This is a genomic window from Streptomyces sp. NPDC127114, assembly GCF_042677525.1.
GTDB lineage: Bacteria > Actinomycetota > Actinomycetes > Streptomycetales > Streptomycetaceae > Streptomyces.
This window is the reverse complement of sequence record NZ_JBHXTJ010000026.1, coordinates 1-104,126: the sequence shown is the minus strand read 5'-3', so window position 1 is coordinate 104,126 and position 104,126 is coordinate 1. Positions and strand designations below refer to the sequence as shown.

Sequence of the window (104,126 nt, the reverse complement as noted above, 5' to 3'; positions counted from 1 at the left end):
AGACAGCAGCCATATCGCTGCGCGATATGCAAGTGGGGCGGTCGCTGCGCTCCCGCTGGCCCTCGCGATGCGAGGGCGGTCCCCTCCGCTGCGCTCCAGGGACCGGTGGAGCCGGCCGCTGCGCGCCCGGCTGGCCGCGCGCCGCGCGGCCGTGGCTGGCGAGGTGTCAGGTGCGGCTAGTGAGGTATCCAGTAAGAAAGTTGAGAAGTGCTTCGCACTTCTGGGCGGGTTCGCTGCGCTCCCCCGCCTGACGGTCCTTCCGGCTGCGCCTCCAGTCCCTTGGGGACCGCTGACGCGGGCCGGGCTGGCTACAAGCGGTGGGGGTCGCTCGTTGGTGTGAGGTCCAGTGTACCGCGTGCATCAAGTTGATGCAGCATGTACCGTTGGCGGAAACATGGGGCACCCCCTAACCGCCCGGGGACCTTCCCGGGATTCCGAGAGGAACGGCCGCAGATGACTGTTCACCACGAATCTACCGGACCCGATCCCGTTCGAGTGCCGGTTCTGTGCGTCGGGTGACGCAGTGCCAGACAGCGGGCGTGAACGCCCGGTTGAAGCTGTTCGCGCTCCTGGAGGCGCAGGGGTGCCCGCAAGCGAGGCTGACGGCCTGATGGCCGCGCTGGAGGCCCGCGGTGCGAGGTCGTGGAGCTGGACGGCATGGCGCCGGCCTCTCGGGGCCCGCTGTTCGCGGACGGATGGGACGAAGGTGTGACGGCCGTAAGGGAGGCCCTGGTGGCATCGCGGATCGGGACTGGTCATGCCCGCGGCGGTCGGTCTGCCGGAGCGGCTGAACTGGCCGTACATATCGCGTACATGAGGCAGCGTGAGCAGGTTGACCTGGTGTGGCTGGAGAGGTTCGTCCGGGAGACCGTGCTGCCGCGTACGCACCCGAACACCACGCAGTGGCGGCGGGTGCTGGAGGCGCTGGGCGAGGCCGGAGGTCTGTGCGCGGCGCGGGAGGCGGAGATGTCCAGTGGGGGCGTCATCTTCTGCACGCGCGCAAGACCGGGCACTACGACCCGGACGACAAGCCGTCCTTCATGGACGGAAAAGCCCGGCGGCTGGCATCTCGCGGACGTGTCGATCTGGGACAACTCCGCCTACGCACATCTACACAAGGCCATCTGAGGCACCACCAGAAAATGGGCATCGGGAGAGCAAAGTAAATGTCTGCGATTCCACTCAAGGAACATCAAGTAGACCAAAAGTCAAGCTTCCGAAACTGGGTCGGATTCCCTGCAAGATCACCTGTGCCTCCGGAGGGGGCCCGTGCCACGGGGGTGTCGGCGACCGGATCCGGGAAGACGATCATGGCCGCCGCGAGCGCGCTGGAGTGCTTCCCGGACGGGCGGATCCTCGTCATGGTGCCCACCCTGGACCTGATCGTGCAGAGCGCCCAGTCCTGGCGCCGGGTCGGACACCGCGCGCCGATGGTCGCCGTCTGCAGGGTGGACAAGGACGAGGTCCTGGAGCAGCTCGGGGTGCGCACCACCACCAACGCCATCCAGCTCGCGCTGTGGGCAGGGTCCGGGCCGGTGGTCGTGTTCGCCACCTACGCGTCCCTCGTGGACCGCGAGGATCCCACCGACATCACCGGCCGCCGGAAGGTCCGGGGGCCTCTGGAGGCGGCGCTGGCGGGCGGGGAGCGGCTGTACGGGCAGCGGATGGCCCCGTTCGACCTGGCGGTCCTGGACGAGGCGCACATGACGGCCGGGGACATGGGCCGGCCATGGGCTGCGGTCCACGACCAGTCCCGGATTCCGGTTGATTTCCGGCTCTACCTGACCGCTACCCCGCGGATCCTGGCCGCGCCCCGGCCACAACGGGGGCGGGACGGGAAGGAGTTGGTGATCGCCTCGATGGAGGACGACAGCGTCACCTACGGCAACAGGATCTTCGACCTCGGACTGGCGGAAGCCATCGAGCGGGCGATCCTTGCCGGGTTCGAGATCGATGTGCTGGAGATCCGGGACCCCGACCCGATCCTGGGTCTGTCCGAGGATGCTCTGCGCGGCCGGCGGCTCGCGCTGCTCCAGGCCGCGCTGCTGGAGCACGCGGCACAGATGAACCTGCACACCGTCATGACCTTCCATCAGCGGGTCGAGGAAGCCGAGGCGTTCGCCGAGCAGATGCCGCGTACGGCGGCCGAGCTCTACGCCACCGAGGCGTCCGAGGCTGCTCTCGCTCACGCGGAGGAACTGCCCGCCTCCTCCATCGACGCCGCGCTGTACGAGCTCGAGGACGGCCGTCACGTGCCCCCGGACCGGGTCTGGGCCGACTGGCTGTGCGGCGACCACCCCATCGCCCACCGGCGCGAGCTCATCCGCCAGTTCGCAAACGGCATCAACGCCGACAACCGGCGAGTCCATCGCGCGTTCCTCGCCTCCGTACGCGCCCTCGGCGTCGGCGTCGACATCACCGGACTGCGCGGTGTGGAAGCGGTGTGCATCGTCGGCTCGCGCAGCTCCCAGGTCGACATCGTCCAGAACATCGGGCGGGCGCTGCGCCCGAATCCGGACGGCAGCACGAAGGTCGCGCGGATCATCATCCCCATCTTCCTGCAGCCCGGTGAGGACCCCAAGGACATGGTCGCCTCCGCCAGCTACCAACCCCTCGTCGACATCCTCCAGGCCCTGCGCTCGCACTCGGAGCGCCTCGTCGAGCAGCTCGCCTCGCGTGCCCTGACCCGCGGCGCCGAGCGCCGACGCCTCCACGTCCACCCTGCCCCCGCAGGAGGAGCCGGCGGCGGGGGCGGCGAGGAGACCAGTGAGGCGCAGCGGGAGATCGAGCGCGTCACCCAGGTCGTGGTCAACTTCGCCCGCCCCCGCGACGCCGCCGACATCGCCGCTCTGACCCGCTGCCGCGTCATCCGGCCCGAGTCCCTGGTCTGGCTCGAGGGCTACCAAGCCCTCGTCCGCTGGCGGAAGGAGAACGAGATCACCGGCCTGCACGCCGTCCCCTACGACACCGAGGCGACAGTGGGCGCGACGCCGGACTTCCCCCTGGGCAGATGGGTCCACCAACAGCGAAAAGCCCTGCGTGCCGGTGAGCTCGACCCCCACCGCAAGGAGCTCCTCGACCTGCCGGAAGCCGGGATGGTGTGGGAGCCGACTGAGGAAGCCTGGGAGACCAAGCTCGCCGCGCTCCGCTCCTACCACCGCGCCACCGGACACCTCGCACCCAGGCAGGACGCCGTGTGGGGCGAGGGCGAGACGATGGTGCCCGTCGGACAGCACATGGCCAACCTCCGGCGGAAGGGCGCGAAGAACGGCCTGGGCAAGGACCCGGAACGGGCCACCGTACGCGCGGCGCAGCTGACGGAGATCGACCCGGACTGGGACTGCCCGTGGCCGCTGGACTGGCAACGCCACCACCGCGTCCTCGCAGACCTCGCCGACGCCGACGGGCACCTCCCCGAAATCCATCCGGGCGTACTGATGGACGGCGACGACCTGGGGAAGTGGCTGAAGCAGCAGAAACAGCCGGGCACCTGGGCACGGCTCCTGCCCGAGCAACGAGAGCGCCTCACCCAGCTGGGCGTGACGCCCGCTGCGCCGCCGTCTCCCGCCCCGGCGGCCGCCCACACGGAGAAGGGCCCGAGCAAGGCGCAGCAGGCGTTCCAGCGGGGCCTGGCAGCCCTGGCGCAGTGGGTGGAGCGGGAAGGCGCCCACCGACCGGTCCCGCGCGGTGCGGTCGTCGAGATCGAGGTCGACGGCGAGACGGAGCCGGTGTCTGTGAAGCTCGGGGTATGGGTCTCCAACACGAAATCCAGGAGAGACCGGCTGGGCGCCGACCAGCTCGCCGCCCTCGCGGAATTGGGCGTGGACTGGGTGTGAGAACCACGGGCCGCTGGCCGACCCCATCGGGCTCACTCGGCAACTCACCGAATGCCGTGTATCGAGCGCGAAGCACATTACGGTTCTTCGATGAACCAGGATGAGATCCGTGACGAGCTGGTGCGCTCTGCACAGCGATGGGCTCGGACAGCCCTTGACGCCTACATCGAGGAGCCGTTGGACCAGGACTTCGCGGTCCATCACATGGCTGTAGCTGTCGAGCATCTGGCCAAGGCGTGTCTGGCTTCCATCGCACTCACGTTGCTGGCCGACATCAAGCCTTCTGTGGAAGATCTGCTGGTACTGGGTGGCCGGGAAGGACAAGGTGCAGAAGGGGCATGCGGGTCTCCGGACCGTCGGCGGTGCGGAGGCCGTGACGAGGCTCGCGCAGGTACAGAACGTCAAGCCGCCAGCGCATCTCGCGACGTTGCGAGATGCCCGCAACGGCATCACTCACATGGGATGGGGGCGTGCCTCCAGCGAGTGCAGGGAGCTGCTGGCAGCCGGTGTGACGTATATCGACTCCCTGCTGCCCTCTTTGGCGAAGGAGTCAAGCTGGTTCTGGGAGAAACACTACGAGGCGTGCAAGAACCTCGTAGAGAAGGCGACGTCCGAGCTGAAGCTGCGCTACGAGGCGAGGATCCGGCGGGCACAGGAGATGTTCACGCAGCTGACGGACCGCATGTCAGACAGCGAGAAGGCAGCCGTGGTCGCCAGCCTGTCGGCTGCGCCGCTGCCCAGCCGGTGGCTCCTGTACGTACCCACGCAGTGTCCGGCGTGCAAGAGTCCCGCCCTCCTCAGCGGGCGCGACAAAGGCGGGGATTACGGGGATATCTGGTTCCTCCCTCGTTTCTTCGGGTGCCGGGTCTGCAAGCTCACGCTCACCGGCCCGGAACTGGAGCTCGCGGGCATGAAGGCCCATTCACTGCGCACTGAAGAAGAGGTGGATGACGACTGGGAACCTGACGTCGACCTCATGTGATCCAGCAGCGCACGTCCAACACCGCTGATCACGTCTGGCTATCCGGTGCCGCCTCCCTCGGTGCCGAAGCAGGCGGCACTCATCGGGAGTGATGAGTTACGGACGTCTATCAGGTGTGCGATTCAGGAGCGTCCGAAAGAAGTCGGTGAGCACGGGCCGAGCGCCATCACGGTCGCGCAGTTCGTCGTGGCCGAAGCGGAACACCTCGTATCCGCGGAACTTCAGGTCGCGGTCGCCGGCCATGGTGGCGGAGTACTTTGCGCTGTCGGGTACGGCTCCGCCGTCGCGCGTGTAGTGCTGCATGCCGTCGACTTCCAGCACCACGCGGCGGTTCCCGGGCAGGAGCATGAGGAAGTCCATGCGGAGGTTCTGCATGGCGCGCTCCCCGCGTTCGCGGATGGTCTTGGGGTCCCAGTGCACCCATATCTCTGGCAGGAGCGCGGGTACGTCGTGCAGTTGGCCCTTGTAAAGGTTGTGGTAGAGCCAGAACAGGTTCTTCTGGCCTGCGGATTCACGTGGCAGGGAAGCCTGCATACGGTCGTAGAGGGTGTGGCGGGCCGTCTCCGTGTCCGCGATGCCGCGGGTTTCTTGCCACCAGGACAGCAGGTCGCTCCAGAGGAGCCCGTTCTTGCCGGCTGGGTGGTTGTAGACCAGGATCTTGTCGGCTTGTTCGGCGATCTCGATGTCATTGTCGAGGGCGCTGGTGAAGCGGATGTCAGGTTTTCCTTGTCTTCTGTGGTGCGGGCTGGGCTTACTGCTGGGCGGGAGGAGCGGTCGAGAAGTCCGTCCTCACCGTGCGCGCGCCAGCGGGCGTACCACTTGCCCAAGCACCGGCGGGAGATGTCGGCTTCGGCGGCGACGTGTGCGATTGGGCGTCCCGCCTCGATGCGTAGGCATGGGCGCAGTCGTCCTTCGGGGGTGAGTGGGGCGTTGCGGTGCCCTGTCACGTGCCTGGGGTTGGGCGGTTCTGCGGGCTGGACGACTGGCAGCACCACGATTGTGGTGAGCTGGTCCTCATGTTTCCTCGCGCAGGCTCGGGAACAGGGCGCGGGCGCGGTCGGGGTCCGGTGCGACGAACGTGCCGTCCGCCGACACGAGGGTTGCCGAGCGGTCGTGGTCGGTGGTGATCGAGCCGACCACGAAGATTTTGCGGTCGTCGGTTCCGGTGATGCGCGCCGAGAGGTGCAGGGGTGTCTGCAAGGGGACGGGGCGGTGGTAGCGCAGTTGGAGGCCGGTGGTCATCCCTGGCATTCCGGCGGCGGTGCAGGCCCACCCCATGAGTTCGTCGAGGAGCATGGCGCTCATGCCGCCGTGGCCGTAGCCCGGTGGCCCTTCGTGGGCGATGCCGAGGGTGCAGGTTCCCGCTACGCCGTCGCCGGCAGGCGTGACGTGCAGGGGTGGCGCGAGCGGGCTGCCAGGGCCGGTGACGGGGCTGTACATCCGTGTTCCGCCGGGGAATTCGTCCACCGCGGGGATGTCTGCCGGTGCTCGGCGGGGGCCGGTGAACGTTCCGGTGAGGGTGCGGATGTCTTCCGCCAGGCGGTTCAGGGTTTCCGGGGAGGCTGTGGTGCGGACGGTGGCGTCGACGAGCAGTCGCAGTTCGTGGCCGAGGGCGCCGATCGCCTCCCGTCGGCGTTGAAGGTCCTCGGCTGCCGGATCGTGCGGGGTGGTGTTCGGGGCGGTGAGGGGCGAGGTCATCAGGTGTCTCTGTGTGCGGGGTCGCGGAGTGCGAGGGGGCGGTCAGTGTGTGGCCGGGGGCGGGGTGGTGTGGCGGACGAAGACGGGCTTGAGGTGCTTCTCGGGCAGGGCGGCGGGCAGGTCCTCCCAGTCGAGGACGTGGGAGACGACGCGTTCGGGGGCGACGGTGCCGGAGGCGGCGAGGTCGAGGGCGTCGGGGATGTGGGCGCGGACGTTGTCGCGGGCGATGCGCAGGGTGACGCCGGTGAGGTACATGTCGAGCAGGGGCAGTTCGCCGGGGCGGAAGTGGTTGCCGGCGGACTCGCAGATACCTTCGGGTGCGAGGGAGTTGACTGCGAGGGCGAGCTGGTCGACGCGGCCGGTGGCCTCGATGGCGAGGTCGAAGCCGTGCCGGACCGGTTCGAGGGTCTCGGCGGTGCGGGCGCCGAAGCTCTCGGCGAGCTTGCGGTGTTCGGGGTCGGGGTCCACGTAGAGGACGTCGGAGGCGCCCAGCGCGCGGGCGATGTCGCAGACGTACAGGCCGATGCTGCCCCGGGCGACGATCAGGACCCTGGCGCCGGGGCGGGACTTGAGGTGCGGGGCGACAAGGCGCCAGGACAGGGACCAGTTGTCGCTCGCCGAGGCCATGGCGACCGGGTCGAGGCCGGACGGGAGCGGCACCAGCATGGCGTCCGCGTACGGGACGCGGACCAGGTCGGAGAAGAGCCCACCCCAGCTGCCGCCGATGGGCGCGCCGTACATTGCCATGTGCGGGACCGAGGCGCAGTGCGCGGTCAATCCCGTACGGCAGTGATCGCAGGTGCCGCAGTTGATCGACCACGGCACGACGACCAGGTCACCGGGGGCCACGGTGGTGACGGCGTCGCCGGTCTCCACGACCCGGGCCACGCACTCGTGGCCGAGAGCGAACGGAGGGTCGATGAAGCCGTGCCCGGCCAAGATCGCGGAGTCAACGTCGCAGGAGGTCGCGGCGACCGGGGCGACGATCGCCTCGCCGTCCGACCGGAGCTTCGGGTCGGATGTTTCGCGCCATTCGACGGTCCGGCGGGCGATGTAGGTCAGTTCACGCATCGGCCCGCTGCCCCTTCGCCAGCGCGACCAGGTCGGCGTAGCGGACGACGGAGCCGCCCGCGCCCCAGGTGCCGTCGGGCTGGTCGTGGATGAGAACCCACACCCGCAGGGCGTCGTCCGGGGTGAGGCCGGCGGCGGCCAGAACGGTCTTCGTGGCGTCCTCGACCAGACCGGCCTTGCGCCGCTCGGACAGGGCCCCCTGCGGGACGGTGACCTCCACCAGGAAGCGCGGCGCGTCATCCTCCGCCGTGATCTGCGCGCCACCGGGGAGCTCCACCAGATAGCTCCACGCCTGGGCGCGGAAGAAGGCCGTGTCGGGCGCCCCTTCCCAGTGCAGCAGGACGGTGGCGAGATCACGCTGAACGGTGGTGCGGCCCTCCTCGCTGAGGGCGCCGGCCGGGGCGGTCAACCGGATCATTGGCATGGCAGCTCCTATGACAATCGTTATAGACGCGAGTCACGGTAGACTATGACGGACGTTATAGCCAGAGGGGAAGTGCCCACGTGCCCAAGAGCAGCACGCCGTCGCGGGAGCGGATCGTGGCCGGAGCCGCGGACATGATCAGCCGCCGAGGGCTGAGCGCCACGAGCATCCGGGAGATGGCCAAACACGCCAAGGCGCCGCTCGGCTCGACCTACCACTACTTCCCCGAGGGCAAGCAACAGCTGGCCACCGAGGCCGTCCGCTACACCGGCGAGTGGGTCGCACGCAGTCTGCGCAAGGAACTGGAAGCGGGCCCGGCCGCGGGACTGCGGGCCTTTCTCGCCCTGTGGCGGAAGATCGTCGTCGAGAGCGACTTCCACGCCGGCTGCCCCGTCCTGGCCGTGGCCATCGAGGAGCCACCGGCCGACGAGATCCCGCCCGCCCTGACGGCCGCGGCGGAGGTCTTCGAGCAGTGGGAACTCCTGCTGGCCGACTCGCTGCGGGCACACGGCGCCGAGCCCGAGCGGGCCGCGCAGCTCGCGACGCTCATCGTCGCGGCCGTCGAGGGCACGGTCGCCATGTGCCGCGCCCAGCGCAGCACGCGGCCGCTCGACCGCACCGCCGAACAGCTGCAGGCCCTCATCGCGACGACCGTCAAGGACTGAGCGAGGGGGCGCGCAGGACACGGTTCGGCTCTCGATGGCCGTTGATCGACAGGCCGGTTACGCTGCGTTTCATCCTGTAACGCCCAGAAAGGACCGTGCTGCCATGCCCGTGGATCCGGCCATCGTGGCCCTGATGGAGGAGTTCGGCCTGGGCGGTCCGGAGCCCGCCACGCCCCCCACACTCGCGGAGGCCCGCGAAGGTCTGCGCAAGCTGACGCTCGCGGCCGCGCCCAACCCGCCACTCATGGTCGACTCCGTCACCGATGACACCGTGGCCGGGGTCCCGGTCCGCGTCTACCGGCCCCGACAGGCCGGGACCGCCGCGACGGTGGTGTTCTTCCACGGCGGCGGCTTCGTCGCAGGGGACCTGGATACCCACGACAGCATCTGCCGCCGACTGTGCCGCGACGTCGAGGCGGTCGTCGTCAGTGTCGACTACCGACTCGCCCCCGAGCACCCCTTCCCCGCCGCCTACGAGGACGCCCTGGCCGTATCTCGCCACGTCGCCCGGCATCCCGAGTCCTTCGGCGGCGGTCCGCTGGCCCTCGCGGGGGACAGCGCCGGCGGCAACCTCGCCGCCTCGGTCGCCCTGACGTTCCGCGACGAAGGCATCCCCGTCGCCGCCCAGCTCCTCGTCTACCCCTGCGCCGACCTGACCAGGGGGCCCGAATACCCCTCCCTGGCCGAGAACGCCCACGGCTACATGCTGACCGCGTCCGACCTGGACATCTGCCTCAAGGCGTACATCAACGACGACCCCACCCTGGCCAGGCAGTTCCCTCCATCCCCGCTGCGGGCCGATGATCACCGCGGTCTGGCACCTGCTGTCGTCGGCCAGGGCGACAACGACGCCCTGCGCGACCTGACCCTGGCCTACGTCGACGTCCTGCGTGCGGCCGGGGTGACGGTACGCCTGCACCGCTACCCCGGGCTGATCCACGCCTTCCTCCACTTCGACGCCCTCATCCCATCCGTGGACGCGGCAGCCGGTGAGATGTACGCCGACTTCAAGAAGCTCATCACCGCCGCCGCGTAAGGGGCGGGAGCTCACACCCCTGCCCCCGGCCACTCTCCGATGGGGATGGCCGGGGGCATGGGCGCGAGCTGGGTCAGGCGCCGAGGTGGGCGCGGATGGCCTTGGCCTTCTCATCGGTGAACACGCCGGTGTCGAGGAGGGGGAGGACGGACAGCACGCCGCCGCGCGAGCCCCAGCTACCCTCGTCGATGACACGGAAGTTGACCCACCACGCGGGCGCCGGCTCGGCGAGCCCGCAAGCCTCGGCCATCGCGGCCAGGAGACGTTCGATGACCTCGGTCCTGACCTCCTGACGCCAGTCTCCGTCCATCACCGCCACGTCGATGACCATGACGTCGGCCTCCGGCCCGGCATCCGCAAGGAGCCGCCCTCCGATCGCCATCATGTCGCTCTCGCGCTCGACGAAGTGCACCTGGAACCCGACCCGCGCGGGCGGAGCGAACTGCCCCACCTCGGGCACGAGCACCGCGTCCGTCAGGCTCTCGGCCAGCTTCCGGCGCTGCTCCAGGCTCAGACGGCCCTTGGGGGCGTTCACGGTAATAACGGTCACAACAAACCTCCTATGACGACTGTTATAGACGGAGATTACACCGCTCTATAACGACTGTCATATCGACGCGCTCGGCCCGCCGGTCAGATCTTCCGGCCGGTCGGCCGCGTCGCTGTCGCTGTCGCTGTCGCTGTCGCTGTCGCTGTCGCTGTCGCTGTCGCTGTCGAGGAAGAGTGGCGGACCGGCCGTCTTCCTCCGAACTGTCCGGGGCTCTACCAGGCCATCGCGCCGTGCCGGTCACGGAAGGTCCCGGTCGGCCCGTCCGCTCCGATGGTGGCGAGTTCGACGATCGCGTCGGTCCCTTCGGTCACTGTCTGCGGGCCGCTGTGACCGTTGAAGTCGGTCGCCGTGTAGCCGGGGTCGGCCGCGTTCACCTTCACGTCCGGCCAGGACTTCGCGTACTGCGTGGTCAGCATGGTCACGGCGGCCTTGGACGCTGTGTAGAGCGGAGCGATCGCCCGGCCCTCGACGCGCTCGGGGTCGTGGGTGGCCGCGAAGGAGCCCATGCCGCTCGACACGTTGACGATGACCGGGTTCGCGGACTTCCGCAGGAGGGGCAGGAACGCGTGCGTGACACGGACGATCCCCACGACGTTGACCTCGAACACCGCGCCGGCGTCGGCGGCCGTGATCTGGTCGGCGGCGTTGTGGGTGCCGAAGACTCCCGCGTTGTTGATCAGGACGTCGATGCTCCCCTCACGGGCCCTGACGTCGGCGACGGCCGCGGTCACGGACGCGTCGTCGGTCACGTCGATCTGCACGAACCGGGCACCGAGCGCGTCGGCGGCCTCCTGGCCGCGCTGGGGATCGCGCGCGCCGACGATGACGGTGTGGCCTGCGTCGATCAGTCGGCGGGCGGTCTCGTATCCGAGGGACTTGTTGGCACCTGTGATGAATGTGGTCGTCATGCGTTCACTCTCGGCCGACGCCGAGAGGAGAGCCAGTGCCCTCTGCGACGGTAGGACTGCCGGTACCAGGCACAGCGGCCGTCCGGCGGACACAATGGCCGAGTGGACGAGACCCTTGGCACGGCACTGCGCCGCTGGCGCGACCGGCTTTCCCCCAGAGACATCGGGCGGACCGCGCGGCCCGGACGGCGTGCGGCGGGGCTGAGGCGCGAGGAGCTGGCCGAGCTCGCCGGACTCTCGGTCGACTATGTGGTGCGGCTCGAACAGGGGCGCGCCACGAACCCTTCGGCGCAGGTCGTCGCGAGTCTGGCCAGAGCACTGCAGCTGGGGCCCGAGGAGCGCGACTACGCGTACCGGCTGGCCGGCCTCCTGCCCCCGCACGACGGGACGATCTCCACGCATGTCCCGGCGGGAGTCCAGCGGATGCTGGCTCGCCTCGGGGAGTTCCCCGTGGGCGTGTTCAGCGCCGACTGGACCCTGCTGTCCTGGACTCCGGCATGGGCGGCGCTGCTGGGCGACCCCAGCGGGCGGACGCACGCCAAGCGGAACCTGGTGCGGGCGGTCTTCGCCTCGGGGCCCACCGGGCTCGCCGCCTGGCCCGTGCAGCAGGAAGGCGACACCCTGACCTCCGCCCTCGTCGCCGATCTGCGCGCCGCTCTCGTCACCTATCCCCACGACCGTGGCCTGGTCGAGCTCGTGGAGGAACTGCGCTCCACCAGCGCGGAGTTCGCCCGCCTCTGGGACGAGGGCGCGGTCGGTCTGCATGTCTCGGCCCGCAAAACCGTCCTGCACCCGCAGGTCGGCGAGGTGACGTGCGACTGCGATGTGCTCACCGTCCCGGGCTGCGACATCCGCCTCGTCGTCTACACCGTGGCCGCGGGCTCCCTCGATGCCGAAAGGCTGGAGTTCCTCCGGGTCACGAACGGAGCCGGCGCCGACGGGTCCCCCCATCCGGGGCCCGGACTGTTCTCGGCGCCGTGACCACCCGACCGGCCAGACCCGTCAGGCGGCTCCAGCACCACGTACCACGGCCGGACGCAGCGAACACCGGTGGAACCAACCTCATGAGATGGCACAGCTAGAGCCCGAACTCCAGGTGCTCGATGTCCGTGAAACGGACCTCCTCCAGGCTTCCGGCGCGGCGGCCGTTGTCCTGAAAGTACACCTCCTTGAGCGCTTCGGCGGCGATCTCCTGGAGCCGCTGGTCGCTGGCGCCGGCCTCGTGGGCCTCGAAGAGGCGGGCGGCGTACTGCGGGGGCAGGGCGACGGTCAGGTGCCGGATGCGGTCCTGGTCCGTCGACCCGATCGGCGCGGTGTAGCCCATGCGGGCCCGGGTGTCGATGACGATGCCGCCGGTCGTGGCCGCCTTCTGCCGGGCCTTGGCCCTGATCTGCGGCTGCCACCGGGCCTTCACCTCACGCTCCAGGCGCGCAGCGAGGTCGGCGCGGGGCTTCTTGATCTGGTCCTTCACGTACCGCTCGACGGTGCGCTGGGAGATGTGCAGCATCTGGGCGACCGCCTTGGTGCCCTTGAGCTGCTTGACCAGGTACCGCATCTGCGCGGGCGCGCTCTTGGGCGCCGGGCGGGTGAACGCCTTGTGCACCGCGGCATCCAGGCCATCCCCGAACAGGCTCATCGTGCCCTTCTCCTACTCTCCGGTGTCGACGTCGGTGACGGTGCCGTCCTTGATGTACCGGGCGAGGTTGAGCTCCGGGGCGTTGAACCGGTCGCGGACCTCTTCGCCCCACAGGACGGTCTGGGTGCCTTCGTGCTTGACCAGGCCGGGGTTGATGCCGAGCTTGAAGCCGCCGGGCAGCGGTTTGCCCTCGCGATATGGCAGGAAGTCCAGCGGGCTGGTGCCGTCGGCCGCGTAGACGACGCAGTCGGACAGGATCGCGACCGGGTACTGCCCGGTGAACGCCGCATGCTTGACGATCTTGCGGTGCAGGTTGATCCGGGTGCGGGAGATGACCGCCGCGCGGATGTCGGGCCGCCAGGTCGGGCGGGACAGGGCGCGCCACGGCTCGCCGGGCCGCCAGCCCTCCCCGCGCGGACGCTCGCGCAGCTTGCCCAGGCCGCCCTTGACTGTGGCCTTGACCGCCGAGACGACGATGGCCAGCTCCGGGTCGCGGCTCTTGTAGCCGTTCATCGCGGTGAGGAAGTCGGCCGGCGACAGGTCGGCGTCGACGCCGAGGTCGGCCATCGTGGCGAGGTAGGCATCGCGCAGCCGCTGGTACCAGGCGTCCAGGTAGCGGCCGTTGTCGTACCGGACGTATGCCTCGATCGGCACGACGTCGTAGCCGAGCTCCACGGCGTAGGCGACGGTGGGCGTGGCGTACCAGGCCGGTCCTTCGGGACGGTCGCCCTTCGGGGTAAACGGGCTGGGCAGCAGACTCGTGTCCAGATCCGCCCACGTGTCCTTGGCGACCTTCACCCGGGACAGGTCGACGTGGGACAGGTCCACCAGCCACGAGCCAGGCAGCTTCGGGTCGAAGACCGGGTTCTTGACATGGGTGGGTGCTCCGAGGCCGACGATCAGGCCGTTGGCGCCCGCTCCGAACGCGAGGTTCACGTCGATGCCGACCAGGTGCCGCAGGGTGCACTCGGCATCCGTCATCGGCCGCGCCCAGTCGTACGCCTCCTCGAACAGCTTCTCCGCCGGGCCGCGGACGTGGAAGCGCGGCAGGTCCGCCAGGAGCGGGTGCCCGTCGGGCGCCTCGCACGGGGCGCAGTCCACCGGGTCTTTGCCCAGGCTGCCGGGGTTGTGCTCGGAGTGCCGCCTGCCTGTCGCGTCTGGTTCAGAGGCGCGGGTCGGCGGGTGGAGGGCGGTCATCAGCTCCAGGCCGGTGACGGCTGTGGAGCCGCGCGGTGTCATCACCCGGGACGCGTACACGCCCAACAGCCGGGCGAGTTCCGCGGGCGGGAGCTGCCCGGCGTCGCGCCAGTGCCGGGTGTCCAGCGCGTTCCACGACGGGATGCACAGCTGCACGCAGGCCCGCTCCGAACCGGTCGCGGGGCGGTAGATCCGCGCCCACGGCCCGAAGCCCCTCTTCGTCAGCTTCCACTCCGCGCGGACCAGCTGCTTGATGACCTTGTGGCCTTCCGGAAGGCGACCGGCGAGCCGCTCCTGCTCCGTGAGCGTCGTCGGCAAGCCGTAGCGCACCAGCGCGGCCTCGCTGAGCACGAGCAGCGGGTCGGCGTCCTTGCCCGGGCCGGAGAGCTTCGGCTGACCGAGCTTCGCCTCATGCAGCGTCCAGTCCACCAGGGACGGCAGCGACTTGGCAGGCACGTCCAGGACCAGGCCGCCCGTGCAGTACGCCAGGACCTGCCCGTCAGCGTCGACGTCCAAGACCGCCAGCGGACCGTTCTCGAACCGCGGATCGGTGCCGCCCGCCGAGGTTTTGGCCGGGGTCGCCTTCCGCGTGCCCGGACGGTGCGACGTCGACGTCGGCCTGGCGGTGCGCGCCGGACGGAATGCGGTCGCCGGAGCGGCGGTGGGGGCAGCGGTCTGGGTGTTCTCGTGTGCCGTCGTCATGGCCGCAGCCCCACGGGCCGGGCCTGTGGGCAGAGCCCGAGCTTCCGGCATAGGGGCCACGGGGCCGGCGAACGATGCCGGCCCCGCCGTGTCCTCCTCCGCCGCACCGGTGTTGACCGGGGCGGGGTAGAGCTTCGCGAGCCCGTCGAGAAGCCGCGCATACGCGTCACGCTCCGGCGGCCGCGGCTCGGTCTTGCCGGACTCCCAGCCGCTGACCGTCGCCCGGCGCACGTGCAGCGCGGTGGCCACCTCGTCGATCGTCAGGCCGTGCGCGACACGCAACCGCTTGCGCTCCGCCGGCGGCGGAAGGACCGCGCGGGACGCGAGCAGCGCATCGACAGCGTCGAACAACTCGGACATGGAACACCTCCCGACCTGGAGCCTAACCCATGAACCGCACGATTCGCGTACATTTAACGTACGAGCAGCGTACATGTGGCGTGCATTTCAGGTAATGGCGTTCCAGGGGCCCGGCAGACCGATCTCTCGCAGCGAAGGTTGAGTGGCCGTTACGGCCTGCCTGGGGAGGCGATCAGGGACGGGGCTCCCCAGGCCGGTACAAGGTCCGTTTCGAGCGTGGGCGGGCATCCGGGGTCTCGGCCAGGTGCGGCCGGCGTCGCGGTCAGATACAGGTGCGGATCCGGGAGGAGTCATGGATCACCGTCCAGCCCTTGCCCCAGCTGCCTGCGGTGCGTGTGCCTCATCCACGATCGCGAGATCGAAGACCGCAGCCGGGAAGACGGAGCGCTGGACCTCCTCGATCCGCGGGAGCGAGTCGAGGGTCACGAACACGGTCGCCGGCTCGTTCTTCTTGGCACCTTTTGGGCCAGCCAGTGCGCCAGGCACTCCCCCGAACCCGCGGACACCGCCCCTGCCTCGGCCAGCACGGGATGCTTGTGTGCCCCGAGTGAGGACACGGCCATCAACGGCTCGCGGCGGGCGTCCGCACGGGCGGCCTGGGCCCGCTGGCCGATCAGATCCCGGGACGGCACCACACCAGCAGAAACCGGGTATCGAGGGCCTCGGCCATCCGCAGGGCGATCAGCTTCTTCCCGGCGCCGCACGCGAACACCATGCAGCCAAGCGAACCCGGCTTCCTGGGGCCGCGTAGCCCGCTGTGAACCGCCGCCTGCTGACCGGAGCGCAGCATACGGCGGACGGGCGCGATGGCGTCGGCCAGAGGCGGGTGGCGGTCCGGGGCGACAGAGCTGGTGTCGGTGGCCATCAGGTGGTCCTTGGGAGAACCGGCTGAACGCCGCGGGGCAGAAGGGAGGTCACTGGTAGAGGAAGTCCGCTCCCCACACCTGGAGTCCGTCGACCAGGGCGACGGCGGTGTCCGCCGCTTCCCGGAGCTCGGCGGCTGTGCACGCGTCGTAAATGGCGTTGATCGCCTTGGAGTTGTGGTACTCCGCGGCGAGTCGGCGGAAGGTGGCCGAGGGACGGAAAACAGTATCCACCGACGCTTGTTCGTCCACGAGCTCCGCGGGAAGCCCGCAGTACGTCTCCGACGTGATGAAGCATGCCCAGTCGACCAGTTTGCGTGTCGACCACACATCGTGTGCGACGCGGTCGAGAAGCAGCGGACGGCAGTGGGGGTCAGGGCATTCGTCCACCGTCGCGTAGAACAGCTGGTCCACCAGGGCAGTGTCAACCCTGGTCCCAACCGGGTACAACTCGGACGGCGGCACGAACTGCCGCTGCCGACGGCGGACCGTGGCCGCAGCGTGTACATGGTCAGCGCCGATCGCCATTCTTTCCACGGCCTCCTTCAGCAGGCTCATTTCCCGGCATCACAGCTCATCGTCGCGCGCCCTGGGTCACAGCGGCCGCAAAACGGCGAACACGCCGCACAACAGTAGATCTTCTAGTAGGGGGCGGAGCTTCGAAGGCCAGCTCACCTGGGACGGGCCTCCCCGATCCGGTCGGACGCGGTCCGCAGTGATCCAGTCGTGCTCATCGATGAACGAGGTACGCGTCACCTCGGTACGGGCGGACCGCCACCGGTTCCGTCGGTAGGGCATCAGCCCCTGGCCGATCTGGGGTGGACGACACTCATCTGCCTGCCTCCGGCGGGGTCAGTGGCTGACCCAGCACCTGGCGCAGTACAGCATCGTGCTCCTGGAAGACCACTCACCCGCCTGCCCTCAAGGCGTCCCACACGGTCTCCTCTCCTGTCCCAGGAACCGGCCCGAGAGGGACTGATAAGGGCTCGGGACCCGCGTCTTGAACCGTCGATGCGTCCATCGCGACCAGCTCGGGACGGTCAGCGGCTGCATCATCTTGTTCCCCGGCCCTGCGCCGGTTCGGTACGTCGTTGATGCCCGCCTCACGCCGGCGCGTCAGACCTGCGGCGTCGAACTCCCGCAGTTCCTTGCCGCAGGAACGCCGGTACCCGCCGCTGGCGTCCCGCCACTCGTACGGGAAGCGGACGGCGAGCCGGTCGTCGCCGAATGACCACGGATCCTGGCACTCGTAGCCGAGCTCCCTGCGCCACCTCTCGGTGGGGCGGTGACGCGTTCGCGGGCGGCCCGGACGGCGGCGGTCAGGCTGGTGATGTCGTAGGCGCCGTGGTGCCGACGGCCGTTGACGAAGAAGGTGGGTGTGCCGGCCACGCTGCTGAGGTCGGCGGACTCGACGTGCTCGGCGACCCGGGCCGCGCCGACGTGGGCCTGAAGGTCTTTTTCGAAGCGGGGCACATCGAGGCCGATGCCCGTGGCGTAGACGACCAGGTCGTCGGCGTCCAGCGCGCCCTGGTGGCTGATCAGCAGGTCGTGCATCTGCCAGTAGCGGCCCTGCAGGGCGGCGGCTTCGGCTGCTTCGGCGGCGAGTTGAGCGTGGATGTGGACGTCGGCCAGCGGCAGGTGGCGCCATACGTAGCGGACGTCGCCGAAGTCGGCGAGGAGTTCGCGGACGACCGCTTCGGCCTTGCCGCAGTGGGGGCATTCGTAGTCGCCGTACTCGACGACGGTCACCGGGGCGTGGCGCGGGCCTCGGATGTGGTCGCGGTCGGGGTCGACGGGGACGGCGAGGTCGGTGAGGGTCTCTGCCTTGCCGAGCAGGGCGCGGCGCTGTCGTTCGGGCGGCAGCAGGGCGATGCCCGTGGAGACGAGACGGGAGGTCACGAGAGCGAGGAGCAGCGTGCCGAGGATGCCGATCTTGGCCTCGTCGAGGCGGGGGCCGTCGAAGGCGAGGGTCGCGATGAGCAGGGAGACGGTGAAGCTGGCGCCGGACAGGGTGCCGGCGGCGGTGGCGGCGCCCCAGCCGACAGGGAGGCGGATCCGTCCTCGGGAGGCGAGGGTGGTCAGCGCGGACGCCGCGACGATGCCGAGCGGCTTGCCGAGGGCGTAGGCGAGGAGGATGCCGAGGGTGACGGGTGAGGTGACGGCGCGTGCGAGCTGGTCGCCGCTGATCTCGATGCCAGTGTTGGCCAGGGCGAACAGCGGGACGACGACATAGCTGGTCCAGGGGTGGTACAGACGCTGCAGGCGGTCGTTGGGGGAGATCGCCGAGGCGATGCCGACGCGGACGTGCCGCTCCAGCTCGGGGGTGGGCTGTTCGCGGAAGAGCCGGAACAGGCCGCTGGCGTGCTCCAGGTCGGCGCGGTTGGCCGGGTGGGCGTAGGTGAGCAGCCCCATGGCGAGGCCGATCACGACCGGGTCGACGCCGGATTCGAGCAGGGCGATCCAGGCGACGACGCCGAGCAGTGCGTACACGGCGCCGTGCCGTACGCCGAGTTTCCGTACGAGGAGGATGGTGGCGAAGGTGCCGGCGGCGGCGAGCAGTGCGGGGAGGGCGATGTGGTCGCTGTAGGCGAAGGCGATGACGCCAAGGGCGAGGAAGTCGTCGACGACCGTGATCATGAGGATGAACATGCGCAGGCCGGGCGGCATGCGGCGGCCGACGACGGCCAGCAGGCCGAGCGCGAAGGCGGTGTCGGTGGACATCGCGACGCCCCAGCCGCCTGCCGTCTCGTGTCCGGCGTTGACGGCGAGGTAGAGGGCGATGGGCACGAGCATGCCGGTGAGGCCGGCGGCGAGTGGAAGGGCCAGCCGCTTACGCTCGCGCAGCTCGCCCATGTCGAACTCGCGGCGGGCCTCCAATCCGACGACGAGGAAGAACAGTGTCATCAGGCCGCTGTTGACCCACACACGCAGGTCCAGCGAGATCCCGTGTGTGCCGAGATGGAAGGACAGGTGGGTGTGCCAGAACGCCTCGTACGTCGCTGGTGCCGTATTGGCCCAGGCGAGCGCGGCGAGCGCCGCCGTCACCAGGACGGCGGCGCTGCCGGTCTCGGTGCGCAGGAAGTCGCGCAGGGGTGAGTGCGTGCCGTTGTCGCACGCGGTCTGCCCGGTGTAGTCGGCGGCTTCCAGGGACATGGGCGGTCTTTCGTTCGGCGAGGGGCTCGCGGAGGCGGCCCGTCAGGTCAGGTCGGGGGACATGGCGGCGGCCATCTTCAGGTGTATGGCCGCCTCGTCGCTTCTGCCGAGGCGCTGGAGGGTGCGGCCGAGCATGAGCCGGGTGTACGAGTCGTCGGGGCAGTCGTCCACGAGCCGGCGCAGCACGTCGTGGGCCTGGGAGAGCTGGGCCGAGTGGAAGTAGCCGCGGGCGGCGAGCTGTCGGACGTTCAGGTCGTCGCCGTGATGGTCGAGCAGCGGCCGGAGCAGGGTGAGGGCGCCCAGGGGGTCGCGCTGCTGGAGCAGGGACTCCGCCCAGCGCAGCCGCTGGACCTCCTCCGGCAGCTCGCGGGGGCGTACGCCGGCGGCCGCGGTGAGGAAGTCGACGATGACCTCGGGCGGTTGGGCGCCGGCGAGTGCCCGGTCGCCGACCACGAAGGTGGGCGAGGTCGCGATGCCACGGGCCTTGCCGATCAGGAGGAGTTCGCGCACCTCGCGGTCGGCGCGGTCGTCATCCAGGAGCGTGCCGGCGGCGGGGATGCCGACATGCTCGGCGATGCCGCGCAGCAGGGCGCGGTCGCCGATGTTGCTCCCGTCGAGGAAGTGGGCCTTCATCACCTGCTCGACGACCTCGCCCTGCAGGGCGCTGCCGCCGTGTTGGTAGGCCAGGGCGACCAGGCGGTGCGCGTCGTGACTGCCGGTCCGCCAGACCTCTCCCCAGCCGGGGCCGAAGCCCTCTTCGGCGGCGATCCGGGACACGAGCCCCGGGCCGTCCGTCGGAGAGGGAGCGACAGCGCAGGCGGCCGGGGCGCCGTCGGCCACGTCGGCGGAGGTCTCGTCCAGCCGGGTGCCGTGGGCGGGTGCGGTCGGGTCGATCCGGTACGGCCGCCACACCACCTCGGTGGTCAGACCGGCCAGCACCGGCATGGCCAGGGCCTTCTCCAGGCGCCGCTTGCCGATGTACGCCCACGGGCAGACCACGTCCGCCCACACGTCGATGCGCAGGACGGTCGCTGCCTGGCCCGTCGCCGTGCCGCGCGGCGCGTGCTCCTCGCCGGCATGCTCGGCGCTGCGGCGGTGGGTCTCCTGGTCCTGCACAGGGAGTGCCTTTCTCGGGACGGGCCTGTGCTGACCGGCCCGGGGTGCTCGTGGGGTGGTGTGCGTCGTGTCGCGGCGGGCGGGCCCGGTGCTGCGGGCCCGCGAGTCCTTGATGCCGTCGTGCTGGTGTGGCTACTTCTGCTGCTCGGCGGCGATCTCCTTGCGTACCTCGTCCATGTCGACCTTCCGCGACTGGGCGATCAGGTCTTCCAGTGCGTTCTCGGGCAGGGCGCCGGGCTGGGCGAAGATGGCGACCTTGTCGCGGATGATCGCGAGCGTCGGGATCGACTGGATGTCGAAGGCCTGCGCGAGCTCGGGCTGGGCCATGGTGTCGACCTTGCCGAAGACGAGGTCGGGGTGACGCTCGGAGGCGGCCTCGAAGATCGGGCCGAACATGCGGCACGGCGGGCACCAGTCGGCCCAGAAGTCGATCAGGACGAAGTCGTTGTTCGAGACGACCTCGTCGAAGGTGTCCTTGGTGAGTTCCAGGGTGCTCAACGGTTGCTGCCTTTCGCAGTGGAGGGGTTGCCTTCAAGGGGTGGTGGCCGCCCGTCGCGTCAGGCTGAGAGGTACGGGGCCAGCTGCGCTTCAAGGGCGGGCTTGGACAGGGCGCCGACGACGGTCTTGACCGGTCGGCCGCCCTGGAAGACCTTCATCGTGGGGATGGAAGTGATCCCGTACTGGCCAGCGGTCTCGGGGTTGTCGTCGACGTTGAGCTTGAGCACCGTGATCTTGTCCCCGTGCTCCTTGGCGAGCTGGTCGAGGATCGGGGCAACGGCTCGGCACGGCGGGCACCAGGCGGCCCAGAAGTCGACGAGGACGGGCTTGTCGCTGAGGAGGACCTGGTCAACGAAGGTGGCGTCCGTGACGGGACGGGCGGTGGACATGGTGGTGGGCTCTCCTTGTGCGGTCAGACGCCGGCGGTGGTGAGATCGCCGGGCGCGGCAGCCGTGGCGCGCTCCAGCAGGTGCTTCGGCAGGGCGGCCAGGTAGTGCTCGGCGTCAAGAGCTGCGACCGTGCCGGACGCGGCGGCGGTGACGGCCTGGCGGTAGGTGGGGTCGATGACGTCGCCCGCGGCGAACACGCCGGCGAGGTTGGTGCGGGAGCTGCGTCCGTCCACCGCGATCGTGCCGTCGTCGGTCAGGTCGAGCTGCCCGTGCACGAGGTGGACACGCGGGTCGGTGCCGATCGCGACGAACAGGCCCTGCAGGTCCAGGTCGCGCTTCTCCCCGGTGGCGGTGTCGGCCAGCGTGACGCCCGTGACGCCGTCCTCGCCGTGGATGGCGACGACCTCGGCGTTCCACACGAACTCGATCTTGTCGTTGGCGAACGCCCGCTCCTGCATGATCTTCGAGGCGCGCAGGCTGTCGCGGCGGTGGATGACGTAGACCTTCTCGGCGAAGCGGCTGAGGAAGCCCGCCTCCTCCATCGCCGAGTCGCCGCCGCCGACGACGGCGATCGTGCGCCCGCGGAAGAAGAAGCCGTCGCACGTCGCGCACCAGGAGACTCCCCGTCCGGACAACCGGTCCTCGTCCGCAAGGCCGAGCTTGCGGTAGGCGGAGCCGGTCGCGAAGATCACGGCGAGCGCCTCGTACTGCTCGCCCGAGGCGAGGGTGACCTTCTTGACCTCGCCGGTCAGGTCGACGGCGGTGACGTCCTCGAAGAGGATGTCGGTGCCGAACTTCTCGGCCTGCCGCTGCATCTTCTCCATCAGGTCCGGGCCCATGACGCCCTCGGGGAAGCCAGGGAAGTTCTCCACCTCGGTGGTGTTCATCAGCTCGCCGCCCGCTTCCACGGAGGAGGCGATCAGCAGCGGCCGGAGATTGGCGCGGGCGGCGTAGAGGGCGGCCGTGTAGCCGGCCGGGCCGGAGCCGATGACGATGATCTGCCGCACGGGAAGATCCCTTCTGTTGCTGGAAGAGCCGCCGGAACGGGCCTTCTGGCGTGCTCCAACACCCGGCCCAAGCCAGGCATTCCAGTTGCACGCATCTTGTATCCTAGTGACTGTCTGTGATGGAGATGTTCGGACGGTGCCTGATCCGGCGGTGGGTCACCGGCGGGCCGGGTGTGTGGAGGATAGGGTCGTGTCGACTACCGAGAGCGCGTCCGAGCGGGCCTACGCCGCTATCCGCGAGGGCATCCTCGACGGAACCCACCGGCCCGGCACCATGCTCGGCGAGGCCGGGCTCGCCGCCGGGCTCGGTGTCAGCCGCACCCCGGTACGGGCCGCTCTCGCCCGCCTCCAGGACGAGGGGTGGATCACCGTCTACCCCAAGCGCGGCGCCCTCGTGCGCGGACTGAGCGAGAAGGCCGTCAGGGACCTCGCCGACGCCCGGCTCATCCTGGAGAGCACGGCCGTCCAACGCGCCACCAAGGAGCGCAGGGCCGCTCTGGCCGACCGGCTCGAAGAGGACATCGACCGGCAGAAGCAGGCGCTCGCCGCCCGCGACCTCAACCGCTTCGTCGAGCTCACCATCGCCTTCCACCGCTCCTTCGTCGAAGTCGGCGACAACCTGGTCATGCTCGAACTCAACGACAGGATCGCGGACCGCCAGCGGTTCCTGCTCTTCAGCTACGGCGACACCCTCCTGGCCCGCTGCGCGGACATCATCGCCGAACACGAGGCGCTCATCGCCCGGCTGCGCGCCGACGACGTCCAGGGCTTCGCGGACGTACTGAGCTCCCACGTCGGCGACACCTACGGCTCCGGCCTGAATCACCTGCATCTCTGACAATGGCCTGCTCGACGGCGCCGTTCAGCGGGTGCCGCGGACCGCGGCCACCACGGCCAGGAGCGCGAGGGAGAGGAGGCCGCCGGTGAGGGCGAGCGTGGAGTAGCCGGCAGCCGCGACCACGATCCCGGAGGACATGCCGCCCGCCGCGCCCGCGATGGCGATGGAGACGTCGACCGTTCCCTGGGTCCTGGCCCGGGTGGCCAGCGGTACGGAGTCGGTGATCATGGTGGTGCCGGAGACGAGGCCGAAGTTCCAGCCCACGCCCAGCAGGATCAGTGCGATGGCCAGCAGGACGACGGAGTCGCCGGGGGCGAGCGCGGCGAGGAGGCCGGCGGCCAGGAGCGTGGCGCCGGACGCCGCGGCGATCGCCATCGGGCCGTACCGGTCGACGAGCCGGCCCGTAAGGGGTGAGGGCAGGTACATGGCGCCGATGTGGAGGGCGATGACGAGGCCGGAGGCGGCGGTGCCGTGGCCGTGGTCGTGCATGTGGACCGGCGTCATCGTCATGATCGCGACCATGACGAACTGGGTGAGGACCATGACGAGTGCGCCGAGCGCCACGCCGCGGCGGCTCGTACGGGCGTCGACCGGTGTGGCGTGGGCCTTCGCGGGGCCGCCCGGCGCGGCGTCGGTCGGCCGGGCCTCGGCGAGGGTGCGGGCCAGAAGCAGCGGATCGGGCCGCAGCCACAGGGCGAGGACGAGGGCGGCGAGCGCGTAGGCGAGCCCGGACACGAGGAAGAGGCCGGCCAGGCTCGGGATGCCGAGGTGCTCGGCGAGGGCGCCGGTGGGGGCCGCGAGGTTGGGGCCGGCGATACCGCCGAGGGTGGTGGCGACCAGGACGGTGGAGATGGCGCGGGCCCGGCGGTCCGGTGCGGCGAGGTCGGCTCCGGCGTACCGGGCCTGGAGGTTGGTCGCGGTGCCCGCCCCGTACACGAACAGCGCGAGGAACAACAGGACGGGCTGGTCGAGGGCCGCGGCGGTGATCACGCCAGCCGATCCGACGGCACCCGCGAGGTAGCCGAGCGCCAGGCCGGGCCGTCGGCCTCGTGCCTGGGAGAGACGGCCGACGGCAACGGCGGTGAGCGCGGAGCCAGCGGTGAGTAGGGCGCTGGGCAGTCCGGCGAGGCTGGTGGTGCCGAGCATGTCCTGGGCGAGGAGGGCCCCGACGGTGACGCCTGCGGCGAGCCCGGCGCCGCTGAGGATCTGCGAGGCGACCAGGATGCGCAGGATGCGTCGCTGGGGCGGCGGCTCGGTGGCGACGGGTATATCGGGCCGGAGGGCGGAGGGGTTTGTCATCTGCTTCCTTCATGAGCGGGGCATGCGGTGACCGGGCGGCGCCAGGGCAGGGCCGGCACAGCCGTGGCCGGGGAAGACCTACCGGCTTGCCGCGCGCAGACCGTCAGCCACGTCGGCGGCGGCCGCCAGGACGGCTCGTGCCGCACGTTCTCCCGCGGCGAGGGCTCCTTCGATGTGTCCGGCGTGGTCGGTGGCCGTCTCGGTGGACGCCCAGTGCAGGCGGCCGTCCAGCACCGGCCGCTGGTAGAGGCGGTGGCCGAAGAGGGAGTAGTCGGCCAGGTGCTGCACCGTGGACGGGGACGTCCACCGCTCGCCGCTCCAGTCCTGCACGTGGACGGCGGTGGGCGTGGCGGCGGCCGGGCCGAAGAGCCGTGTCAGCTGGGTGGTCACCGCCTGCTCGAAGCCGGGCCGTACGGTGCGGGCGTGCGCGAAGCCGAAGAGCGCGGCGGGCTTGCCGCCGGGCCCGGACATGTCGTGGATCTCCTGGAGCGGGCCGGTCCTGCTGAACGCCGCGCCGGCCAGCCCCTCCTCGCGCCAGAAGGCGGTGGGGTAGTGGGCGACGACCTTGGCGACGGCGCCCATCCAGACGGGGGTGGACTGGGCGAGGCGTACGAGGTCGGCGGGGAGCGCGTCGCCGAAGTCGATCCGTTCCAACGCCAGGGCCGGGGGGAGGGCGAGGACGACGTGCTCGGCGTGGAGCGTGCCGGCCGGGGTGAGCACGGTGAGGCCGCCGGTCTGGCGGTCCGGGTGGAGGGCGGTGACGGGGGTGTTCAGGCGCAGGGTGCCGGTGGGCAGCTCGGCGGCGAGCGCGGCCGTGATGCTCTGCGCCCCGGCGGCGAAGCGGCGGGAGGGGGCGTCGATCAGGTTGCCCGCGAGGCGTCGTACGCCGGTGGTCTCCTGGAGCAGGGTGTCCCCCGCGAGGTGCTGGTCGAAGGTCTCGACGTCGCTGCGCGCGGCCAGGGACCGTACGCGCTCCTCGCCGTCCCAGAACCAGGTGGCTCCCAGGTCGAGGCCCCGCTCGGGATGCGCGGTGGCGGCGGAGTGGAGGCGTCCGCCGATACGGTCGCGGGCCTCCAGAACGACGGTGTCACGGCCGGCGGCGTGCAGTGCGGTGGCCGCGGCCAGTCCGGAGGCGCCGGCGCCGATCACGAGGACGTCGTGGGTGTCCAGGTGGGACATGTGTGGCTCCAATCTGAGCAGGCTGAACCCCCGCTGTCGTCGGTGGTTACGGCATCGGGCTTCTACGGTGCCGAGCCGCAGTGTCAGGGCAAGGCAGGGGCCCGCCCGCCGCGCGCCTGAGGCGCGGCGCCGGGCGGAAGGGGGGGCTGGTTACTCGCCGCTGACCGAGGCGGTGTCCAGGACGATGCGGAAGCGGGGCGCTCCGGAGCGCAGCCGGGTGACGGCTTCGCCGGCCTTCTCCAGCGGCATCCGCTCGACCATCGGCCGCATGCCCGTGGTGACGGCGAAGGCCATGGCCTCCTCCGTCTCGCGCGGGCTGCCGGTCAGGTGACCGGTGAGAATGTGGCCGTTCATGACGAGCCGGGCCGCTGGGACGGTGACGGAGCCGGCGTCGACGCCGACGAGGGTGAGCTGTCCGTGCACGGCGAGGCCGGTGAGGAGTTCGTCGACGGGGGCCGTGGAGGAGGCGGTGTAGACGATGAGGTCGGCGCCGCCGAGCGCCTTGAGCGCGCCCCCGGGCGCCTGGGCGTCGCTGTCGATGTAGTGGTGGGCGCCGAGCTCGCGGGCGAGCTTCTCGCGGTCAGTGCCGCGGGCGATGGCCACGGTCTCGTACCCGAGCTTGGCCGCGAACTGGACGGCGAGATGTCCGAGTCCGCCGATCCCGAAGACGGCGATCCGGCCACCCGTGCGGATGCCCGCCTTGCGCACGGCGTTGAAGGTGGTCACGCCCGCGCAGCCGAACGGGGCGGCGTCGAAGAAGTCGAGCCCGTCGGGGATACGGGCGAGGGCGTCGGCGGGCACCGTGATGCTCTGCGCCCAGCCGCCAGGGTAGGACAGGCCGGGAATCTTGCGTTCGGCGCAGTGGACGACGTCTCCGGCCCGGCAGAAGCTGCAGTGTCCGCAGCTGCCGCCGAACCAGCCGACGGCCACGCGGTCACCGACCGTCCAGCCCTCGACCCCGTCGCCGATCTCGGCGATGACACCGGCGACCTCGTGGCCAGGGGTGACGGGGAAGGCGGTGCCCTTGCCGGTGGCCGCGGCCGTGCCGATGTCGGCGTTGCACACACCGCTCGCCGCCACCAACACCCGGACCCACCCGGCGGGTGGCGAGGCCGGTTCGGCCACGGACGGCTTCAGGGGGCCGCGGGGCTCGGTCACGACCATGGTCACGACACTGTCCGACATGGTGTCTTTCCGTTCCGAACGACGATGCTCATAGCTGCTGGTTATGCTGAATCAGCAGGAGTCCCACCGTAGGCAGAGGAAATCCAGCCCGGTAGGGGACCTCAGTGAATGGAGCGATAAGCCATGGCTATGACGACGGACCGCCTGAACCTCGAAGGGCTCCGGTACGCGCAGGCGGTCGCCGAGACCAAGTCCTTCAGCGCCGCCGCCCGCGCCTACGGCGTCACGCAGCCCGCGCTGTCGAACGGGATCGCCAAGCTGGAGGAGCGCCTGGGCGACAAGCTGTTCGAGCGGTCGCCGCGCGGTGTGACGCAGACCGCGTTCGGCGTCCGGATCCTGCCGCTGATCGAGCGCGCCCTGGTCGCGCTCGACGCCGTCGGTGCGGAGGCCCGGCGGCTGACCGAGCCCGGTGAGCAGAAGATCCGCATGGGCGTCTCGCCGCTGATCGGCTCCCACCTGGTGGCCCGGGCGTTCAGCATGGTCCAGGACCTGCCCGTGCCCCGCGATCTGGTGCTGCGCGAGGCGAACATGCAGGACCTGCGCGAATGCCTGCTCGCCGGACAGCTCGACATCATCCTCATCCCGGCCGTGGCCGCGATGCCGCGCTTCGAGCACCGGGTCATCGACGTCGAGCCGATCGTCGTCGTCAGCCCCGACACGGCGGAGATGACCCCCGTCGAGCTCGCGGAGGCCGGCAAGGAGCAGTTCATCCTCGTCCCCGACACCTGCGGCCTGACCACCTTCACCACCCAGCTCTTCCAGGCGCACGAGATGCCCCTGAACACCTATCCGGGCGAGGCCGCCAGCTACCAGGTCCTGGAGGACTGGACGAAGCTCGGCCTGGGCTCGGCGATGGTCCCCCGCTCCAAGCTCACCTCGCCCGACGTCTGCCACCGGCCGCTGCTGGACGGCGGCCGCGAGGTGCAGATCTCCTTCGAGGCGGTCTGGAGCGCCGACTCCCCGCTCGGCCCGGACCTGCTCCGCCTCGCCGACAGCCTCGCGGCCGCCCGCCACTAGGGCCATACGCATCGCTTATAGCCTGATTCAGAGAGATCCTCTACCGGACCCGTCCAGGAATGCCTAACTTGGCAGGCACGTTGCGGAACCCACCGCACCGCACCCTCCCTGCCGATCAAGCGAGGCATAACCATGGCGTATCTTGAGATCACGCTGCAGGTGGACCCGGTCAACCGCGTCGCGGCCGCAGGCGTGTACGAGAAGTACAAGCAGCCGTTCCTCGACACCGTCCCCGGTGCCAGGAGCAAGGAGCTCCTCGTCCGCGACGAGGACGTCCAGGTCCTCCACGGCTTCGAGACCGTCGCCGACGCGAAGGCGTACCTGGCGAGCGATCTGTTCACCCGCGATGTCGTCGGCGGCCTGTCCCCGCTGCTGAAGGCCGCTCCCGACGTGCGCCTCTACGACACCGCCTGAGCCCCGGCCGTGCACGAGCTCACCGCGCTGCTGCGCGATTACGACCGGGCCCGCGCCTACACCGACGAGCTGTGGAAGGACCTCACGCCGGACGAGGTGGTCTGGCGTCCGCACGAGGACTCCAGCGCCATCGGCTGGCACCTGGGCCACCAGGCCCACGTCGCCCACTTCATGATCCGTAACCTCACCGCGGCCGAGCCCAGCCCCGACCCGGAACTCGACGGGCTCATGGACTCGGCGAACCCGGAGAAGTTCCGCGGCGCCCTGCCGACCGTCGAACGCCTCGCCACGTTCCGGGACACGGTCGCCGAACGGCTCCACGCCCGCATCGGCGACATCGCCGCCGGCAAGGTCGGCGCCCCCACCCAGCTGACCATCGTCGCCCACCACCTGCTGGTCGCGCTCATCAACCACGAGTACCAGCACGACCAGTGGATCAGCGAGGTCCGGGCCGACAACCTCGGCCACGCGCTGCCGCCCGACCCCGAATCGGACCGACTCAGCCGCGTCGACGGCTACCTCGTCTGCAACCCCTACGCCTGACCCCTTCACACCGCACCACCTGAAACAGGAGCACCGCATGTCCAGCAACGCCCTCGACTTCACCGGCCAGAAGGTCATCGTCATCGGCGGCACCAGCGGCATGGGATACGCCATCGCCCGCCACGTCCTCGACGCCGGCGGCACCGCCGTCGTCACCGGCCGCAGCCAGGCGAACGCCGCCGAGGCCGAGGCCGCCCTGTCCACCCACGGCAAGGCGTTCGGCCTGGCGGCCGACCTCGCCGACCCGGCCGCCGTCGACCGCCTGCGCGCCACCCTCACCGAGGAGCACGCCGACGCCACCCTCCTGGTCAACGCCGCCGGCGTCTTCGCCCCGAAGACCTTCCTGGAGCACACGGCCGAGGACTACGACCGCTACCAGGCCATCAACCGCGCCTTCTTCTTCCTCACCCAGACCGTCGCCGCCAACATCATCGCCAGCGGCGCGAAGGGTTCCATCGTCAACATCGGCTCCATGTGGGCCCACCAGGCCATCGCCGCCACCCCGTCCTCGGCGTACTCGATGGCCAAGGCCGGACTGCACTCGCTCACCCAGCACCTCGCGATGGAGCTCGCCTCGGCCGGCATCCGCGTCAACGCCGTCGCCCCGGCCGTCGTCCGCACCCCGATCTACGAGGAGTTCATCCCGAAGTCCGACGTCGACTCCGCGCTCGACGGCTTCAACGACTTCCACCCGATCGGCCGGACCGGCACCCCCGACGACGTCGCCGCCACCGTCGCCTTCCTGCTCTCGGACCAGACCGACTGGGTCACCGGCGCCGTCTGGGACGTCGACGGCGGCGTCATGGCCGGCCGCAACTGACCATCCCCCGCCCCGTCTTGTCATCCGTCCCCGGGCGAGGACGCCCGGGGACCGGGTCCCTGCCCCACAGGAGTGCACGTGTCCTACCACGACCACGACGACCACCAGTACGCCAAGAACCTCCGCGCCGGCGCGCCGGGCGCGTTCAAGGCCCTGATGGCCTTCGACCACGAGGCTCTGTCGGCGGCCGGGAAGGTCATCCCGCGCAAGTACACCGAACTCATGGCCGTGGCCGTGGCACTCACCACGCAGTGCGCCTACTGCATCGAGGCACACACCAAGGCCGCGCACGCCGAAGGCGCGACCCAGGAAGAACTCGCCGAGACCACCATGATCGCGGCCGCCCTGCGCGCCGGCGGCAGCTTCGCGCACGGCTTCATGGCCATGAAGTTCTTCGAACAGGCCGAGCAGACGGCCCCGGTCCCCTAAGCCGCTCCTGCCCCTGGTGCCTCCGCAGGAGGCCCGGCGGTCGCGCTGCCGGCCCCACGTCCGCTGGACGACCTCCCCAGCGCGCCCCCTCCGCCCTCGCACCCGGGCGACAAGGGCGCCATGGGACCGGCCCTGACACCGCCGCCCCTCGTGAGGTTCCCCTCCACCAGGGCGCGGGAGCACCCAGCCCGCGGCACCTCGGCCACACCGGCCGCCGACGGGCACCACCCCGCGACACCGGGCGGGGCCACCACGCCCCGCCCGGCCTGCCCCCACCCCGAAAAGCAGGCACGACCATGAGCACACCGTCCGCCCACGTCGGCATCACCGGCCTCGCGGTCATGGGCCGCAACCTGGCCCGCAACTTCGCCCGCCACGGCTACACCGTCGCCGTCCACAACCGCACCCCGGCCCGCACCCGCGCACTCGTCGAGGAGTTCGGCCACGAGGGCACCTTCGTCCCGGCCGAAACGCCCGAGGAGTTCGTGGCCGCCCTCGAACGCCCCCGCCGCCTGATGATCATGGTGCAGGCGGGCGCCGCGACCGACGCCGTCATCGACGAGTTCGCCCCGCTGCTCGATCCGGGCGACATCGTCATCGACGGCGGCAACGCCCACTTCCTCGACACCCGCCGACGCGAGGCCGCACTGCGCGAGGCGGGCATCCACTTCGTCGGCACCGGCGTCTCCGGCGGCGAGGAGGGCGCCCTGAACGGACCGTCGATCATGCCCGGCGGCTCGGCCGAGGCGTACGACGCCCTGGGCCCCATGTTCGAGACCATCAGCGCCCACGTCGACGGCGAGCCGATGAGCACCCACATCGGCACCGACGGCGCCGGACACTTCGTCAAGATGGTCCACAACGGCATCGAGTACGCCGACATGCAGCTCATCGCCGAGGCGTACGACCTGCTGCGCCAGGTCGCCGGCTACACCCCTGCCGAGATCGGCGACATCTTCCGCACCTGGAACGCCGGGCGTCTCAACTCCTACCTGATGGAGATCACCGCCGAAGTCCTGGCCCACACGGACGCGGCCACCGGCAAGGCGTTCGTCGACATCGTCGCCGACGCCGCCGGCCAGAAGGGCACCGGCCGCTGGACCGTACAGACCGCCCTCGACCTCGGCACCCCCGTCACCGCCATCGCCCAGGCCACCTTCGCCCGCGCCGCCTCCGCCCAGCACGACCTGCGCACCGCCTACCAGGGGCTGCCCGGCGGTACCCGCCCCACGCTCAGCCGCACCGAGGCCGCACGCTTCGCCGCCCAGGTGGAACAGGCCCTGTACGCCTCGAAGGTCATCGCCTACGACCAGGGCTGGACGATGATCCGCGACGCCGCCGCCGAGTACGGCTGGACCATCGACCTCGGTGCCGTCGCCGGGATCTGGCGCGCCGGGTGCATCATCCGCGCCGCCTTCCTCGACCGCGTCCGCGCCGCCCACGCCGCCGACCCGAAGCTCGTCAGCCTGCTGGCCGAGGAGACCTTCGCGAGCGAGATCGCCAGCGCCCAGGTGCCCTGGCGCGAGGTCATCGCCTCCGCCGTCCGCCGCGGCATCCCCACCCCGGCCTTCGCCGCCGCCCTCGCCCACTACGACACCCTGCGCGCCGACCGGCTGCCCGCCGCCCTCCTCCAGGGCCAGCGCGACTACTTCGGCGCCCACACCTACCAGCGCACCGACCGCCCCGGCACCTTCCACACCCACTGGTCCCACTCCGACCGCCCCGAGACGACCACCTGACCCGGCGCGCCCGCGCCACCTTCAACCCCTTTTCACCTCAGCGAAGGAACCAGCACCCATGTCTCTGATCAACGACATCGACGTCCAGGCCCTGAAGGAGACGACGACCGCCGTCGAGGCCGACCCCAGGCTCGGCGAGGCCACCTTCTCCGTCAACGGCGCCTGGCAGGGCGGCTGCCGCCTCACCGCGCAGACCGGCGCCCTGACCACGGGCGGCGAGCGGGACGAGACCCGCGTCGCGAAGTACACGATCAGCAGCGACGAACCCGTCGCACTGCTGGGCACCGACACCGCCGTCTCGCCCGCCGAATACCTGCTCCAGGCGCTCGCCGGCTGCTACACCGTCACCCTCGCCGCCCTCGCCGCGGCACAGGGCATCGAGCTCAAGGGCTTCCGCCTCGCACTCGAAGCCGACATCGACCTCCGCGGCTTCCTCGGCATCGACCCCACCGTCCGCCCGGGCCTTCAGCAGATCCGCGTCCACCTCGACGTCGACGCCCCGGACACCCCGCGCGAACAGATCGAGGAACTCGTCGCCCTCGTCGAGAAGCGCTCCCCCATCCGCGACACCCTGGTCAACCCGGTCGACGTCGCAACGACGCTCGCCTGACCGGCGGGGCGGACCGCGAACCGTGCCCGTGGCCCTGCCCGTACGTCGTCCGCCAGGTCGCGTACAGGTAGGGCCACCACCCAGCGACGAACTCGGAGACGTACCGGACGAATCCCCCGGTCGATGATGTTGTGCTCGCGAGGAAGCAGTGGAGCCGACCGCAGAGCCCGCTGCTGGGAGCGGCGTTCGGTGATGTACTCCCACACCCACCGGTAGGACACCGGGAGCCTGTCGGTACGGAGGTTCAGCTCCTCATACAGCTCGAAGACCGAGCGGCGTTCCTCGGGTGCCTTGGCCTGGTCTTCTTCCAGCAGCGCATCGAGGAACTGACGGGTCTGGTCCAGGTCCTCCTCGTCGGCCGGGAGAAAATGGGGCAGGGGCAGCACGGTCGTGATCGCTTCCTTGACCGTCTGGCGGGAAACGGCGTGCCGGGCGGCCAGGGAGCTCGGCAGCCTGTCGCCGGCGCGGTGGTCACGGCGGATCGCTTCGAAGAGTTCTGTTCCTGACTCGGCCATCGTCTGCTCCCTCTGTGTTTGCGGGTGCGGGGGGGCGCTTGCCCGCCTCATGCTGCCCGGCTCGGCGTGGGTGTGCTGCCCGCGCCGCGGAGAGCGGCGGCCGGCCAGCCGGAACGCGAGGCGGTCGAGGCAGAGTGCCGCTTCGTGGCCGGTGCCTGGTGCTCGTGCAGACCGCAGGCGTGGGCTGCTTCGGTCACGGCCGTCTGGTCCCAGGGGCTCAGCCGCAGCGGGCGGGCGCTGGGCTGGCGCCCTTCCAGTTGCCCGAAACAGCGGGCTGCCTCGATCAAGTCCACCGCCCAGGTGGGGGCCGGGTGCTCTGGGCCGCGGTTCGGTGGGGCCGGCGGGGCCGTGTGGGCGGCGGGCAACTGCAGTTGTGTGGCCGGGCGGCCGGTGAAGACGCGCACTGCCAGGGCCGCGGCATGGACGGGATGGGCGATACGCGTGTGGAGCCGGTGCGCCAGGAGCGCGGTCGGCTCGTCGGGCTCGGGCGGGAAGCTGCCTGCGGCGGGCAGCGGGAGCACCGCGCGGCCCAGGTGGCGGGCCGCTGCCTCGATCACGCCGCGGCCGGGCATGCGGCGGGTGGGCAGCAGGAAGCACGGCTCGTCCTCGCGGGGCGGGAACTGCTCGCCTGCCTCCCACCACGCGAAGGGGCCTGTGGGCGGTGGCGGAGCGGGCGTGGTGAAGGCGCGGTGGGCCGCGGCCAGGGTGTGCGCCTCTTCGTGCCGGAGGGTGGCCAGCGCGGTGGCGAGAGCGGGCGGGAGTGGGCCGTGGAACAGCAGGGTCAGGCGGATTCGGGTGAGTTCCCGCAGGGCAAAGAGATACTCGAAGTGCCTCGAGCTGATGCGATGGGCGCGGGTGACGATGAGGTGACCGGTGCGCAGCGCGAGCGTCCAGGCGGCGAGGGCGCGCCAGGCGGTCTCGGTGTTCCCGGTCCAGTACGTGCCGTCCTCGCTGCCGGCCAGGGGTAAGTGTTTGCCCATACTGCGCAGCAGGTCGTGGGCCAGAGAGGCGGGTGCGCTCGCCACCGGGGTGGGGTGGACGGTGATCCGGCCGGCCTGGGGGGTGTGGGCGGCCAGCGCGGCGGCCATGAAGGCGTGGTCGTCGTGGGGATCGTGCACCACGGTGAGCGGGGGCAGGCCGGGGCGGGTGTGGCCGGGTGACCACGTGGGCTTCCACGGGCTTGTGGTGGTGTTGTCGGACGAGTCGGTGGTGGTCTCGGGCACGGCGGCCGTACGGGGAGGCGGCGTCATCGCGGCCTGGGTGGCTGTGGCGGGGCGGGTACCGGCAAGGGGCTGTCGGTGTATTCGGCGTGGTCTGCGTCGGCGTGGTGGACACGTCGGTGTGGTCCCGGGTCGGCCGCGGCGGGGCGGTGGCCCAGGGCTTGGGGGCCGGCGGTGTCCAGGAGAGGGTGGGCGGCCAGGCCGAGGGCGAACAGCGCATCGGGGTGGGGCGCGGGCGGTTTTCCGGCTGGGGCGAGCAGGCGCCGGTTGGCCAGGCGCGGGATCTGGTCGGCGGGCAGGCCGGGGGTGAGGCCGCGGGCGGTGCGGTGCAGCAGGCGGGTGAGGGCGGCGGCCTCGCCGGGAGCGAGCGAGGCGGCGGTGTGGCCGGTGTTGTACAGGTTCTGCCGCTGTGTGCCGGTGAGCAGGCCGGGGACGCAGGTCAGGTGGATGGTGGTGTCGGTGTGGATGAGCCGTTGCGGGCTGCCTCGCTGCTCGAGGTGTGCGGCCAGGGCGGTGGCGGCCCGCTTGAGGCGGCGTGGGGGCCATTGAAGGGCGCAGGCCAGGTCGTCGGGGTGGATGCGACCGACTTCGAGCAGGGCCGCGTGCAGCACGGTGGCGTGGGTGGCCGCCCCCGGGACAAAACCGCGGGAGGTGTGCTCGGGGACGCGCAGGAGGGACTCGGGTGAGGTGTTCAGCGCGCGGGCGAGGGCGAGCAGGGCCGCGGCGGGCAGGGTGTGCGGGGTGAGGTGGGTGCCCCAGTCGGCGGTGGGAATGCCGGTCAGCGCGGTCAGGTCCTCGTCGGTGAGCCGGCACTGGGTGGCTCGGTGCGCAGGAACATCAGGTCGAACGCGGCCGCGGACGTGTCGCCGGGCGGCGGTGGCTGGTCGCTCACGGGTGCAGCTCCCCAAGGCGCGGTGGGACGTCGGGGGCGGGTGGCGCGGGAGTGTGCAGGTGCCAGCAGCGGGCAGCGGTGTGCCAGTCGTCCTCGGAGTGGGGGTGCACCAGGGCGGGTACCGGAAGGCCGGCGTCGGCGATGAGGGCCTCGAAGCGTGGTGTGGTGCCGAAGCAGTTCGCGAACAGGCCGTGGTTGTCGGCGGTGCGCGGGGTGCGGCGGCGGAATTCGACCGCGGCGCGCAGCAGGGGGCGGGCGCGGGGCGGGACGGCGTACAGGTGCCGGGGCCCGGGCTCCTGGCCGATGTTGATCCGCGAGTCGCGGTCGATGGCCACGGTGGTGCCGTCCTTGTCGACGCCGGTGATCTGGGTCATCGACAGCAGCGACGTGTCGGTTCCGGTGAACAGCAGGGCCGCGATCGCGGCGGCGCGCAGCGGGTTGGGCAGGCGCACGGTGATCGTGTGCACGGTGCGCGGGGTGAGGGGCACGGTGGTGATGCCGGGCCCCGCGCAGCTGGTGAGGTCGTCGGGCACGTTGAGCAGCAGCGAGCGGGACAGGAAGCCGGCCTGGGCGCCGCGCACGCGGGCCACGGTGTGCTGGGCGCTGGGGCTTGAGACGGTCAGGCGGGCCAGGAACAGCCGCACGGCCTCGGTCTCCTGCAGGGTGAAGGGGGTGGGCTCGGCCGGGTGGTCGGCGTCTTCGGTGACCTCGGGTGGGGTTGGCCGGAGTGGGGTGCGGGTCAGCCAGGTGCGGGCGGCGGCGTAGCCGGCGCGGTACTGGCCGTCGGTGTGGGCGAAGTCGGTGGCGTTCTGGCGGCGCCAGCAGTCCGCGCGGAACGCGGCCACACCGCTGCGCGGCAGCACTGGGAGCGGGTGTGCGTGATCGCGCGGGGGCGGGCCGATGCGCCGCCTGGTGGCGGCCGGACCGATCGCCTCGAGAACGGCGGCCGTGCCGCGTACGGTCGCCACGTCCACCAACTCGGCGGCTGTGAGGTGTTCGAGCAGGCGCTGGACGTCGGTCTGCTCCGGGGTGTGGGCGAGGAGGGTCAGGCGGATTCCGGTGTCCGCGCGCCACGCGGCCAGGCGGCGCAGCCGCTCCACCGTGAGGCGGTGGGCGCGCAGCACGATGACCTCGTCAAGGCCGCAGGCCAGGGTCCAGCAGGTCACCGCCCGCCAGGCCGGGTCGGTGGACATCCGCTCGGCCTCGGGCCGGGAGAACCCGTCGCGGCCCATGGCGCGCAGTACGTCCAGCGCGAGGTAGGCCGGGCTGGTGGTGTGCGGGGTGGGGTCGACGGTGATCCGCCCTTGGGCGGGATCGGCCCACTGGTAGGCGGCCCGGTGTACTGCGTGGTCGTCGTCGCTGTCGAGGAGCAGCCGCACCGGCGGCGCCGCCGGTGCGGCGGGCTGTTGTGGGGTGCGACGGGGTGTGGTCATGGGCGTCGGCCCGGGCTGTCGATGCGGTCGACGACGGTCTGCAGCAGGCGCGCGTCGGGTGCGGCGGCTGAGGTGGTGGCCAGGGCCCGCTGGGTGTGGTGGGTGAGCAGGCCCCAGCGGCGCAGGCTGCCGCTGGCGAAGCGGGCGTCCAGCGCCTGCAGCTGGCCGGGTGCGACGGTTTGCCACAGCGGGTGCAGGGCGGGCACTGCCAGGGGGATCTGGTCGCGGGTGAGCGCACAGAGGTGAAGCCAGGCGGCGGTGCGCGTGGCGAGCATCCGCTGGGCGCGCAGGTGCCGTTCGCCGTGCTGCCCGGCGATCAGGACCAGCCCGCCGGGGGTGCCGTCGTGCAGGAAGCGCAGGTATTCCAAGCAGGACCCCGACATCCGGTCGGCGTCGTCGACGACGATGATCCGCGGTGTGGCGGCCAGGGCGCGGCGGATCAGCGTGTCGGCGGCTCCGGGGTCGGCAGGCGGTGCGCCGGTCAGCTCGAGTGCGCCGTGGAGGCCGGCGCGCAGGTCCGCCGGCGCCGGCTGGGCCCGAAGGTCAAGCAGTGCTGCCGCGCCGAGACGGCGTGCCGCGGTGCGGACGGCGAAGGTCTTGCCGACCCCGGCATCACCCAGTACGCACAGGAAGCGCCGCTGGGCACAGGCGTCGGCGAGTGCCTCGCCCACGGCGAGCATGCCCGGGGTGAGCAGGGTGCGTACCCCGGGGACGGCGAGGAAGTGCAGGCCGGACGGGGCAAGGTCGTCCGCAACGGCGAAAGGTTCGGGTGCTGCCGCCTCGGCCCAGGCAGCCCGCGAGCAGGGCGTGGTGGTCAGCACCGTGCCAGGGCCCAGTCCACGATGGCGTCGTCGACCTTCTCCGCGCCGAAGTGCTGAAGTCCCTTCAGGACATGCTTGGTGATCCTTACCCATTCGCGGAAGGAACCGTCGGCATACTGGGTGTCGATCCGTTTCAGCAGCGCCTCGTCAACGTCCCGCCACACCGGGTGGGAGTCGGGAACGGTCGTGAGGACCTCCTCGGGGGACATCGCGAGGATCTCCAGACGAATGTAGATCCGCGAGGCCAGCGCCGGGTCGCTCTGCAGCGTGTCGTACGCCTCCCGGCCGCCGACGAAGAGGATGGCGGGCTTGGGGTCGCAGGTGTCCCACAGCTTGCGCAGGAACTCGAAGTTCTCCCGCCGGTACTGCTGGGCCTCGTCACACACGATCACATACGGGCGCCGCGGGAGGGTCTCGCGCAGCAGCTTGTCGAACGCGGTCGGGGTGCCGGGCATCTTGCAGGAGAGGTTCATCTGGTGGAACAACTCCTCGCGCAGGTCCTTCGGCCCCGGGCGGGAGCGGGCGAAGTCCAGCGGCAGGATCAGATCCGGGTTCATCTCCTGGATCGTGGCCCGGGTGGAAAAGCTCTTGCCGAGCCCGGCATCCCCGTAGATCACCGACATCGCCCGCGATTCGACGGTGTCGACGACGGTGTCCTTGATCTGCAGCAGAGTATCGGTAGCGACCAGTTGCGAGTCCGGAATATCGAGGAAGAACTGCGGACGCAGATCGGGCCGGCGGCGGGGCGCCGTGGCGGACCGGCCCGCGGCCGGCTCGGCGCGGCGCTGGGGCACGTGCTTGCGCCTGGGGGCGGTAGTCATGATGCATCCTTTGAAGACGGATCGGCGGAGGCAGTGGCCTGGCCGGGGCGTACCCAGCCGGCCGGGACGGGAGTCAAGGGCTGGTACGGCTCTACGCGCCGGCGCGGCGCGGCAGGCGCTGACCGGCTGGTGCCCGCGAGTTCGGCGAGCGCCTCTTCCTTGGTCATGCGGGTCGAAGAGACGGGCAGTTGGGGTTCGGTAGCCGGCAGATAACGGCCGCGTTTGCGCTCACCGGAGCGCTGCAGGGCCCGGCGCAGTTCAGCGCTGTGCTCCCGGCGGTCGGCAAGGACCTTGGCGCGCAGTTCCTCGGTGGCCTCGTCGCTGAGGAACGCCCGGCCCAGGTAACGGTCGCCACGGAAGGTGTACAGGTCGATCTCATGGGCGTGGTGCGGCATCCACCGCACCCGCACCTCGACCCCGATCCGGCCGACACCGTTCTCGGGCATGTAGCAGCGGCCCGCGAACTCCACCCCGTGGCTGGTGATCTTCCGGGGCCGGTGGTCGCTCTCCAGCATGAACGCGCGCAGCTCGGCCGGGGTGGGCTCGGGGCGGATCTCAGCAGGGTCGGCCAGCCACGCCTCCAGCGGCGTCAGCCCAGTGCGCTTCACCACGTGCTTCGTGTTGTGCTCGGTGACCCACTCCGCCAGGCGCTGAACGAATGCCTCGAAGGTCAACGGCGGGTCCGTCTCGCCGACGCGGCGGCGGTGATCGAGCAGGGGAGCCTTGGTGTAGCGGGGCAGGTCGGCGAAGAAACGGGTCATGCTGGTGCGGTTCAGCCGCTCGATACCGCCCTTGTGGCGGGCGCTGCGCACCCGGTGCACCGGGACACCGAGCAGGCCGAAAGCCCGCCGGACGGTCTTGGACAGGAAGTCGGCGCCGCCGTCGACCCGTACCAGGTGAGGCAGTCCCCCGGCCGGCCCATAAGGATCCTCCCGCAGGACGGACGCCCGTACGGCCGCCAGGACCGAGCCACGGTGCGCGGAGCCGGCGGTGACCGCCCAGCCCATCACATAGCCCGTGCCGCGGTCCTCGAACCACGTCACCCACACCTTCGACAGCTTCTTGTCGGGCATCACCACGACGAGCGGGGCCTGCTTGTGGTCCCCCTCCCACACCTGGTTCCGGGCCACCGCCGGCCGCTGGAAGGCAGGATCGAAGCCGCGGGCGGCCGGAATACCCTCCCGCAGGCCCGCCATGAAACCGGGATCGAGGTCACGAGCGATCGCGTCGTGCAGCGTGGTCAGACCGACCGGCTTCTCCCCCGCCTCCTCGGCCACGCGCACCAGGTACTCGTGAGCGCGCTTCACATTGCCCTGGTGGTCGGCGAGGACTTCGATGATCTCGTCGGTGATCCGGAACCGCCTGCGCTCCGGCTTCTCCGTGCTGCCGGTCTCCTCAGCCTGCGCCAGCCAGTCCCACACCGTCCTGATGTGCACGTTCAACGCTTCGGAGACCAGCCGCACATGCGCCGTCCTCAGCTCCCCCGCCTTGCGTAGCCGCACCAGCTGAGCCACCGCGGCAGGCCGCAGCTCGTCCCGATGCCGCCCCAAGCTCTCATCCACGGCCCCCAAGGCGTCGCCGCCCGCCGTCACCGGAGCCGACAACCACGCGGAGAGCGAACCGGTAACCAAGGAGTGATCACAGTGCCAGCCTCCGGACAGTCAACATCCGCCCAACTCAGGGCAGTTCGCGTAGCACCCGTGACAGGCGTTACGGACATGACAGTAGAGCCGACACCCCCGACAAGTGCCCGCGTCGATCACCTGGGCGAGTGACACCGATCCGATTCGCCCCGGCCCAACCCCTTCATGCGCTACAGAGCCCACTTCAAAGGAGGTTCGACGAACACTGCACTGGCCGATTCGGGATCACACCACCACTGATTCGGGAAAACACCACCAAGATCAACCATCTGAAACGTCACTGACCAGGACAAAGACGAGTCAGCATCAGTGGTGGGGAAACCCGAACATTTCGGTGGCCTCTTCCCCGAACCTCACACTCGGTGCCTCCCCGGTCGCCACCGCCCTGATGGTGGCGACCTCGTGGGCGCCGGACGGATGCTTGCTCGACCCAGGCGCCAACGCCTTTGGGTAGATCGCGCGGCGTCTGGCGTCCTCCAGCGCAACCTCTTCAACCGCATGATCGGGCAGCTCTACCACTGCCTCCAGCACGGCCACCGCTTCGATGAGGAGGTGGCATTCCCAACCAACCTTGAGGGAGCATTGCGAGCCGCCTAGGCACCAGCCTGATCTCCGGCATGAAGGTGGCGAGGCTGTTCGACGAGGGGGTTCTCAGCACATGCTTACGGCCTTGAAGTGCCGGACCTGCGACGCCGTCCTGTCGTTTCCGCTGCGGCTCGCCGAGTGGCAGCCCTTGACTCGCGTCGAAGGTCGGGAACATTACACCTACGGCCCTTCGACGATGGCCCGTGGAACCTACGCCATCGACCCCGATCCCTACCTCCTCGGCAACGATGGCTCCGGCACAGCCAGAGAAGATTTGCCTACCGCAACCAATACTGTTGTGATCAATCCGCTCGACGGTCAGCTCCTACGACCGCACTGGGAGTCCAGCCGAATCTCCGGCTGTTGTCGGCGAGATGGGCTCGGCGGCCCGAACTTGCTCTGTGCTCGCTGCGGCACCGAGGTCGGTGTCGAGATCTCCGACTGCTGGACCGAATACGACGTTCGCCTGCTTCGAACAATGGTGTCCGAAGAGCCAGCGGAGGACGGCACCGGTACGCCGAACTTGACGAGTTAGGCGCCTGAGGTGTCTCACAGCACGCACACCCACCAGGGAAAACACCCTGTGAGCCTCACAACCACACAGGGCTGAGGGACACGGGCCGGCCCACTCACCACCGGCGGGCGCGGCAGCGCGAGGCGGCGGGGCGGGAGAGTTGGGGGTCCGGTGGTACTGCCCCCAAAGCTTGGGCACCGGGCCTTGCCCGCGCACCCATGCCAGGGCGGGCCGGAACACACCCTACCCACGAGTCAACCCTGCCCGCCGACGTCAGTCGAACGGGTGAGGGGTGATCTGGGCGGAGCGTGGAGGCCGAGCTGGACGCGGCCAGGGCGACCGCGTCGGCCGACCATACGGGGCTATCCCGCGGGTGGGATCCGGTAGACGGAGACGTGCGAACGCGAATCGGCGGTGAATTCGGCACCGGCCAGTCCGCATGCCTAGTGCTGACGTCCGGCGAAGACTGAGCAGCCGAAGCGTGCGCCGCCCTACCGCAGGTGCCGCTCGGGGGCCACGATGAGAGCGAGCCGGACCAGGACCGCTCGGAGGGGGAAGAGTGCGAAACCCGGACGCTGCCCGATACGAATGTGGCGACTGCGGCGCAAGGACAAAGGTCAACATCCGAACAGGCCGCCTCTACTCTCATCAGGTGCCAGGCACGCTTGCTGCCTGCTCAGCATCAGGGGACGTTGTGGCATGTCCCGAGGGTGGTGAACCCCTTGTGCTGCCACCGCTGAGGACCTCGCAGCCGCCCTCAGCTCCTGCCTCCCCGAGGCATGGTGCCGACGGATCGGGAAGCAGCGTTCGCACGGTGCCCGGTGGACTGCCCGGACTCGGCAAGCGACGCTGACCTCATCGCTCAGCACACAGTTGAGGGGGGCGGCCCCGTATCGGGACCGCCCCCTCAGTCCTTGCTCCCGGCCGCCGGCTCTTAGGAGCTGTCCGGCCGATCATGGTTGCCGATCTTCTGCAAGACGCTGTTGGCAGGTCATACTCGACCAGTGAAGCGTGGTGGATTCTCCGAGTTGGCTCTCCGGTGTGCTGTCTGGGGTGGGGCCCTGCTCGCTTCGCCGTTGCTGCTCGTGGCTGGAGGTCCGGCCTACGGGCGGTTCATGCGCTACCTGTGCAGGGACAACGGGCCGGGCCTCTTCGATAAGAAGCGAGGCTGGGTGCATCCGGGGTATTGGGTAGTGATGAACCCCTTGGTTCTCGCGCTGACGTGGCCGACCCGGCGCGGTGGTCTGCTTCCGGCTAAGACCGCAACCAGATAGCTAGCACAGGCGCAGTAACAGTGCCCAGGCAGACGTAGCCGCGCTTGTCGTAGCGGGTGGCGACCGCTCGGGCGGTCTTCAGCTTATTGATGGCCCGTTCGACGGTGTTGCGCTTCTTGTACCTGTCCTCATCGAATCCTGGCGCCCGTCCGCCTTGTGATCCCTTGCGTAGGCGGGCGGCCTGACCGTCGGTCTTCTCCGGGATCTGTGCCGGATGCCGCGCCGCCGCAGGTACTCCTCATGTGAGCCTGCCCTCTTTACGGCACCGCATGGGTCGTGTCGGCAGCGGCCGTGCACAGTAGGGTCGTGAACACGCCACTGCACACAACAGCCGGAGCCTCTGACGCGTCGCCCGGTGCCGGCGGTCGGATCGACATCGACGCCGATGCCGTGAGCGCCCCGCTGAGGGAGCAGCACCCGGATCTCGCGGAGCTGACGCTGCGCCGGGTGGAGGGGGGCTGGGGCCATCGGATGTGGCGGCTCGGTGAGGAGTACGTGATCCGGATGCCGCGGGACCAGTACACGCCCGTGAGCCTGCTGAAGGAGCTCCGGTGGCTGCCGGAGTTGGCGCCGCGGCTGCCTCTGCCCGTGCCGGTGCCGCGACGGGGCGGTGTGCCGGGGGCCGGTTACCCGTATCGGTGGGCGGTGCTCTCCTGGGTGTCCGGTGAGCCGGCGGACCATGCGCCGATCGCCGTCGAGCACGGGCCGCGCTCGGCCGAGGTGCTCGCCGATTTCCTCCTCGCGCTGCACCGGCCGGCCCCGGCCGATGCGCCGGAGGCCGCTCCGCGCGGTGGCCCGCTCGCCCCAATCACCCCCGACTTCGAGCGGCGGGTGGCCGAGTTCGAGGAGCGGCTGCACGAGCTGGCTCCGGGCATCCGTGCCGACGAGCTGCGGGTGGTGTGGGAGGACGCGGTGGCCGCTCCGGTCTGGGCCGGGCCGCCGGTCTGGTTGCACGCGGATCTGCACCCGGCGAACGTCGTGGTGGTCGACGGGGTTCTCGGTGGGGTCGTTGACTTCGACGCCCTCGGCATCGGCGAGCCGGCGGGTGACCTTGCGGCGGCCTGGCTGCTGCTGCCGACCGGCGCCGACCGGCCGTGCCTCGAGCGCTGGCTTGCTGCCCAGCCGGCCGATGAACGGGACGCGGCCGAGGCGACCATCCGCCGCGCCCGGGGCTGGGCCGTACTGCGCAGCCTGATCCTGCTGGGCATCGGGCGGGCGGGACTGTACGGACTGCCGGGTGGCAAACCGGCCTGGGGGCCGGCCGGACGGGCGGCGCTGCAACGGGTGCTGGCCCATTTTCGGCAACACGGCAGCACGGGATCCGCCCGGTGACGCTCGGAACCGTGGCCGTCACCGGTACGGGCGTCCGCTCGAGCGTGATCCGAAAGAGGGCCTAACCTCGCTGTTTCAGTTGCGGCTGCTGGACGGCCGAGCGAGGTCGTTTGAGGCCGTGTCGGCCGGTGGACATGGTGAGGAGCCGACGCGGTGAAGCAAGTCGCCGAAGAACTGCAAGCCCTCGCCGATGCAGCCAACGCCGACTCCCATGCCCGCGGACGTCTGAGGTTCGGCCGGCTAGCCATCGAATACGGGATCCACCAGTACCAGGCGCAACAACGCTGGGCTCACTGGGCACTACAGCAGCTCGACCACGCAGAAGCCTCGGGCACGCACCAGGCACCGGACGGACCGCAGGCACGGTGAACATGCTGCTGGTTCAGGTTCGGTCGAGTTGAGCCGAGGGCGAGTGTCCGCCCTGGCCTGTCAGCCGGCTCAAAGATCAACGCCCGGGTCGCCGCCAACTCCGCCAACACCTGGCTCTCGGGAGAGCGGTGGTTCAGGAAGGCCTGAGCGAGGAGTTCGTACATGCGCGGGACGGCCACGCGGGAGCCTGTGTTGGTTGGTTCTCCAGGGCGTCCGCATGCGCCCCGGGCGCGCCTGGGGACAAGGGACGCGGCCGGTGTGACCGGCGCCGGCCGAAGGACCGGTCACGGCGGTCATGCCCCGGTGACCGATCGGTCACCGACCCGTCTCGATCGGTCACATGCCTGGTCAGGGCGGTGTGGTGAGCGTGGTGGTGAGTACGCGCGGGGCGTGGTGAGTGGCTGCGGCACGCTCACCACGACCTTGTCGGTCAGCGGGTGCACCACGCGGGCGGTGCCGGGTCTCGGTCAGGGTGCCAGCGTCGAAGAGCGCGGGCGCCGACCACTTCCACCTCCACGTCGCCGTCGCGCTGCCCTGATGCTCGGCCTTGGTGTAGCGGTGGCCGCACGTCGGGGACATCTGCGCGCCGTACCGGGCCTGATACGGGGTGCCCGGTCCCGCGCAGGTGACAGTGGCGCCGTCGCCCATCACCCACCGGACGGACGTCACCTTCGCGGTGGCGGTCACGGTGACGCCGCCGGCAGTCGCGAACGCCGTGATGGGCCCGAACGTGTTCGGGGACGGGGTGGTCCACATCCACATGGGCATGCCGACCAGGTGGGTGCCGGCCGCGCGCGACGAGGCGACCGCCGGGCCGTCCAGCCGCATCGAGTCGACCGCCCGGCGCGCCAGGACCTCCGGATCGATCCGCGGCGCCGGGGCGGCGCCGCCGGACGGCACGAACTTGATGCCGACGCGGCCGGCGTCCGTGGTGGTGTCCTCGGCGCACACCTGCACGTCCATGTCGGCGCCCTCGCACAGCCCTACGCCCGGCCCCTCGGCGTGCGCGATCGGGGCGAGGACGGCGGCCAGGAGCACGCCCGCGGCTACCGCCGCTCCTCGTACGTCTGCGAGCGAGTGGCCGGCCAGCCCCCGCCGTGCCGCGTAGTCCGCGATGTTCTGCAGCCGCTCCCCCACCAGCCAGTGGTCCGGGTTCTGGCAGCTGCTCTCGTCGCAGGTGTGCCGGACCACAGCGCCGTTCCGAAGAAGGGCCGCACCGTAGCTGATGGCGAAGCCCAGCACGTGGGCCGACACGACGCGGGAGGTGCCTGCCGTGCGGCTGCCGGCACGGAACGTCCCATGCCCGGAGTCGCTGACGGCGCCCAACCACCAGTGGCACGACGTCGGCCCCGGTCCGCGATACACCTTCGCCTCATACCGGGCGACCGTGACCGGGTCGGCGGAAAGCTGTGCCCACGGAACCGCGGGGATCGGACGCCCGGTCACGCGGCGACTCCTTCGTATTGTGACCTACTGGGCGGGAGACTCACATGAGCGGGTATCTCTACGAGCACGATGGAGAATGCGGGGATGATGGGGGTTGGCCCAGGTGATGAGGTGGCGACGCCCGACTCTGCCGTTGTGGCTGCGGCGTCCTCCGGTGCCCGGATCGCGCCGCTCGCAGAGACAGCGTGCGATTGCTGAACTGCGGGCACAGGGGCGCTACGGCCCGGAACTGCGGGACGTGCTGCCTGGGTTCGTCGGCCTCGGTCTCGCTGTGGCCGTGCCGGTTTTCGCCCTAGTTTGGCTGTACCGCGTGCTCGGCATCGAAGGCTTGGTGCTGGGGGTCGCCCTGCTGGCGGCGGCCACCACCGTGGGGCTCCGCTGGCACCGCGCTGTGGTCCGTCGGCGCGGTGGCATATACACCCCGGCCGAAATCGCGGTGCTCGACGACCAGGTTCTGGCGGCGGCAGCCGAACGGATACTGCGGCGCGACAGCTGGCACGTCATCTCAATGCCGGACCAAGGACGGCCCCGTCTGTACGCGCGCGACCGTGCTGGCCGCCAGCTCGACGTGGCATTCCGCCCGGACAACATGGCGCCGGACGACGAGGATGCCCCTGCCGGCCCCGCCCCCTTGCGGGAAGCGGGCCGCCCCGGCATCGACAACCTGATCCGAGTAGTCATCAGTCGGGGCTCCTACAGCCGCACCGATGTGGTGTGGGCCTCCCGTCAGGGCGGCGTCCACCTGGTCGACGGCCGCCAGCTGCAGTAGTGGGCCACCGGGGTCACCCTGGACGATCTCGGCCTTCCTGGCCAGAGCGAGCGGTAACAGTCCGCTCCACGGTGACGCATCCTCATGAGGCAGAGTTCGGGCGGAAGTTGTTGCACGGGAGCGCACCCCCGCTGTGATGCAGGTCACTAGATCGGTGGGCCGCTCGCACAACCACCGGCGATCATCCCGAGCAGCGCGTGATTCACAGGCGATGCGTTGACTCTCCGTATCCGAAGGGCAACCGAGACGCGCCTCCACCTTCGATTCCAAGGCGAACCAAGTCAGGTGATGCCTCAGGCGTCCCTTATCAGCGTCCAACACCCTATAAATCTAAGGTACCGTGGACGCAGAAAGCCACCGCCGAACCTCAGCGGCTGGACACCTTCGAGGTCTGGCGGTGGCTTTCAACGTTTCGTCATCGCCTCAAGGAAGGAAGCGACATGTCAGAGAGTACAGCCCCGGGGACTCCTGAGTCGGGACGGCTAGGGCGGCGGGTGAGGGTGCTGGCCTGGCGGGCGATGCTCGGCGCGGCCTATACCGCGGGTGCAGGGGTAGTCACGCTCGCCGTGCGCTGGGTCGTCACCTTGTTCTGAACTGACTGACGCCGTCAGGCGGAGGGCCCCGGACGGTCGGCCGCCCGGGGCCTCTTGTCTGGTCTCCTACAGCACACCGTGCAGGGCGTTCTCCTTGAACCCGTCGTCGTCCTCGCGGTACGTCCGCATCACCCGGGAGCCGGGGACCCATCCGCCCTGCTTCTCGGCCTGGCGCTCGTCGTTGCCCGCGCGGGCGGACTCGGTGACGAGCCCGCGGCGGGGGCTGTGGCCGGTGAGCCGCTTCTCCAGGCCGGCGCGCTCGCCGAGGCGGGTCAGGACATCGCCGATGCCCTCGGCGCTGAGCCCCTCGTCGAGGACCGTCTCGCCGCCGGAGTGCACGTGCCGGAACAGCGGGTCATCGGGGCCAGGTCGGGAAACCTCGCGCCAGCGGCGCAGGGCCCGTACCGCGCAGAGGTGCGCGCGGGATCCGTAGGGGATCTGGACGACGCGGGGGAAGGTCTTGCTGACGCGGAGGTCGGAGACGAGTCCGCGGCCGTGCTCGTCCTCGGTCACATGCCGGTCGAATTGGGCGGCGAGCTCGTGCTCGCGCGCGGCGCACGCGAAGTGCGTGGTCATGATGGCCAGGTCACGGATGCCGGCGACGGTGTCCGGGATGGTGGGGACGATGCGCTCCATGTCGGAGACGAGCAGGGCGGGGGCCGGTCCGCGGCCGCGCTGTTCTCCGGCCTTCTCCATGGCCTTGACCTTGGCCTTGAGCAGCGCGCGAGCCTCGGCGCCCACGTGCCGGTCGAGGGTGAGGCGGCACTGCTGCCGCGCGGTGACGACGATGCCGGCCAGGTGCCGGTCGATGCTGGAGGGCGCCTTGAACGTGCCGCTCTTCCAGCCGGGCTGCGTCCAGGCCCATTCGACGAAGAGCACCAGGGTGCCGGCGGTGACGGCGGCCGGCGGCAGGCCGGTCTCCGCGCAGTAGCGCAGCCAGGTCGTCCAGTCGCCGCCGTACGCCTTGGTCGTGTTCGCCGGGCGGTTCGCGCCGACGTGCCGGGCGGCGGCCTGGTCGATCTCGGCAAGCCGGGCCTCGACATCGGGGGCGAACCGCTGCCCGGGAGCCGGGACGGCGATCTGACGGTCCGTGGTGCTCGTGGTGACCGACAGATGTGCGTTCGTCACTATCTCTCCCGAATGACTGTCATGCCCGTTGCCTGATCCCGGATATGTGTGTGGCCTGGGTTCCGGTCGCCTCTCCCGATCACTCAGGAGGCAGATCTCTGTCCCACGTCTCTTGGGGGCAAGCATCTTGAGCTCAAGACATATTCGTCGTCGCGTTGGGACATGCCGGAGTTGCGGTCCCGCCCGGGGCCGCTGCCCGCCTTCACGCGCGGGCATACGAAAGGGCCCGCCATGAGATGGCGGGCCCCACGCTGGGGAACGGCGCGCGGCCTGGACAACCTCGCCGTTCCCGAGATCGGAGCACCGTGAACGGGTACACCCAACACCCGCTTCCTGCCCACGAGCCTCCGCCCGGAACCAACGGGGAGGCCGTTCGGAGCACGGAGAGGCCCTCGGCAGACCTCAGGGGATTGCGCGTCGTCGTGGTGCTTTTGACAGCCGCCGTGATCGCGCTGGTGTGCGGAATCGTCGTGGCCACCCTGACCGCCTCGCTTCTGGTGGCGGCAGGGAGCGCGGGGGCCGCCTTCCTCGGCACCGCCGGACTCGGGATGACAATCGCGCAGTACCTGGCCTCGCAGCCTTGATCTGAACAAGAGGGCTCCACCGCTCTGATGAGGTGGCGGGGGCCCGGGAAACCAGACGGTCTCGGCAACCACGGTCGCCGAGACCATCGCGGTGTCCGCTGCTAAAGGATGAGATGCGGTGCCGCGGCCTGAACGGCCGCCAGCACGAGCCCGGAGTCAATGCTCTTCGCTACCTGGCGGAGCCTCCGCCGGATCGCACCCTGGCGCGAGGAGTGTTCCTGCGCCATGTTCAGCATCATGTGCTCGATCGTCTCCACGTAGTTGTCGCCCGTGCGGAGTTCCTTGATCTCCCTCGATCTGGACCAGGCGGCGAGCCATTCGTCGTGCGCCTTGGTGCCGGCCCGCACGCCACACCCCTCGATGAAGGCGGCCATCTGTTGCTGGCTCACCGGAAGCGTCCGGCGGTTGAGGATGCGGGAGATGCTGCTGAGTGGCAAGAGGTGACTGCCGCCGGCCCGCCGCGTCATCTCCCGGTAGGACGGGGACCCGGCATTCTTGTGGAGGGCAACCAGCCCGACGGCCAGCTCGTACGGGGCGAAGATCAGAAGAGGGTTGACGCGGGCACCACCGCCCCTTTCATCCCTGCGTGCGCGCTGCCGCATCGAAAGGGCCAGAGTGATCTTGGCGGGGCCGCTCGCGCATGCACTCAGGAAGGACACGACGGTGTGCTCCGCCGGGACGACCCTGCCGGATGCCGCGCGCTTGAGGGTGGCGGCGGAGACCCCTGTCCGCTCCGCCAGGTGGTCGTAAGTCAGCCCGCTTGCCCGGCGTTCCGCCCGCAGGAAGTCCGCGAGTTCGCCGCGGGAGGGCACGCTGTGGTCGACGGGATTCTCGGTGCGTCCCATGATGGGCCCCTACTGGGTGATCCGCAGGACGGCGGAGGCGAGTCCGGCAGCCAGGCGCCGGCCACCGCTCGCGACCAGGACCGCGGCGGTGCCGATCCCCGCGCAGTAGGCCAGCAGCGGGACGATCTCGTTCGTCGGCATGCCGGCCAGCGCCAGGACTGTGCCCAGGACGGGGAAGGCGATGATGCCGAGGACGAAGGGCAGGGACAGCCGGCTCTGCTCGGCCCCGGGCTGGGGCGGCGTGACCTGGCTGGCCAGGGTGGTGGAACGGACGGACTTAGGCACGGAGGTGCCCCTTCTACGAGTCGGCGGGCGAGGGCACACCTCGCTCGCCACATCTGACGGTGGCTGCAACCGACCAGCGAATTAAGAGAGTTGGCGCTCTCATCGCGGGTGCGCGGACATCATCTCAGACCACTTGCCATACGCCGAATGAGCAAGTACTCGGTAGGCACCTTTAGTTCAAAACCGTTCCCCATACTGGAGTTTTGGTATGAGACCGCAGAGGGCTCGAAATCCAATTCCGTGAGCACACGCGGCACGCCCCCCCACCTGCGGTTTTTCGGGACTCCGGGTTGCTGAGCGGATCAACGAGCGAGGCGCAGGTCACCCGGCGTCGATGACTCAAGTAAAGCGTCGGCGGCTTTCGCTCAGAACCGTTCAGGCCATGACCCTGAGAGGTTGGGGTGCGGGCTATATCCGTGTACACAGGTGAACTAAGACCCCTGACTACGAGTGGCTGCAACCGACTGAGCAGGGATTTCCTCCGGACCCATGTTGGCGCGTGGGCCCGACCGAGGCCGTCGTCTCCATGGAGACGACGGCCTCCGTGTTCCTGGGGCGGACGGCGGCCGGATCCGCGAGGTCCGGGAGACGGATACCCGGCAGCTCGTCGAGGAGGTCCGCCTGGGCGGGCGGTCAGGGACAGGGACATGCGGTCCCGTACCGAGCGCGCGGCGTGCGGTCACGCGGTCATCCTATGGCTGGGCGGAGTAGCGGCCCGTCGCCGCTGGTGACTGCAGACACCCATCAAGATCACGAAGAGCGATCGCCGCATGACGCTCTGTCAGTGCAGCGCTCTAAATTGGTACGTTGCGCCAGATGGGCGCGATCGACCAAGGGGAGGGGGGCTTCGGCCTTGCCGTTCATCAGGGAGTACACGAAGCAGGACGGGACAGTGGTCCGGAAGCACTGGAGGGCGCCGGCCGGGACGAGTAAGCAGGTTGGGATCGCGGGCGTCATCGTGACGGCCGTGTTCATCTTCGGGAGCTCGGGCACACCAGCCAGCGGCACAGGGGCGGGTACGGACCGGTTACCGGCGCCGCGGTCGTCGTCGGCGGTGACGTATCCGATCAAGTGGCCCAGCTGGGGCAAGCAGACGCCCCGGCCGGCTCCGACGGTGTCGTACCCGATCCGCTGGCCCGGATGGAAGGAGACCGCTCCGCGTCCGGTGCCCACCGTGTCGTACCCGATCAGGTGGGATCGCAGCGGGAGCGCCCGGTGAGCCGGCGCCCGCCCGCGCGGCGCCGCCCGGCCCGGCGGCGGTCACGGAAGACGTCCGGCGGCGAGCAGCTCGTCCTGGTGGTCGGCGGCCTGGTCGTCGCCTGGGCGCTCTTCATGGGCCTGCTCAGCTTCTTGGCTGCCCATCCGTGGGTGCTTGTCGTCCTGGTGCTGCTGGTCGGCGGGGCGGTGGCGGCCTGGGTGGTCACCCGGCAGAGGGCCGCGCAGTGGGAGCGGGTCAGGTCCCAGGGACTGCGGTACGCGCTGACGCAGCTGGACGCGCTGCATCACCGGCAGTTCGAGCACGCGGTGCGGGACCTGATGCGGCGCGACGGGTGCGCGGACGCGGTGCAGGTCGGTGGTGCCGGGGACAACGGCGCGGACGTGAAGGCGACCGACCCGTACGGGCGGCGCTGGGTGATCCAGTGCAAGCACCGGCGGGCCGGACTGGCCGGGTCCCCGGTCGGCACCCCGGACCTGTACGTCCTCAACGGCACCGGCCGGCCGGTGCACAAGGGCGACGTGGTCGTGCTCGTCACCAACGGGCGGTTCTCGAAGCCGGCCGTGGAGTTCGCCCGTTCTCAGCGGCTGCACCTGGTCGACCGCGCCGTGCTGGGTGAGTGGGCGAGCGGCTCGCGGCCGCTGTGGGAACTGCTGCGGGCGGTACCTCCGCCTCGTCGACCCACGCCCCTGTCCTGACGTCGACCTTGACTGGCATGAAGCCCCGGAGCGATCGCTCCGGGGCTTCATGGTGTCCGGCAGGGTCTCCTGGAGCGCACCGCACAATCGCGCAGGACGTCGCGTTCCTGGTGGCTCAGTTCCTCCTCGGCGAGGAGAGGGGGGCGAGAGCTCGTCGGCAAAAACCACTCCAAGCCCAACGCTATATATGTAGAGTTAGGGATATGAGCGCCCCTTTCCGAATCACGTCGACCACGCTCGACGTGCTTGAGGCCTTCCTCGCGTCGAGCGAGGAACTGCATGGCTTCGCGGTGGCGAAGGCCGCTGGCAAGCCCACAGGAAGCGTCTACCCGATCCTCGCGCGTCTTGAGCAGGCCGGCTGGTTGGGCAGCAGGTGGGAGGACGAAAATCCCCAGGAAGGCCGCCCAAGGCGCCGTTTCTACGAGCTGACCCCCAACGGCGCGGCGGAGGCCGAGCGCATCGTCATCGAACGGCGGGGCAGCTTGCCCAAAGCGACATCCGTGACCCAGCGGCCGCAGCCCTGGCCAAGCCTCGGGTTCCTGGTGCGCTGGGGGATGGCCCGATGAACGAGTTTCTCTCCAACCCCGCGATCAGCCTGCTGATCGGCCTGCTCCTGGCCGAAGGCACCGAGATTGCCCCGTGGATGGCCCGCCGAATCCTGGGCACTGCCGCTCGTCGAATCGGAAACCCGGAAGCAACCTCCCGGTACGAGGAGGAATGGCTGGCTCTGCTCGACGAGCGCCCTGGCAAGCTCCTTAAGCTCCTCTTCGCGATCAACATCCTGGTCTTCGCCATGCCACAGCTGCGCCGCGGCTACCGGAGGAAGAGGCGAGCCCTGAAAACCGAAGGGGAACAGGTCAAGTCCCCGAGGCTGCGCGACGCGCTGCTGCAGCTGGATGCACTGCATCACCGGCAGTTCGAGGACGCGGTGCGAGACCTGTTGCGACGCGACGGGTGCACGGACGCGGTCCAGGTCGGTGGCGCCGGAGACCTCGGCGCTGACGTCATGGCAACCGATCCCTACGGACGGCGCTGGGTGATCCAGTGCAAGCACCGGCGGGCAGGACTGTCCGGGTCCCCCGTGGGCAGCCCAGACGTGCAGGTCCTCAACGGCACCGGCCGTCCCGTGCACAAGGGCGACGTGGTCGTCCTCGTCACCAACAGCAGGTTCATGAAACCGGCAGTTGAGTTCGCTCGCTCCCAGCAGCTGCACCTCGTCGACCGCGCCGTACTGGGCGAGTGGGCGAGCGGCTCGCGGCCGCTGTGGGAACTGCTGCGAGAGGTGCCTCCTCCTCGCCGGCCCACGTCGTTGTCCTGACGTCGATCTTGACGGCATGAAGCCCCGGAGTGCTGGCTCCGGGGCTTCGTGGTGTCCAGCAGGGGTACGGTGCTGCCAATGTGACGTGGCGCGGTAGCGCCTGACGCGGTTTGGGTCGGCGACCAGCGCGATCTGCAGACTGCCACCGACATGAAGCGCGTGAAACCCAGCTCGTTTCGGACTACAGGAGCGGGACGTTTCTCCGGTGAACCAGATCGCCCGCCTGGACGAGTCTTGCGGTGATCACCGGACAGGAGGCCAGCCGGGCCGCTATTCATGCGTTCGTGATCAAGAAGTTTGCCCGCGGCATTGCCGCGCTCACCCTCGCCCTGACCCCGCTCGCCGTTCCGGCTTCCGCGCACGCTGCGGTTGCCCCTGGCGCCGCCCGGACCCTGCCCCTGACGTACGCGATCGACCAGATCCCTGTCACTGACGAGTCCCGCGCCGGCTACACCCGCGACAAGTTCAAGCACTGGAACGCCGGTCTCGACCCGGCCGACGGATGCCACACCCGCAACGAGGTGCTTTTGGCCGAGGCGACAGAGGCGCCCACGGTCGGGGACCGCTGCAAGATCGGCGAGGGCGAGTGGCAGTCGTACTACGACGAGCAGGAAGTCACCGACCCCGGCAAGCTCGACATCGACCACATGGTCCCGCTCGCCGAGGCCTGGGACTCGGGCGCCAGCGCCTGGACGTCCGCGCGTAGGGAGGCCTACGCCAACGACCAGGAAGCCTCGGCGTCCCTGGTCGCGGTGACGGCCCGGTCGAACAGGGCGAAGGCTGATCGAGACCCGGCCGAGTGGATGCCCCCGGCGCCGAACGCCACCTGCCGCTACCTCGGCGAGTGGGTCGCCACCAAGCTGCGCTGGGGCCTGTCGGCGGACCAGGCCGAGATCGACGCCATCAACGTCTACGCCGGCGGCCCGTGTGACGAGCAGGTGGTCCATTACACGGTGGCCCCGTAAGGGGAAAGCTTCAAGGGCGTGGCGTCGGAGCCACTTTGGGTCTTCCACGCCACGCCCTTGACCACCGCCCTCTGCCGCACAACTCCGCCGGCACCCCGCTGCCGTACGACGCCCTGAGCCCGCAGCGCAGAACCCGTACCTGCACGGGCCTGTCGCTGTGGGCGGGGAGCTCAGCAGGCGTAGGTGACGCCATCCCCGGCCGCGTTCCAGTTGCAGGTGCTGATGCTGCCAGTGGAGGTGTTGTCGTCGCGGCTGCCCGGCTTCTTCAGCCGAAGGTCGGGGTTCTTCACGGTGCTGGTGTTCAGCAGGGTGTGGAGGCCGTAACCGCGGTAGATGTGGTGGTTACCGCTGCTGTCACGGTAGTTGCGGCCGCTGCCGGTGTGGACGTAGGCCTTGGCTCCGGCCGGCAGGTAGTAGGTGGGCAGGGCGCGGCCGTAGGTGTTGGTGGTGATGTCAGGGATGTAGCCGCCGGTGTTGACGGTGCGGCTGGTGACGTTCTTGATGACGAAGTACTCGCCGTTCAGGTTCAGCGGGGTGCCGTTGCGGGTGTCGGCTCCCCAGGCGTTCGGCCGAACATGCGTGATCATCAGGGCGCCGGTGGTGGAGGCTGCCTGGCTCGGCGTGGCCAGGAGGCCCACGCTGAGTGCGGCGGAGGCGAGTGCGGCGATACGTACGGTACGGCTCATCATGGACCTATCTGGCGAAGGGGGGGCGGCATCTGAGAGTTGCGATCATCGCAGCCGAGGAGCGGCGGATGTGTGGAAACTGTGAAGTTCGGCCAGGAGCTGGCTGAGGCTACGTACGAACGAGACCGGTCCTAGAAATCTGGAGGGCCCGGTCGGCCCGGGCGCCGGATGTCCAAGTACACCCGCGACCGCACGCCTTCTTCGCCCGGCACACGCCACACCGGCGTGACGCCGGAGGTGGCCCACCACTGCTGGAGACCATTCATCACCACGCGAGCGGTCTCCTCGTCAGCGGCGGTGACGTCCATGACGACCAAGCCCGGCTCAGCGATGTGCTTCTCGTCGATCTGCATGCTCCCAACGACGCCAGCCCCGAGCAGGCTGGTTCGCCGGACCGGGGCGAAGCATCCGTACGAGTGAAGCGGCGCTGGCGAGACGAAGCTGCGCTGGGGCCTCACCGCGGTCAGGCCGAGATCGGCGACCCCGCGGAGTACCCCAGCGGCCATCAACGCCCCGGGCTTGAATCCGTCAGAGAGATCAGAACGCCAGCACGAAGGCAGTACCCGCCTTAAGCTCCCAGCGGCCAAGGACACCGGACTTCGGTTCGCCCGGATTCGGAAACTTGGGTTCGAATCCTGTTCGCGACAACGCTCCTTGGCCAAGTGGTATGCGCGGGCGACGCAGGGCGCCCGAGTCGTACAGCGCCGCCCTGCCCGCGCCGGAACCATGTGCTGTGCGCCCCGTGCCAGTACGCCGCAAGCAGTGAGACGCGTCGGTCAGTCGTCGTCAGGTGAGGCTGGCGGAGGCATTGTTGCCCCAGCGAGTGGACCTAGTCGCCCTGGTCCCGGCGATGGCGATGCCGTCCTCGCCCTTATTCCGGCCGGTGGAGCGAGCCCGATGCGCAGCGACTGCCCGGTCCAGGCGACCGGCACGCCGGCCCGCGTGGAGATGCGCTTGACGGCGCGGGTGACGGAGTCGGGCACCATGCCGCCGGTGACGCGCCCCCACCGGTCGATTCCGACGAAAGCCGGCGTCGACGGCTCGGCCCACCGTGCGCCGTGCTCGGCAACCAGACGGGCACGGTAGGCGACGTAAGCGCGGACCGGGCAGATTTCCGGGTCGTGGGCGTAGACGATCTTCGCGTTGCGCACCGAGTGCTTGGTCTTGCCGGTGAGCACGGCGACGACGAGGCCGTACGGGTGCTCCGTGACGTCGCCGGCGAGGAGCCCAGCCGGGTCCTGGGAGCGACTGGCGTAGTGGAAGCCGGTGAGGACGAGGGCCTTGTCGCGGTCGCCGGTGAGGGTATTGGGGCAGGCGCGGGCGACGGCGTACAGCCCGTCGATGTCGGCGCCGATTGCTTGGCCACGGCCGCGCCGTTCGCCGGCCTGAAGCAGCTGCAGGGTTAGGTCTTCGAGCGCCTTGCGGGCCGCTGCCTGATCATCGCCGGAGACCGCGGCGCCGCGCTGGCGCAGGCCGACGACGACGGCAGCAAGGTGAGTGGAGGCGGAGCTGGGGGCGTAGCCCTTCCCGTTGTGCTGGCCCTCGCGCAGCATCCAGGCAATGAACGCGACCAGGGTGCCGCGCGACCCCTCGTCCTCCGGCAGGCCGGAGGACACGCAGAACCGGGCCCACACCCGCCAAGACTTGGCGTAGGTGGCGGTGGTGTTCTCCGATGTGATCGCGGCGGCGACCGCGTCGGCGAAGTCCTCGGCCTCGGCCAGGTGCCGCGGGGCATCGACGCCGTGCCGCGCGGCCCACCGCTCGAACAGGATCTCCCGCTCGTCCGTCGGCACGGCGGATCGTGCCGCGCCCGGTGCCGCGGTTTCCCGGCCGCGCTCCAGGTTCATTCGCCCTCGTTCCGCTCGCCGTCGGCGAGGGGGATTTCAGCCAGTAGGGCTTTGATCCTGCGGTTCTGCTCTTGGATCTGGGTCTCCAGGGCGGCGATCCTGGCCTCGAGTTCGCTTGCCTGGCGCTGCGCCTCAAGGGCGGCGGCCTTTGCGGCATCGGCCTGCTGGCGGAGGGCCCGTAGTCCCGTGACGACGAGGGCGGACGACACGGAGCTGTCGCGGGCCAGGACCAGCTCCGTGGAGGGCCCCGGCGGCACGGCGTCTTCCGACTTCAGTTCGGCGCTGCGCCCCGGCTGAGGGACGGCCGGCGACACGGTCCCGTCGGTCGTGTCCATTGACGCGTCGGGACTTGCGCCCGCACCGTCCGGTCGGGCGGCCGCTGCCGCCTCGGCGGCCTGGCGTGCCAGGAGGGCCTCGATCTGAAGCATCCGTCGCTCATCTTCGCGCGACTTTGCCAAGAGCTCGGTGTTGGAAGAGGTGCCTGCAGCACCGCGCAGGGCGGCTGCGGCCGCCTCGTCGGCCCTGCGAGCCCGCACGGCTGCGTCGGCCCTTTGCCATAGCTCGACCCAGATGCGCCGTTCAGCCGGACGTACCTCCGCCCACATTTCCCGATGGAGCGTATCGACGATCACCATTAGGTTCTCAAGGCTCGGCAGCCGCTTACCGCTGAAGACGTGGTACACCGACGACTTGGCCATCCCGGCACGCGCGGCGATCCGGGTCAGCGGCTGTCGGGCCCGTGCACGCAGGTCTCGCAAGTGGCCGACCAGCTCGACGAGTTCCTCAGGCCCGTCGACAGGGAGCTCGCTCATGGGCCGTCCGACCATCCGTCTTGCCACCGCCTCTCATCTGGGCATTCGCATTGTCTCGAAATTGTCTCTACGATTCGAGACAATAGGCGCGGTGTCATACCGACACGGCGTCATCCTCCACCTATGCGCGGGAGTTCACATGCTCATCGCCGCCGGCTCCGCCCAGACCCCCTACGTCCTCATCGCACTCCTGGTGGGCCTGGTCGCGGGCGGTCTGGTGTTCCACATCTCCACCCGGCCGCCGCTCGACATGGCAACCGGTCCGGCGTTCCTCTCCGGCGGCGCGGCCGCAGCTGCGGCCGTCCCACTCGCCTTCGCGGTGCTGGAGCGGCTGGGCCTGCTGACCTGACCCGAGCACGACGCGCCCGCGGGGTGCCGGCCCGAGAGGACCGGCACCCCGCTCGCCGTTTCGGGCAGCCCTCCCCTCGCTTTCGCCGACAGGTCGTCATGTCCCCTTCTATCACGTCGGATAAAGAAAGCTTATCCGACGCGATGCCGCCCGTCCGGAAGCCTCCCGGCACTTGGTCGGCGAGAGTCGGCCGGAAAACGCTGCACAGGAAGGGCCCGCACTGTTGTGGTGGTGCGCAGCTTCGGCCGCACCACCACAACGGCGAGGACAGCCCGGTCGCAGCTCAGCGTGAGACGGCGTATCTCCCACTCCCCCGCCATCCGGTCCGGGCTCCGAACCGTATCCGGCGCACCGAGATCGGTAGGGGCGAGGCACACCCAACGCACGACACACAACGTCCATCAGCCGAACGATTCGCAGTCCCGCTTCGCACGGAGCACGGCGACAGGTTGTCCCGTCCAGCGTTGGACAGCGCGGCGTAGGCCGCCGGGGTCGGCGTAGCCGGCACGCCTGGCGACGGTTTCGAGGGTCATGTCGGTGGAGGTGAGCAGGCGCAGGGTGTACTCGCGCCGTACGGCCTGGAGTTCTTGCGACCAGGTGGTCTGGTGTTCCTCGAGGCGGCGCTGGAGTGTGCGGGTGCTGAGGGACAGTCGCTGAGCTAGGGCGCGCAGGGTGGGGATCTCTGTGTCCGGTGTAGCTCGGAGGGTGGCGCGGAAGACGTCGAGCCAGTCGCGCAGGGGAATGGCGTCGATAAGGGACTGCTCGGCGTGTCTTCGGAGTAGGGCGGACAGGCCAGGGACATGTGGTTGGGGAGTGGTGAGGTCGGCGGTTCTGAAGGTGATGGAGTTGACCGGGCTGGCGAAATCGATGACGCGGGTGCCATACAGCTCTACGAGGGTGTGGTGGGACTGCGGGGCTCGGGCCGCGAGGGCAACCTTGGTGGGTGTTATAGAACGGCGAGTAGCTTCGCTGATCCGCTGCCGAAGCAGGCCCAAGGCGTAGGCGCGTATGGCGGATGCAACATCGTCGGTGAGGTCGGCTGCATTGACGTGGCTGAGGGTGATTTGCTGATCGCTCTCCTCGATATGGAAGGCCTCCGTGCCGATGTCCGCCACTGTGGCGAGGAAGCGGCTGGCATCCCGGAGTCCTTCGAGTGGCGTTGGCGCCTGGGTGACGAGGTAGTCCCAGAGACCGAGGGAACCCAAGGTGCTCTGGCGGGCCATGTGGAGTGAGACCTCGCGCCACGGAGCTTGCAGGGTCATGAGCTCCCAGAGGCGGACATTGGTAGACGACGGAATGCGGTACCGGTCATCCGTCAAATACTCGGGCGCCATGCCGAGCAGGTCTGCGTACTTGGCCTGACTGACTCCGAGCTGCCTGGCAGCGGTGGCGTTGACACGGGTAAAGGCCGCGGGGGTCGTTCCAGGGTGCCCCGGCAAGGCCGTGGTAGCAGGGGGCGCCGGCTCGCATGTGTGAGTTGGTTGGCCGTGGCGCGTGAGGCTCTCCTCGTGGCGCGCCGGGCCCTTAGCTGGCTGCGGAATTCGGTCTAGCGTCATGTTTCGTCCATGGGGGATTGATCGCGGGCCCTGCGGCCGTAACTCGCTGTAGGTGCTGCGGTGCTGAGGCTTGGTGCGTTGCCGGTCCTTGGTGCCCGCGCCGGGGGCGGCACCTAAGCGGCAGCAAACGACCTCTCGCCTGTTGATCGCGTCCATGTCTAGACTTGATGTTAACCGAGTTCACAGCATCCGACGAGAGGGCTGCCCTCTGTCGGCGAGATGTCCGAACTATTCAAAGGACCCGATTTGAGCTACATGAGAAGAATTGCCACGTTGAGCGGGGTCGCTGCGCTGGCGGCGATGACTGCCCTGACCCTGTCCAACCCCGCCTCGGGAGCGCCGGGCGCGCTCGTTTCGGAGGACGTCCCGGGGTTCGCCGTCGAGGACTTCGGCTACCCGAACGCGGACGTCATCCTGCGGGAGAAGGGGATTGTGCTGAAGCGAGGCGACGGCCACATCACCCTCGCCGATTGCGGAAGCGAGACGGGCCTGCTGCAGATCATGCGGCGCCCCGAGGACGCGTATCCGGTCTGCTTCAAGGTGACCGGCGACTCGGGCTTCCTGACGATGGAGATCCCCTCCGTCTACGGAGTCAAGGGCAACGACTACGACACCACGGTCGACATGACCGTGGGCACGGAGGAGAAGTCGTTCGCCGTCAACCCGAACCAGTGGACGGCCGTGGGGGAGACGACCGACCCGGAGGGGCGCGAATACATGCTCGTCGAGATCCGGACGCAGAAGTAGAGCTCGCCGTCCGCTAAGCACCCGGGGCCGACGGCCCGCCCGAGGACCCGCGACAGGTCGCTGACCGCACACGATCCGTGCCGTCGTCGCCCCCGCGTGCCCGGACGCGACATCCGACCATTCGAACGAACGAAGGTTCTTGCGTGGAGACAACCTTCTGGAGTCGTCGGCGCTTCGTCACAGTCGTGACAGCCACTGCGGCCGCCGCGTCCACTCCAGCCTTTCTCGGTTCACCGGTTCGTGCGGACACCGCCTCCGACGACACCGGAGGCCTGCTCAACCTCCCGGATACGCCGCGGGCGAGGGCCGTACGTGCCTACATGCTCGGCGGCAAGGCCACCAGGGCAGCCGCCGCACTTGCTCTGAGCGGCACCGACAACGACATCACCGCCTTCCTCGCCGAGCAACTGCCAAGGACCACGGCGGAGGACAACCGCGTCGCCGTGTTCTCCTACCTCGCCCGGGGCGGAAAGGCGATCCGCAGGGATGCCTCTTCCGCGCTGGACGGAGGCGACGGTGCAGTCGCCGCCTTCGTGCGGGACGGCTACCGCCCCGCCATCACCGAAGACCTCCGTGTCGCGACTCTCGCGCTGGTGAACACCGGTGGAAAGGCCGTCAAGCGTGACGGCTCGGCCGCCATCGACGCCGGCACACAGGCCGCGCTCGAGGCATTCCTGACGACCGGGCAATACACCGCCCGCCTCGAAGACCTGCGCATCGAGGCCACAGCGAGCCTCATCAACGCCGGGCCTGAGGTCACCAAGTATGCGAACCGCGCCCTCAGCGGGACCGCGGACGACATCCAGTGGTACCTCGACACCGGGCAGCACATCGCCCGTGCCCGGGACCAGGAGGCCGCTTCCATCGAGCAGCTCGTCGCCGTCGTGATCCGTGAGACCCAGCGTGCCCAGGCCAAGACCGATCTCGCGATCGAGGCGTCGGAACGGGCTCTCACGGCTGCTGACGAGGCGAAGGCCGCAGCGGAGACAGCAGCGGCCGAGGCCGCGCTTGCCCAGGGGGACGTGAACAAGTCCGCCACCGCGGCAACGAAGGCAGCAAAGGCCGCTCAGGCAGCGGCCTCGGCCTCCCGTACCGCAATCCGCTCCTCCAACGCGGCCGTCGATGCCTCCCGCCGTGCCTCATCGGCGGCCACGGCCGCCTCCCAAGCCGCGGCCACCGCCGGAGCGGCCGCCTCCCGTGCCTACAAAGCGGCCATCGCCGCCTCCCAGGACGCTGCCAAGAGCGGCGAGGCCAAAAACGCCGCCGTGGCCGCTCGCAACGCGGCCACCCAGGCCCGTCACTCCGCCGCAGCCGCCGACCAGGCGGCCATCGCCTCTCAGCAGGCAGCCAGCGCGGGTGCCTCGGCCGCTTCCGCCGCACGCAACGCGGCCGCGGCGGCGAACGCCTCTGCGCAGGCCGCCGCAGCCGCCGGCGCGGCTCAGGGCCAGGCGGCGGAAGCGAAGCAGCAGGCGCAGATCGCCGACACTGCCGCTCAGCAGGCAACCGCCGCAGCCGTCACGGCCCAAAACCTCGCCACCACCGCCGCCACCTCCGCGCGCGCGTCGCGGGACGCCGCGAACTCGGCCGCCGATCACGCGGAGAAGGCAGCGGCTGCCGCCGAGCATGCGGTCGAGTACGCCGGCCAGGCCATCGACTTCGCCAACAAGTCCACGGCCTTCGCCGCCGAGGCGGTGAAGGCCGCCGACGCGGCCACCAAGGCAGTCATGGACGCCGAAGAGGTGGCACTCAAGGCCCGCGAGGCCGAGCTGGCAAGCCTGGAAGCCGACAAAAAGCAGGCCATCGAGGAAGCACGCGCGCTGGCCAGGGCCGATGCCGCGGACCGGGCGGCCGCTGCCAGCAAGCGCACCCAGCAGCAACAGACTGAAGCCGCCACCAGGGACCTGATCAGCCGCGCGGAACAGGCCCTTGGCGATGGCGACATGAACCTCGCCGCCACCCTCGGGCGCAGGGCCGCTATTGCCCTGCTCGACTCCAAGGGCACCTGGACTCGCGAGGCCGCCGGCTTCGCACTCGCGGGCAGCGACTGGGACGTGTACTCCTGGATCGACCTCGACCGCTCCCTCGCCGAAGCACAGGACAACCGTGAGACGGCCCTGTACATCGCCCAGGTCTCCGATCCCACGGTCGCCGCGGCCGCCGCCGCGGCTCTGGCCAACGGCAGCGCTCAGGCCGTAGGGGACTTCAACACCTCCGGCGTTCTCCGGGCCCGGGCCACCGAGAACCGGATCAACATCTTTCGAATTCTGAACGCCAATCCGGGCACGGCTGTCATCCGCGCAGGCAACGACGCCCTCAACTCCAACACGCCCCAGTCGCTCCAGACGTTCTTCGACACGGAGCTCGAGACAGCGGTGAGGGAAGATGACGCCGTCACCGTCACCTCTCTCCTCACTGCTGCAGGCCCCTACACGCGGTCGTACTCCGAGGTGGCGCTTGTAGGGCCCGGCTGGATGAGGCGCGACTTGGTCGGGCGTCTCCAGTACAGGACTGCCCAGCTCGACCACGACTCCCTCAGCCACCAGTCGGCCATCAAGGGCGTCCTCGCCGCCGCCCATAAGCTCGCGTTGGAGGCACAGAAGGACGCAGCCCTCGCCTCCAAGGTGGCGGCGGACGCGCGCAAGGCCGGACAGGAGGCGCAGGAATGGGCTGACAAAGCCGTGGCCGCAGCCAATGAGGCCTCCACCTACGCCGCCCAGGCACAGGCCAACGCCGACGCCGCGGACAAGTCCGCCGCCGACGCACAGGCATCCGCCGCGAAGGCCAAGACCGCGTCTACCACCGCGCAGGGAGCCTCCAGAGCCGCGAACTACTCCGCCAACCGTGCCATCGATGCCGCGCGCAATGCGGTGGCGTCCTCCGCGCAGGCCCGTGGTTCGGCAGCCAGCGCACACAACGCAGCCGTGACAGCAGGTCAGAACGCGAATGCCGCCGCCACCGCCGCCAGCCAGGCCCGCCAGACCGCGCTGAACATGCGCGCCCAGGAAATAGCCGAGCAGGCTGCCCGGGCCGCCGAGCAGGCGAAGAAGGACCGCGACACCAAGACCAATCCCTCGGACACGCCCGAGAACGACCAGGTCAACCCCAACGGATCCCAGACCGAGCAGGAGCAGTGGTGGGAGGACGCGAAATGGTGGGCTAACGCCTCAGGGAAGGTCGCCACGGCCACCGGCCTGCTCGCGGCCGGCTTCGGAGTCGCTTCCCTCTTCCTGCCGGCGGCACCTGTCACTCTCACCATCGGCGCTGTCCTCGGCGGCGTCTCTCTCCTGGCGGGCGGCATCAGCGTCGTCGCCACCGGTATCGAGTACGGCTTCACCAGCGGCGCGTTCCTCAACTCTGCCGGGGACTTCGCGCTAAACCTCATCACGCGCGGAGGCGGCGGAGTCGTCGTCCCGGCGGTGAAATCCGTCGCCAAGAAGGTCGGAGAGGTCGTCGACGACGTCCTGTCCGAACCAGTCCGCCAGTTCGTCTGCCGATAAACCCGCACGTCAGCTACACGGTCCGGCACCGCCAGGGCACCGCGGCGACTCCATCGCGCCGCCGCGGGAACCGGCGACCGGCCGGCACACCTTCAGCATCCTTCGGAGAAACACATGTCGCAGTTCAAAAGACGCCTCCAGGCGTCCGCCGCCATCGCCTTCGGCGCGGTGGGCCTGAGCCTGCTCGCCTCCCCGTCCCAGGCCCTGCCGGGCCCCGACGCGACGGCAGCCCACAACTTCACCGCCCGCATCCTCGTCGGCGACTCCGAGCGCGCCTGCACCGGGACGCTTGTCTCCCAGCGATGGGTCCTGACCGCCGCGACCTGCTTCGCCGCCGACGGCAAGCCCGCGGCCGGTAAGCCCGCCATCGCCACCACCGTCACCGTTGGGCGTACCGACCTGACGCAGACCACGACCGGCGCCGTGCGCACGGCGGTCGAGCTCGTCCCCCACGCCGATCGCGATCTGGTGCTGGTGAAGCTGAGCACCGGCGTCGCCGGCGTAAAGCCGGTCGCCCTGGCCACCACGCCCGTCACGGCCGGCCAGGCCGTCACCGCCGCCGGCTTCGGCCGCACGAAGACCACCTGGGTCCCCGACAAGCTGCACACGGGCGCGTTCACCGCCACCGGTGACAGCTCCGCGAACATCGTTCTGACCCCCGCCGGCGACGCCGTGATCTGCCAGGGAGACGCCGGCGGTCCGATCCTGCGTGCTAACGGCCAGACCCAGGAACTGGTCGGCGTGGCCAGCAGGTCCTGGCAGGGCGGCTGCCTCGGCACCCCCGCCACCGAGACCCGCACCGGCGCCGTCGCCACCCGAATCGACGACGTCCGCGCCTGGATCACCAGCAACGTCACCCCCGTCCCGGGTGACATGAGCGGCGACAACAAGCCCGACCTCGTCGCGGTCGACGACACCGGGAAGCTCTTCCTCTACCCCGGCACCGGCACCGGCGCGCTGGGGACAAGGATCCAGATAGGCTCCGGAGGATGGAGCGGCGCCTCGGTGACTCACCGCGGCGACTGGACCGGTGACGGCATGGAGGACATCGTCGCCGTCGTCGCCGGCGAGCTGCGCGTCTACCCCAACCGCGGCGACGGCACCCTGGCAGCGCCGATCAAGATCGGCACGCTGCCCACTACCGCCCGCATCGTCGGCATCGGCGACACCACCCTCGACGGACAGCCCGACCTCCTCGCCACCTACGACGACAAGCTGTACCGCTACGCTGGCACCTCCGCCCCGACCCCGTCCGTGGGCGCACCCCTGCTCATCGGCACCGGCGGCTGGAACGTCATGACGCTGACCGCCCCCGGTGACGCCAACAAGGACGGTCGCGTCGACCTCCTCGCCCGCGACACCCGCGACGGCATCCTCTACAGCTACCTCGGCCAGCCCAACGGCACCTTCAGCGACCGCACCGAGTTCGGCCGCGGCTACACCGTCACCAACCGGCCCCTCATCGCCGGCGCCGCCGACGCCGACCGAAACGGAGTCGCCGACATGTGGGCCACCGCCGGCGACGGCACCCTGAAGTTCTACAAGGGCGGATCCGACATCCACGGCCCGATCGACGGCCCGAGCATCGAGGTCGGCACCGGCGGCTGGGGCGCCATCAAGTCCATCAGCTAGCCACGCTGCAAAAAGACCGCACTACCACAGCCTTCGCGTCGAACGCCTCCGTTTCCCCTCTCGACCGGAAACGGAGGCGTTCCCAGGCACGGATCGCGGTCCCCACGCTCGCCCCCCCCCTAGCGCCCCAACCCGCCGGTACACGTCCCCACAAACCCAGCCCAGCCTCACAGACTCGGGCAACGGTGCGACGCAGCGCCAGCGAGGGGGCACGGGCGAGCAAGGCTCCCGACACCTTTCGCCTTACCCCATGCCGCCGACAGGGCCCCGACGCTGCCCATCCCCACGGGCAGGACGCATCACCACTGGCTCACGTCGCACCAGGTCACTGCCCACCCGAACGATGGCCTGCTGTCGTCATGGTCGCTGCGCTGCGTCGCGCTCGTCCCGGCTTCGGTCAGGCCGGTTGCAGACGACGTTCTCTGCCCCAGCAACCAGACACACCGGTGCGACCACCGTCACCGAAGAACCGTTCACGAAAGGACGGTAATGAGATCACTCGTGCGTCTCAGACGTACTCGGCAGACCGCTTCGTCGCTTCTGCTCGTTGCAGCGATAGGTCTCTCCACCACTGCGATGAGCCCCGCAGAACCGGCCCCGGACGTTCCCCGTCGAGTTGCAGGACTCGATCCGTCCCGTCCTCCTGCCGCTCCAACACTCATGAAGACCAGCCCTCTGACAACGGCACCTGGGCAGCACTGCGAACCTGCCAGCCCGCAGGAACGGGCGGTAGGTGCCACAGAAAAGTGCGTCATTACACGTCCCGCGTCCAGGCCGAAGAAGCGCTCGGCGACCTCCACGTCCGGTTCGACAAGCCGCGCAAGCCTTCTCACTGCCGACAGCATGGGCAGCTGCGGGGTGGCGAACCCCGGATCCTGGACGTACGAGCGTTTCCAGTACTGCGTGACAGGGATAGAGGTCCTCTACACGCTGAGAAATGAACAAGGAACGACGATCGGGACAGGAACGCTAGAAGTCTCCAGCAGCGCAGCCCTTCCCGCGAATGGCACGACATGGAATGAAAACGTGTCAGTGACCATGACGAAGTCCACCGGAAGCGTCACCAGTCTCGGCGCCAAGTTCAGGTCAGCCTGTACCGCGGGATGTACGGCAACGAAGACGGCACCGTGGTACAGCGCCAGCCTGGTCGTGGGACAGTCCGTCAGCGGGACCGTCTCCTACTCCTCGAGCCCAGCTCCCGGTGTGCAGCTCGAGTTCGAGACGTCTTACAAGCTCTATGTGACCTCGGCCGGCGCCCAGGCCACGGACCCGAACGCGTCCTGGACGAACCCGCGCAAGATCCGCTGTGACCATGCGGTCGGGGGCTCCTCGTCGGCGGGCTGTGTCGTCCCCTCGGTCATGCCCGTCGTACCGATGAGCGCGCAGAGCTCCGACCCCGGCGGCGCCGTGGCTGCCTATGAGTGGGCGCAGAAGAACCTCAATGACGCCTGGGGCAAGGGCAAGCCGCTGACCCGGTCGACGAGCGGCGTGGCTGGCCGCACAGCCAGTACCTGCGGAGGATTCACGGCGCTGACGGACCTCGTCGACACCGATACCTGTGGTGAGTTCCCCTTCGCCGAGGCGAAGGAGGGCGGAACCGCCGGCGCCCAATGCGTTGAGGTGATCCCCAACCTTGGCAATGGCGAATGGGACACCTACGTGCTGGGAAACAGCAAGGAATTGGACAAATCCAGTCCCTGCGTGCGCGCCCACGTCCCCGCCGCCGCGAAGCAGTTCGCGGACGCGCAACTCGCCAACGGCTTCGCGAACCAGCGGGTGATCGACGCAGACCAGTTCGAGGTCGCGTTTACGACGCCGGACACCGGCCCGCACGGCCGCTGCCTGGACACTACGCCGGCCGGTGCTCTTCCCAACGGCGACGGCTGGATCTTGAACACCACTGAAGCTGTCCCCCACGTCAATAAGACGACCGACCCACTCGGTCTGCCCGGTCAGCGGCCGACCCGGGCACAGGCATGCATCGGGAGGACGACTACCAAGGGCACCGCTGCACAAGGAGACATCACAGGGTGGCAGGACGCGCTGCTGTTCAACCAGGCGAACCCTCCCACTTCCTCGCAGGCCCGGTGCCACCTGATCGCGAACATCATCGGCGGAAGGGGCATCCAGACTAATCTCGTCCCGTGCTGGCAGCAAGGGATGAACACCGGCACGCCCAGCATGCGCACCTACGAGACCATGGCACAGAACCTGATTCAAGGAGGCGTCTCCACCTTCGGAATGGACGACGCGATCTTCTACCAGGTGACGCCCGTCTATAAGGACGCCACCAGCACAATCCCGGTGGGAGTCACCATGAACGCCAATATCGAACGTGCGAATGGGACAACTGAGGAACTGTTCCCCAACGTCTACGTCCCCAACACCAAGGGGGACACCGGGTTGCTCAACCTCGGTAACTGATCACAGCCAGATCGCGCCATCGGGAGCCAGCATGAACTTCACTACCCCGCCGCGGCCACTCAACGTGGCTGCGCTCATTCCTGAACTGGCCCCGCTGGCGCGCACGGCGACCCGGCTTCATCCCCGGCCTGGGTCTCCGACCGTGCACGACAGCTCCGTCGGCGGACCGCTCCTGTGGCCCGCCGACGAGCCGTGGCCACACTGCGCAGGACCGCACGACCGTCGCGTGGCAAGCGGCGTGACGCACTCTCCGGACGACATCCGGCTGCTGCGTCGCCACCGTGCAGCAGCAGCCGAGCGGCGGCTCCGCAACCCCAACGAACCCACGATCACGCCCGAAGAACTGGAGACGGAGCAGCAGCTCAGCGCGGGCCGCCCGTGGTTCGACGGCCCGATCCCCATGCTGTCCGTGGCCCAGTTCTACACCCGCGACGTCCCTCTCCCGACCTGCCCTCCCCAAGCCGACCTTCTGCAAGTCCTGTGGTGCCCCTTCGATCACACGATGGCACACCCCCGAACCACCCTCTTGTGGCGTTCCTCCGCCACCGTCACCGACATCCTCGATACCCCGCCCGAACCGCCCGTGATCCAGGAGCGCTGGTACCTCCCGGAACCGTGCCTGCTCGCACCGGAGAAAATCACCGAGTACCCCAACCCCATGGAGCTGAGCAAGGAACTGCAGGACCAGTTGGGCGACGTGAGCCGGTGGGAGAGGGCCGTATCTCTGGGTGACGGCAGCACCTACACGGGCGCCCCCCAGGAGTTCTACTTCAACAATCTGTGCCACGCCCCTGGATGGAAGACCGGCGGCTGGACCCGCTGGGGTCTCACCGACCCCATACCCCGCCGCTGCCCCGAATGCGGAACCGAGGCAATCCCCCTCGTCACCATCGCGTGCGCAGAATGGGACTCCAGCACTGAGAGCTGGATTCCAGACGAGGAACGAACCAACCCCACTCCCCTTCTCCTCGGCACCCCACCCGCGAACTTCACCCTCATCGACATCGCCGGCGGCTACGACCTGCAACTCCACGCCTGCCCAACGTACCCAGGCCATCCGCACATCGAACTGATTCAGTAAGCTACGGCACTTCACCTCGCTCCCTCGTTACGTGGGCACAACCAGCCTTCCCTCACCGCCATGCGCCACCACATCGGCTGTGCCTTCGACGTCGCAGTCCCAGAATCAGATGGCTCCGGTGAGGTCGACGCTGCTCGAACAGCTCCTCGCGCCGTTCGGCAGGGTGGAAGTGGATACGGACGATCGCCCGCGAACGCTGCGTCATCCGGAGCTCCCTTGCGAGCGGTGTCCGAGGTGGGTGAGTTCGGCGGATCGGGTGCCGGCGGGCTGGAGGTCGGCGTAGGGGTGGAGGCGGGCGCCGGCGGCGCCGTCCGGATCGTCCGCGACGCCTGGGCAGGCGTCGGTGCGCCGGGGTGGCCTGGCCAAGGATGTCGAGAACGGCCTGTGGGCCGTGCGTTGCCTGCGCTGCGGCGAGTTCGTCGAGGTCCCACACCAACTCTCCGACCACGGAGGGCGCGGGCCGCGGGCTTCGACGTTGCCGCGCACGAGCAGGAGTCCTTTGTGCCGTCTTCGAGGGTGACGAAGATGATCCTCTTGCCCGAGGCGACGGGCGGTGTCTGGGTGGAGGCGCGGACGCCGGCGACGAGTACGCCCTGGCCGGGGCGCATCGTGCGGCGGTTAAGACGCGGATCGAAGACGCCCGCCAAGAAGACGGCGACGAAGAAGACCGCCGCAACACCCCGGCGTCGAAAGTCGGCGTAAGGGCTTGACGGACTCTGGCCTCACCGACTCCGGCCTTGGAGCACTTCGGTACAACCGTTGACTCTTGCAGAGAACGACGAAGCCCCACCTCTCAAGGAGGGGGGGCTCGTTCGACGCCCTGCGGAGCCGACCGCAGGGGTACTGTTCTGGTGTCGAGTCAGAACAGGAGTCCAGTATGCACGCTCTGCCTCAAGACCACACCGGTGTGCGGATCGCGCGTCTGCGACGGGAACGCCACCTCACTCAGAAGGCTCTGGCCGAACTCTCCGGCGTCCCGTACAACACGCTGACCAAGATCGAACAGAACAGGCTGGCGGCCACCCCGCACGCGGTGGCCTGCCTCGCCCGAGCCATGCGTGTTGAGGTCTCCACCATCAACGGGCAGCCCTACACCTCCGACCTCCGCGCCGATGCGCTGGACGTCCTGATCGCCCCCATGCGGGAGGCGCTGGACGTCTACGACCTGGGCGCTGACCCCGACATCTCACCCCGTCCGCTCACAGAGTTGCACGAGGCCTCCGAGGCTCTGTGCGCGGCCGTCCGGGCTGGCGAGATCAAGCGGGTCGCCAGCGAAGTCGCGGGCCTGATCGAGGAAGCCACAACGGCCGCACACAGCGCGGGCGGCAGCGAAGGGTGGCTGATCCTCTCCGCGCTCTATCGCACGTCGTACGACGTCTCGTCAAAGCTCGGCTATACCGACCTGGCCCAGCTCTCGCTGGCTCGCCTGGAGTGGGCTGCGCAGCGCGCGAGCAGCGCGGTATTCGGAGGGGCCTACCACTACTTCCGCGCGCTCACCTACCTCCGTGACGGCAAGTTCCGGACCGGGCAGAGACTGATCGACATGGGACTGCGGACGATCGAGCAGGCCGAGCCCTCGCGCGAGCGGGACGTCGTCATCGGTCAGTTGCACCTCGGTGGCTCTGTCATGGCCGGCCGAGCCCACAACGAAGAGCAGGCCATAGGCCACCTGTCCGAGGCAGAAAGGATCGCCTCCAGCACCGGCGAGTCACCGCAGGTCTTGTGGATGGCCTTCGGGGCGACCAACGTCAGCGTTCACCGTGTGTCTGTACTTGCCGAGCTCGATAAGTACGACAAGGCGGTCGACGCAGCTGCCGAACTCACCATCCCGGCTGACTGGCCGAAGTCCCGAACGAGCCACCATTGGGCTGAGCTGGCTCGGGCCCAGATGTGGACGGGCAAACTGGAAGCCTCATTCGCCAGCTTGCTCAAGGCGCGCAAGACCGCCCCGCAGCAGGCGAAGTACCACCCGTTGGTACGGGACACTTACGCCAGCTTGGAGGCGGCCCACCGGCGGCTCCCGGATAGCTTCCTCTCCTACGGCAGCTGGCTGACCTCGCAAGCGTGACCGACCGTCAACCTTTGGCCCCAACTAGCCTGAACTCAGGCTAGTTGGGGCCTTGTTGTGGGGCCAACATGTCGTCACCTGCCCATTCGACATGGAGCCGACCATGACGACGAAGCACCGATTCACCGAGCAGCAGCGCGCCCGTCGAAGCGCGATTGCTGACGCCGCCCAGGGCCTCCCGACGCCACCGCCGGCCTACCCGCCGACGCTGTCGCCCGCGCTGAAGGAGGAGGCGAGGACGTCGTGACCCCTTCGGCCCGCGTCCAGAATAGGCAGCCGCTGGGCACCATTGCGCTTCCCGTCCTCACGCGTCCGAACCGGGGCGGGGAACTGACGGACGCCGAGCGGGCCTGGCCCCGCCGAATGCGTACAGCTGCGGCGGAAGTGCTTCGCGAGTGGGGCCTCCACGACCTGCGCGACGATGTACAGACCGTGGTCTCGGAATTCGTGACGAACGCGGTGCTGCACACCACTGCCAGCAGGGTTGAAGTTCGCTTGAGCCTCTACGTGAGAACTGTCCGTATCGAGGTCGAGGCTGCCACGGCGACCCGCTTGCCCGCACGCCGAGCGCCCGCGCCTGAGCAGGAGCACGGCCGCGGACTGGTCATCGTGAACGAGCTGGCGAGCCGGTGGGGCCACACCGAAGACACGAGCATCGTCTGGTGTGAGATCGACTTTGCGGTGACCGCGCCGGCGCCTCCGGCGCAGCAGACTCTGTCTTTCGAGCGCCAGAGCCTTCCGAAAGACGGTCCTGCCGGGCCGGCCATGGCCCGCGCGTTCGTTCGCCGCGTTGCGACATCCCGCGGCTGGAAGGGCGACATGGAAGAGGCGGCTCACGCCATCGGCGTGGCAGCCGCCATGAACTGGGCGACACAGCTCGGCTTGACCATTGGTCGGGATGGGGCTCTGCTCGTGGAAATCGAGGACGAGCAGCACGAACGCTCCCTCGCCGACCCGACCATCGTGGCGGTCTTCAAGGCCATGATGGGTGCCGAGATCCACTGGACTCCGACCTCCACTGGCCGCGTCGGGCGGGCCGCGCTCCCGGTTCTGCACGTCGCGCGCCTCGGGGGCGCCGCATGAGCCTCGCCTTACCCGAGCTCCGTGAGGCGCCGCCCCTGGACCGGTGGTCCCACGGCCTCGACGCGCTGGCGCATGTGGCCGACGAGCATCTGATGCGCCGGGTGCTCGCGGGGCTCAAGGACATCGACGCCGACAAAACCGTGGATGCAGACCTGATCCTCGTCCAGGAGGCGTTTGAAACCCCTCCGCCACCTGCCGCACCTGAGCGGGAAGCCCGCAAGCGAGCCCGGGCCCTCCACGGTGTCCTGGAACGCCGCATCCGCGAGGCCCGCCACCGTGGCCTGCTCCTCGACAACGCTGCAGTCACCGTCATACAGCGAGCCGAAGCGGTCGCAAAGGCCACGTTCGCGGACCCCTACGCCGCCCTGCGGCGCTACGCCGTCGCAGCCGAGGCACTCCTGGAACTGCTCGGCACCTAGACCGGTTTCCCCGCCGCTGCTCGTCACGTAAGCGTGGCGGGGAGACCACACCAGCAGAGCCCTTCGCTTGCCTGGCCCGGGTTGTCGCAAGGCAAGCGAAGGGCGGCGCATCGCGCGCGTGCCGAGACGACTGCGCAGTGTGCCCCGGCCGCCGATTCCCCCATCGTCGGCGGCCGGCCCACCTCCCCACCGAACCGCCCTCCGCCGGGGAGACCCGGAGACACAGTCCCCCGCGTGGATCCCGAACCACCCGGCGGAGGGCTCTCAACATCTAGGAGCTACCGATGTCCCGCACCGAGACCCTGCTGACACACAAGGGGGTGCCTGTCCCTGCCATCACCGGCTGGTCAGTCGAGCAGGAGACGACGCCGCCCCTGATTCAGCGCGGCTTCGGGATCGGCTTCGCAGACGCCGTGCTGGACGCCCAGGCCAGGGATTCATGGCAGGTGCTCTGGAGACTGTGGACCCTGGGACGCAGCAAGGGCGAGCCTGACTTCAAGGCGGTGCATCCCCTGCGGCAGCGCCGCGCCGCACGGGACATGCTGTGCCAGATGTGCGGCGGCCCCGCGCAGGACGAGAAGCGAGGCACTCTGTTCGTGCTGGGCTCGGACGCTGATTCCGGTCTCGGAGCAATCAGGCAGGGGGAGATCACGAGCGAGCCGCCACTCCACCCTGAGTGCGCAGTCGAGGCCGTCACCCGGTGTCCGCACCTGCGCAAGGGTTACGTAGCCGCCCGCGTCGAATGGCCGGTGCCCTGGGGGGTGCGTGGGACCGTTTACGACCTCACCGAGCTCTGGCCGCAGCCTCGTCGTGAACAAGAGAACGTCGGCTACGGCAGCGATGCGCGGCGCTTCGTGCTGGCCGACAGGATCCTGATCGAGCTGCACGGCTGCCGCACCGTCGACCTCGACGAGGAGGTCCGTCGTGCCCAGTCTTGACTCCCGACGGCCCGTCACCGGGCCGGACGAGCCGGTGCTGGTCATCCTCCGTGAGGAACTGCGATCGGGCGCCTGGCCGGCTGGCCGACTCTGCACGCAGGCCAGCTTGCAGAGCCGGTTCGGCGCCACCCAGCTCGTCACACGGGCGGCGGTCCGCGTCCTTCGCGACGAGGGGCTGGTCAAGGTCGACGGCCCCTTCGGCGTACGGGCTGTTCCGCCTGGATCCTGTGTCACCACTGGAGCCGTGACGCTCACCGACCTGATCACACAGACGGTCAGGCAGCGGCTCGCCAACCGCACGTACCCGCCCGGCCAGCTGCTGCCGACGCAGCGCCAGATCGCGGCCGAATTCGGCACGTCGTTGCAGACGGTCCGCCTGCCACTCACCCAGTTGATCCTGGAGGGCTACCTCCGGCCTCACCGGCCGCACGAATCGCCTGGGACGTACGCCGTCGACCATGAGCAGGAAGCGCGCGAAGCCAGACTCCTCGCCGACCTGCAAGCGGCCATGTACCGCGGCGGCTGGACCCGCGGGGAGTATCCGCACGCCGTCGAGCGCGCGATGCACCAACTTGTCGGCTTCCTCGGCCACCAGGTTCTTGCCGGCCTCCCCTGAAGAGTGCGAGTTGCCCGGCCGGCTTCCGGCCGACCGCGACACCACCGTGCAGAAAGACCTCTGGACCTGCACAGTTTCCGACTCTGCTGCGCCGCCCACACGTACTGGCCGGCCGAGTCCGTCACCCGTTCCTGCTGACCCACGACCAGGGGCTTCCCTGACGTCGGAAAGTGAAGGGCTACACGCATGGACCTCAACTCGGTGCCATTGCCCAACGGCACGTTCACGATCAGCAAGTCCTTCGAGTTCGAGGCTGGGCACCGGCTGCCTGGCCTCCCGCCCGAGCACAAATGCTCGCGGCAGCACGGCCACAGCTATGAGGTCGAGGTCATTCTCACCGCGCCCGCGCTGGAGGACCCTGGCTTCGTCACGGACTTCGGCGCGCTCGGCCCGTTCAAGCGCTTCCTCGACACCGAGCTCGACCACCACAACCTGCACGAGATTCTTGCCATTGAGCCGACGTCCGAGCGGCTGGCTCAGTTCCTGGCCGGCTGGTTCATCCAGAACGTGGAGCCGCATATCCCTGGCCGCCTGGTTGCCATCTGCGTCCGCGAGACCAAGCGGAGCTGGGCCCGGTTCGACGTGGAGGCCGCATGACCACGCCAGGTCCCGTCCCCGGGGAGCTGGCGACCAGCGGCGCGCGGCTGATCATCGCGGAGCGCTTCGGTGCCGAGACGCCCACGTTCCAGGGTGAGGGCCCAAGCTGCGGGCACCCAGCTCTGTTCATCCGCCTGTCCCGGTGCAACCTGACCTGCGCGCGCTGTGACACCAAGTACACGTGGGACTGGTCGCAGTTCGACCCACGCAAGGAGTCGACGAAGCAGTCCGTGGCGGACCTGGTGGCCTGGGCCGCATCCTCGCCGGTCGAGTTGGTCGTCATTACCGGCGGCGAGCCACTGATCCAGCAGCGAAGGCTGGTTTCCCTGGTCCAGGGGTTGCGAGCGGCCGGAAAGCGCATCGAGTTCGAGACGAACGGCACGATCGTGCCCGACCCGGAGCTGCTGACCGACGGCGTCCGGTTCAACGTCTCCCCCAAGCTCCGCAGCTTCGGGGTGGACGAGTCCCAGAGCATCGAGCCTGCTGCACTCAGGGCTTTCGCGAGTTCCGGACAGGCGGCATTCAAGTTTGTCGCCTCCTCGGTCACCGACCTCGACCGGATCGCCGAGCTGGTCGATCTCCACGAGCTGGCGCCGGTCTGGGTGATGCCGGAGGGCACCACCGCCGAGGGAATCGCCGCGGCGACACGGCTGCTCGCGGATGCGGTCGCGGCCCGGCATTGGCACTTCAGCACCCGGCTGCACGTGCTGGCCTTCGCCAACGCCAGAGGCCGATGACACACCCCGCCGCTCCGCCCGTTCCCTTCTCCGTTCCCGGAAGCGAGGAGAGATCCATGACCAGCACCACCACTGCCGCGGCCCGGAGTACGGCCGTGCCCAGACCCGACCGGGCCGCACCTCACGTCCACACGAACCGAGTCGCCGACCTGATCCGCCAGCTCCTGGTCGAGCTGGGCGAGGACCCGGCCCGCGAAGGACTGGCCGACACCCCGAACAGGGTCGCGGCCTGGTGGAAGGACTTCCTCTCCCCCAGCGCAGCCGCGGCCACGTGCTTCGCCGAGTCCCACCTGAGCGACCAACTGGTCGTGGTGGGCGGCATGAGCGTCTGGTCGCTCTGTGAGCACCACATGCTCCCGATGAACCTGCACGTCGCGGCCGGATACGTGCCCGACGGCGAGGTGGTGGGCCTGTCCAAGTTCGGACGGATCGCGCAGCATTTCGCCGGCCGCCTCCAGGTCCAGGAACGCTTCACCCGCCAGGTCGCCGAGCACCTCGGCGACGTGATGGGACGCAAGGACGTAGCCGTCGCCGTACGTGGCGTCCACCTGTGCATGAGCATGCGCGGCGTACGGATGGAAGAGGCCCGCACTACCACCGTGTACAACGGGGGCCGGTTCGGCACGGACCCGGTGCTCTCCCAGCAGTTCCTGACCATCGCCGCCGGACAGTGGGGAGCAGTGTGATGACCAAGAGCATCGACTTCTCCGTGATCGCTCCGCCTGCCTACCTGAAGGCCTTCGTCGCCCAGGCCCCCGCCCGAGTCCACCACGTCGCCGCCCAACGGGTCCTGGCCGATGAGTCCTACCGCGCCTTCTTCGCCCGCGAAGCCGACCGGGGCGCCGAGATCATCGTCGACAACGGCCTCTTCGACCTCGGCTACGCCTTACCCGCAGCCCGCCTCGTGGAGGCTGCGTGCGCCGTGTCCGCACGCGAGATCATCCTGCCGGACGTGATGCGAGACGGGGCGGCGACCCTCAAGGCGAGCCAGGAGGCCGCGCGGGAGATCCAGGACCTGGCCGGCATCGCATTCCGGCTGTGCGCCGTACTGCATGCTGCGGATGACGAGGAGTGGCGGCGAACCTACGACGCCCTGGCGAGCAGCGACTGGGTCGGGGCCATCGCCCTGCCAGCTTCCCGCCGCCCCGACCCCGAGGGCCAGATGTGCCGCAACCGCTGGCTGGCGACCGCCTACCTGGAGGATCGCGGCCTGGTCAACAACCGCGCCGTCTACCGGCTCCTGGGACTGGGCCGGACCGGGCACCTGGAGCTGATCGAGCAGCGCGAGCACGAGTGGATCTCCTCCGTGGACGGTGCCGCGCCGGTCATTCTCGGCGCCATGGGCATCGCCCTGCTGCCCGACGGACCGTACGAGAAGCCCTCCACGCCAAGGATCGAGAACCTTGGGCCGATCGACGAGGACCGCTTCGACCTGATCCGGCGGAACATCGCCGTCGTCCGAGCCGCGGCCGGCAGCACCGTCACGATCGCGGAGGAGGGCCGATGACTTCCCTCCTTGCCGACGCTGCCCCTGGACTGTTGTGGGCCGCTCCGATCGACGTCCACGGGCACACCATGAGCGACGACCGCCTCCTGCGCTACCTGGAGATCAAGGTCCACCACCTCATCCAGGAACAGGACTGGGACAGCATCCGGGTGGTGGGCGGCTATGACCGCGCGGCAGTGGTCTCCCGGCACGAGAAGCAGGGGAAGCTGTTCAACATCGAGCGGCCCACCGCGACCGTCCACGGCAGGGACCTGGTCGTCAAGGCGTTCCCCGGCGCCGACTACGTCCAGCACTACGCCCTCATCATCGCTACCTACCTGGCCATGACCGGCCGTCCGGCCGACGTCGTCACCTACCAGCCGCCCGGCCAGGAACTGTGCAAGACGGCGTGCGACAGACTGGACCTGGACCTGGACGGCGACTTGGTGATCGTCGGCTGGGGGCTTCAGCACCTCGCCCCCTCAAACGGGGTGTGGACCCGTGGACCCGGCTACGCCTGGCAGCGTGCCGAAGTCGCCGGCCGACGCCTGATCTACCTCGGATTCCTCCACAGCATCTGGGGTGACGTCGCCGGACGGGTCGTCGCGCGCCTGGCCAAGCTCGGCGCCGGTGACGTCGTCTACGTCGGCAAGGTCGGCTCACTCACGCCCGGCATTGAGCCGAACACATGGCTGGCCACGGGCAGCACCAGCCTGCTCCGCGGCGAGCTGGTGAGCTGGGACGACTTCTTCGGCGACTTCGCCGCAGCCCAGGGCGGGGTACAGACCGGCCTCCACGCCTCCTCGCCGTCGATCCTGCTGGAGAACCGTGACTGGCTCAACCAGCACTCGCCGTCGTACGCCTTCGTCGATCCGGAGATCGGCCCCATGGGGGCGGCAGCCCGCCAGGCGGGGATCAGATTCGGCTACCTCCACGTCATTTCCAACAACCTGGCAGCGCACTACCCCGCCGACCTGTCGAATGAGCGTCACAACGACGTCCTGCGCCGGCGTGCCGTCCTCGTCGACAGGATCCGCAGCATCATCACCGGGCGCCTGAACGGCGACCCGGCTCGCCCTCTGGGAGGAACCCGATGAACCCGCCGACCGCTCCCGTAACCGGCCGGCTGATCACCTTCATCGGCGGCGACGGAGCGGGTAAGTCAACCCTCGCCGCCCGCCTGCACCAAGCCCTCAACGATGCTGGCCACGACGCGATCCTCGTCAGCAAGCACAGCACCAGCGTCCCGGCGGAGCCCGAACTGTCCGCCTACCTCAACCGCCTCAACGAGCTGGTCTACCGGCGCGATCCCAGCGTCGCGAAGGCCTGCGGCGACCACTACTGGCTCCTGGCGCTCGCCTCCTGGTACACCCTGCAGGACCGGCTCGTGGTCCGGCCCGCGCTCGCCGCCGGTATCCACGTGGTGCTCGACAACGCGCACCACAAGATCCTCGCCCGCTATGCGGTTAACCCCGAGGTGCCCGCCCGGCTCACCGAACAGGTCTTTGCGCACCTGACCGAACCCGACCTGGTGTTCTTCCTGGACATCACCGCCCGTGAAGCCCTCGCCCGCAAGGGCTCGTTCACCTCCTTGGAGAGCGGTCACTCCGGCGGCGGTAGTGAGGACTTCATCCGCTACCAGGACATCGTCCTGAGCCAGATGCGCGAGCAGGCGGCCGACGGCGGCTGGCACTCGCTCGCGGTCGCCGGCATGGACCGCGACCAGGTCTTCAAGGCCGCAGCCGCCAAGCTGGCCGACCGGCTGCGCCTGACCGTCTGACCGACCCCGATCGACAAGGACGCCCCATGGACCAGGCCCTGCCCACCAGCGGAACGTACGTATGCCACGGCATCACTTGGGCGAGTGGAGACCCCCGTCTCCTGCTTGCCCCGCTGCCCGGCGGCCCCCTGCTCTACGCGGGGATCATGGGCCGGCGCCTGGGATATCAGGTGACTGGTATCGGCCGGTGGTGCACCGGCCGATACCAGTTCGCCGACCGCGTCCGTGTCGAAGCCGTTGCCTGCCCCACCCGTGCCTCCGCCACGGCCGGAAGCCAGTGCAGCGAATGCTCCGGCCGGGATGAGTTCCGCTTCGCCCACCAGTTCCACTCCGGCGGCCACGTCCCCGACGCCCTGGCCGCGTACATGACTCAGCCGCACTGGCTGTACCTGGCAACGTTCGCCGACGGAACCACCAAGGTCGGCACCGCGGCCGAACCCCGCAAACGCTCCCGCCTCGACGAACAGGGAGCCATGGTGGCCACCTACCTCGCCACGCGTCCCGACGGCCGCACCGTACGGTTCGTCGAGGACGCCCTCACTCGCTGTCTCGGCCTCACGCAGACGGTGAGGGCCGCGGCCAAACTGAAGGCGATGGCCGCCCTGCGCGACCTCGCGCCAGCCCGCTCCGCCCACCAGCAGCACCTCGACCGCGCCGTCGAGACCCTGGCGAGCATGAACGTACCCACCGCCCTGGAGCCCTGGACTCCACCCAGCGAAGGCGACCTGCTCCGCGCCCCGGACACCGAGCGGGCCGTCTACCCGCACGATGTGCGCGAGGGCGAGCACGGCCTGACCGTGCTCGCCTGCCTCGGCTCGCAGATTCTGGCCGCTCTCGACGGCGACGACCTGACCTACCTGCTCGACCTCGGCAATCTCAAAGGCCACCGCATCACCATCAGCCCGGAATTCACCTCCCCGCCCGCCGTCGTGCAGTCCGCACTCTTCTGACCCTCCCCGACGGCCCCAGACCCGATTCGCGAAGCGAGGTACGCACCATGGCACCCCAGGACGCCGTCCTCGGCTGGGACGAAGAATCCAACGCCGAGGCGTACGACACCTTCACCCGCACCCACCCGATGTACGACACCACCAGCCGCGACCTCGCCCGCCGCGCCGGTCTGGCCGATGCCCGCCTGGTGGTCGACCTGTGCGGCGGCGCCGGCGCGACCGCCCGCGCCATCCTTGACCTCGCTCCGCACGCACAGATCCTCTCCGTAGACAGCGCCGCCGCGATGCAGCGCGTCGGCCGCCGCACCGTGCCCGACCTCCGGGTCTCCTGGATCACCGCACCGGCCGAGCAGCTCACCCACCACGTCGCCTCCGGCAGCGCGGACGCCGTCGTGTGCAACTCGGCGATCTGGAAGACCGACACCTCCACCGTCTTCGCCGCCGTCGCTCGCGTCCTACGCCCCGGCGGCCGGTTCGTCTTCAACATCGGCGGCGGCTTCGCCGGCGTGCGGCACCCCGACGAACACGCAGTCCGTGCCACGCCGTCGCTGAACGCCCTCATCCGCCAGATCGCCGCCCGGGACCACGGATACACCCCGCCGCCCTCCAAGGAGACGGAGCCGAAGCTGCCCCTGGAGACCGTCACCGCCCAGCTGTTCGCTGCGGGGCTGTCCGTCCTCGATACGGAGGTCACCGCCCAGCACGGCACCATGGCCGAGAAGAAGGCGTGGCTGTCCATCCCTCTCTTCGCCATGCCCGCGGACGCCGACTTCACCCACGCTCAGCGGATGCAGATCCTGCACGCGGCCTACGCCCTGACCACCCCCGACACCCCCACGGTGACGAGCTGGCTCGTCGTCGTCGCCCAGCGGCCCAAGGCCCAGCCATGACCGCGGCCGCCTCCGCACCCGGCGGGGACGTGAGCTATTGCGACCACACCAGCGTCGGGGCGCTGATCTCGCCCCTCGAAGGGCTCCTGGTGTTCGAGCGGGCGACACCGCCGGCCGGTCTCGCCCCAGTCGCAGGCCACATCGACCAGCACGGCAGCCCCGAACAGGCCGCTCGCAACGAGGTCGCCGAAGAAGCCGGCCTCACCATCACCCGCCTGCATCCCCTGCTGACCCAGTGGCGGCCCAACCACTGCCGCCGCGACGCTCTGGGACCGGTCGGGCACCACTGGTGGATCTTCGAGGCTCAGGTCTCCGGCACGCTGCGTCCCTCGGCCAGAGAAGTTCGCAGCCCGCGGTGGCTTCACCCCGACCAGCTTCAGCAGCACGCCCTGCGCACTGCCGCGTACGCCGATGGAAGACTGGCCAGGCAGGACTTTGAGCGGGAACCCGGCCTTGAACCGGTGTGGTGCCACTTCCTCCACGGCCTCGGGCTGATCACACTGCCCCTGAACGCCCTCAACCGGATCGACGCCGTGCTGTGAACGGCACAACAGGAGCACCGCTCAGCGCGCGCCGACAGCCCGTTCAGCCGCCAGGCGACGGGCATGAGCCCGGATGCGGTCTCGATCTTCCGCGAACACGCTTTCCCACGTTCCGTCCAGGCGGAACCACGCCGCCGGCTGCCCCTGCTCTCCGCCGAGCGGTACCTCACGGCCGACGACCGCGGCATACGACAGCCCCAGCGTCGGGGCCCAGTCCGCACGGTAGGACCGCACGGCCACGGCCGCCGGCTGAGCCAACAGCTCGGCCCGCAGACCGGTCTCCTCCAACAGCTCGCGTTCAGCGGCCGCACGCGGCGTCTCCCCCAGCTCCACCTTCCCGCCAGGCGGCACCCATCCACGCACCCGGTGCTCGACCAGCAGCACATGCTCGAAGGTGGGATCGGTGACCCAGACCTCGGCCGCGAGTGGCTCCATCCGATGCCGACGGGCCTCGTCCAGCCAAGCACGCGCCCCGTCAAACTCCAACGCCGCAAGCCGGGCATCGACGACGGCCTGCTCCACGATCACCTGATCAACAACATCCCCATGACTCACGAGGCCCACCCTAGGCCGCCGTTGCGACAACACGGTGCCGGACGGGCCTTGCGTCCCCTGGCGGACCAACCCGCGCCACGCTGGCCGCCCCGACGCCAAGGACGAGAGTTGTGGTGCCTGCCTCACGACAAGGAACTTGGCCATGAGCTCCCCAACCGCACCGCATGCTGCATGGGTAGTCCTCGGCGGCATCCACCTGCTTAACCACACCGCACCGCGGCGGCACGACGAGCCCATTGTGCTCATTCAGGTCTCCCCGCAGGAAGTCACTCGACCGAGCACCACCGTGGTCATCCAGTGGAACACCCTCGGGCCCTGCCCAGCTCAGGTGTTCCGCGCCAGCGGCGCCACGAAGGGACCCATCCGAATCGACGGCGCCGACCTCTTCCCAGACGCCATCGCCGGATCCGCGCTGCGCGACCTCGTCGGCAGCGAAGCGGCGCCCGGCCTAGTACCGCTGTGCTATCTCGCGGAGCACGAAGCCGGCGGGTACCACGCGTACGCCCAGATCCGCTTCCATCCCGAGGACGCCTGCTTCGTTCGCACCACCCGCGAACCGGTCGGCCACGGCCCGGTCGAGGACTTGCTCTGGCTCGAAGCCGTCCTGGCCGCGCACCGAGCCGCGAGCAGGGCGCTCAACAACCACCTCCGCTACTTCCGCAAGCACTTCGCCGGCTCCGAGCTGGAGTTCAAGTACACCCTCGATCCGGCCCCCGGCATCTGGGCCGCGGCCATGGAACTTCTCAAGGCGCTGCGCGACGGCAAGCTGGAAGGATGCCGCCCGGAGTACCGGGAAGAGTTCCAGATCCACGAGACCGAGAATCACCTCTTCGACGTCATCGGCCCCGAGCACGAGGTCGGGTATGCCTCCTTCATTCCCACCGTCACCGCCGGCCACGTACTCAAACGCAAGTGGTTCGCCAAGGACGCCTTTGCCCGTCGCGAAGAGCTGACACCCGGCATCAATGTCGCCCCTGACAGCTTCGAGACGTACCTGCGTGAGCGTCTGGGCCTTCAAGTGAGGGCCATGCCACCCTTCACCCGCGTCCGCTACGACATCCAGTGCGAATCGATGCGCACCGGGCACGTCTACGGCATCTTCCTCGACCGCTGCTCCCTGCTCACTGCACCAGAGACTGTTCTCTCACAGTGTGAGCTGGAGTACCTGCGCTCTCGCAGCGTTCTCGACCGAACTGGGGACGAGGTGCTGAGCGAGATGGAACGTATCAACGACTGGCTGCGCAACTATCTGTCCGCCCGAGGCTGGGCTACCGAGCAGACGTTCTACTCCAAGCGCAGCTTCTTGAACGACGTGGTGCGAGGCCAGGTGTAACAGATCGCGGTCGTTGACGGCACCGGCGGCTCACGGCAGCACTCAAGGCGCGACACAACGGCGCACAGCTCGTCCTCACCGACGAACGCGCACCCGAAAGCAACCCCCACCGATAGGACCGTTCCACCCACACATCCCACCCCGGCCCGGCATGCTGAGCCGGACGCACAAGGAGCATCGATGACCGTGCTGGACATAGACCGCCCCTCCGTCGGTTCGCTCGACCTCCTCTCGCTGGAGACCACGTCCCGCTGCCAGTTCACGTGCCCCGGCCAGTGCTACGCCGAGGCCGGCCCCGGCAAGGGCCACGGCAGCATGACCACCAAGGACTGGCACCGGCTCATCGACGAGGCCGCCGCCCTCGGGACACGCACCATGCAGCTCATCGGCGGCGAGCCCACCCTGCACCCCGACTTCACCGAGCTCGTCAGGCACGTGCTCAGCGTGGGCCTGGACGTCCGGGTCCACACCAACTTCTACAGGGTCTGCGCCGAGCACTGGGAGCTCTTCGAGGATCCGCGGGTGAGTGTCGCCACCTCGTACTACAGCGATGTCGCCGCCGAGCACGACGCGATCACCGGCCGGGCCGGGTCCCACGCCGCGACGCGCGCCGCCATCGTCAAGGCCGTGGACCGGGGCGTGAAGCTGCGGGTCGCCATCGTCGACCACGGGAACGGCCAGCGGGCGGAGCAGGCCCGCGCGGAGATGGAGGCCCTGGGCGTCGACTCGGTCACCGTAGACAAGATCCGCGCGGTCGGCCGTGCCGCCGGCGGGCTGCTCCCGTCCACGTCGTTCAAGTGGCCCCTCCGAGTAACGGTCTAAGTTGGCCCCACCACGTGGTGCGACGCTGTGACTGGTAGGAGACAAGGTGAAGACTGTCAGCGATTTCGTTCCCTTGCTCGGGGCTCCCGTTCGGCATGATGAGGGGCCCTTGGTCGAGGAGATCGCTTCGTCCTGGTCGGTCACCTTGCCCGAGGACTTCATCGCTGTCGCCGGCGCGTACGGCGACACGGTCGTCTCGGACTACATCTACTTCTGCGGGGCCAGGACCCTGCGCGGTTATGCCGACGGGATGGGCCGGCTGCTGGAGGCGTCCCGGACGGTTCCCCACGTGGTCCTGCCGACCCCGGGCGGGGCTCTGGTCTGGGGGAACACGATCGAGGGCGACCAGCTGTTCCTCGTTCCCCGTGAGGGTGGGACCTGGACGGTCTCGGCGTTCCGCCGCGGCTGGGCGGACTGGCACGACACCGACCTCGGCTTCAGCGACTGGTTCCACCTCGCGCTGGCCGGCGGGACCGCCACCGAATGGCTGCCGCAGTGGGAGTCGCTTCCTCACAGCGTCGAGCTCAACAGCGGGTGACAGAAGCGCTGGTACTGCTAGGACGGCAATGCCGCCTGAACGGCGGCGTGGCCGGCGCAGTACGGGGTGGGATGTGGCCGGCGCAGGCCTGCTGCGCCGGCCACACGCGGTGCTCGGGGCGGTGTACGGCAGCCCGTGGCGGACCAGTGTGCTGGCCGGGGCGCTGTGCGGCGACAGCGTAGGCGGCCGGGCGGGCGAGTGTCATCAGCAGGTCGCCCGAGCCGGCCCGGAGCCGTTCGATCACTTGCAGGCCGTGGGGAACGGCGAGCGGGTCGGTACCGGGCGCGGTGAGCCGGCGGATGGATGCCCCGGTGGTGTCGGTGGTCAGGCGGGCGAGGGTGTTGGCGTCGGTCATCCAGCCGGACAGCCGGTGCTCGCTCTCGGCGTCGTCGGTTAGCTTCAAGGACGGATCGTCCAGAGGACGGATCGTCCGGCCGGAACCGCCGCTCCTCCCCTGCGTCGAGAGACGGCACCACTACGAGTGTGGCGGCGGGCATACCTGTGGGGGCGGCGATCTTGTCGTGTTCGAGGAGCCAGGCGGCCACTCTGCCTGCCGGTCGGCCTCGGGGGGCGCGGTGGTGCCGTTCACGGGGTCGGGGAGGTCGTCGTGCCGGCGGCGTCAGTTCACCACCGGGGCTCGGCCGGCACCGGCGATCCGGGCGACTTCCGCTTCCGTCGGCAGCACCGGGTCCTCGCCCGGAACGGCGGGGGTGAGGGCGGGGAGCGGGGACCGGGGGCCGGGGGTGGTAGGCACGGCGCGCCAGTCTGCGGCCGGGCGAGTGAGCGGGAGCGGGGCGATGTGCTCGGCGGAGTAGAGCGGGACGGTGGTGACGCCGTGGTGTTTGTCGTCGGTGTCGAGCGCTGACGGGGGCGATCGAGCCGGGGCGGACGACCTGGTCGGAGTCGGTGCGGCGCCGGGCTGGCGGGTTCGCGGATTCTTGGGGTGGGATCGCGGGGAATCGGAGTGGGACGTGGCGCCCGCTTGCGGGGTAGCCGACGGGTTGGGGTGTGACCGAGGTACGCGCTACAGGGGTAACGGGATGGTCGTGAGGCCCGGAGTACTCGGTCCCCGTGTTTCACAGGGACGCGCGTACTGTTCGGCCCTGTACTCGTACGGCTATGGCCAACGGGCGTGTAGCGCTGTGTGACGGGGTGCCGGTACGAGCCGCGTCACCAGCCGCAAATGGCGGTGATGAGCCCTTGGATGGTGATGTTCCTGGGCTGGGCGGCTCGTACACTGACGGAAATGGAGGACCACACAGCCGCGTCCGGGATCCGTGTACATCCGGCGCCCGTCTTGCGGCAGTACGTTGACTCGTATGTTGGCTTCAACCTCCGCGGGCTCCCGGCGGGAGTGCACTGCGGGCCGCCGAGCCGCGCGCTCACTGCGGTGATCAGCCTGTCGGATCCTTTGGAGGTGGCGGCGGGCGTGGACGACGGGTCACCGGTCGCCCGCTTCGGCAGCGTGGCCGGCGGTCTGATGCGCCGGTCCGTCGCGATCCACCACGACGGACGCCAGCAAGGTGTTCAGGTATCGCTGACACCGCTCGGGGCCCGGGCCGTCTACGGTATGCCCGCCGCCGAGCTCGCCCACCGGCTGGTCCCCCTTGACGAGCTTCTCGGAGCGCTTGCCGCCGAGCTGGTCGACCGGCTCCGATCGGCGACGACATGGGCGGCGCGGTTCACCGTGCTGGACGAATTGCTCCTTCGGGCTGTCGGCCGGGGCGCCTGCGGCGACCGTTCGCGCCGGCTGCGCCCCGAGGTGGCCGAGGCGTGGCGCCGCCTCGTCGCCGCGCGGGGTTGCGTCCAGGTCGGTGCGCTCGCCGCGGAGCTCGGCTGGAGCCGCCGGTATTTCACCGAGCGGTTTCGCGGTGAGATGGGCCTGTCGCCGAAGACCTTCGCCCGTGTCTTGCGCTTCGAGCACGCGCACGAACTGGCGGCGGCGCGGGACCCGCTCCCGTGGGGCGATGTGGCAGCCGTCTCCGGCTACGCCGACCAGGCCCATCTCGTGCGGGACTGGCGCGAGTTCACGGGCCGGTCACCGACGGCCTGGCGTCGCGGCGAAGTCCTCCTCGCGGCCCGGTAGCCGCCGGCCGTCTGCCCGTCGCGTCGGCTTGTCTTCCCTTTTCTTCAAGACCGCCCGATCGTCGGCGTGGACGATCGTCGGCATGAGACTTCTCAACCACGAACGTCATGCCATGGACCTGCGGACCACCCCCGTGCACCTCGGACTGGGATCGCGGGCGAAACCCATCGAGGGCTTCACCTGGGACCCGGAGGTGCTCCAGGCCTACAGCGCCGCGGTCGCGGCAGACGGCGCCGAGGGCCGGATGGTGATGATCTTCGACGGCGACGGGCCCGGCGACCATTGGGAGCGCCACCCCGCAGGCGACGAACTGGTCGTGTGCCTCAGCGGGTCCGTGACGGTCACCCGCGACGTGGACGGGGTGCCCGACCGCGTTCTGCTCGGGCCGGGCGAGGCCACCATCAACCCGGCCGGGGTGTGGCACGTGGTCGACATGGAGGGGCCGGCGTCCCTCCTGGCCATCACCGCGACCCTGGGCACCGACCACCGTCCTCGGACCGACACCCGCCCTCGGACCGACCACCGTCCTCGGACCGACCACCGTCCTCGGACCGACCACCGTCCTCGGACCGGCACCCGCCCGGCCGAACGCGTCGGCATACCCAGCCCGGAGGAAGCGCCGTGACGACACGCATCGCCTGCCTCGGCGACAGCCTCACCCGCGCGCAGTTCAGCGTCGACTACCTGGATCTTCTCCAACGACGCCACCCTGCCAGTGACGTGCACCTTGCCCGTTTCGGCGCCAACGGCGACTTCGCCTACAACCTCTTGCAGCGCCTCGATGCCGTCGTCACGAACCCACCCGATGTGATCACGGTGTTGATCGGGACCAACGACGCCCGGGCGAGCCTTGCCGGCTACCCCGTCGAGCAGGCCATGAAGCGCAAGCAGCTCCCTCGTTGCCCGTCGGGAGGCTGGTTCCAACAGTGCCTGGAAGCCGTCGTCGCACGGCTGCGAGCGGAGACCGACGCAACGATCGGCCTGCTGTCGCTACCGGTACTCGGCCAACAACTCCACGGAGCAGCGGCACAGGCATCGCAGGCCTACAGCCGGATGATCGCCGAGGTCGCCGCCACCCACGAGGTGGCCTACCTTCCGCTCCACGAACGCCAGATCGAGGAACTGCGCCAAGCGGACCCGCCGCCGATTGCCTACCGGGAGGTGACGCCCGCAGCGGCCGTCGGCGTCCTCGTCCAGCACGCAGTGCTGCGCCGCAGCCTCGACACCATCTCGCGGCGGCGAGGTCTCCTGCTCACGACCGACCACATCCACCAGAACAGCCGCGGCGCCACCCTCATCGCCGAGGTCATCGACGCCGGTCTGCTGACCCGGAGCGCGTAGCTGGTTCCGGCGCCCGGCCTGTCGGATGCCCTCTACCGCGCGGAGTGGCATTCATCCAGGCGGTCAACGCCGACGCCATCCGGCTTGTCTGGCTGCGGGACCACCGCGAGGGCTCCTGGCGCACGGTCCGTGGCGGCTGCTGTCGTCGACCGCGACCCGTTCGAGAGTCCAGCCGGGGCCGGACGAGCGGGCCAGGGCGGGGCAGGGGCGCGAGGCAGGGGTGGGGCGCGAGGCACGGGTGAGTCAGGGGCGCGGGGCAGAGGCGGCAGGCCTCCGGCGACGCGGCACGGGGCAGGAGCGGGCCAGGGGCGCGGGGCCGGAACGGGGCCGGACGAGCGGATCAGGGGTAGGGGCGGCAGGCCTCCGGCGACGCGGCACGGGGTACGGCCGAGGTGGTACACGGGTACGGACAGCCGGTCCTGGCCCGGCGCGGGAACCGGCCCGAACCATGTGCCGCCCCGACCGTCCGGAGTGATGCGCACACCGCAGAGCGCTCGCCGCAGTGCGGTGTGCGCACCGCGGAGCAGCCGGCGAGGCCTAAGCGGCCTCGAACTGGTCGGCATCCGCGGCCCGGTGGGCGTCGCCGTGGTGGACGTCGTCGTGTCATGCAGCACGAAGGCCTCCAAGGGAAAGACACGCGCCCGCGCCCGGCGCAGGCGGCGGGAGCGGGCGGCAGGCGGCGGGAGCGGGCGGCAGGCGGCAGGCGGCAGGCAGTGTCTCAGGCGGCGGGAGCGGGCGCCGGGCGGTGTCTCAGGCGGCGATGCCGACCGAGGAGACGTAGGCGTAGGCGTTGTAGTCGGAGTCGAGGTCGCTGATGACGTCGTCCCAGATCTCGTCCAGCAGATCGGCGTTCCGGGCGGCGTAGGCGTCGACCAGGTCGTCCCAGACGTAGCGGACGGTGATGGACCGCTGCGAGACGGTGGGGCGTCGGAACCTCTCGTCCATCTGGGACTGGTCCACGGGATAGATCTCCATCCGCCGGCCCTGGCCCTTGTTGTTCAGGTGGCGCTTCAGCCAGCCCGAGCGGATCAGGTTCTCCCGGCGCCTGGACCAGTACGCGGCGTCGATCCGTTCCAGGCTCCTGGGCGTCGGGCGGATTTTCCCCTTGTTCTTCATCCACGACCGGATCGTGCGCGGCGGTACGCCCTGCGCCCTCAGGGCCTCGCGGCCGGCCGGACTGTCGAGGTAGCGCAGGCGGGCGGAAAGCCCGCGCTTCGACGTCACCGGAGAGGAGATGCCGGAGGAGTACACGATCCGGTTGAGTTCGAGAACCAGGGCTTCACCACCCTTCATACCCCGGGTGTCGAACTTGCCGAATTCGCCCCACCGGGCCCACAGTTCCGGAGATCCCGCCATTACCGCCTACCCCCGAGAATGTATGTGTCTTTTTCCTTGACCTGGTTCAGGTCTCGGCCCTCCGGGAAAACAGCCCGCCAGTCCCCCGTCACGTGAAGTTCGTCCGTACCGGAAATCTCCACCACTTGGAGACCGGCTTTGTGTGCCTTGTGCGCCTTCATCCACAGATTCGCGAACGCCTTCGCGCGGATGATATGCATCCAGTCCGGGCGACGGATTTCACGGTTCGAACTGGACTCTCCGATAGTAGACACGAATTTAGAGTACATGGCCTTGACGTAGGCCACGGTCAAATCGTCACCCTCGGCCAGCGCGGTCTTCCGGGTTTCCGCGAGAGCGCGGCGCAGCTTTTCCAACAGCGCCTCGGACGCGCCGGAGACCAAAGACCGGTGGATGACGGGAGCGTCGGCGAGTCCCTGGCGTGTGCAGTCGAGCAGCAGGCGCAGGGTGGGCTCGCTCACCCACAACTCGCCCGGCTCCATACGGTGACCGAGCGGGTTGGGCAGGTCCGCGTGCTCCCAGGCGGGCGGGGTGATCAGGTGCACGCCGGCCTTCTTCGGGTCGTGCACGCCGCTGGTCTCCTCGCGGAGCTGGCCGATCGGCAGCCAGCACTTGAGCGCGGACAGGTAGGCGGCGTTCATGTCGAGCGCGGTCACCTCGATCCGCTCGCCCTTCTTCGCCGCCGAGAAAAGCTGAGGATTACGCCACTTCGGGCGGCCCTCCCAGATTTCGTCCGCACCCTTCTGCGATTTCTTGCGAAGGATGTCGGCGGTGGGCGGAAATTCCGAATGCTCGTACCGGCCACCGACCCGCGACGCCTTGAGGAGTGCCATCACATCCGGAATAGCCGCCTTGACCAGCGCGGCCTGGGCCGCCTCGACGTCGCCCGCGCAGGCAGCCAGGACCTCATACACGCGATCGGTGATCTGCCCGACCAACATCCCAGAGGCGTACCCCGGAGCGGACCGCCCCGACGCGGCCGGCACCGACGGCGGGACCGCGGCCGCGGGCACAGGCACGGGAGACGACTGCGACGTCGGCACCTCGCCAGAGGACAGGGCAGTCTGCGTCTGGACGACGGGCGACGACGATTGCGGCGGCTGCGGTGATTGCGGCTCCGGCTGGACAAGGGCCAGGGCGGTCGTCTGCGTCTGGACGGCGGCAGGCGGCGATTGCGGCGGCGGCTGGACGGCGGACGACGGCGACTGGAGGGCGGGCGGCGGCTGGACGGCGGACGACGGCGACTGGAGGGCGGGCGGCGGCTGGATGGCGGGCGGCGGCTGGATGGCGGGCGGCGGCGCGGGCGCGCCTGCCGCGGCCGCTGCGCCGGCGAGGGAAACGGCGGCCGCACACTCGGCCGAGGTCAGGTGCTGCGGAAAGCCGTCGACGTCGTCCAGAGCCGGCTGCCCGCACAGCACACACGGCCGCCACACCGGACCAGTAAGGGACGGCGGGTCCTGCCACACCTCTTGCGCGACCAGCTCCGCCGACTCGGCCTCGGCCTCAGGCTCGAGCTCGGGCTCGAGCTCGGGCTCGGGCTCGAGCTCGAGCTTGGGCTCGAGCTCGGGCTCGAGCTCGAGCTTGGGCTCGAGCTTGGGCTCGAGATGCACCGCGGGCGCGGGCAGAGGGGTTGGGGGCGGAGGCGATACGGCGAGCGCCTGCGCACCGGCCTGAAGACTGGGAACCGCACCGTGCAGCACGCCCACCGCATGAGTCGGACCGGCCAGCAAGTCAAGCTGATGCAGCCGGTAATGCGCGGCCAGCAGGTCCACGTCCTCCAGTGACCAGTGGGCCTTCCCGGCCTGTTTGCGTGAGACCTGCGCCTGCGACTGGCCCAGGCCCGCCGCCAGGTCGCCCTGTCGCTCGCCGCTTTGCGTCATCAGCGCGGCACCGTAAGCCGGAGGATGTCCTCCATACCCAGCACGCATTCAAAACTAGCATGCTAGATGTTGATTTCGCATAGATGATGCGAGGGTAGGTCGGGTATTTGGAGCGCCCTGGACGCGGCGAGACCGCGGTGCAGCGGTCGTGCGTAGCGGTGAGCGGGTCCGGTGGTGGCAACCGACATCGGCGTGAGCCGCAGCCCTACGGTCAGATCCTGCCTGCGGCGCCGTTCCGTCAAAGCCAGAAGCTCCGCACCTGCGCGGAGGCCGGCTCCGGCCTGCGGCCCGCGGCCAGCAGGCGGCAGGCGGCAGGCGGCAGGCGGCAGGCGGCAGGCGCGGCGTACACCGTGCTGCCTCCAGCACCGCTGCGGCCCGGTCGGAGAACATCGACCGCGTCACCAGCCAGGAGGCACAGCACACCGCGGCCGAGGGCATGCTACGGCCCCACCTGATGTGCAGGCCGGGCGCCGGGCCGTGGGTCCTCGGCCAGAGCCACCGGAGCCACCGCCCCCGCAGCCACCGCCGCCCGCCGCGTTCGCCCTCCCGGCTGAAGGATCCGGGCCGGCTGGCGTCGTAACTGGCGGTCAGGTGGGCCCCGGCAGCGGTCGCGAGCAGAGACTGCCACGGCCCGTGTGTTTTCGGCGGCATGGTTTGGCCTCACCAGAACGGTTTCGAGTGGCCCCGCTTTTGGGCTGTTTGGGTGATCGGCTCAAGCAGTGCCGGGGAGGAACCGTTCGGGCTGGCCCCGCCCCTCTCGTCAGACTGCCAGCCTCGTGGGCACGGCGTCCGCCCGCCCGTAGGTGAGCACCTGGGCGAGGGTCTCGCGGAACCGAGCCACGTCCTCGGCCGGCGCCTCCAGGACGGCCTCGATCTCGCCCTCGTCCAGCTGAAGGCTCTCCAGCGCCTCGGGATCCAGCGAGATGCGGAGGACGTTGCCGTCCAGGACGGCTTCGCGCACGCATCCGTAGGCCGTCCCCTGGCCGGCAGTGACGAGACAGTGCGTGTCCATTCCCAGCGCGACCTCCTGGTCGTCGGGCTCTTCCTCACCCGCCATGAACATCATGATGAAGCCGCTGCCGTCCTCACCCTCCGCGAGGGCGGCCTCGGTGAAGTAGCCGTCAGGATCGATCTCCGTGGTGGCGACGCGAGCGGTGAATCGGTACGTCATGACGAGGTTGTATCAAGGCGGTCAGACAGGGTGTCCGGGAGGGGCGTCGACGGCATCACAGCCAAGGTGGGGCCACTCCAAACCGTTCGCCGGCAGGAGCCGGACGACGCCGTCGCAAAGGGACCGCGTCGCAGCGGGACCGAAAGAGACCGTCCCAGACAGCCCGTGCGCCCTCACCGAGCCGGCGGCTCCCCGGCGGTGATCCGGGGGAGCTCGGCCGGGCCAAGACGTACGCACGTGCTTGGGCAGCACTCGGCGACGCATGGCCGCTGTCACGCTGTCCGCCGTCCCCGCCGGGATTCCGGTGGCCCTGACGTCCGGCTGCACGCCCGAGAGGAGTGCGACACCAAGGCCAATACGACAAGGCGAGGCGAGGCGACAACCAGGGCGATGCATACCCGACCACGGTCGGCAGCAGCTCGCGCAGGCCGGTGAAGCCGGCCGCGCCGAACACGCTGACCTCATACGTGCCGGACGAGGCGCGCAGGCGAGCCGTGACGTCGCGGCGGGCCGAGCAGGGCCGCGGGGCAAGCGCGCTGCGAAGACCGGGACCATGAACTACCCCGGCGGCTTGAAGAATCCTCCGCCTCGACCCAGGCCAGACCATGACAGGCAGACAAGAGAGTGCGCGGCGAAGGAGGGGCGTCTGGAACGATGTGTCCGTGCATGCCGATGAGCAGGTTGGCGAGGGTGTCCCCGCGGAGCTCGCGATGTTCTTGCGGGAGGCGGTCGACGGCCGCCCGGTGAAGATCGCTCCTTCTGTCTGCGAGGGGTGCGGCGGTCGTGTGTTCTTCATGCTGGTCAACGCTTCCGGAGCGGAACGGGAGTGTTCGGGCTGCGGCAGGCGTGCCTTCATCGCGGACAGCGAGGGCTTCTGGAACCAGGAGTCCTGGGAGGACGACGAGCCCGGTCCGGCCGGCTGCCCGTGCGGGAGTGAGGAGTTCGAGGCCGCGGTCGCGTTCTCGCTCGGCACCGAGGGATCCGTCCGCTGGGTGACCGTGGGCCTGCGGTGTATCAAGGATGGGTTCTGCGGTGTCTATACCGACTGGAAGATCGACTACGGACCAACGGATCACCTCCTGACCATGGTCTAGGTCTGCGGAGCAACAGCCCGAACGGGCCGTGGTAGGCCGGGGAGGCCGCGCCCAGGGCGGTGAAAGCCGCGACCCTTTCGGATGCGTGCCGGGAGTCGACCTCCCCGGCATCGTGCCGGCTCGAGCACTCTTCGAGAACCGCTCCCACCGTCCGCGCCGGCGGATTGTGGGCGGATGCCGCCGACACTCCGAGCCGCCTCGCGCCAGCCTTGAGGTGGCCGGTCTGCGCGGCGTACCCGGCTCACCAACGGGCGTGCAGGCGGGCTTGGCGTGCGGCAGTCCGAACAGGGGTTGTCGTACCCGGGTGGCACAGTGTCCGGCCATGGACATGGACGAGTTCTGGGACGTCATCGAAACGGCACGCTCGGCCGCTACGGCGGACAGGCCTTTCGCCCAGGCCCTGGTCGATGAGCTGGCCGGCCTCCCCAAGAGTGAGATCCTCAGCTACCAGGAACGCTTCGACGAGGCACGTGGAGCGGTGTACCGGTGGGACGTGTGGGCCGCCGCCTACCTCATCGGCGGCGGATGTTCGGACGACAGCTTCACGGACTTCCGGGCCGGCCTGATCGCCCAGGGCCGCCACTGGTACGAGCAGGCAGCCGCCTGCCCGGACAGCCTTGCCAGGCATCCCGCAGTCATCCACGCAGCCCACGCACAGCACGGCGAGGCCGTCTTTGACGAGGCGACCAACTACGCGGCCGGCGATGCGTTCGAGCGCCTCACCGGCGACGACCACGCCTTCTACGAAGCCTGGGACACCTACCAGGCATCCCGCAAGCAGCACGGCCAGGACGCCGGTGACATGAACGGCATGGACGACATGGGCGAAGACTTCGACTTCGACGACCCCGCGGAGATGCGACGCCGTCTCCCCCGGCTCTCCGCGCTCTATTTGCGCGACCCCGATCACTGAGCAACAGGCGGAACCCGCCCCGCAAACCACCAGTCCCCCCGGCATGGACTGCGCCGCCGATGGCCGCCTTCATGCACGCCGGTCAACGCCTTTCCGCGCCGGCCCCGCGAAAGGACGGGTTTTGGAGGCGGACTCGCGGTAAGTCATTCGCCGAGGCCCAGCAGAGAAGGCTTCAAGGTGATCCCGCGGCGCTGGGTCGCCGAGCAGACCTTCGGCTGGCTGATGCACCACCGACGCCTCGCCCGCGACTACGAAAGCACCCGCACCGCTCAGAAGCCATGTCCGCGAATACCTACGCCGACGGAGCATCCGGCAACACCGTTCTGGAGACCTACCCAGAGGCTCACACGGCGAACGGCCACCGGCTTCGACGAGGAGCTGGTACAAGAAGCGCAACACCGTTGAACGCGCGATCAACCGTTTGAAACAACACCAGGCAGTCGCCACTCGCTACGACAAACGCGGCTATGTCTTCCTGGGCACCGCTACAGCGGCAGCCCTCGCCATCTGGCTACGAACGTGACTCCGCAGACGCCGCCTCGTCGTCGTTGCAGCCGTGGTCGGCCCACTCAGTGAGGAGCTCGGCCAAGCTTGCCAGCGGCGTTGTCATCGGCCACGGCGCACGTTCTTCGCGGCCCGTCCACGTCAGGTGAACCACAGCCCACGGGAACGGCTGGTTCGCGACGCTGAACAGGACGTCGTCACATCCTTCGCATCGCGCCACCGCGGTGGCCTTCACTCCGTGCAGCAGGTGCCCAGAGGAAAGCTCGCGACGCAGTTCCAGCTCGAAGGCGCCCATGCCACCATCAGGCGCCCACCACGGGGCGGGCAGAAGCAACGGGTCATCCGGCATGTGCTGCATCACAGCATCCTTGCAGAACCCCCTGTGGCGGCCCCCGGCCGTACTGCGTTCCCGTCACGGGGACCGGGGCCTTGTCCCGCGCGCTCCATTCCGGCACGGGCCGGGGTCGAGCCTAGTCCGTCCGTGTGAGCGAGATTTCGTTAAGCACGTGATGGCGGTGGGGCCGACAGCCGGGTCATGCTTGATCACTAGCGCCGAGACGCGAGGTCCGGCATGGCTCTCGGGGGTCTCAGTGGTGGTCAGTGAGCTGGTGCGCGCAGAACTGCGACGGGTCGACTGGGCTTCGTTGGAGTGCGGCTGCAGGGATTCTGCGGAGCATGTGCCTGTTCTGATTGAGGCGATCATCACTGCTGAGACCCCCCGGGACATGATCGGATACACCCTCGACGGTCACGTCGAGGAGAGCCCGATCATCTTCGAGTGCACGCCGCCCGCGGTCGGTGTGATCATGGCCGCGCTGGCGGACGACCTCTCGCCACTGGCCCGAGGCGTGCTGCTGCAGACGTTGCGGTTCGTGGCCGCGGGCTCCCGCGACCACAGGGATGCAGAAGGAGCGGGCCTGGGTGACCGATGCCGGACCCACGCTCGGGAAGGGTTCTGGAGGCTCGTCCAGATCGGGCTCACGGGTACTGCGCAAGACGCCGAAATGGTCGCCGACATCTGTGAGTACTTCGAGCTGGGCGGTGACAAAGCCGCCTTCTACCAGGCCGGGCTTCGCGAACGTGTGCGCGCGAAGACCAAACGCGGGCGGCGCGCCTGATGCTGTGAAGGTCACGATGGTCGGGCGAGGACGAGGGTTCGCAAGACCGAGACTGACCCGACGTCAACTGACGCCTCGCTTCGTGAGGTGTCTCCGGTGAACCTGTTCCTCCTGGAGGCTGGCTCACCGACGGGCCGGTCCCCACGTGAAGACGCGAGCCGATATCCCTTCACCAGCATCAGGAGAAGACCACATGCCACTCCCGTCGACCGGATGGCACAAGAGCAGCTACAGCAGCGACTTCGAGGACGCATGTCTCGAGGCGTCCGTACGTCCAGACAGCGGCGTTCTCATCCGCGATTCCAAGGACCACGACCGCCGGCAACTGGCCCTGTCCGCCGCCGCCTGGCACGCCTTCCTCTCCAGCACAGCCTCAAGAACGGGCGCGCAAGCGAGTTGATGGCCCGATCAGTCATTCGGCTGAGCCTGACGGTTCGCGTCAGGTACACCTGCTCGCCCTGGTCGACCCGGTCGACGACACCTACCGCCGGCTGATGAACCGGCAGCTGACCGTGCAGGAGTCCGGCTGCCCCGGCTTCACCGCCACGACGCCGCCTGAGGCCCCCACGCCGGATGGGCACGTCGCCCGTCACGAAGCGCCCGTTACAGCCCCACTTGGGGTACGACGCCAATTCCGGGCAGTCTCGGGCAGACCTTAGATCGCCCAAGACAATCCCCAGAGCCCTATTCTTCTTCCCAGGGGTACACGCCCATTTCCAGCAACCTCTCTTCCTCCCTGTCATGCAGGAATCGACTCCGCCCTGCACCCATAAGGGATTCGTCACTGATGAGGCATTCACTAAACTCGCCTGACAGAATGCCAGCAAGGAATTCAGACATGCCGCATTCGTAGAGAGACCACGACGCTTTCACCCTTGAATAGACGACTAGCGGCCAGGTTTCCGAGTTCTCGCCGATAGTGAGCCATCCAATAAAGTCGGCGCTATCCGTATCCCCCCAAATCAGGACGTCCCCGAGGGAAGGAGTCGCACCTTCTACGCCGCTCCACCTTTGCAGATCAGGATCTTCCCGAACGGAGTCAAGGAGGCGATAGACCCGCCTGATCATCGGATCAGCAGTTTCGATTGGAACCAAAATCCCAATCGAACCCTCGATGGTGCCGCCGCCAAACTTGGCAACAAACTTCTTGTAGTCCGGCGGAAAGTGCACACCATAGGCTCTCTCAACAGCAGCCCAGTCCACCTCGTCACCGCACTCATCCCCAACCACGGACAGCATTTCCTCGAGCTGCCCCATACCGCTACTCACTTATGCCACCCTTCCGGGATTTCTTTCCCAATGTTATGGAAGGTTCCGTCCTTGACTGAGTACATCGTGTTTTGCACGTAGTCGTCGAACAGCTTTACGCGCGTTCCGTTCGCATTCCACACATCGGCCTGCATGTGGAACCTACCAGGAATCACTCGACTTCCCTCGTATTCCGGGGTTACGCGATACTGGACGACTCTCCCGGCATCGATGGCGTTCTTCACCTTGTTTTCGTAGTGAAGCATATTGGGGTGCTGTCCCGGGTCTCGAGGGTCGATCCTCTTGGCGTTTGCAGACCTTGAACAGGTGGACAGGTTCTCATAGCGCAGCCCATCCCCGCTCAACTGGGCGCCGAGCAAGTGGCAAGCGTTTCGCCAGAACTTCGCCGGCCGATTGCCCAGTTCTCCCGCACGGATGGCGGCCCACGTATACCCGGGTGGAGCAATCTTCTCCACCTTGGGCGAGCTTCCCTTGTTGGCGTTCAGGAAGGCACTGTCCAGGCACGCCTCGATACCCGTCGCACGTCCCTGCCGATCTAGCGGCTCGTAAACTCGCCAGCCACCCAAGGATGTACGGCAGTCACCTCCCCTGCGGTCATCTCCATTGGAACCGTCAGGGTCTGCGCCAGGAGCGCTGTGCGGGTCGGTTACCTGGTCGGGGCTGAATCCGTCCTGGCCATCGAGCAGCATGTTCAGAATGGACGGTCCGCTGATGATCGCCTTGACGCCGTCTTCGGGCTTCCAGCCACCGTTCTTGGGGTCCCAGTCGGGCTTGGGAATCCAGGTGGGAGCGGTCGGGGGGTTGTCGCCATCGTAGACGTTCTGGTCGACAGGCGGCGTCCAAGGCTTTGTGATTATTGGCGTGTCACGGGGGTCACCCCTGGTGGGGTCCTTCACCATAGTTACTGGGTCAACCACCGGTGTGTAGTACGGGGAACCGTGGCCCGTGTCCCACGTCTGGCTACCCCAGGCCGATCTCCTTGGCGCGCTCCCCGCCGTGCGTCTCCCTGATCTGGACGACCTGCGTGGCCGCGGTGTGCTCGGCGCCCGCAGCACCGCAGCGCCGGGCACCCGCCGCTCGCTCGGCAACGGCGGGCGAGCCGACGCGGAGTAGTCGGTCTAGACGCGGACCTCAGAACGCCGGCGACGCCTCCTCGGTCCAGACTCCGGTCGGGTGCTCGTCGACCGGAAGCCACAGACTGGGCTGCGCGCGGCAGCCCGGGCTGGCCTGCTCGTCCGAGGGCCAGCGGTGATCCCGGTCGGGCCAGACGAGCTGGACGACGGGGACCGTGGTCTGGCGGTAGAAGCCGACGGCCGTGCCCAGCAGAGGACGGTGCCAGCTGACGTCCACCGGTTGGACCTGGATCTCGTACCCCTCGATGACACCTGAGAGCAGCGTGCCGGGCTCTGCGGCAGCCCCATCACGCAGCTCGGCGGCCCCGGCATTGACCCAGTGCATCAGCCCTTGAAGCTCCAGACCGAACATGGCGACCTCTGGGATCCGATAGGAATGCCACAGGCCAACGGTGAAGGACCAGTCCGGGATGTCCCCACCGCCGACACCCACGACGTGCCAGCCATGCTCACGGACGTTCGCCATCTCTCGGGACCAGTACTTCTCCCGCTGTCGGCGTACCCGGAGGGTCGCCGAGGCGGCGGGATCGCACAGTACGCAAAGGCACGACGAGGACACGGTCTGGTCGGTCACCCGCGCATCCAAGCAGATCAGGATTGAGACCCCACTGGTCGGGGTGTCACGAGGGCCACCGCGCTAAGGCAACTGCATTGGCCGCCTCCGGCCCCCAGGCGGCCAGGGCGCGGAGCAGGGAGGGCAGTTCCGAGTCGGCGAGGTGAGCCGCGCGGAGCCGCGCGACGGCGCCGGGCAGCAGGTCGGGGGCCCATGCGGCGGGCACGGTGACCGAAACCGGCCAAGGCGTGAACCACCGGTCCGGAACCCACGGCAACGCACGCCGGTCACCGACGCCCATCAGCGCGGCTACCGTCCCGCAGATGCCGGTCGCACTGGGTGCGCGCTCGCTGCGCAGCCATTCCAGCAAACGGTCGGCGTGCGGGGCAGCGGCGGAGCCCGCGTCACGGAGGACGCGTGCGGCGGCGTCGGAGGCCGCAGCGCCTACCCACAGGCCGTCGATGACGGTCACCCACAAATGCCCGGGGGCGTCTCGGCGCGTGGCCAGCCAGACATGGGCAGCCAGCACGGCGCCGGTCGAGACCGGCGCGGGCGGCGGCGGGGTCAAGGCCGCGGTCATGGCGGCGAGCTCGTCCGGCTGGCCGACCAGACGCCGCGCCCACCTCCGTGTCTCGTCACGCCGCTCAACGCTCCACGGCGATCTCGGCCAAGGCCGCTCCGTCGCCGATGCGAGCGCCTGGCCGACAACCCGGCCGAAGCCGGCCGGCCACGGGTAGGGCGCGGCGGACGCTGCCCGGCGGCGGTACACGCGTTCTGCGGCAGCGAGCCGGACCAGGGCAACCGGGTGGCGCAATTCCTCGAGGCCGAGGTCATCGCAGAGATCCAAAGGGACGAGGGCGGCCAGCGCACGCAACCGGGACGAGCGCGCGCTCGGATCAAAGTCCTCGGCGAGACCAGACCGCAGGGCAGCCACCGTGCGAGCCGTCACGGCCGGAGCATCGTCGCCGCGGCCCAGAATCCCGAGCAGCCAAGCCGCCATCGTGCGCACGCCCGGATGGGCACCGGTGACGAGACCCAGGAGCGTCGGCCGCAGCGTGCCAAGGGCAGCGCGGGCAGCCGGACGGAGCGGGGAATGCTCGATCTGGTAAGCGAGGACGGCGAGCAGCTCGACAACCTGGCAACGGTCCGGGGCATCGAGCACGTCCCGCATCCGCGCAACGGCCCGCTCACCCCGTACGCCCCAGTCGGCAGTGGCTAGAGGCGTCCCTGATGACAGGCGGCCGACGCGTCGAAGGAACCCGCGGAATCAGGGGGTTCACGGCGTCCCGAATCCAATCAGATCCGGTGCCGGCCTCGGCCAGGACGAGGTTCTGCCGGGCGGTGGACTGCTGGTCGGTCGAGACCCGCTTCGCTGGCAGCCACCGCCCGAACCGGTGATAGCGCCACACCTGTTGCACCCAGTAGTGTGAGCCGCCCTGGCGCTGAGCTGTACGAACGCCTCTTAAGGCGCTCGCACCACGCCGTTAGCCCCAGAGAACCCGCTGTGCAAGAAGTGCCAGGCTGAGGCCCCGGCCCTGCAGAAGAAGGCCGGCGCCGCCGGGGCCGCTCCGCTCGCGCTCGCGTGAGCCTGCGGTGCTGGACCTGCCCGAAGATCTCGGCCAGCTGCGGATCCTGGAGCGGCTGGCGCTGATCATCCTGCGCGACATCCGCATCAAGATCGCCGAACTCGCGGCGGTCTGAGCGAAAGTCCACCTCGTCAGCGACAGCCCGCACGACCCTGGCTCTCTGCATTACAGCCGGCCAGGCGGGCGACGCACCAGCCTTCGGGGCCATCGTGGCTGGCGTCCATGTTCCGCGCAGCGGGCCGGGAAGACCGAGGACCCGGCCGGACACCGTCCTGGCGGACCGCGCGTGTTCGTCCCGAGCGATTCGAAGCCATCTCCGTCGCCGCGGGATCCGTGCAGTCATTCCCCAGCCCTCTGACCAGGTTCGCCACCGCTTGCGGCGAGGCCGTACTGGTGGTCGGCCACCAGCCTTCGACGCCGAGACCTACAAGCAGCGCAACACGGTCGAGCGATGCATCAACCGGCTCAAGCAGTGGCGCGGCCTGGCCATGCGAACCGACAAACTCGCCATCGTCTACCAGGCCGCCCTTCACCTGGCCGACGCCCTCACCTGTAGCCGCAGATGAGGGCAGCGCCCAGACTCATCCCGCCACCTGGATTTTGTCCGCCTGCTCACCCTTCTGGCCCCGGGCTCTGTCCCTCCTTCAGGGACTTGAAGCCATTGCCCCCTTCAATTGCGCGGAAGTGCACGAAGAGATCGGGGCCTGACTCTGGCGTGATGAAGCCGTAGCCCTTCTCGTCGTTGAACCACTTCACGGTGCCGTTCTCACGCTCGGCCATGACGCCTCCACGTAGTCATAGAGTTACCGAAAGCGATCATGGTTTGTGTCGGGCGTTCCTGATCTCGCCGAGCATGGTGCCCAGCGTGGTCAACAACACCGCGATCACCGGCGGGATGCCGCAGACGCCCACCACGGTCGATCCCGCGACCGTACGAATCGTCGTGGAAACCAACGTGATCGGGGTCATCCGGGTCACCAACGCGATGCTCCCCATGCTGCGCGGCTCGGCATCGCCGCGCATCGTGAACATGTCCAGCAGCGTCGGCTCTTTCACCCTGCAGACCACGCCCGGTGTCGACATGGGCCCGGTTCCCGCTGCGTACTTGACGTCCAAGACCTTCCTCAACGCCGTCACGGTCCAATACGGAGGAGCCCGACCTGGACGGGCTGCCGGAGAGCCTCCTCGGACTTGTACGGGCGTGCCTGCAGAAAGACCCGGCACAACGCCCCACGCCGGAGCAGATCGCCGACCGCACCGCCACAGAAGTCGCCGACGAATGGCTGCCGGGCGCGCTGCTCGGTCACCTGGGGCGGCACGCAGCACAGTTGCTGGACTTCGACCCGCTGCGGCCGCACACGGCCCTCGCGCCGGGTCAGGTTCCCACTCCGCCGACGCCTGCCCGTCCCCTGCCCACACCCCGGCCCGTGCACGCGCCCCCCGAGCATCAGCCCGTGCAACTGCCTGCCGCGTCCCCGTCGGACGCGCTCGCGCACGCGCCCACGGTGGGGCCGGGATACGACGAAACGGCACGCTCGCACGTTCCGGCGCAGACCCCGGAACTGCGGCGCCGCCCGGCCGTCGTGGCGGCGACGGCAGCCGTCGTGGTGCTCGTCACCGTCGGCGGCCTGCTCGCGCTCCGCCCGTGGCAGGGCGGGGCAGGGGAACCACCGCCGCTGAGCGCTCCGAAGGCGTTACAGGGGAGCTGGGAGGCGCGCCTGAGCAAAGGCGACCTGCGCAGAGAGGGGGCGCTCGCACGCCTGCTCATAGATGCGAAGGGCACCGCCCAGTACTCCCTGCTCAACGAGGTGCGGCTGTGCGTCTGGGAAAGCACCATCACCGCCTCCAGAAGCGACGCGATCAAGCTCGGCTCGAGCCGGCTCAAGAGGGTAAGCCCCCAGTCCGAGGCGGAACGTTGCGAAGACACCACCGAGGACTACACATCCTCCCGCCCGGACGGTACCGGGGCGTTCGTCGCCTCATGGAACGGTGCGTTCGAGTGGGAGGACGACCCGGGCTTCTACGACCACCACAACGACGGACAGACCTCCTACGAACCTGCCATGTTCGAGAAGGTGCCGCCCGCCACGGGCGCGCTGCCGGAGAAGTTCCGGGGCTCGTGGGGCGGCCGGGCAGCGGACGGCACCTACCGCTTCGAAGTCACGATGGGTCAGGGCGCGACGAAACGCGACATTCGTCTCGTGTCCATCAGCGCGGTGGGCGAGAGATGCACGTACAAGGCGGAGGTGCTCTCCCAGGATCCGACCCGGCTCCGCACCGCACCCGCGGAGCTCGCCGACAACAAGCAGCCATCGGGCTGGTCCACAAGCACCGCCTCCCTGACATTCTGGGCGAGCGAGGACAAGGGAAGACGGAAGCTATCCTCCGGTCCCCTCCTCGGCGCCGACACCCCCTTCGCCGAAGCCAGGCACTGGGTAGCAGAGCTGACCCCCGCAGGCACCTAGGACCTGTCTGATAATTGATCTTGTGGTGGGTCGTGGTGAGCTGACGGATGCGGCGTGGGGTCGGATAGCGCCGTTGTTGCCGGGTGTTGACGGTCGTGGGCGGCCGTGGCGGGATCACCGACAGGTGATCAACGGGGTGTTGTGGCGGTTGCGGACCGGTGCTCCGTGGCGTGACCTGCCGGAACGCTACGGGCCGTGGCAGACGGCCTATGAACGGTTCGCCCGCTGGGAAGCGGACGGCACCTGGGCCCGTCTGCTCGAACAGGCCCAGGTCCGTGACGACTCCGTCGGAGCCGTGGAGTGGACCGTGTCGGTCGACTCCACGATCAGCCGGGCCCACCAGCATGCCGCCGGCGCCCGCAAAAGGGGGCGGGGTCGGGGGACGAACTGGAAGATCCGGCACATTCGTCGGCTGGCCAGGCGCTCGGACGGTCCCGCGGCGGGCTGACCACGAAGATCCATCTCGCCTGCGACGGCCGGGGCCTGCCCCTGGCCGTCGTCGTCACGGCCGGCAACGTCAACGACTCCACCGTCTTCAACACGGTCATGGCCGAGCTGAGGGTGCCCCGGACCGGCGCCGGACGTCCCCGCCGCAGGCCCGACGCGGTCATCGCGGACAAGGCGTACTCGTCCCGGGCGATCCGCCAGGTCCTGCGCGGGCGGGGCATCCGGACAGTGATCCCGGAGCGGGCGGACCAGAAGGCTAACCGCCTGCGGCGCGGGAAGGCCGGCGGCAGACCGCCGGCCTTCGACCGCAAGCTCTACAAAGCCCGCAACGTGGTCGAACGCTGCTTCAACCGACTCAAGCAGTTCCGCGCGATCGCCAGCCGCTTCGACAAACTCGCCGCCCGATACAAGGCCGGAGTCCACCTCGCCTCACTCATCCTCTGGCTCCGCGAACCCATCCAAGATCCTTTGTCAGACAAGACCTAGAGCGTGTCGCTCACAGGACGTACCCGCACCGGCATATCCGCTCGGTGGCCATGTTTTCACCGTACGCCCGGCGGCGATGCCGCACCCCGGGCCGCCGGGCTGGTCACGGACCGCCTGCGCACCGGCCGGGTCAGCGGTGGTGGTCGAGGAAGAGGCGGGCGCGCTCGTCGAGGGTCCGACGCGACCCGTACGCCGCGGGCTCGGTAAGGGCGCAGGTCGGATCACAGGGAGCGGACTGCCTTGAGGGTGCGGGTGGACTTCACCCCGGCCATGGTGTCGATCGCGCGGCCCCAGGTGCCACATGCCTGCTCGATGCTGCCCTGCTTGGCCTGCTGCTCGGCCTGGGCGACCAGGTCGAGGGCGATTATCCGCGCGTAAGTCGCCCCGGGCTGGCTCGCCGCTGCGGTCGCGTACTGATGGGCGGCGTTGGGGCGGTCGCCGAGGGTCTCGAAGACCTTCGCCGTACGGGAGTGGGCGGTGGCCGCCGGCAGGCCCCACACCAGCGCCCAGAACGGGACCTCTTCCCCGGCCCCGGCCGCCAGCGCGGTCTCGGCGAGCTGAACGTCGGCGAGGGCGCGGCGGGTCTGGCCTGTCTTGGCGAGCGCGTGCGCGTGGGTGACGGCGAACAGCGCCTCGACCTGTTGACCGACGCGGCCCCTGGCGTGCTCCCAGCCGGTCTCGGCGAGGGCCAGGCAGTGCTCTGGCTGGTGCAGCTTCATGCCCTGCTGCGACATCGTGCGCATCACGAAGCCACGCGGGTCGACCGCTCCGGCGTGTTGCTCCTGCCCGGCCACCGCGCCTGTCCCCGCTGCCGGTCCAGACCGTCCACGGCATCGGGCCCGCCCAGGCCGCCGCCCTCCAGCGCTACGGCCTGCACACTGTCGCCGCGCTCGCCGCGATGGACGAGACCGCGGTGTGCCGGATCCTCGGCGGCAAGGCCGGTCGCGTCCTGCGGTCCCGGGCGTGCGGGGCATCGACCCGCGCGGGATGACCGCGACCCGCATGCCCGTATCGACCAGCGCCTCCCGCGCCTTCCATGTCGACACCTACGACTCCGTCCGCGCAGCCCTCCTGGACCTGGTCGTCACGCTCGCCAACAAAACCTGATCAGCCGTCTACTGAACACACCGGAGAGTCGCTCCGCTCCGGCGGTCTGCTCAGTGCCGCCAGGGCGGCTGAGTCCAACGGGCTGCGCGGAGTCGACCTTGAGGGCCATCTGATGTGGTCGCCACCGACGAGGTCCGCACCTCGCGTTCATTGTTTGAACGAGTTCGAAGCACTGGTAGCCTCGGGCCACTTGCGGCAGGTG

104 protein-coding genes and 8 pseudogenes are annotated in these 104,126 nt (G+C 69.5%); 62 read left to right on the top strand and 50 right to left on the bottom strand.

Annotation, left to right across the window (positions count from 1 at the left end; all coding sequences use genetic code 11):
- The first annotated feature begins 642 nt into the window (after positions 1-642).
- The 3 genes from ACFVGS_RS24870 to ACFVGS_RS24860 all read left to right on the top strand — a co-directional run bounded on the left by ACFVGS_RS24870 (position 643) and on the right by ACFVGS_RS24860 (position 4,818).
- Positions 643-1,128, top strand: coding sequence for a hypothetical protein (locus tag ACFVGS_RS24870; protein ID WP_385693709.1), 486 nt, complete (start codon positions 643-645; stop codon positions 1,126-1,128).
- Between the two features lie 38 nt (positions 1,129-1,166).
- Positions 1,167-3,836 carry a Helicase associated domain protein gene (locus ACFVGS_RS24865; RefSeq protein ID WP_385693708.1) on the top strand — a complete coding sequence of 890 codons (2,670 nt, stop codon included), beginning with the start codon at positions 1,167-1,169 and terminating at the stop codon, positions 3,834-3,836.
- A 307-nt stretch (positions 3,837-4,143) separates the two neighbouring features.
- Positions 4,144-4,818, top strand: coding sequence for a hypothetical protein (locus ACFVGS_RS24860; protein ID WP_384407702.1), 675 nt, complete (start codon positions 4,144-4,146; stop codon positions 4,816-4,818).
- Between the two features lie 96 nt (positions 4,819-4,914).
- On the opposite strand, the gene ACFVGS_RS24855 is transcribed toward ACFVGS_RS24860, so the two are convergent.
- From ACFVGS_RS24855 to ACFVGS_RS24835, 5 genes and pseudogenes are all read right to left on the bottom strand, one after another.
- A complete protein-coding gene (locus tag ACFVGS_RS24855) occupies positions 4,915-5,352 on the bottom strand; it encodes a hypothetical protein (RefSeq protein WP_384408079.1) in 438 nt (145 codons plus the stop codon).
- A 203-nt stretch (positions 5,353-5,555) separates the two neighbouring features.
- Positions 5,556-5,765, bottom strand: a pseudogene (locus ACFVGS_RS24850) (helix-turn-helix domain-containing protein); the annotation flags it as partial.
- A gap of 67 nt (positions 5,766-5,832) precedes the next feature.
- Positions 5,833-6,516 (bottom strand): PaaI family thioesterase, encoded by a 684-nt coding sequence (locus tag ACFVGS_RS24845; RefSeq protein WP_384407704.1) that lies wholly within the window; start codon positions 6,514-6,516, stop codon positions 5,833-5,835.
- A gap of 42 nt (positions 6,517-6,558) precedes the next feature.
- On the bottom strand, positions 6,559-7,587 hold the full coding sequence (locus tag ACFVGS_RS24840; protein WP_385693707.1) for a zinc-binding dehydrogenase: 1,029 nt from the start codon (positions 7,585-7,587) through the stop codon (positions 6,559-6,561).
- Positions 7,580-8,011, bottom strand: coding sequence for a 4-oxalocrotonate tautomerase family protein (locus ACFVGS_RS24835; protein WP_384407708.1), 432 nt, complete (start codon positions 8,009-8,011; stop codon positions 7,580-7,582). Before ACFVGS_RS24835 ends, ACFVGS_RS24840 begins: the two co-directional genes overlap by 8 nt.
- Before the next feature lie 80 nt (positions 8,012-8,091).
- Here ACFVGS_RS24835 and ACFVGS_RS24830 point away from each other — a divergent pair, with 80 nt between their 5' ends.
- Positions 8,092-8,676: a TetR/AcrR family transcriptional regulator gene (locus ACFVGS_RS24830; RefSeq protein WP_384407710.1), complete on the top strand. Its 585-nt coding sequence runs from the start codon at positions 8,092-8,094 to the stop codon at positions 8,674-8,676.
- 103 nt (positions 8,677-8,779) lie between these two features.
- Entirely contained in the window at positions 8,780-9,712 is a 933-nt protein-coding gene (locus ACFVGS_RS24825; protein ID WP_384407712.1) for an alpha/beta hydrolase, read from the top strand.
- A 73-nt stretch (positions 9,713-9,785) separates the two neighbouring features.
- Here the strand turns inward: ACFVGS_RS24825 and ACFVGS_RS24820 are convergent, their stop codons facing one another.
- Both ACFVGS_RS24820 and ACFVGS_RS24815 read right to left on the bottom strand, forming a co-directional pair.
- Positions 9,786-10,262: a 4-oxalocrotonate tautomerase family protein gene (locus ACFVGS_RS24820; protein WP_384407714.1), complete on the bottom strand. Its 477-nt coding sequence runs from the start codon at positions 10,260-10,262 to the stop codon at positions 9,786-9,788.
- Between the two features lie 212 nt (positions 10,263-10,474).
- A complete protein-coding gene (locus tag ACFVGS_RS24815; RefSeq protein ID WP_384407716.1) occupies positions 10,475-11,170 on the bottom strand; it encodes an SDR family NAD(P)-dependent oxidoreductase in 696 nt (231 codons plus the stop codon).
- A gap of 102 nt (positions 11,171-11,272) precedes the next feature.
- Here ACFVGS_RS24815 and ACFVGS_RS24810 point away from each other — a divergent pair, with 102 nt between their 5' ends.
- Positions 11,273-12,151, top strand: coding sequence for a helix-turn-helix transcriptional regulator (locus tag ACFVGS_RS24810; RefSeq protein ID WP_384407718.1), 879 nt, complete (start codon positions 11,273-11,275; stop codon positions 12,149-12,151).
- A gap of 97 nt (positions 12,152-12,248) precedes the next feature.
- On the opposite strand, the gene tpg is transcribed toward ACFVGS_RS24810, so the two are convergent.
- From tpg to trxB, 10 genes and pseudogenes are all read right to left on the bottom strand, one after another.
- Positions 12,249-12,806 carry a telomere-protecting terminal protein Tpg gene (gene tpg, locus ACFVGS_RS24805; protein ID WP_385693706.1) on the bottom strand — a complete coding sequence of 186 codons (558 nt, stop codon included), beginning with the start codon at positions 12,804-12,806 and terminating at the stop codon, positions 12,249-12,251.
- 12 nt (positions 12,807-12,818) lie between these two features.
- On the bottom strand, positions 12,819-15,065 hold the full coding sequence (tap, locus tag ACFVGS_RS24800; protein ID WP_385693705.1) for a telomere-associated protein Tap: 2,247 nt from the start codon (positions 15,063-15,065) through the stop codon (positions 12,819-12,821).
- Positions 15,066-15,678: 613 nt separating this feature from the next.
- On the bottom strand, positions 15,679-15,930 hold the full coding sequence (locus ACFVGS_RS24795; protein ID WP_385693704.1) for a hypothetical protein: 252 nt from the start codon (positions 15,928-15,930) through the stop codon (positions 15,679-15,681).
- A gap of 49 nt (positions 15,931-15,979) precedes the next feature.
- Entirely contained in the window at positions 15,980-16,486 is a 507-nt protein-coding gene (locus tag ACFVGS_RS24790; protein ID WP_385693703.1) for a hypothetical protein, read from the bottom strand.
- Between the two features lie 349 nt (positions 16,487-16,835).
- A pseudogene (locus tag ACFVGS_RS24785) lies at positions 16,836-17,159 on the bottom strand (DUF1348 family protein); the annotation flags it as partial.
- Positions 17,045-19,081, bottom strand: a complete 2,037-nt coding sequence (locus tag ACFVGS_RS24780) for a Na+/H+ antiporter NhaA (protein WP_385693702.1) — start codon at positions 19,079-19,081, stop codon at positions 17,045-17,047. The gene ACFVGS_RS24780 and the pseudogene ACFVGS_RS24785, both read right to left, overlap by 115 nt.
- A gap of 42 nt (positions 19,082-19,123) precedes the next feature.
- Entirely contained in the window at positions 19,124-20,197 is a 1,074-nt protein-coding gene (locus ACFVGS_RS24775) for a DsbA family protein (protein WP_384407730.1), read from the bottom strand.
- A 132-nt stretch (positions 20,198-20,329) separates the two neighbouring features.
- The gene (locus ACFVGS_RS24770; RefSeq protein ID WP_384407732.1) at positions 20,330-20,695 is read right to left on the bottom strand and encodes a thioredoxin family protein; all 366 of its coding nucleotides are present in this window, start codon (positions 20,693-20,695) and stop codon (positions 20,330-20,332) included.
- Positions 20,696-20,754: 59 nt separating this feature from the next.
- On the bottom strand, positions 20,755-21,084 hold the full coding sequence (gene trxA, locus ACFVGS_RS24765; RefSeq protein WP_384407734.1) for a thioredoxin: 330 nt from the start codon (positions 21,082-21,084) through the stop codon (positions 20,755-20,757).
- A gap of 23 nt (positions 21,085-21,107) precedes the next feature.
- Entirely contained in the window at positions 21,108-22,091 is a 984-nt protein-coding gene (gene trxB / locus ACFVGS_RS24760) for a thioredoxin-disulfide reductase (protein ID WP_384407736.1), read from the bottom strand.
- Between the two features lie 190 nt (positions 22,092-22,281).
- Here trxB and ACFVGS_RS24755 point away from each other — a divergent pair, with 190 nt between their 5' ends.
- Positions 22,282-22,929 (top strand): GntR family transcriptional regulator, encoded by a 648-nt coding sequence (locus tag ACFVGS_RS24755; RefSeq protein WP_384407738.1) that lies wholly within the window; start codon positions 22,282-22,284, stop codon positions 22,927-22,929.
- Positions 22,930-22,953: 24 nt separating this feature from the next.
- On the opposite strand, the gene ACFVGS_RS24750 is transcribed toward ACFVGS_RS24755, so the two are convergent.
- The 3 genes from ACFVGS_RS24750 to ACFVGS_RS24740 form a co-directional block, all read right to left on the bottom strand.
- Positions 22,954-24,228, bottom strand: a complete 1,275-nt coding sequence (locus tag ACFVGS_RS24750; RefSeq protein ID WP_384407740.1) for an MFS transporter — start codon at positions 24,226-24,228, stop codon at positions 22,954-22,956.
- 78 nt (positions 24,229-24,306) lie between these two features.
- A complete protein-coding gene (locus ACFVGS_RS24745; protein WP_385693701.1) occupies positions 24,307-25,407 on the bottom strand; it encodes a flavin monoamine oxidase family protein in 1,101 nt (366 codons plus the stop codon).
- A gap of 150 nt (positions 25,408-25,557) precedes the next feature.
- The gene (locus ACFVGS_RS24740; protein WP_385693700.1) at positions 25,558-26,592 is read right to left on the bottom strand and encodes an alcohol dehydrogenase catalytic domain-containing protein; all 1,035 of its coding nucleotides are present in this window, start codon (positions 26,590-26,592) and stop codon (positions 25,558-25,560) included.
- A gap of 123 nt (positions 26,593-26,715) precedes the next feature.
- On the opposite strand from ACFVGS_RS24740, the gene ACFVGS_RS24735 reads away from it, so the two are divergent.
- The 8 genes from ACFVGS_RS24735 to ACFVGS_RS24700 all read left to right on the top strand — a co-directional run bounded on the left by ACFVGS_RS24735 (position 26,716) and on the right by ACFVGS_RS24700 (position 32,670).
- Complete coding sequence (locus ACFVGS_RS24735; protein WP_384407746.1) at positions 26,716-27,609, top strand: LysR family transcriptional regulator; 894 nt, start codon at positions 26,716-26,718, stop codon at positions 27,607-27,609.
- Between the two features lie 132 nt (positions 27,610-27,741).
- Positions 27,742-28,023, top strand: coding sequence for a hypothetical protein (locus ACFVGS_RS24730; protein WP_385693699.1), 282 nt, complete (start codon positions 27,742-27,744; stop codon positions 28,021-28,023).
- A gap of 9 nt (positions 28,024-28,032) precedes the next feature.
- Positions 28,033-28,566, top strand: coding sequence for a DinB family protein (locus ACFVGS_RS24725; protein WP_385693698.1), 534 nt, complete (start codon positions 28,033-28,035; stop codon positions 28,564-28,566).
- Between the two features lie 37 nt (positions 28,567-28,603).
- A complete protein-coding gene (locus tag ACFVGS_RS24720; RefSeq protein WP_385693697.1) occupies positions 28,604-29,386 on the top strand; it encodes an SDR family NAD(P)-dependent oxidoreductase in 783 nt (260 codons plus the stop codon).
- 78 nt (positions 29,387-29,464) lie between these two features.
- A complete protein-coding gene (locus ACFVGS_RS24715; RefSeq protein ID WP_384407754.1) occupies positions 29,465-29,815 on the top strand; it encodes a carboxymuconolactone decarboxylase family protein in 351 nt (116 codons plus the stop codon).
- Between the two features lie 296 nt (positions 29,816-30,111).
- Entirely contained in the window at positions 30,112-31,554 is a 1,443-nt protein-coding gene (gene gndA / locus ACFVGS_RS24710) for an NADP-dependent phosphogluconate dehydrogenase (protein WP_385693696.1), read from the top strand.
- A 58-nt stretch (positions 31,555-31,612) separates the two neighbouring features.
- Positions 31,613-32,164 (top strand): OsmC family protein, encoded by a 552-nt coding sequence (locus tag ACFVGS_RS24705; protein WP_385693695.1) that lies wholly within the window; start codon positions 31,613-31,615, stop codon positions 32,162-32,164.
- 131 nt (positions 32,165-32,295) lie between these two features.
- A complete protein-coding gene (locus ACFVGS_RS24700) occupies positions 32,296-32,670 on the top strand; it encodes a hypothetical protein (RefSeq protein ID WP_385693694.1) in 375 nt (124 codons plus the stop codon).
- Positions 32,671-32,726: 56 nt separating this feature from the next.
- Here the strand turns inward: ACFVGS_RS24700 and ACFVGS_RS24695 are convergent, their stop codons facing one another.
- The 7 genes from ACFVGS_RS24695 to ACFVGS_RS24665 all read right to left on the bottom strand — a co-directional run bounded on the left by ACFVGS_RS24695 (position 32,727) and on the right by ACFVGS_RS24665 (position 40,046).
- The gene (locus ACFVGS_RS24695) at positions 32,727-33,929 is read right to left on the bottom strand and encodes a hypothetical protein (protein ID WP_385693693.1); all 1,203 of its coding nucleotides are present in this window, start codon (positions 33,927-33,929) and stop codon (positions 32,727-32,729) included.
- Positions 33,926-34,807 (bottom strand): hypothetical protein, encoded by an 882-nt coding sequence (locus ACFVGS_RS24690; RefSeq protein WP_385693692.1) that lies wholly within the window; start codon positions 34,805-34,807, stop codon positions 33,926-33,928. Before ACFVGS_RS24690 ends, ACFVGS_RS24695 begins: the two co-directional genes overlap by 4 nt.
- Positions 34,788-36,224 carry a hypothetical protein gene (locus ACFVGS_RS24685; RefSeq protein ID WP_385693691.1) on the bottom strand — a complete coding sequence of 479 codons (1,437 nt, stop codon included), beginning with the start codon at positions 36,222-36,224 and terminating at the stop codon, positions 34,788-34,790. The genes ACFVGS_RS24690 and ACFVGS_RS24685 overlap by 20 nt, the downstream gene beginning before the upstream one ends.
- Positions 36,221-37,045, bottom strand: coding sequence for an AAA family ATPase (locus ACFVGS_RS24680; RefSeq protein WP_385693690.1), 825 nt, complete (start codon positions 37,043-37,045; stop codon positions 36,221-36,223). The genes ACFVGS_RS24685 and ACFVGS_RS24680 overlap by 4 nt, the downstream gene beginning before the upstream one ends.
- On the bottom strand, positions 37,039-37,866 hold the full coding sequence (locus ACFVGS_RS24675) for an AAA family ATPase (RefSeq protein ID WP_385693689.1): 828 nt from the start codon (positions 37,864-37,866) through the stop codon (positions 37,039-37,041). The genes ACFVGS_RS24680 and ACFVGS_RS24675 overlap by 7 nt, the downstream gene beginning before the upstream one ends.
- The gene (locus ACFVGS_RS24670) at positions 37,863-39,497 is read right to left on the bottom strand and encodes a Mu transposase C-terminal domain-containing protein (protein ID WP_385693688.1); all 1,635 of its coding nucleotides are present in this window, start codon (positions 39,495-39,497) and stop codon (positions 37,863-37,865) included. Before ACFVGS_RS24670 ends, ACFVGS_RS24675 begins: the two co-directional genes overlap by 4 nt.
- A 318-nt stretch (positions 39,498-39,815) precedes the next feature.
- Positions 39,816-40,046 carry a hypothetical protein gene (locus tag ACFVGS_RS24665; RefSeq protein WP_385693687.1) on the bottom strand — a complete coding sequence of 77 codons (231 nt, stop codon included), beginning with the start codon at positions 40,044-40,046 and terminating at the stop codon, positions 39,816-39,818.
- A 121-nt stretch (positions 40,047-40,167) separates the two neighbouring features.
- Here ACFVGS_RS24665 and ACFVGS_RS24660 point away from each other — a divergent pair, with 121 nt between their 5' ends.
- The 3 genes from ACFVGS_RS24660 to ACFVGS_RS24650 all read left to right on the top strand — a co-directional run bounded on the left by ACFVGS_RS24660 (position 40,168) and on the right by ACFVGS_RS24650 (position 43,583).
- A complete protein-coding gene (locus tag ACFVGS_RS24660; RefSeq protein ID WP_385693686.1) occupies positions 40,168-40,629 on the top strand; it encodes a hypothetical protein in 462 nt (153 codons plus the stop codon).
- Between the two features lie 1,559 nt (positions 40,630-42,188).
- A complete protein-coding gene (locus tag ACFVGS_RS24655; protein ID WP_385693685.1) occupies positions 42,189-43,214 on the top strand; it encodes a phosphotransferase in 1,026 nt (341 codons plus the stop codon).
- 153 nt (positions 43,215-43,367) lie between these two features.
- On the top strand, positions 43,368-43,583 hold the full coding sequence (locus ACFVGS_RS24650) for a hypothetical protein (protein WP_385693684.1): 216 nt from the start codon (positions 43,368-43,370) through the stop codon (positions 43,581-43,583).
- A gap of 348 nt (positions 43,584-43,931) precedes the next feature.
- Here ACFVGS_RS24650 and ACFVGS_RS24645 read toward each other — a convergent pair whose 3' ends face one another.
- Positions 43,932-44,837, bottom strand: coding sequence for a hypothetical protein (locus ACFVGS_RS24645; protein ID WP_385693683.1), 906 nt, complete (start codon positions 44,835-44,837; stop codon positions 43,932-43,934).
- A 346-nt stretch (positions 44,838-45,183) separates the two neighbouring features.
- Between ACFVGS_RS24645 and ACFVGS_RS24640 the strand changes: the two genes are divergently transcribed.
- Complete coding sequence (locus ACFVGS_RS24640) at positions 45,184-45,798, top strand: hypothetical protein (protein WP_385693682.1); 615 nt, start codon at positions 45,184-45,186, stop codon at positions 45,796-45,798.
- 659 nt (positions 45,799-46,457) lie between these two features.
- Here ACFVGS_RS24640 and ACFVGS_RS24635 read toward each other — a convergent pair.
- Entirely contained in the window at positions 46,458-47,519 is a 1,062-nt protein-coding gene (locus ACFVGS_RS24635; protein WP_385693681.1) for a tyrosine-type recombinase/integrase, read from the bottom strand.
- Between the two features lie 422 nt (positions 47,520-47,941).
- On the opposite strand from ACFVGS_RS24635, the gene ACFVGS_RS24630 reads away from it, so the two are divergent.
- The gene (locus ACFVGS_RS24630; protein WP_385693680.1) at positions 47,942-48,103 is read left to right on the top strand and encodes a hypothetical protein; all 162 of its coding nucleotides are present in this window, start codon (positions 47,942-47,944) and stop codon (positions 48,101-48,103) included.
- Between the two features lie 101 nt (positions 48,104-48,204).
- Here ACFVGS_RS24630 and ACFVGS_RS24625 read toward each other — a convergent pair whose 3' ends face one another.
- Together ACFVGS_RS24625 and ACFVGS_RS24620 are read right to left on the bottom strand one after the other, a co-directional pair.
- Positions 48,205-48,948 (bottom strand): helix-turn-helix domain-containing protein, encoded by a 744-nt coding sequence (locus tag ACFVGS_RS24625; protein ID WP_385693679.1) that lies wholly within the window; start codon positions 48,946-48,948, stop codon positions 48,205-48,207.
- A 9-nt stretch (positions 48,949-48,957) separates the two neighbouring features.
- Positions 48,958-49,233, bottom strand: coding sequence for a hypothetical protein (locus tag ACFVGS_RS24620; protein WP_385693678.1), 276 nt, complete (start codon positions 49,231-49,233; stop codon positions 48,958-48,960).
- A gap of 1,215 nt (positions 49,234-50,448) precedes the next feature.
- Here ACFVGS_RS24620 and ACFVGS_RS24615 point away from each other — a divergent pair.
- From ACFVGS_RS24615 to ACFVGS_RS24600, 4 genes are all read left to right on the top strand, one after another.
- A complete protein-coding gene (locus ACFVGS_RS24615; protein ID WP_385693677.1) occupies positions 50,449-51,147 on the top strand; it encodes a restriction endonuclease in 699 nt (232 codons plus the stop codon).
- Between the two features lie 203 nt (positions 51,148-51,350).
- On the top strand, positions 51,351-51,713 hold the full coding sequence (locus ACFVGS_RS24610) for a PadR family transcriptional regulator (protein WP_385693676.1): 363 nt from the start codon (positions 51,351-51,353) through the stop codon (positions 51,711-51,713).
- Positions 51,710-52,465, top strand: coding sequence for a restriction endonuclease (locus tag ACFVGS_RS24605; RefSeq protein WP_385693675.1), 756 nt, complete (start codon positions 51,710-51,712; stop codon positions 52,463-52,465). The genes ACFVGS_RS24610 and ACFVGS_RS24605 overlap by 4 nt, the downstream gene beginning before the upstream one ends.
- Positions 52,466-52,749: 284 nt before the next feature.
- Positions 52,750-53,430, top strand: a complete 681-nt coding sequence (locus ACFVGS_RS24600) for an HNH endonuclease family protein (RefSeq protein ID WP_385693674.1) — start codon at positions 52,750-52,752, stop codon at positions 53,428-53,430.
- 170 nt (positions 53,431-53,600) lie between these two features.
- Here ACFVGS_RS24600 and ACFVGS_RS24595 read toward each other — a convergent pair whose 3' ends face one another.
- The 4 genes from ACFVGS_RS24595 to ACFVGS_RS24580 all read right to left on the bottom strand — a co-directional run bounded on the left by ACFVGS_RS24595 (position 53,601) and on the right by ACFVGS_RS24580 (position 56,775).
- Positions 53,601-54,119 (bottom strand): hypothetical protein, encoded by a 519-nt coding sequence (locus tag ACFVGS_RS24595; RefSeq protein ID WP_385693673.1) that lies wholly within the window; start codon positions 54,117-54,119, stop codon positions 53,601-53,603.
- A gap of 128 nt (positions 54,120-54,247) precedes the next feature.
- Positions 54,248-54,469 carry a DUF6207 family protein gene (locus ACFVGS_RS24590; RefSeq protein WP_385693672.1) on the bottom strand — a complete coding sequence of 74 codons (222 nt, stop codon included), beginning with the start codon at positions 54,467-54,469 and terminating at the stop codon, positions 54,248-54,250.
- A 423-nt stretch (positions 54,470-54,892) separates the two neighbouring features.
- A complete protein-coding gene (locus ACFVGS_RS24585; RefSeq protein ID WP_385693671.1) occupies positions 54,893-55,963 on the bottom strand; it encodes an integrase in 1,071 nt (356 codons plus the stop codon).
- Positions 55,960-56,775 carry a helix-turn-helix domain-containing protein gene (locus ACFVGS_RS24580; RefSeq protein WP_385693670.1) on the bottom strand — a complete coding sequence of 272 codons (816 nt, stop codon included), beginning with the start codon at positions 56,773-56,775 and terminating at the stop codon, positions 55,960-55,962. The genes ACFVGS_RS24585 and ACFVGS_RS24580 overlap by 4 nt, the downstream gene beginning before the upstream one ends.
- A 139-nt stretch (positions 56,776-56,914) precedes the next feature.
- Between ACFVGS_RS24580 and ACFVGS_RS24575 the strand changes: the two genes are divergently transcribed.
- Entirely contained in the window at positions 56,915-57,124 is a 210-nt protein-coding gene (locus tag ACFVGS_RS24575; protein WP_384407987.1) for a hypothetical protein, read from the top strand.
- Between the two features lie 401 nt (positions 57,125-57,525).
- Here the strand turns inward: ACFVGS_RS24575 and ACFVGS_RS24570 are convergent, their stop codons facing one another.
- The gene (locus ACFVGS_RS24570) at positions 57,526-58,680 is read right to left on the bottom strand and encodes an AraC family transcriptional regulator ligand-binding domain-containing protein (RefSeq protein ID WP_385693711.1); all 1,155 of its coding nucleotides are present in this window, start codon (positions 58,678-58,680) and stop codon (positions 57,526-57,528) included.
- 300 nt (positions 58,681-58,980) lie between these two features.
- Here ACFVGS_RS24570 and ACFVGS_RS24565 point away from each other — a divergent pair, with 300 nt between their 5' ends.
- From ACFVGS_RS24565 to ACFVGS_RS24545, 5 genes are all read left to right on the top strand, one after another.
- Positions 58,981-59,427 carry a hypothetical protein gene (locus tag ACFVGS_RS24565; RefSeq protein ID WP_384407991.1) on the top strand — a complete coding sequence of 149 codons (447 nt, stop codon included), beginning with the start codon at positions 58,981-58,983 and terminating at the stop codon, positions 59,425-59,427.
- Between the two features lie 143 nt (positions 59,428-59,570).
- On the top strand, positions 59,571-62,924 hold the full coding sequence (locus ACFVGS_RS24560) for a hypothetical protein (RefSeq protein ID WP_385693669.1): 3,354 nt from the start codon (positions 59,571-59,573) through the stop codon (positions 62,922-62,924).
- 114 nt (positions 62,925-63,038) lie between these two features.
- On the top strand, positions 63,039-64,556 hold the full coding sequence (locus ACFVGS_RS24555) for a trypsin-like serine protease (RefSeq protein WP_385693668.1): 1,518 nt from the start codon (positions 63,039-63,041) through the stop codon (positions 64,554-64,556).
- 1,203 nt (positions 64,557-65,759) lie between these two features.
- Positions 65,760-66,980, top strand: coding sequence for a DNA/RNA non-specific endonuclease (locus tag ACFVGS_RS24550; protein WP_385693667.1), 1,221 nt, complete (start codon positions 65,760-65,762; stop codon positions 66,978-66,980).
- Positions 66,981-67,011: 31 nt separating this feature from the next.
- Positions 67,012-68,061: a hypothetical protein gene (locus tag ACFVGS_RS24545; protein ID WP_384407999.1), complete on the top strand. Its 1,050-nt coding sequence runs from the start codon at positions 67,012-67,014 to the stop codon at positions 68,059-68,061.
- Positions 68,062-68,262: 201 nt separating this feature from the next.
- Here the strand turns inward: ACFVGS_RS24545 and ACFVGS_RS24540 are convergent.
- Positions 68,263-68,669, bottom strand: a pseudogene (locus ACFVGS_RS24540) (DNA polymerase III subunit alpha); the annotation flags it as partial.
- 269 nt (positions 68,670-68,938) lie between these two features.
- Between ACFVGS_RS24540 and ACFVGS_RS24535 the strand changes: the two are divergent.
- The 15 genes from ACFVGS_RS24535 to ACFVGS_RS24465 all read left to right on the top strand — a co-directional run bounded on the left by ACFVGS_RS24535 (position 68,939) and on the right by ACFVGS_RS24465 (position 80,167).
- The gene (locus ACFVGS_RS24535) at positions 68,939-70,129 is read left to right on the top strand and encodes a helix-turn-helix domain-containing protein (protein ID WP_385693666.1); all 1,191 of its coding nucleotides are present in this window, start codon (positions 68,939-68,941) and stop codon (positions 70,127-70,129) included.
- A 103-nt stretch (positions 70,130-70,232) separates the two neighbouring features.
- Positions 70,233-70,376, top strand: a complete 144-nt coding sequence (locus ACFVGS_RS24530; RefSeq protein WP_385693665.1) for a hypothetical protein — start codon at positions 70,233-70,235, stop codon at positions 70,374-70,376.
- On the top strand, positions 70,373-71,212 hold the full coding sequence (locus ACFVGS_RS24525) for an ATP-binding protein (RefSeq protein WP_385693664.1): 840 nt from the start codon (positions 70,373-70,375) through the stop codon (positions 71,210-71,212). The genes ACFVGS_RS24530 and ACFVGS_RS24525 overlap by 4 nt, the downstream gene beginning before the upstream one ends.
- Positions 71,209-71,631 carry a hypothetical protein gene (locus tag ACFVGS_RS24520; RefSeq protein WP_385693663.1) on the top strand — a complete coding sequence of 141 codons (423 nt, stop codon included), beginning with the start codon at positions 71,209-71,211 and terminating at the stop codon, positions 71,629-71,631. The genes ACFVGS_RS24525 and ACFVGS_RS24520 overlap by 4 nt, the downstream gene beginning before the upstream one ends.
- Positions 71,632-71,915: 284 nt before the next feature.
- Entirely contained in the window at positions 71,916-72,569 is a 654-nt protein-coding gene (locus ACFVGS_RS24515) for a hypothetical protein (RefSeq protein ID WP_385693662.1), read from the top strand.
- Complete coding sequence (locus ACFVGS_RS24510; protein ID WP_385693661.1) at positions 72,556-73,185, top strand: GntR family transcriptional regulator; 630 nt, start codon at positions 72,556-72,558, stop codon at positions 73,183-73,185. Before ACFVGS_RS24515 ends, ACFVGS_RS24510 begins: the two co-directional genes overlap by 14 nt.
- 186 nt (positions 73,186-73,371) lie before the next feature.
- Entirely contained in the window at positions 73,372-73,782 is a 411-nt protein-coding gene (locus ACFVGS_RS24505; RefSeq protein ID WP_385693660.1) for a 6-pyruvoyl tetrahydropterin synthase family protein, read from the top strand.
- Positions 73,779-74,519 carry a 7-carboxy-7-deazaguanine synthase QueE gene (locus ACFVGS_RS24500; RefSeq protein ID WP_385693659.1) on the top strand — a complete coding sequence of 247 codons (741 nt, stop codon included), beginning with the start codon at positions 73,779-73,781 and terminating at the stop codon, positions 74,517-74,519. Before ACFVGS_RS24505 ends, ACFVGS_RS24500 begins: the two co-directional genes overlap by 4 nt.
- Before the next feature lie 56 nt (positions 74,520-74,575).
- Positions 74,576-75,205, top strand: coding sequence for a GTP cyclohydrolase I (gene folE, locus ACFVGS_RS24495; RefSeq protein ID WP_385693658.1), 630 nt, complete (start codon positions 74,576-74,578; stop codon positions 75,203-75,205).
- Complete coding sequence (locus tag ACFVGS_RS24490) at positions 75,205-76,026, top strand: hypothetical protein (RefSeq protein ID WP_385693657.1); 822 nt, start codon at positions 75,205-75,207, stop codon at positions 76,024-76,026. The genes folE and ACFVGS_RS24490 overlap by 1 nt, the downstream gene beginning before the upstream one ends.
- Positions 76,023-77,102, top strand: coding sequence for a hypothetical protein (locus ACFVGS_RS24485; RefSeq protein ID WP_385693656.1), 1,080 nt, complete (start codon positions 76,023-76,025; stop codon positions 77,100-77,102). Before ACFVGS_RS24490 ends, ACFVGS_RS24485 begins: the two co-directional genes overlap by 4 nt.
- Positions 77,099-77,785, top strand: coding sequence for a dTMP kinase (locus ACFVGS_RS24480; protein ID WP_385693655.1), 687 nt, complete (start codon positions 77,099-77,101; stop codon positions 77,783-77,785). Before ACFVGS_RS24485 ends, ACFVGS_RS24480 begins: the two co-directional genes overlap by 4 nt.
- 26 nt (positions 77,786-77,811) lie before the next feature.
- Positions 77,812-78,735, top strand: coding sequence for a DUF2797 domain-containing protein (locus ACFVGS_RS24475; protein ID WP_385693654.1), 924 nt, complete (start codon positions 77,812-77,814; stop codon positions 78,733-78,735).
- A 47-nt stretch (positions 78,736-78,782) separates the two neighbouring features.
- The gene (locus ACFVGS_RS24470) at positions 78,783-79,625 is read left to right on the top strand and encodes a class I SAM-dependent methyltransferase (RefSeq protein ID WP_385693653.1); all 843 of its coding nucleotides are present in this window, start codon (positions 78,783-78,785) and stop codon (positions 79,623-79,625) included.
- Positions 79,622-80,167 (top strand): NUDIX domain-containing protein, encoded by a 546-nt coding sequence (locus ACFVGS_RS24465; protein ID WP_385693652.1) that lies wholly within the window; start codon positions 79,622-79,624, stop codon positions 80,165-80,167. The genes ACFVGS_RS24470 and ACFVGS_RS24465 overlap by 4 nt, the downstream gene beginning before the upstream one ends.
- A gap of 21 nt (positions 80,168-80,188) precedes the next feature.
- Here ACFVGS_RS24465 and ACFVGS_RS24460 read toward each other — a convergent pair whose 3' ends face one another.
- The gene (locus ACFVGS_RS24460) at positions 80,189-80,722 is read right to left on the bottom strand and encodes an NUDIX hydrolase (RefSeq protein WP_385693651.1); all 534 of its coding nucleotides are present in this window, start codon (positions 80,720-80,722) and stop codon (positions 80,189-80,191) included.
- 142 nt (positions 80,723-80,864) lie between these two features.
- On the opposite strand from ACFVGS_RS24460, the gene ACFVGS_RS24455 reads away from it, so the two are divergent.
- The 3 genes from ACFVGS_RS24455 (at position 80,865) to ACFVGS_RS24445 (ending at position 83,415) form a co-directional block, all read left to right on the top strand.
- The gene (locus tag ACFVGS_RS24455; protein WP_385693650.1) at positions 80,865-82,055 is read left to right on the top strand and encodes a hypothetical protein; all 1,191 of its coding nucleotides are present in this window, start codon (positions 80,865-80,867) and stop codon (positions 82,053-82,055) included.
- A gap of 180 nt (positions 82,056-82,235) precedes the next feature.
- The gene (locus ACFVGS_RS24450; protein ID WP_385693649.1) at positions 82,236-82,877 is read left to right on the top strand and encodes a radical SAM protein; all 642 of its coding nucleotides are present in this window, start codon (positions 82,236-82,238) and stop codon (positions 82,875-82,877) included.
- A 109-nt stretch (positions 82,878-82,986) separates the two neighbouring features.
- Positions 82,987-83,415 carry a hypothetical protein gene (locus ACFVGS_RS24445; RefSeq protein ID WP_385693648.1) on the top strand — a complete coding sequence of 143 codons (429 nt, stop codon included), beginning with the start codon at positions 82,987-82,989 and terminating at the stop codon, positions 83,413-83,415.
- Here ACFVGS_RS24445 and ACFVGS_RS24440 read toward each other — a convergent pair.
- A complete protein-coding gene (locus ACFVGS_RS24440) occupies positions 83,402-83,818 on the bottom strand; it encodes a hypothetical protein (RefSeq protein ID WP_385693647.1) in 417 nt (138 codons plus the stop codon). The genes ACFVGS_RS24445 and ACFVGS_RS24440 overlap by 14 nt on opposite strands.
- Positions 83,819-84,034: 216 nt before the next feature.
- The gene (locus ACFVGS_RS24435; protein WP_385693646.1) at positions 84,035-84,169 is read right to left on the bottom strand and encodes a hypothetical protein; all 135 of its coding nucleotides are present in this window, start codon (positions 84,167-84,169) and stop codon (positions 84,035-84,037) included.
- Between the two features lie 492 nt (positions 84,170-84,661).
- Here ACFVGS_RS24435 and ACFVGS_RS24430 point away from each other — a divergent pair, with 492 nt between their 5' ends.
- The 3 genes from ACFVGS_RS24430 to ACFVGS_RS24420 all read left to right on the top strand — a co-directional run bounded on the left by ACFVGS_RS24430 (position 84,662) and on the right by ACFVGS_RS24420 (position 86,842).
- Positions 84,662-85,501 (top strand): helix-turn-helix domain-containing protein, encoded by an 840-nt coding sequence (locus tag ACFVGS_RS24430; protein ID WP_385693710.1) that lies wholly within the window; start codon positions 84,662-84,664, stop codon positions 85,499-85,501.
- Positions 85,502-85,583: 82 nt separating this feature from the next.
- Complete coding sequence (locus ACFVGS_RS24425; protein ID WP_385693645.1) at positions 85,584-86,126, top strand: cupin domain-containing protein; 543 nt, start codon at positions 85,584-85,586, stop codon at positions 86,124-86,126.
- Entirely contained in the window at positions 86,123-86,842 is a 720-nt protein-coding gene (locus tag ACFVGS_RS24420) for an SGNH/GDSL hydrolase family protein (protein ID WP_385693644.1), read from the top strand. The genes ACFVGS_RS24425 and ACFVGS_RS24420 overlap by 4 nt, the downstream gene beginning before the upstream one ends.
- Before the next feature lie 750 nt (positions 86,843-87,592).
- On the opposite strand, the gene ACFVGS_RS24415 is transcribed toward ACFVGS_RS24420, so the two are convergent.
- From ACFVGS_RS24415 to ACFVGS_RS24405, 3 genes are all read right to left on the bottom strand, one after another.
- A complete protein-coding gene (locus ACFVGS_RS24415) occupies positions 87,593-88,135 on the bottom strand; it encodes a hypothetical protein (protein ID WP_385693643.1) in 543 nt (180 codons plus the stop codon).
- 62 nt (positions 88,136-88,197) lie between these two features.
- Positions 88,198-90,078 carry an acyltransferase gene (locus ACFVGS_RS24410; protein WP_385693642.1) on the bottom strand — a complete coding sequence of 627 codons (1,881 nt, stop codon included), beginning with the start codon at positions 90,076-90,078 and terminating at the stop codon, positions 88,198-88,200.
- Positions 90,079-90,838: 760 nt separating this feature from the next.
- Positions 90,839-91,249 carry a hypothetical protein gene (locus ACFVGS_RS24405; protein WP_385693641.1) on the bottom strand — a complete coding sequence of 137 codons (411 nt, stop codon included), beginning with the start codon at positions 91,247-91,249 and terminating at the stop codon, positions 90,839-90,841.
- Positions 91,250-91,911: 662 nt separating this feature from the next.
- On the opposite strand from ACFVGS_RS24405, the gene ACFVGS_RS24400 reads away from it, so the two are divergent.
- From ACFVGS_RS24400 to ACFVGS_RS24385, 4 genes and pseudogenes are all read left to right on the top strand, one after another.
- Positions 91,912-92,343 (top strand): hypothetical protein, encoded by a 432-nt coding sequence (locus ACFVGS_RS24400; protein ID WP_385693640.1) that lies wholly within the window; start codon positions 91,912-91,914, stop codon positions 92,341-92,343.
- Positions 92,344-92,665: 322 nt separating this feature from the next.
- On the top strand, positions 92,666-93,256 hold the full coding sequence (locus ACFVGS_RS24395; RefSeq protein ID WP_385693639.1) for a DUF4240 domain-containing protein: 591 nt from the start codon (positions 92,666-92,668) through the stop codon (positions 93,254-93,256).
- A gap of 168 nt (positions 93,257-93,424) precedes the next feature.
- Positions 93,425-93,529 (top strand): annotated as a pseudogene (locus ACFVGS_RS24390) (IS5/IS1182 family transposase); the annotation flags it as partial.
- 10 nt (positions 93,530-93,539) lie between these two features.
- Positions 93,540-93,779: pseudogene (locus ACFVGS_RS24385) on the top strand (IS5/IS1182 family transposase); the annotation flags it as partial.
- Here the strand turns inward: ACFVGS_RS24385 and ACFVGS_RS24380 are convergent.
- Positions 93,768-94,118 (bottom strand): hypothetical protein, encoded by a 351-nt coding sequence (locus ACFVGS_RS24380; RefSeq protein ID WP_385693638.1) that lies wholly within the window; start codon positions 94,116-94,118, stop codon positions 93,768-93,770. The pseudogene ACFVGS_RS24385 and the gene ACFVGS_RS24380 sit on opposite strands and share 12 nt — an antisense overlap.
- A gap of 319 nt (positions 94,119-94,437) precedes the next feature.
- Here ACFVGS_RS24380 and ACFVGS_RS24375 point away from each other — a divergent pair, with 319 nt between their 5' ends.
- Complete coding sequence (locus ACFVGS_RS24375; RefSeq protein WP_385693637.1) at positions 94,438-94,878, top strand: hypothetical protein; 441 nt, start codon at positions 94,438-94,440, stop codon at positions 94,876-94,878.
- 193 nt (positions 94,879-95,071) lie between these two features.
- Positions 95,072-95,278 (top strand): DUF397 domain-containing protein, encoded by a 207-nt coding sequence (locus ACFVGS_RS24370; RefSeq protein ID WP_385693636.1) that lies wholly within the window; start codon positions 95,072-95,074, stop codon positions 95,276-95,278.
- Positions 95,279-95,562: 284 nt separating this feature from the next.
- Here ACFVGS_RS24370 and ACFVGS_RS24365 read toward each other — a convergent pair whose 3' ends face one another.
- The 4 genes from ACFVGS_RS24365 to ACFVGS_RS24350 all read right to left on the bottom strand — a co-directional run bounded on the left by ACFVGS_RS24365 (position 95,563) and on the right by ACFVGS_RS24350 (position 98,995).
- Positions 95,563-96,135 carry an SMI1/KNR4 family protein gene (locus ACFVGS_RS24365; RefSeq protein WP_385693635.1) on the bottom strand — a complete coding sequence of 191 codons (573 nt, stop codon included), beginning with the start codon at positions 96,133-96,135 and terminating at the stop codon, positions 95,563-95,565.
- An 8-nt stretch (positions 96,136-96,143) separates the two neighbouring features.
- The gene (locus ACFVGS_RS24360; protein ID WP_385693634.1) at positions 96,144-97,046 is read right to left on the bottom strand and encodes a DNA/RNA non-specific endonuclease; all 903 of its coding nucleotides are present in this window, start codon (positions 97,044-97,046) and stop codon (positions 96,144-96,146) included.
- A 232-nt stretch (positions 97,047-97,278) separates the two neighbouring features.
- Positions 97,279-97,854 carry a DUF4262 domain-containing protein gene (locus ACFVGS_RS24355; RefSeq protein ID WP_385693633.1) on the bottom strand — a complete coding sequence of 192 codons (576 nt, stop codon included), beginning with the start codon at positions 97,852-97,854 and terminating at the stop codon, positions 97,279-97,281.
- Between the two features lie 46 nt (positions 97,855-97,900).
- A complete protein-coding gene (locus ACFVGS_RS24350; protein ID WP_385693632.1) occupies positions 97,901-98,995 on the bottom strand; it encodes a hypothetical protein in 1,095 nt (364 codons plus the stop codon).
- 517 nt (positions 98,996-99,512) lie between these two features.
- Here ACFVGS_RS24350 and ACFVGS_RS24345 point away from each other — a divergent pair.
- Positions 99,513-99,985: pseudogene (locus tag ACFVGS_RS24345) on the top strand (transposase); the annotation flags it as partial.
- 15 nt (positions 99,986-100,000) lie between these two features.
- On the opposite strand, the pseudogene ACFVGS_RS24340 reads toward ACFVGS_RS24345, so the two are convergent.
- Positions 100,001-100,199, bottom strand: a pseudogene (locus tag ACFVGS_RS24340) (cold-shock protein).
- Positions 100,200-100,284: 85 nt separating this feature from the next.
- On the opposite strand from ACFVGS_RS24340, the pseudogene ACFVGS_RS24335 reads away from it, so the two are divergent.
- The 3 genes and pseudogenes from ACFVGS_RS24335 to ACFVGS_RS24325 form a co-directional block, all read left to right on the top strand.
- Positions 100,285-100,566, top strand: a pseudogene (locus ACFVGS_RS24335) (SDR family NAD(P)-dependent oxidoreductase); the annotation flags it as partial.
- Positions 100,567-100,873: 307 nt separating this feature from the next.
- Positions 100,874-101,884, top strand: coding sequence for a hypothetical protein (locus ACFVGS_RS24330; RefSeq protein WP_385693631.1), 1,011 nt, complete (start codon positions 100,874-100,876; stop codon positions 101,882-101,884).
- Positions 101,885-101,906: 22 nt separating this feature from the next.
- Positions 101,907-102,817, top strand: a protein-coding gene (locus ACFVGS_RS24325; protein ID WP_385693630.1) for an IS5 family transposase whose coding sequence is annotated in 2 segments (ribosomal slippage) — positions 101,907-102,246 and positions 102,246-102,817 — 912 coding nt in all. Because the reading frame shifts where the segments join, the coding sequence is not laid out codon by codon here.
- A gap of 221 nt (positions 102,818-103,038) precedes the next feature.
- Here the strand turns inward: ACFVGS_RS24325 and ACFVGS_RS24320 are convergent.
- Positions 103,039-103,611 (bottom strand): hypothetical protein, encoded by a 573-nt coding sequence (locus ACFVGS_RS24320; RefSeq protein WP_385693629.1) that lies wholly within the window; start codon positions 103,609-103,611, stop codon positions 103,039-103,041.
- A gap of 169 nt (positions 103,612-103,780) precedes the next feature.
- Between ACFVGS_RS24320 and ACFVGS_RS24315 the strand changes: the two genes are divergently transcribed.
- A complete protein-coding gene (locus tag ACFVGS_RS24315; protein ID WP_385693628.1) occupies positions 103,781-103,924 on the top strand; it encodes a hypothetical protein in 144 nt (47 codons plus the stop codon).
- Positions 103,925-104,126 lie beyond the last annotated feature (202 nt).

What these genes read in the sequence shown, in the direction of transcription:
- ACFVGS_RS24865 (WP_385693708.1), top strand. Translation starts at nt 1,167, where the DNA reads ATGTCTGCGATTCCACTCAAGGAACATCAAGTAGACCAAAAGTCAAGC.
- ACFVGS_RS24855 (WP_384408079.1), bottom strand. Translation starts at nt 5,352, where the DNA reads ATGCAGGCTTCCCTGCCACGTGAATCCGCAGGCCAGAAGAACCTGTTC.
- ACFVGS_RS24845 (WP_384407704.1), bottom strand. Translation starts at nt 6,516, where the DNA reads ATGACCTCGCCCCTCACCGCCCCGAACACCACCCCGCACGATCCGGCA.
- ACFVGS_RS24840 (WP_385693707.1), bottom strand. Translation starts at nt 7,587, where the DNA reads ATGCGTGAACTGACCTACATCGCCCGCCGGACCGTCGAATGGCGCGAA.
- ACFVGS_RS24835 (WP_384407708.1), bottom strand. Translation starts at nt 8,011, where the DNA reads ATGCCAATGATCCGGTTGACCGCCCCGGCCGGCGCCCTCAGCGAGGAG.
- ACFVGS_RS24825 (WP_384407712.1), top strand. Translation starts at nt 8,780, where the DNA reads ATGCCCGTGGATCCGGCCATCGTGGCCCTGATGGAGGAGTTCGGCCTG.
- ACFVGS_RS24815 (WP_384407716.1), bottom strand. Translation starts at nt 11,170, where the DNA reads ATGACGACCACATTCATCACAGGTGCCAACAAGTCCCTCGGATACGAG.
- tpg (WP_385693706.1), bottom strand. Translation starts at nt 12,806, where the DNA reads ATGAGCCTGTTCGGGGATGGCCTGGATGCCGCGGTGCACAAGGCGTTC.
- tap (WP_385693705.1), bottom strand. Translation starts at nt 15,065, where the DNA reads ATGTCCGAGTTGTTCGACGCTGTCGATGCGCTGCTCGCGTCCCGCGCG.
- ACFVGS_RS24795 (WP_385693704.1), bottom strand. Translation starts at nt 15,930, where the DNA reads ATGGCCACCGACACCAGCTCTGTCGCCCCGGACCGCCACCCGCCTCTG.
- ACFVGS_RS24790 (WP_385693703.1), bottom strand. Translation starts at nt 16,486, where the DNA reads ATGAGCCTGCTGAAGGAGGCCGTGGAAAGAATGGCGATCGGCGCTGAC.
- ACFVGS_RS24780 (WP_385693702.1), bottom strand. Translation starts at nt 19,081, where the DNA reads ATGTCCCTGGAAGCCGCCGACTACACCGGGCAGACCGCGTGCGACAAC.
- trxA (WP_384407734.1), bottom strand. Translation starts at nt 21,084, where the DNA reads ATGTCCACCGCCCGTCCCGTCACGGACGCCACCTTCGTTGACCAGGTC.
- ACFVGS_RS24750 (WP_384407740.1), bottom strand. Translation starts at nt 24,228, where the DNA reads ATGACAAACCCCTCCGCCCTCCGGCCCGATATACCCGTCGCCACCGAG.
- ACFVGS_RS24745 (WP_385693701.1), bottom strand. Translation starts at nt 25,407, where the DNA reads ATGTCCCACCTGGACACCCACGACGTCCTCGTGATCGGCGCCGGCGCC.
- ACFVGS_RS24740 (WP_385693700.1), bottom strand. Translation starts at nt 26,592, where the DNA reads ATGTCGGACAGTGTCGTGACCATGGTCGTGACCGAGCCCCGCGGCCCC.
- ACFVGS_RS24735 (WP_384407746.1), top strand. Translation starts at nt 26,716, where the DNA reads ATGGCTATGACGACGGACCGCCTGAACCTCGAAGGGCTCCGGTACGCG.
- ACFVGS_RS24730 (WP_385693699.1), top strand. Translation starts at nt 27,742, where the DNA reads ATGGCGTATCTTGAGATCACGCTGCAGGTGGACCCGGTCAACCGCGTC.
- ACFVGS_RS24720 (WP_385693697.1), top strand. Translation starts at nt 28,604, where the DNA reads ATGTCCAGCAACGCCCTCGACTTCACCGGCCAGAAGGTCATCGTCATC.
- gndA (WP_385693696.1), top strand. Translation starts at nt 30,112, where the DNA reads ATGAGCACACCGTCCGCCCACGTCGGCATCACCGGCCTCGCGGTCATG.
- ACFVGS_RS24705 (WP_385693695.1), top strand. Translation starts at nt 31,613, where the DNA reads ATGTCTCTGATCAACGACATCGACGTCCAGGCCCTGAAGGAGACGACG.
- ACFVGS_RS24695 (WP_385693693.1), bottom strand. Translation starts at nt 33,929, where the DNA reads ATGACGCCGCCTCCCCGTACGGCCGCCGTGCCCGAGACCACCACCGAC.
- ACFVGS_RS24685 (WP_385693691.1), bottom strand. Translation starts at nt 36,224, where the DNA reads ATGACCACACCCCGTCGCACCCCACAACAGCCCGCCGCACCGGCGGCG.
- ACFVGS_RS24675 (WP_385693689.1), bottom strand. Translation starts at nt 37,866, where the DNA reads ATGACTACCGCCCCCAGGCGCAAGCACGTGCCCCAGCGCCGCGCCGAG.
- ACFVGS_RS24660 (WP_385693686.1), top strand. Translation starts at nt 40,168, where the DNA reads ATGCTTACGGCCTTGAAGTGCCGGACCTGCGACGCCGTCCTGTCGTTT.
- ACFVGS_RS24625 (WP_385693679.1), bottom strand. Translation starts at nt 48,948, where the DNA reads ATGGGACGCACCGAGAATCCCGTCGACCACAGCGTGCCCTCCCGCGGC.
- ACFVGS_RS24610 (WP_385693676.1), top strand. Translation starts at nt 51,351, where the DNA reads ATGAGCGCCCCTTTCCGAATCACGTCGACCACGCTCGACGTGCTTGAG.
- ACFVGS_RS24605 (WP_385693675.1), top strand. Translation starts at nt 51,710, where the DNA reads ATGAACGAGTTTCTCTCCAACCCCGCGATCAGCCTGCTGATCGGCCTG.
- ACFVGS_RS24595 (WP_385693673.1), bottom strand. Translation starts at nt 54,119, where the DNA reads ATGATGAGCCGTACCGTACGTATCGCCGCACTCGCCTCCGCCGCACTC.
- ACFVGS_RS24590 (WP_385693672.1), bottom strand. Translation starts at nt 54,469, where the DNA reads ATGCAGATCGACGAGAAGCACATCGCTGAGCCGGGCTTGGTCGTCATG.
- ACFVGS_RS24585 (WP_385693671.1), bottom strand. Translation starts at nt 55,963, where the DNA reads ATGAACCTGGAGCGCGGCCGGGAAACCGCGGCACCGGGCGCGGCACGA.
- ACFVGS_RS24580 (WP_385693670.1), bottom strand. Translation starts at nt 56,775, where the DNA reads ATGAGCGAGCTCCCTGTCGACGGGCCTGAGGAACTCGTCGAGCTGGTC.
- ACFVGS_RS24575 (WP_384407987.1), top strand. Translation starts at nt 56,915, where the DNA reads ATGCTCATCGCCGCCGGCTCCGCCCAGACCCCCTACGTCCTCATCGCA.
- ACFVGS_RS24570 (WP_385693711.1), bottom strand. Translation starts at nt 58,680, where the DNA reads ATGACGCTAGACCGAATTCCGCAGCCAGCTAAGGGCCCGGCGCGCCAC.
- ACFVGS_RS24565 (WP_384407991.1), top strand. Translation starts at nt 58,981, where the DNA reads ATGACTGCCCTGACCCTGTCCAACCCCGCCTCGGGAGCGCCGGGCGCG.
- ACFVGS_RS24555 (WP_385693668.1), top strand. Translation starts at nt 63,039, where the DNA reads ATGTCGCAGTTCAAAAGACGCCTCCAGGCGTCCGCCGCCATCGCCTTC.
- ACFVGS_RS24545 (WP_384407999.1), top strand. Translation starts at nt 67,012, where the DNA reads ATGAACTTCACTACCCCGCCGCGGCCACTCAACGTGGCTGCGCTCATT.
- ACFVGS_RS24535 (WP_385693666.1), top strand. Translation starts at nt 68,939, where the DNA reads ATGCACGCTCTGCCTCAAGACCACACCGGTGTGCGGATCGCGCGTCTG.
- ACFVGS_RS24530 (WP_385693665.1), top strand. Translation starts at nt 70,233, where the DNA reads ATGACGACGAAGCACCGATTCACCGAGCAGCAGCGCGCCCGTCGAAGC.
- ACFVGS_RS24520 (WP_385693663.1), top strand. Translation starts at nt 71,209, where the DNA reads ATGAGCCTCGCCTTACCCGAGCTCCGTGAGGCGCCGCCCCTGGACCGG.
- ACFVGS_RS24515 (WP_385693662.1), top strand. Translation starts at nt 71,916, where the DNA reads ATGTCCCGCACCGAGACCCTGCTGACACACAAGGGGGTGCCTGTCCCT.
- ACFVGS_RS24505 (WP_385693660.1), top strand. Translation starts at nt 73,372, where the DNA reads ATGGACCTCAACTCGGTGCCATTGCCCAACGGCACGTTCACGATCAGC.
- ACFVGS_RS24500 (WP_385693659.1), top strand. Translation starts at nt 73,779, where the DNA reads ATGACCACGCCAGGTCCCGTCCCCGGGGAGCTGGCGACCAGCGGCGCG.
- folE (WP_385693658.1), top strand. Translation starts at nt 74,576, where the DNA reads ATGACCAGCACCACCACTGCCGCGGCCCGGAGTACGGCCGTGCCCAGA.
- ACFVGS_RS24490 (WP_385693657.1), top strand. Translation starts at nt 75,205, where the DNA reads ATGACCAAGAGCATCGACTTCTCCGTGATCGCTCCGCCTGCCTACCTG.
- ACFVGS_RS24485 (WP_385693656.1), top strand. Translation starts at nt 76,023, where the DNA reads ATGACTTCCCTCCTTGCCGACGCTGCCCCTGGACTGTTGTGGGCCGCT.
- ACFVGS_RS24480 (WP_385693655.1), top strand. Translation starts at nt 77,099, where the DNA reads ATGAACCCGCCGACCGCTCCCGTAACCGGCCGGCTGATCACCTTCATC.
- ACFVGS_RS24475 (WP_385693654.1), top strand. Translation starts at nt 77,812, where the DNA reads ATGGACCAGGCCCTGCCCACCAGCGGAACGTACGTATGCCACGGCATC.
- ACFVGS_RS24470 (WP_385693653.1), top strand. Translation starts at nt 78,783, where the DNA reads ATGGCACCCCAGGACGCCGTCCTCGGCTGGGACGAAGAATCCAACGCC.
- ACFVGS_RS24465 (WP_385693652.1), top strand. Translation starts at nt 79,622, where the DNA reads ATGACCGCGGCCGCCTCCGCACCCGGCGGGGACGTGAGCTATTGCGAC.
- ACFVGS_RS24455 (WP_385693650.1), top strand. Translation starts at nt 80,865, where the DNA reads ATGAGCTCCCCAACCGCACCGCATGCTGCATGGGTAGTCCTCGGCGGC.
- ACFVGS_RS24450 (WP_385693649.1), top strand. Translation starts at nt 82,236, where the DNA reads ATGACCGTGCTGGACATAGACCGCCCCTCCGTCGGTTCGCTCGACCTC.
- ACFVGS_RS24430 (WP_385693710.1), top strand. Translation starts at nt 84,662, where the DNA reads ATGGAGGACCACACAGCCGCGTCCGGGATCCGTGTACATCCGGCGCCC.
- ACFVGS_RS24425 (WP_385693645.1), top strand. Translation starts at nt 85,584, where the DNA reads ATGAGACTTCTCAACCACGAACGTCATGCCATGGACCTGCGGACCACC.
- ACFVGS_RS24415 (WP_385693643.1), bottom strand. Translation starts at nt 88,135, where the DNA reads ATGAAGGGTGGTGAAGCCCTGGTTCTCGAACTCAACCGGATCGTGTAC.
- ACFVGS_RS24410 (WP_385693642.1), bottom strand. Translation starts at nt 90,078, where the DNA reads ATGACGCAAAGCGGCGAGCGACAGGGCGACCTGGCGGCGGGCCTGGGC.
- ACFVGS_RS24405 (WP_385693641.1), bottom strand. Translation starts at nt 91,249, where the DNA reads ATGACGTACCGATTCACCGCTCGCGTCGCCACCACGGAGATCGATCCT.
- ACFVGS_RS24395 (WP_385693639.1), top strand. Translation starts at nt 92,666, where the DNA reads ATGGACATGGACGAGTTCTGGGACGTCATCGAAACGGCACGCTCGGCC.
- ACFVGS_RS24380 (WP_385693638.1), bottom strand. Translation starts at nt 94,118, where the DNA reads ATGCAGCACATGCCGGATGACCCGTTGCTTCTGCCCGCCCCGTGGTGG.
- ACFVGS_RS24370 (WP_385693636.1), top strand. Translation starts at nt 95,072, where the DNA reads ATGCCACTCCCGTCGACCGGATGGCACAAGAGCAGCTACAGCAGCGAC.
- ACFVGS_RS24365 (WP_385693635.1), bottom strand. Translation starts at nt 96,135, where the DNA reads ATGGGGCAGCTCGAGGAAATGCTGTCCGTGGTTGGGGATGAGTGCGGT.
- ACFVGS_RS24360 (WP_385693634.1), bottom strand. Translation starts at nt 97,046, where the DNA reads ATGGTGAAGGACCCCACCAGGGGTGACCCCCGTGACACGCCAATAATC.